Annotated in this window: 102 protein-coding genes, 1 tRNA gene, 2 pseudogenes and 1 riboswitch (1 of these 106 running past the window's edge); of the genes and pseudogenes, 59 read left to right on the top strand and 46 right to left on the bottom strand. The window is 45.6% G+C overall.

Annotation, left to right across the window (positions count from 1 at the left end; genetic code table 11):
- Window positions 1-615, bottom strand: the 5' portion of a protein-coding gene (gene recA / locus EYC62_01530; protein TAH37591.1) for a recombinase RecA. 498 nt of this gene lie to the left of the window's left edge; only the first 615 of its 1,113 coding nucleotides appear in the window; it begins with the start codon at window positions 613-615; the stop codon falls past the left edge of the window.
- A gap of 139 nt (window positions 616-754) precedes the next feature.
- Here recA and EYC62_01525 point away from each other — a divergent pair, with 139 nt between their 5' ends.
- Window positions 755-1,474 carry a hypothetical protein gene (locus tag EYC62_01525; GenBank protein ID TAH37590.1) on the top strand — a complete coding sequence of 240 codons (720 nt, stop codon included), beginning with the start codon at window positions 755-757 and terminating at the stop codon, window positions 1,472-1,474.
- Here EYC62_01525 and EYC62_01520 read toward each other — a convergent pair.
- The 8 genes from EYC62_01520 to EYC62_01485 form a co-directional block, all read right to left on the bottom strand.
- Window positions 1,410-2,447, bottom strand: a complete 1,038-nt coding sequence (locus tag EYC62_01520; GenBank protein ID TAH37589.1) for a hypothetical protein — start codon at window positions 2,445-2,447, stop codon at window positions 1,410-1,412. The two genes, EYC62_01525 and EYC62_01520, sit on opposite strands and share 65 nt — an antisense overlap.
- On the bottom strand, window positions 2,318-4,855 hold the full coding sequence (locus tag EYC62_01515) for a response regulator (protein ID TAH37588.1): 2,538 nt from the start codon (window positions 4,853-4,855) through the stop codon (window positions 2,318-2,320). Before EYC62_01515 ends, EYC62_01520 begins: the two co-directional genes overlap by 130 nt.
- Window positions 4,856-5,004: 149 nt before the next feature.
- Window positions 5,005-6,072, bottom strand: a complete 1,068-nt coding sequence (gene flhB, locus EYC62_01510; protein ID TAH37587.1) for a flagellar biosynthesis protein FlhB — start codon at window positions 6,070-6,072, stop codon at window positions 5,005-5,007.
- A gap of 4 nt (window positions 6,073-6,076) precedes the next feature.
- A complete protein-coding gene (gene fliR, locus EYC62_01505) occupies window positions 6,077-6,850 on the bottom strand; it encodes a flagellar type III secretion system protein FliR (protein ID TAH37586.1) in 774 nt (257 codons plus the stop codon).
- Window positions 6,851-6,860: 10 nt separating this feature from the next.
- Window positions 6,861-7,127, bottom strand: a complete 267-nt coding sequence (gene fliQ / locus EYC62_01500; protein TAH37585.1) for a flagellar biosynthesis protein FliQ — start codon at window positions 7,125-7,127, stop codon at window positions 6,861-6,863.
- A gap of 132 nt (window positions 7,128-7,259) precedes the next feature.
- Window positions 7,260-7,520: a flagellar hook-basal body complex protein FliE gene (gene fliE / locus EYC62_01495; GenBank protein ID TAH37700.1), complete on the bottom strand. Its 261-nt coding sequence runs from the start codon at window positions 7,518-7,520 to the stop codon at window positions 7,260-7,262.
- 78 nt (window positions 7,521-7,598) lie between these two features.
- On the bottom strand, window positions 7,599-8,006 hold the full coding sequence (gene flgC, locus EYC62_01490) for a flagellar basal body rod protein FlgC (GenBank protein ID TAH37584.1): 408 nt from the start codon (window positions 8,004-8,006) through the stop codon (window positions 7,599-7,601).
- Between the two features lie 13 nt (window positions 8,007-8,019).
- On the bottom strand, window positions 8,020-8,376 hold the full coding sequence (locus tag EYC62_01485; protein TAH37583.1) for a flagellar basal body rod protein FlgB: 357 nt from the start codon (window positions 8,374-8,376) through the stop codon (window positions 8,020-8,022).
- A gap of 239 nt (window positions 8,377-8,615) precedes the next feature.
- On the opposite strand from EYC62_01485, the gene csrA reads away from it, so the two are divergent.
- From csrA to fliP, 5 genes are read left to right on the top strand one after another with little or no spacing between them, the layout of a single operon-like run.
- Window positions 8,616-8,888, top strand: a complete 273-nt coding sequence (csrA, locus tag EYC62_01480; GenBank protein TAH37582.1) for a carbon storage regulator — start codon at window positions 8,616-8,618, stop codon at window positions 8,886-8,888.
- Window positions 8,888-9,226 carry a flagellar protein FhlB gene (locus EYC62_01475; GenBank protein ID TAH37581.1) on the top strand — a complete coding sequence of 113 codons (339 nt, stop codon included), beginning with the start codon at window positions 8,888-8,890 and terminating at the stop codon, window positions 9,224-9,226. Before csrA ends, EYC62_01475 begins: the two co-directional genes overlap by 1 nt.
- Window positions 9,198-9,539 (top strand): hypothetical protein, encoded by a 342-nt coding sequence (locus EYC62_01470; GenBank protein TAH37580.1) that lies wholly within the window; start codon window positions 9,198-9,200, stop codon window positions 9,537-9,539. Before EYC62_01475 ends, EYC62_01470 begins: the two co-directional genes overlap by 29 nt.
- Window positions 9,539-9,841 carry a hypothetical protein gene (locus EYC62_01465; GenBank protein TAH37579.1) on the top strand — a complete coding sequence of 101 codons (303 nt, stop codon included), beginning with the start codon at window positions 9,539-9,541 and terminating at the stop codon, window positions 9,839-9,841. The genes EYC62_01470 and EYC62_01465 overlap by 1 nt, the downstream gene beginning before the upstream one ends.
- Window positions 9,838-10,587 carry a flagellar biosynthesis protein FliP gene (gene fliP, locus EYC62_01460; protein ID TAH37578.1) on the top strand — a complete coding sequence of 250 codons (750 nt, stop codon included), beginning with the start codon at window positions 9,838-9,840 and terminating at the stop codon, window positions 10,585-10,587. Before EYC62_01465 ends, fliP begins: the two co-directional genes overlap by 4 nt.
- Before the next feature lie 5 nt (window positions 10,588-10,592).
- On the opposite strand, the gene EYC62_01455 is transcribed toward fliP, so the two are convergent.
- The 6 genes from EYC62_01455 to EYC62_01430 all read right to left on the bottom strand — a co-directional run bounded on the left by EYC62_01455 (window position 10,593) and on the right by EYC62_01430 (window position 17,392).
- Window positions 10,593-13,997, bottom strand: coding sequence for a hypothetical protein (locus tag EYC62_01455; protein TAH37577.1), 3,405 nt, complete (start codon window positions 13,995-13,997; stop codon window positions 10,593-10,595).
- Window positions 13,998-14,113: 116 nt separating this feature from the next.
- Complete coding sequence (locus EYC62_01450) at window positions 14,114-14,500, bottom strand: response regulator (protein TAH37576.1); 387 nt, start codon at window positions 14,498-14,500, stop codon at window positions 14,114-14,116.
- A 10-nt stretch (window positions 14,501-14,510) separates the two neighbouring features.
- Window positions 14,511-15,245, bottom strand: coding sequence for a hypothetical protein (locus tag EYC62_01445; protein ID TAH37575.1), 735 nt, complete (start codon window positions 15,243-15,245; stop codon window positions 14,511-14,513).
- A gap of 6 nt (window positions 15,246-15,251) precedes the next feature.
- Window positions 15,252-15,755 (bottom strand): hypothetical protein, encoded by a 504-nt coding sequence (locus tag EYC62_01440; protein ID TAH37574.1) that lies wholly within the window; start codon window positions 15,753-15,755, stop codon window positions 15,252-15,254.
- A gap of 1 nt (window position 15,756) precedes the next feature.
- On the bottom strand, window positions 15,757-16,827 hold the full coding sequence (gene fliM / locus EYC62_01435; GenBank protein TAH37573.1) for a flagellar motor switch protein FliM: 1,071 nt from the start codon (window positions 16,825-16,827) through the stop codon (window positions 15,757-15,759).
- Window positions 16,828-16,834: 7 nt separating this feature from the next.
- The gene (locus EYC62_01430; protein ID TAH37572.1) at window positions 16,835-17,392 is read right to left on the bottom strand and encodes a flagellar basal body protein FliL; all 558 of its coding nucleotides are present in this window, start codon (window positions 17,390-17,392) and stop codon (window positions 16,835-16,837) included.
- A 302-nt stretch (window positions 17,393-17,694) separates the two neighbouring features.
- Here EYC62_01430 and flgF point away from each other — a divergent pair, with 302 nt between their 5' ends.
- From flgF to EYC62_01390, 8 genes are all read left to right on the top strand, one after another.
- Window positions 17,695-18,456 carry a flagellar basal-body rod protein FlgF gene (gene flgF, locus EYC62_01425; GenBank protein TAH37571.1) on the top strand — a complete coding sequence of 254 codons (762 nt, stop codon included), beginning with the start codon at window positions 17,695-17,697 and terminating at the stop codon, window positions 18,454-18,456.
- Window positions 18,457-18,466: 10 nt separating this feature from the next.
- The gene (flgG, locus tag EYC62_01420; protein ID TAH37570.1) at window positions 18,467-19,252 is read left to right on the top strand and encodes a flagellar basal-body rod protein FlgG; all 786 of its coding nucleotides are present in this window, start codon (window positions 18,467-18,469) and stop codon (window positions 19,250-19,252) included.
- Window positions 19,253-19,276: 24 nt separating this feature from the next.
- Window positions 19,277-20,020, top strand: coding sequence for a flagellar basal body P-ring formation protein FlgA (gene flgA, locus EYC62_01415; protein TAH37569.1), 744 nt, complete (start codon window positions 19,277-19,279; stop codon window positions 20,018-20,020).
- A gap of 15 nt (window positions 20,021-20,035) precedes the next feature.
- Window positions 20,036-20,794, top strand: coding sequence for a flagellar basal body L-ring protein FlgH (locus EYC62_01410; protein TAH37568.1), 759 nt, complete (start codon window positions 20,036-20,038; stop codon window positions 20,792-20,794).
- A 228-nt stretch (window positions 20,795-21,022) separates the two neighbouring features.
- On the top strand, window positions 21,023-22,030 hold the full coding sequence (locus EYC62_01405) for a response regulator (GenBank protein ID TAH37567.1): 1,008 nt from the start codon (window positions 21,023-21,025) through the stop codon (window positions 22,028-22,030).
- Complete coding sequence (locus tag EYC62_01400) at window positions 22,027-22,368, top strand: Hpt domain-containing protein (protein TAH37566.1); 342 nt, start codon at window positions 22,027-22,029, stop codon at window positions 22,366-22,368. The genes EYC62_01405 and EYC62_01400 overlap by 4 nt, the downstream gene beginning before the upstream one ends.
- Window positions 22,369-22,396: 28 nt before the next feature.
- The gene (locus EYC62_01395) at window positions 22,397-23,359 is read left to right on the top strand and encodes a cytochrome-c peroxidase (GenBank protein TAH37565.1); all 963 of its coding nucleotides are present in this window, start codon (window positions 22,397-22,399) and stop codon (window positions 23,357-23,359) included.
- A gap of 2 nt (window positions 23,360-23,361) precedes the next feature.
- Window positions 23,362-25,914 carry a response regulator gene (locus tag EYC62_01390; GenBank protein ID TAH37564.1) on the top strand — a complete coding sequence of 851 codons (2,553 nt, stop codon included), beginning with the start codon at window positions 23,362-23,364 and terminating at the stop codon, window positions 25,912-25,914.
- Window positions 25,915-25,942: 28 nt separating this feature from the next.
- Here EYC62_01390 and dksA read toward each other — a convergent pair whose 3' ends face one another.
- Both dksA and EYC62_01380 read right to left on the bottom strand, forming a co-directional pair.
- A complete protein-coding gene (gene dksA, locus EYC62_01385) occupies window positions 25,943-26,392 on the bottom strand; it encodes an RNA polymerase-binding protein DksA (protein ID TAH37563.1) in 450 nt (149 codons plus the stop codon).
- 125 nt (window positions 26,393-26,517) lie between these two features.
- Window positions 26,518-26,940, bottom strand: a complete 423-nt coding sequence (locus EYC62_01380; protein TAH37562.1) for a hypothetical protein — start codon at window positions 26,938-26,940, stop codon at window positions 26,518-26,520.
- Between the two features lie 288 nt (window positions 26,941-27,228).
- On the opposite strand from EYC62_01380, the gene EYC62_01375 reads away from it, so the two are divergent.
- The 11 genes from EYC62_01375 (at window position 27,229) to EYC62_01325 (ending at window position 37,354) form a co-directional block, all read left to right on the top strand.
- Window positions 27,229-28,359: a flagellar basal body P-ring protein FlgI gene (locus tag EYC62_01375; GenBank protein TAH37561.1), complete on the top strand. Its 1,131-nt coding sequence runs from the start codon at window positions 27,229-27,231 to the stop codon at window positions 28,357-28,359.
- Window positions 28,359-28,673 carry a hypothetical protein gene (locus EYC62_01370; GenBank protein TAH37560.1) on the top strand — a complete coding sequence of 105 codons (315 nt, stop codon included), beginning with the start codon at window positions 28,359-28,361 and terminating at the stop codon, window positions 28,671-28,673. Before EYC62_01375 ends, EYC62_01370 begins: the two co-directional genes overlap by 1 nt.
- On the top strand, window positions 28,670-29,134 hold the full coding sequence (locus tag EYC62_01365) for a hypothetical protein (protein ID TAH37559.1): 465 nt from the start codon (window positions 28,670-28,672) through the stop codon (window positions 29,132-29,134). The genes EYC62_01370 and EYC62_01365 overlap by 4 nt, the downstream gene beginning before the upstream one ends.
- Window positions 29,135-29,161: 27 nt before the next feature.
- Entirely contained in the window at window positions 29,162-30,928 is a 1,767-nt protein-coding gene (gene flgK, locus EYC62_01360) for a flagellar hook-associated protein FlgK (protein TAH37558.1), read from the top strand.
- A gap of 181 nt (window positions 30,929-31,109) precedes the next feature.
- A complete protein-coding gene (locus EYC62_01355) occupies window positions 31,110-32,117 on the top strand; it encodes a hypothetical protein (GenBank protein ID TAH37557.1) in 1,008 nt (335 codons plus the stop codon).
- Window positions 32,118-32,137: 20 nt separating this feature from the next.
- Entirely contained in the window at window positions 32,138-32,653 is a 516-nt protein-coding gene (locus tag EYC62_01350) for a flagellar assembly protein FliW (protein TAH37556.1), read from the top strand.
- Window positions 32,654-32,756: 103 nt separating this feature from the next.
- Window positions 32,757-33,533: a glucose-1-phosphate cytidylyltransferase gene (gene rfbF / locus EYC62_01345; protein TAH37699.1), complete on the top strand. Its 777-nt coding sequence runs from the start codon at window positions 32,757-32,759 to the stop codon at window positions 33,531-33,533.
- A 4-nt stretch (window positions 33,534-33,537) separates the two neighbouring features.
- Window positions 33,538-34,653, top strand: coding sequence for a CDP-glucose 4,6-dehydratase (gene rfbG / locus EYC62_01340; protein ID TAH37555.1), 1,116 nt, complete (start codon window positions 33,538-33,540; stop codon window positions 34,651-34,653).
- Window positions 34,646-35,917, top strand: a complete 1,272-nt coding sequence (locus EYC62_01335) for a methyltransferase domain-containing protein (GenBank protein TAH37554.1) — start codon at window positions 34,646-34,648, stop codon at window positions 35,915-35,917. Before rfbG ends, EYC62_01335 begins: the two co-directional genes overlap by 8 nt.
- Complete coding sequence (rfbC, locus tag EYC62_01330; protein TAH37553.1) at window positions 35,917-36,444, top strand: dTDP-4-dehydrorhamnose 3,5-epimerase; 528 nt, start codon at window positions 35,917-35,919, stop codon at window positions 36,442-36,444. The genes EYC62_01335 and rfbC overlap by 1 nt, the downstream gene beginning before the upstream one ends.
- Before the next feature lie 127 nt (window positions 36,445-36,571).
- Window positions 36,572-37,354, top strand: a complete 783-nt coding sequence (locus EYC62_01325) for a hypothetical protein (GenBank protein ID TAH37552.1) — start codon at window positions 36,572-36,574, stop codon at window positions 37,352-37,354.
- Window positions 37,355-37,359: 5 nt separating this feature from the next.
- Here the strand turns inward: EYC62_01325 and topA are convergent.
- From topA to EYC62_01305, 4 genes and pseudogenes are all read right to left on the bottom strand, one after another.
- Window positions 37,360-39,981: pseudogene (gene topA / locus EYC62_01320) on the bottom strand (type I DNA topoisomerase).
- 35 nt (window positions 39,982-40,016) lie between these two features.
- On the bottom strand, window positions 40,017-41,183 hold the full coding sequence (dprA, locus tag EYC62_01315) for a DNA-protecting protein DprA (GenBank protein ID TAH37551.1): 1,167 nt from the start codon (window positions 41,181-41,183) through the stop codon (window positions 40,017-40,019).
- Entirely contained in the window at window positions 41,158-41,841 is a 684-nt protein-coding gene (gene plsY / locus EYC62_01310; protein ID TAH37550.1) for a glycerol-3-phosphate 1-O-acyltransferase, read from the bottom strand. Before plsY ends, dprA begins: the two co-directional genes overlap by 26 nt.
- Complete coding sequence (locus EYC62_01305; GenBank protein TAH37549.1) at window positions 41,842-42,762, bottom strand: aspartate carbamoyltransferase catalytic subunit; 921 nt, start codon at window positions 42,760-42,762, stop codon at window positions 41,842-41,844. It abuts the gene before it with no gap.
- Window positions 42,763-43,363: 601 nt separating this feature from the next.
- Between EYC62_01305 and EYC62_01300 the strand changes: the two genes are divergently transcribed.
- Together EYC62_01300 and EYC62_01295 are read left to right on the top strand one after the other, a co-directional pair.
- Window positions 43,364-43,457: transfer RNA gene (locus EYC62_01300), tRNA-Ser, on the top strand.
- 495 nt (window positions 43,458-43,952) lie between these two features.
- Window positions 43,953-46,169 carry a hypothetical protein gene (locus EYC62_01295; GenBank protein TAH37548.1) on the top strand — a complete coding sequence of 739 codons (2,217 nt, stop codon included), beginning with the start codon at window positions 43,953-43,955 and terminating at the stop codon, window positions 46,167-46,169.
- 4 nt (window positions 46,170-46,173) lie between these two features.
- Here EYC62_01295 and EYC62_01290 read toward each other — a convergent pair whose 3' ends face one another.
- Complete coding sequence (locus EYC62_01290; GenBank protein TAH37547.1) at window positions 46,174-46,983, bottom strand: hypothetical protein; 810 nt, start codon at window positions 46,981-46,983, stop codon at window positions 46,174-46,176.
- Window positions 46,984-47,040: 57 nt separating this feature from the next.
- Window positions 47,041-48,447, bottom strand: coding sequence for a hypothetical protein (locus EYC62_01285; protein TAH37546.1), 1,407 nt, complete (start codon window positions 48,445-48,447; stop codon window positions 47,041-47,043).
- A 500-nt stretch (window positions 48,448-48,947) separates the two neighbouring features.
- Here EYC62_01285 and EYC62_01280 point away from each other — a divergent pair, with 500 nt between their 5' ends.
- A complete protein-coding gene (locus EYC62_01280; GenBank protein ID TAH37545.1) occupies window positions 48,948-49,565 on the top strand; it encodes a hypothetical protein in 618 nt (205 codons plus the stop codon).
- A 25-nt stretch (window positions 49,566-49,590) separates the two neighbouring features.
- On the top strand, window positions 49,591-49,896 hold the full coding sequence (locus EYC62_01275; protein TAH37698.1) for a hypothetical protein: 306 nt from the start codon (window positions 49,591-49,593) through the stop codon (window positions 49,894-49,896).
- Here the strand turns inward: EYC62_01275 and EYC62_01270 are convergent.
- The 8 genes from EYC62_01270 to EYC62_01235 all read right to left on the bottom strand — a co-directional run bounded on the left by EYC62_01270 (window position 49,800) and on the right by EYC62_01235 (window position 57,712).
- Complete coding sequence (locus EYC62_01270) at window positions 49,800-50,246, bottom strand: hypothetical protein (GenBank protein TAH37544.1); 447 nt, start codon at window positions 50,244-50,246, stop codon at window positions 49,800-49,802. The two genes, EYC62_01275 and EYC62_01270, sit on opposite strands and share 97 nt — an antisense overlap.
- Window positions 50,247-51,182, bottom strand: coding sequence for a ubiquinone biosynthesis protein UbiA (locus EYC62_01265; GenBank protein TAH37543.1), 936 nt, complete (start codon window positions 51,180-51,182; stop codon window positions 50,247-50,249).
- Complete coding sequence (ubiG, locus tag EYC62_01260; GenBank protein TAH37542.1) at window positions 51,157-51,888, bottom strand: bifunctional 2-polyprenyl-6-hydroxyphenol methylase/3-demethylubiquinol 3-O-methyltransferase UbiG; 732 nt, start codon at window positions 51,886-51,888, stop codon at window positions 51,157-51,159. Before ubiG ends, EYC62_01265 begins: the two co-directional genes overlap by 26 nt.
- Window positions 51,854-53,008, bottom strand: a complete 1,155-nt coding sequence (locus EYC62_01255; GenBank protein ID TAH37541.1) for an iron-containing alcohol dehydrogenase — start codon at window positions 53,006-53,008, stop codon at window positions 51,854-51,856. The genes ubiG and EYC62_01255 overlap by 35 nt, the downstream gene beginning before the upstream one ends.
- Window positions 53,005-53,508, bottom strand: coding sequence for an S-ribosylhomocysteine lyase (locus EYC62_01250; GenBank protein ID TAH37540.1), 504 nt, complete (start codon window positions 53,506-53,508; stop codon window positions 53,005-53,007). The genes EYC62_01255 and EYC62_01250 overlap by 4 nt, the downstream gene beginning before the upstream one ends.
- A complete protein-coding gene (locus EYC62_01245; GenBank protein ID TAH37539.1) occupies window positions 53,505-54,758 on the bottom strand; it encodes a sugar phosphate isomerase/epimerase in 1,254 nt (417 codons plus the stop codon). Before EYC62_01245 ends, EYC62_01250 begins: the two co-directional genes overlap by 4 nt.
- A gap of 186 nt (window positions 54,759-54,944) precedes the next feature.
- Window positions 54,945-55,676 (bottom strand): anaerobic ribonucleoside-triphosphate reductase activating protein, encoded by a 732-nt coding sequence (locus EYC62_01240; protein ID TAH37538.1) that lies wholly within the window; start codon window positions 55,674-55,676, stop codon window positions 54,945-54,947.
- Between the two features lie 14 nt (window positions 55,677-55,690).
- Window positions 55,691-57,712, bottom strand: a complete 2,022-nt coding sequence (locus EYC62_01235) for a ribonucleoside triphosphate reductase (protein TAH37537.1) — start codon at window positions 57,710-57,712, stop codon at window positions 55,691-55,693.
- Between the two features lie 273 nt (window positions 57,713-57,985).
- Between EYC62_01235 and EYC62_01230 the strand changes: the two genes are divergently transcribed.
- Window positions 57,986-59,227, top strand: coding sequence for a molybdopterin molybdenumtransferase MoeA (locus EYC62_01230; GenBank protein ID TAH37536.1), 1,242 nt, complete (start codon window positions 57,986-57,988; stop codon window positions 59,225-59,227).
- A 4-nt stretch (window positions 59,228-59,231) separates the two neighbouring features.
- Here the strand turns inward: EYC62_01230 and EYC62_01225 are convergent.
- A pseudogene (locus tag EYC62_01225) lies at window positions 59,232-59,976 on the bottom strand (Crp/Fnr family transcriptional regulator).
- A gap of 150 nt (window positions 59,977-60,126) precedes the next feature.
- Here EYC62_01225 and EYC62_01220 point away from each other — a divergent pair.
- From EYC62_01220 to EYC62_01180, 9 genes are all read left to right on the top strand, one after another.
- On the top strand, window positions 60,127-61,419 hold the full coding sequence (locus EYC62_01220) for a NarK/NasA family nitrate transporter (GenBank protein ID TAH37535.1): 1,293 nt from the start codon (window positions 60,127-60,129) through the stop codon (window positions 61,417-61,419).
- Between the two features lie 14 nt (window positions 61,420-61,433).
- On the top strand, window positions 61,434-63,041 hold the full coding sequence (locus tag EYC62_01215; GenBank protein TAH37534.1) for an antiporter: 1,608 nt from the start codon (window positions 61,434-61,436) through the stop codon (window positions 63,039-63,041).
- Between the two features lie 81 nt (window positions 63,042-63,122).
- Window positions 63,123-66,851: a nitrate reductase subunit alpha gene (locus tag EYC62_01210; GenBank protein ID TAH37533.1), complete on the top strand. Its 3,729-nt coding sequence runs from the start codon at window positions 63,123-63,125 to the stop codon at window positions 66,849-66,851.
- Window position 66,852: 1 nt separating this feature from the next.
- Window positions 66,853-68,484, top strand: coding sequence for a nitrate reductase subunit beta (narH, locus tag EYC62_01205; protein ID TAH37532.1), 1,632 nt, complete (start codon window positions 66,853-66,855; stop codon window positions 68,482-68,484).
- A 99-nt stretch (window positions 68,485-68,583) separates the two neighbouring features.
- The gene (gene narJ, locus EYC62_01200) at window positions 68,584-69,381 is read left to right on the top strand and encodes a nitrate reductase molybdenum cofactor assembly chaperone (GenBank protein TAH37531.1); all 798 of its coding nucleotides are present in this window, start codon (window positions 68,584-68,586) and stop codon (window positions 69,379-69,381) included.
- 2 nt (window positions 69,382-69,383) lie between these two features.
- Window positions 69,384-70,070: a respiratory nitrate reductase subunit gamma gene (gene narI, locus EYC62_01195; protein TAH37530.1), complete on the top strand. Its 687-nt coding sequence runs from the start codon at window positions 69,384-69,386 to the stop codon at window positions 70,068-70,070.
- 15 nt (window positions 70,071-70,085) lie between these two features.
- Window positions 70,086-70,874: a peptidylprolyl isomerase gene (locus EYC62_01190; protein TAH37529.1), complete on the top strand. Its 789-nt coding sequence runs from the start codon at window positions 70,086-70,088 to the stop codon at window positions 70,872-70,874.
- Window positions 70,875-70,970: 96 nt separating this feature from the next.
- Window positions 70,971-72,149 (top strand): NnrS family protein, encoded by a 1,179-nt coding sequence (locus tag EYC62_01185; protein TAH37528.1) that lies wholly within the window; start codon window positions 70,971-70,973, stop codon window positions 72,147-72,149.
- A 24-nt stretch (window positions 72,150-72,173) separates the two neighbouring features.
- Window positions 72,174-73,136, top strand: coding sequence for a YncE family protein (locus tag EYC62_01180; GenBank protein ID TAH37527.1), 963 nt, complete (start codon window positions 72,174-72,176; stop codon window positions 73,134-73,136).
- 217 nt (window positions 73,137-73,353) lie between these two features.
- Here the strand turns inward: EYC62_01180 and EYC62_01175 are convergent, their stop codons facing one another.
- Entirely contained in the window at window positions 73,354-74,055 is a 702-nt protein-coding gene (locus EYC62_01175; GenBank protein ID TAH37526.1) for a Crp/Fnr family transcriptional regulator, read from the bottom strand.
- A 245-nt stretch (window positions 74,056-74,300) separates the two neighbouring features.
- A riboswitch (molybdenum cofactor riboswitch) is annotated at window positions 74,301-74,428 on the top strand.
- On the opposite strand from EYC62_01175, the gene moaA reads away from it, so the two are divergent.
- From moaA to EYC62_01145, 6 genes are all read left to right on the top strand, one after another.
- Window positions 74,420-75,409 (top strand): GTP 3',8-cyclase MoaA, encoded by a 990-nt coding sequence (gene moaA, locus EYC62_01170; protein TAH37525.1) that lies wholly within the window; start codon window positions 74,420-74,422, stop codon window positions 75,407-75,409. (Overlaps the previous riboswitch by 9 nt.)
- Before the next feature lie 14 nt (window positions 75,410-75,423).
- The gene (locus EYC62_01165) at window positions 75,424-76,455 is read left to right on the top strand and encodes a bifunctional molybdenum cofactor biosynthesis protein MoaC/MoaB (GenBank protein ID TAH37524.1); all 1,032 of its coding nucleotides are present in this window, start codon (window positions 75,424-75,426) and stop codon (window positions 76,453-76,455) included.
- Window positions 76,455-76,697: a hypothetical protein gene (locus EYC62_01160; GenBank protein TAH37523.1), complete on the top strand. Its 243-nt coding sequence runs from the start codon at window positions 76,455-76,457 to the stop codon at window positions 76,695-76,697. The genes EYC62_01165 and EYC62_01160 overlap by 1 nt, the downstream gene beginning before the upstream one ends.
- A gap of 2 nt (window positions 76,698-76,699) precedes the next feature.
- Window positions 76,700-77,701: a hypothetical protein gene (locus tag EYC62_01155; GenBank protein TAH37522.1), complete on the top strand. Its 1,002-nt coding sequence runs from the start codon at window positions 76,700-76,702 to the stop codon at window positions 77,699-77,701.
- The gene (locus EYC62_01150) at window positions 77,674-78,054 is read left to right on the top strand and encodes a hypothetical protein (protein TAH37521.1); all 381 of its coding nucleotides are present in this window, start codon (window positions 77,674-77,676) and stop codon (window positions 78,052-78,054) included. Before EYC62_01155 ends, EYC62_01150 begins: the two co-directional genes overlap by 28 nt.
- Window positions 78,051-78,818, top strand: coding sequence for a sulfite exporter TauE/SafE family protein (locus EYC62_01145; GenBank protein ID TAH37520.1), 768 nt, complete (start codon window positions 78,051-78,053; stop codon window positions 78,816-78,818). The genes EYC62_01150 and EYC62_01145 overlap by 4 nt, the downstream gene beginning before the upstream one ends.
- A 42-nt stretch (window positions 78,819-78,860) precedes the next feature.
- Here EYC62_01145 and EYC62_01140 read toward each other — a convergent pair whose 3' ends face one another.
- Window positions 78,861-79,925, bottom strand: a complete 1,065-nt coding sequence (locus EYC62_01140; GenBank protein ID TAH37519.1) for a molybdenum cofactor biosynthesis protein MoeB — start codon at window positions 79,923-79,925, stop codon at window positions 78,861-78,863.
- 629 nt (window positions 79,926-80,554) lie between these two features.
- Between EYC62_01140 and EYC62_01135 the strand changes: the two genes are divergently transcribed.
- Together EYC62_01135 and EYC62_01130 are read left to right on the top strand one after the other, a co-directional pair.
- On the top strand, window positions 80,555-82,417 hold the full coding sequence (locus tag EYC62_01135) for a DUF2813 domain-containing protein (GenBank protein TAH37518.1): 1,863 nt from the start codon (window positions 80,555-80,557) through the stop codon (window positions 82,415-82,417).
- On the top strand, window positions 82,407-84,227 hold the full coding sequence (locus tag EYC62_01130) for an ATP-dependent helicase (GenBank protein ID TAH37517.1): 1,821 nt from the start codon (window positions 82,407-82,409) through the stop codon (window positions 84,225-84,227). The genes EYC62_01135 and EYC62_01130 overlap by 11 nt, the downstream gene beginning before the upstream one ends.
- A gap of 24 nt (window positions 84,228-84,251) precedes the next feature.
- On the opposite strand, the gene vsr is transcribed toward EYC62_01130, so the two are convergent.
- Window positions 84,252-84,668 (bottom strand): DNA mismatch endonuclease Vsr, encoded by a 417-nt coding sequence (gene vsr / locus EYC62_01125; protein TAH37516.1) that lies wholly within the window; start codon window positions 84,666-84,668, stop codon window positions 84,252-84,254.
- A gap of 93 nt (window positions 84,669-84,761) precedes the next feature.
- Here vsr and EYC62_01120 point away from each other — a divergent pair, with 93 nt between their 5' ends.
- Window positions 84,762-85,610, top strand: coding sequence for a hypothetical protein (locus tag EYC62_01120; GenBank protein TAH37515.1), 849 nt, complete (start codon window positions 84,762-84,764; stop codon window positions 85,608-85,610).
- A 70-nt stretch (window positions 85,611-85,680) separates the two neighbouring features.
- Window positions 85,681-86,649, top strand: a complete 969-nt coding sequence (locus EYC62_01115) for a DNA cytosine methyltransferase (GenBank protein TAH37514.1) — start codon at window positions 85,681-85,683, stop codon at window positions 86,647-86,649.
- On the opposite strand, the gene EYC62_01110 is transcribed toward EYC62_01115, so the two are convergent.
- The 3 genes from EYC62_01110 to EYC62_01100 all read right to left on the bottom strand — a co-directional run bounded on the left by EYC62_01110 (window position 86,646) and on the right by EYC62_01100 (window position 89,574).
- Window positions 86,646-88,190: a recombinase family protein gene (locus EYC62_01110; protein TAH37513.1), complete on the bottom strand. Its 1,545-nt coding sequence runs from the start codon at window positions 88,188-88,190 to the stop codon at window positions 86,646-86,648. The genes EYC62_01115 and EYC62_01110 overlap by 4 nt on opposite strands.
- Complete coding sequence (locus EYC62_01105) at window positions 88,187-88,624, bottom strand: DUF2924 domain-containing protein (GenBank protein TAH37512.1); 438 nt, start codon at window positions 88,622-88,624, stop codon at window positions 88,187-88,189. The genes EYC62_01110 and EYC62_01105 overlap by 4 nt, the downstream gene beginning before the upstream one ends.
- 74 nt (window positions 88,625-88,698) lie before the next feature.
- Window positions 88,699-89,574 carry a HEPN domain-containing protein gene (locus EYC62_01100; protein ID TAH37511.1) on the bottom strand — a complete coding sequence of 292 codons (876 nt, stop codon included), beginning with the start codon at window positions 89,572-89,574 and terminating at the stop codon, window positions 88,699-88,701.
- A 321-nt stretch (window positions 89,575-89,895) separates the two neighbouring features.
- Here EYC62_01100 and EYC62_01095 point away from each other — a divergent pair, with 321 nt between their 5' ends.
- Complete coding sequence (locus EYC62_01095; GenBank protein ID TAH37510.1) at window positions 89,896-90,867, top strand: DUF4268 domain-containing protein; 972 nt, start codon at window positions 89,896-89,898, stop codon at window positions 90,865-90,867.
- A gap of 3 nt (window positions 90,868-90,870) precedes the next feature.
- Here the strand turns inward: EYC62_01095 and EYC62_01090 are convergent, their stop codons facing one another.
- The 4 genes from EYC62_01090 to EYC62_01075 all read right to left on the bottom strand — a co-directional run bounded on the left by EYC62_01090 (window position 90,871) and on the right by EYC62_01075 (window position 96,450).
- Window positions 90,871-92,307: a terminase gene (locus EYC62_01090; protein TAH37509.1), complete on the bottom strand. Its 1,437-nt coding sequence runs from the start codon at window positions 92,305-92,307 to the stop codon at window positions 90,871-90,873.
- Window positions 92,300-92,701, bottom strand: coding sequence for a hypothetical protein (locus EYC62_01085; protein TAH37508.1), 402 nt, complete (start codon window positions 92,699-92,701; stop codon window positions 92,300-92,302). Before EYC62_01085 ends, EYC62_01090 begins: the two co-directional genes overlap by 8 nt.
- Window positions 92,688-94,019, bottom strand: a complete 1,332-nt coding sequence (locus tag EYC62_01080) for a DNA methylase N-4 (GenBank protein ID TAH37697.1) — start codon at window positions 94,017-94,019, stop codon at window positions 92,688-92,690. Before EYC62_01080 ends, EYC62_01085 begins: the two co-directional genes overlap by 14 nt.
- A gap of 235 nt (window positions 94,020-94,254) precedes the next feature.
- Entirely contained in the window at window positions 94,255-96,450 is a 2,196-nt protein-coding gene (locus EYC62_01075; GenBank protein ID TAH37507.1) for a hypothetical protein, read from the bottom strand.
- A 340-nt stretch (window positions 96,451-96,790) separates the two neighbouring features.
- On the opposite strand from EYC62_01075, the gene EYC62_01070 reads away from it, so the two are divergent.
- From EYC62_01070 to EYC62_01060, 3 genes are all read left to right on the top strand, one after another.
- Window positions 96,791-97,906, top strand: a complete 1,116-nt coding sequence (locus tag EYC62_01070; protein ID TAH37506.1) for a hypothetical protein — start codon at window positions 96,791-96,793, stop codon at window positions 97,904-97,906.
- Window positions 97,875-98,741, top strand: coding sequence for a hypothetical protein (locus EYC62_01065; GenBank protein ID TAH37505.1), 867 nt, complete (start codon window positions 97,875-97,877; stop codon window positions 98,739-98,741). Before EYC62_01070 ends, EYC62_01065 begins: the two co-directional genes overlap by 32 nt.
- A 609-nt stretch (window positions 98,742-99,350) precedes the next feature.
- The gene (locus tag EYC62_01060; protein ID TAH37504.1) at window positions 99,351-101,249 is read left to right on the top strand and encodes a hypothetical protein; all 1,899 of its coding nucleotides are present in this window, start codon (window positions 99,351-99,353) and stop codon (window positions 101,247-101,249) included.
- 10 nt (window positions 101,250-101,259) lie between these two features.
- Here EYC62_01060 and EYC62_01055 read toward each other — a convergent pair whose 3' ends face one another.
- A complete protein-coding gene (locus EYC62_01055; GenBank protein ID TAH37503.1) occupies window positions 101,260-102,147 on the bottom strand; it encodes a hypothetical protein in 888 nt (295 codons plus the stop codon).
- Window positions 102,148-102,887: 740 nt separating this feature from the next.
- Here EYC62_01055 and EYC62_01050 point away from each other — a divergent pair.
- Window positions 102,888-104,603 (top strand): hypothetical protein, encoded by a 1,716-nt coding sequence (locus EYC62_01050; GenBank protein ID TAH37502.1) that lies wholly within the window; start codon window positions 102,888-102,890, stop codon window positions 104,601-104,603.
- A gap of 8 nt (window positions 104,604-104,611) precedes the next feature.
- On the opposite strand, the gene EYC62_01045 is transcribed toward EYC62_01050, so the two are convergent.
- Window positions 104,612-105,178 (bottom strand): hypothetical protein, encoded by a 567-nt coding sequence (locus EYC62_01045; GenBank protein TAH37501.1) that lies wholly within the window; start codon window positions 105,176-105,178, stop codon window positions 104,612-104,614.
- Between the two features lie 112 nt (window positions 105,179-105,290).
- Here EYC62_01045 and EYC62_01040 point away from each other — a divergent pair, with 112 nt between their 5' ends.
- Complete coding sequence (locus EYC62_01040) at window positions 105,291-105,488, top strand: hypothetical protein (protein TAH37500.1); 198 nt, start codon at window positions 105,291-105,293, stop codon at window positions 105,486-105,488.
- 89 nt (window positions 105,489-105,577) lie between these two features.
- Entirely contained in the window at window positions 105,578-106,441 is an 864-nt protein-coding gene (locus EYC62_01035) for an RDD family protein (GenBank protein ID TAH37499.1), read from the top strand.
- A gap of 590 nt (window positions 106,442-107,031) precedes the next feature.
- Here the strand turns inward: EYC62_01035 and EYC62_01030 are convergent.
- Window positions 107,032-108,051: a hypothetical protein gene (locus EYC62_01030; protein TAH37498.1), complete on the bottom strand. Its 1,020-nt coding sequence runs from the start codon at window positions 108,049-108,051 to the stop codon at window positions 107,032-107,034.
- The gene (locus EYC62_01025; GenBank protein ID TAH37497.1) at window positions 108,051-108,698 is read right to left on the bottom strand and encodes an XRE family transcriptional regulator; all 648 of its coding nucleotides are present in this window, start codon (window positions 108,696-108,698) and stop codon (window positions 108,051-108,053) included. The genes EYC62_01030 and EYC62_01025 overlap by 1 nt, the downstream gene beginning before the upstream one ends.
- A gap of 256 nt (window positions 108,699-108,954) precedes the next feature.
- Between EYC62_01025 and EYC62_01020 the strand changes: the two genes are divergently transcribed.
- The 3 genes from EYC62_01020 to EYC62_01010 all read left to right on the top strand — a co-directional run.
- Complete coding sequence (locus tag EYC62_01020) at window positions 108,955-109,434, top strand: hypothetical protein (GenBank protein TAH37496.1); 480 nt, start codon at window positions 108,955-108,957, stop codon at window positions 109,432-109,434.
- A gap of 211 nt (window positions 109,435-109,645) precedes the next feature.
- Window positions 109,646-114,931, top strand: coding sequence for a hypothetical protein (locus EYC62_01015; protein TAH37495.1), 5,286 nt, complete (start codon window positions 109,646-109,648; stop codon window positions 114,929-114,931).
- A partial coding sequence (locus EYC62_01010; protein TAH37494.1) for a hypothetical protein occupies window positions 114,931-115,343 on the top strand: 413 nt, incomplete at its 3' end. The genes EYC62_01015 and EYC62_01010, both read left to right, overlap by 1 nt.

The raw sequence follows: 115,343 nt of genomic DNA, 5'->3' as shown, positions 1-115,343 counted from the left end.
GGAACGCGCGATCGAGCCCGTCAATTTCCGCAGGGCTTGAGACATTAAGCGCGCATGCAATCCCATGTGCGAATCGCCCATTTCGCCTTCAAGTTCCGCGCGAGGGACAAGCGCCGCAACCGAATCGATCACCAAAATATCAACCGCGCCGGAACGAACCAGCGTATCGGCGATTTCAAGCGCCTGTTCGCCCGAATCAGGCTGCGATATCAGCAAATTATTGATGTCAACACCCAGTTTCTGCGCATAAGCGGTATCGAGTGCGTGTTCAGCATCGACAAACGCAGCCGTACCACCTTTTTTCTGCGCTTCAGCAACGACATGCAGCGCGAGTGTGGTTTTACCCGAACTTTCCGGGCCATAAATTTCAATGATACGTCCTTTGGCCAAACCACCAATACCCAGCGCCAGATCCAAACCCAAAGAGCCTGTTGGAATCGTTTCCACTTCGATTTTATCTTGGGTCCCCAATTTCATAATCGAACCCTTACCGAAAGAACGTTCAATTTGGGACAACGCAGCTTCCAGCGCGCGTTTTTTCTCAGGATTGTCGGATGACGCTGTTTTCTTGCTTTCTTTATCGCTGCTAACGGCGCGGAGTGAAGGATTTGCCATGATTATTCCCCTGTGATGGATGATGAATAGGACTTATCGAATAATCCGAGTGTACACGTTTTGTTCTATTTGACAAGCGAAGAATTTAAGCTTAGGAAGAAGTCGTAGAAAACTGTGACTTTTATTAAAAAGATACAATATGGGCGAAAAAAGAAATTCAAATCCTTTGGCCGAACAAATGCGTAAGTTATTATTCCGCGTAACACACAATCGCAATAAAGACGGTAAGTGGAATATAGAGCCCCTAAAGGATGCATTAGCCTTAGGGGAATCGAATGAAACCACTCCTGAATCAGCAGAAGATTTTGAATTTATATTGATTTATGCAACCGCCTGCCAAATGGCTTGTTCCCATTTAAAAAACTTAGGGCCTGCTCACGATGAATTGAGAACCGGCTATGGAACAAAGGGCCTTCAATTATATGATAAATTGCTTGCTCATCCGCATAACAGATCAGAGGACGATCCCAAATTACCCGTTAAAATTAAAACCAAAAAAGCCAGCCTGCTGCTTGCAATGCAGAAATTCGGCGAAGCAGAGGCGATATGTTTCGATCTATTGGCCCTTGACCCCAACGATGGCCATGCCTTAACCATATTATTAAAAACATATATTTATGGAAAACAGGGGGCTAAATTAAGAAGCACAGCCGATCAATATCATGGATCTTTAGCAACAGCCGATAAAAGACTATGCCTTGTTTTACTGGATACATATAAAATACTCGGACAAAGAGATAGACGCCAAGAGGCATTAAACCGCCTCCGCGTAATTCATGCAGAGAAGAAATCCGCTAAACGAGGCGACCCCACCGCCGGTGCAGCCAAAGCCACTGGTCGGCCCCGCGACCAGCGCTAATCCACTCGCCGTATTTTTTATTGACTACCGCCGCAACGAACCGTACCGCCTCGGCGGAATCCGCCGGCAAGTTTAATTGTTCCGGCAGAATCGGTGTGTCGTATATCATATCGAATTTACATGGATCATGATCCCTGCCCCGGACGCAATACACAGGAACTATTGCAGCGTTGTTGCGCAATACCAACTTAATCCACCCGGTTCCGGTCATTGCGGGTTTACCCAGGAAGTCAATTTCCTCACCATCGCTCATCCGCTGATCCATTAGCAGAGCAACACTGGACGATTTTGATAAAGATTGAATAATTTGTTTTGATGCTTCTCTTCCCTTTGCCGCAAAAGTCAAACCAGTCCGCGAGCGGATAAATTGTATCACCCAATCCACATATCGATTATTCGCACGGCGATAAACAATATCGACTTTCCATCCCTGCTTTGCCCAGAAATAAGGAATAGTTTCCCAATTACCGATATGCGCCGCGGCAAATACAATTGGCCTTTTACCAATAATTGAATTTACAGCCTCTGCCCCATGCACATGGATCATATTGCCAAATTGCAATCGGCCCAGACCTGGATATTCCGCAAAATTGCGGCCAAGATTGTCCCACATGCGCGTAATTATTTCCTGCTGCCGTTCGGGCGGCATATCTGGCCAAACATATTGCAGATTCTTTTGCGCTTTGCGCGATATAGCTAGATTGGGGCCAATCAACCGCGCCAACCCACCACCAATCGCCGACGATACGCGGAATGGCAGAATCCAGAATATAATTTGCAAGATCGCTACCAGTGCGCCCAGCAACGGATCCAAAATATAATGTTGAATGAAAGGCACCGGGATTACGCCCCCATCAGCTCTTTCACCTTGCCGGCGAGCTGTTTCAGGCTGAACGGTTTCGGCAAGAAATGAATATTTTGATCGCCGCCGATTTTTTCGCGCAACGTATCTTCGGCATAACCGGAAATGCAAACCACTTTGATATCCGGCATGATTTTACGCACTTCGCGGATCAAGGCGGGGCCGTCCATGCCCGGCATCATAACGTCGGTCACCAGTAAATCCAATTTCGGACGGTCTTCGATAATCATTTTTAACGCCGCATCGCCGCTCGGTGCCTCCAGCACTTTGTATCCTTTATTCCGCAGTGCGCGGGTGCTGAACGAACGAACCGCGTCTTCGTCCTCGACCAGCAAGATTGTGCCGACGCCGGTCAAATCGCTGGTATTCTGATCGTCGCTTTCAGCTTCCGGTTTTGCTTGCGCTTCTTCGCCGCCCATATGGCGTGGTAAAAATACGGTGAATGTCGTGCCGACATTGATGGTGGAATCGACGATAATAAATCCGCCGGTTTGTTTAACGATACCATAAACTGTTGAAAGCCCAAGGCCAGTACCCGCCCCCGGACCTTTGGTGGTAAAGAACGGTTCGAAAATACGGGTCAGGTTTTCCTTTGGAATGCCGACGCCGGTATCCTTGACATCGATCTGCACATATTCGCCGGCTGGAATTACCTCAGACCCATAATTTACCGGCGCGTCGAATGTGGCGTTTTGGGTTCGCACCGACAGCTCGCCGCCTTTTGGCATAGCGTCGCGCGCGTTAACGACCATATTGATGATCACTTGTTCGAACTGCACCTGGTCGACCTTTAACAGACCAAGATCGCGACCATGGGTAATGTTCAGCTTGATATTCTCGCCAATCAAACGGCGAAGCAAATTGGCCAATTCGGACAGAATGTCCGTAATGTTCAATACACGCGGCTTCAATTGCTGTTGGCGCGAAAACGCAAGCAATTGCCGCACCAGATTAGCCGCACGGGTGGAATTTTGCTTGATCTGCTGAATATCGCCGAACGACTGATCGCCAGGACGATGGCGCAGCAATAACAAATCGCAATATCCCATAATCGCCGTAAGAATATTGTTAAAATCGTGCGCGATGCCCCCAGCCAGTTGGCCGATCGCCTGCATTTTTTGCGATTGCACGAATTGGACTTCGAGGTTCTTCTGCTCCGTCACATCGACAAAGTGGATAACGAATCCGACCACGACGCCATATTCGTCTTCGAGCCGGCTGATATACAACGAAGCGACTTTTTCCTGTGCCGTTAAAACCTTGGTTTCCAAAATTGGCAACATGTCGGTGGACGACATGGCAAAAGTGAAGATATTGGCAAGACGTTCGCGATCATCTTTTTTAATCGCATCGGCCACCGCCCGGCCTTCGACCTTACCCAAGGTTTTTTCCATCATTTTACGGAAAGTCCGGTTTGCTTCGGTAATGCGGCCATTCAAATCAACCAAAGCGATACCCACCGGCGCGTCTTCGAAAAAGCGTTTGAATAATAAACGCGAACGTTTAAAGGCTGATTCCAACGCAAGGTTGTTATCCATATGCCGTATAATCAGCCCACCGCCGCGAATCGGATTTTCATGCGTTTTATCAGCAGAGATTTGTTTTAAATTTACCTTTACCAAGGTGGCATTAAACGTGCCGCCTTTTTTATCTTTCAAAGTGACTGAACAGATTTCCGGTTGATTGGATTTTTCTTCAGCGGCATTAACATCGCCTTCCCCTTGCGCAATCAAAAACTCGTCGATCTTCAATTTCTTGCTGACGATTTCCCCCGGCGGCCAACCCAACCATTCCGCCATGGTATTATTGACACCCAACATAATACCTTCTTCACCCAGGGTAAAAATACCGATCGGAACTTGATCAATCACATATTGCAGGGCGGCTAATTCCGGCGCAAGATCCTGATGCGTCCCGCTGCGCTGCGCGTTTTGGACGATACGCCAAACGGACATGCCGCGAAAACCCTTTAACGGCGCAGCCGCAACCAGCATTCTGGCATTATAATTGGTCGGGGAATAAATACGGGTGGAAACTTCGCCGCTTTTGCCTTCGGCGGCGCTGCTGCGCAAAACAGAAAGGTTATAGCGCCCTTCCCGGTCGCCTTCGATCATCATTTTATCGAGCGCCGCGAGCAAAGGTTCGTTTTTATTGGTGGCAAAACGCCCCGCGGAAAAATTCGAAGAAAAAGTTCGCCCGTCTTGATTCAAGATTAACTGCGCGTCATAAGCATATTCAAACGCGTCGCGATAAATCTGCGATTCGACCACACTTTGTTGCAGCATTTGGAACTGACGCAAGCTAAACCATAGAATAATAGCCAGCGAAACCGAAATGCCGGTAAAAATATACAAAAGAACGCTTGGGAAATCGTATTCGGTAAAAAAATAATAAAATACCAGATAAAAACTGGCCGCCAAAGTCGCGCCGGTTAACCATAGAATCGGACTTACCAGCACCGCGCGATTTTGCTTGCTGGATGGATCATCGGTTTTAATTTCTTCGCCTTTTAACAGCACAGGAACACGGCCCGAAAAATAGAGGGTAAAAAAAGACTTATTTTTCAAAGATATGTTGTTACATAAGGCAAAGCAAGCAAGAATTGGACATTGTGGGCAGTATGTCAGAATTAGTCATTTTTCTGCACAAAACCGGCTTGGACTCTTCCCTATTTCCTTTTCTTGAATTTCATAACGAAGGTAATGACTTCCGCTACCGCTTTGTAATGTTCTACCGGTATATCCTCGTCTACATCAACGGAAGCGTATAAAGACCTGGCCAAAGGAGGATTTTCCATGATGGGCACTTTGTTTTCCTCGGCGATCGCGCGAATACGCAGAGCGATTGTATCCACCCCCTTGGCTACTACGCGCGGGGCATGCATTTTTTCGCCTTCGTATAATAACGCCACTGCGTAGTGGGTTGGGTTGGTGACGACCACCGTCGACTTGGGCACTGCCGCCATCATGCGCTTACGCGCCCGGTCTGCGCGAATCTGCCTGATGCGTTGTTTTATCATCGGATCGCCTTCCGACTGCTTATACTCGTCTTTTAATTCTTGCTTGCTCATGCGCATTTTCTGCATGAAAGTCAGGCGCTGATAAAGCCAGTCGACCACCGCAATTCCGGTTAGTACTGCAACCACCACCATCAGCACTTTGCCGGTCAGCTGATAAACGGCCTTCAACAAATCCGGCATATCGTACGTAATAAAAGATGGCGCCTGGTCGAACATCGGACGAATAATCATATAAATTACACCGCCCACAATAGCTATTTTGACAATTCCCTTTACCAGTTCGACCACCGACCGCATGGAAAAAATACGTTCAAATCCTTTCATCAAGGAAATGCGTTCCAGTTTGGGTTGAATATGGTCAGGCGCAAATAGCAATCCGTATTGTAAAACATGTCCCAAAAACGCCGCCGCCACCAACAATAACAATGGCAACAGCATTACGAACATTACTTTCAAAACAAGATCTGTCAGCAAATCTCCGATATTGTTTTGATTAAATACCAGATCCTGCGGATGCTCCCAAAGCCCAACAAGATCCGTATACAGCCCATGAGCAAAGCTTGGACCAAACATCAGCACAGTAACGCCAGCCGCCATGATCATAAACCAATGGGTAATTTCACGGGATTGTGGAACCTGGCCGTGCTGTCTCGCCTCGTCTAGCTTTCGTTGACTGGGTTCTTCGGTTTTATCGGAATCGTCTGATTCTTCGGCCATTTTCTTACCTTGGCACCAAAAATGGGGTCAGCGATTCGTTAAAGAAGTCAAGATAAAGAATTAACATTGCAGAAAAACTAATTGAAACTAAAAGCAAACCCAACAAAATTTGCAGCGGCATCGCAATAAAAAACACCTGCATTTGCGGCATCAATCGCGCCAGCAGCCCCATGCCGACGAAAAATACAACGCCGAGCACCAAAAATGGCGCGGATAATTGTACGGCGATTTTAAAGGATTTACTTACAATCTGGCTAAAGGTCTGTGACATGTCTTCCAGCGGCAATGCGCCCGTTGCTGGAAAAATTTGATAACTATCCTGCATGGCATGAAAAAATAAATGATGCAAATCGGTTAAAAACATCATTTCGATTCCAGCCAGCGTCAGGAAAACGCTGATTAAAGACCCTTGGGTCGCCAATACTGGGTTAAACATGACGGCGGCGGAAATACCCATCTGGGTGGAAATAATCATACCCCCCACTTCGAGGCAGGACAAAACAATCCTGGAAAAAACGCCTATAAAAAGCCCAATCAAGGCTTCGTGAGCGACCAGCATAACAAGGCCATAAACATCCGGCGGCAACGGGGGCAATCCATCCCTAACAAGCGGAAACATGGTAAAACTGACCAGAACCGCCAAACATATGCGTATACGGGGACTGATAAAAACTTCGCCAAATCCAGGCAACATTAAAAATACGCCGCCAAGGCGCGTCAGCACCAACAAAAAAGCAAACAGCAATTCCGGTACTAACAATTGCGCGATTTGCGGCACGGCTTACCTGCTAATCGATTGTGATAATCTTATCGAATATCTCGTGAGTAAAAGCGGTGAGCGAATTCAGCATAAACGGCAGAAACAAAATCATACCCATGAAAATGCAGATGATTTTGGGAACGAACGATAAAGTCGTTTCCTGAATTTGCGTTAATGCTTGAACCAAAGAAATGGTAAGACCGACGATCAAGGCGATCAACATCATCGGTCCGCCGACTTTCATCATCACCCAAATTGCCTCTCGGCAGATACTGATAAATTCTGATTGTTCCATGCGGCCAGGGTATAGGGTTTATGGTACAGGGTATAGGGAAATTATTATAATAAAGGAAAAGGGGTAAACACTTGATGCAGTGGGGCCATAAACTTGCAGCCCTGCCAGCCTTTACGCCACCCCTATTCCCTATTAAATAGGCATACGCATAATTTCTTGATAACCGGTAATAACTTTATCGCGCACGGCGACAACGGCTTGCAAAGTCAATTCGGCTTTACTGATTGCTGTAACCACATCGGTTAGGTCAACATTGCCAGTCAATCCGGCCATAGTCGTTGTTTCAGCCTGGCGGACAGAGTTCAAACTGTCGCCAATCATATTTTGCAATGTATTGGCAAAACTGTTGCCAGCGCCGGAATCGCGCGCTTCCAGTCCAGAACCGCCCATCATTGGCGATTTGCCATAAGCGGCGGTAGCGTTTGTAAATCTGGCGTCCATTATTCTTCTCCCTGTTCAACTCTATCTATCTTATTTCAATAAATCCAAAGTCGACCGAATCATGCTGCGCGATGTCTCTATCATGCTTAAATTCGCTTCGTAACTGCGCTGCGCTTCGCGCATATCGGTCATTTCAATAACGGGATTAATATTGGGCATCGGCACATACCCATCTGGATCCGCCATAGGATTGGCCGGATCGAATTTCATTCTTGGCGGTGTTTTATCTTGACCGTAACCGGAAACCTTTACCATCTCAGCGCCACTGGCCTTATCTACTTGCGCCTTGAATGAAATAGTTTTGCGTTTATACGGCTCTCCGCCCGGACGCGATGGACCGGATTCCGAGTTCGCCATATTTTCCGATATCACCTTAATACGGGCGCCTTGGGCCCGTAAACCGGATGCGGAAATGTCCATTGCCTTGCTTAAATCCATAATTCACCTTTACCTATAATCCGCCGCCACGGCCAATGACTAAACGAAACATGCCGGAATATTTGCTGTAAATATTCGCGGCTTCCGTGTGCATGTCTTTTGTCTTGGCAGATAGTAATGCTTGTTCTTCTACATCAACGCCATTATGGCTTAACGATGTTTCATACGATAAACGATGCTTTTCAAATGGCCCTTCCGCTCTTACCGGCGAGATATGTTTTGGGTTGGTAACAGCCAGCGAAGGACTTTGTGTTGCTTTTAAGACACTACGAAAGTCGAGTGGCTTTAAGTCTTTTGGTTGAAATCCGGGTGTGTTGGCATGAGCGATATTGCCCGCGATCAAACTTTGACGCGCAGCAGCCCACTTCATTTGGGATTGTAAAGCCGTGAAAAGCTCGGGTTGTTTAGAGTCCATTTGTGCCAACATTTATAATTTGTTTTTATCTAATCCCCCTGAAATGGCACTTGGTTCCCCCCAAATACCTATTCCAGGCGTACCTTTAGTTATAACTTATTAGGGTTAAGGACCGGTTAAAGCTTTACCCACCCCCCTAAAAGGCGCTAATATGTGACATAAGTTCAGGTAGATAATTTTTCATAGGTATATCAATGCTTTACTTAACTCGCAAGGTAGGCGAATCCGTTGTAATCAATGACAATATCGAGGTTACCGTGGTCGAAATTCGTGGCAAATCCATCAAATTAGGCTTTACCTTTCCCCAATCGGCTAGCGTCCTGCGCCGGGAATTATATGACCGGATTCAGGAAGAAAATAAAGCAGCAGCAGCAGCCGGTGACTTTGCCGCCAACCTGATCAAAGCCGGTACCGCACCATCCGCTACCCAGGCCTTGGCCAAGCCAAAGCCTGATCCAAAAGTATAATGGCGGAATCTGAAAAAAAAGCTAAACGGCGTAAACTGAAACAAAAAGTCGCCGTAGCATTGCAACATGACCTTGAGACCGATGCGATTCCCCGCATTACGGCAACAGGACGTGGCAAAATAGCTGAGAAAATTCTGGAACTAGCCTTCAGAAACAATATCAAAGTTCGCCAAGACCCGGATTTGGCCGAAGTGCTGTCGGCGCTAGAGGTGGATTTAGAAATTCCGGTCGAAGTCTTCGCCGCAGTTGCGGAAATCCTGTCCTATGTGTACCGTGCGAATGGAATCGTCCCGCCTTGGGAGAAAAAGAATGAAAAACCTTCCACAGATAATCGATGAAGTCAATTCCATCAAAAACAGTGTGCTCGGCGCGATGGGCATGCTGAAGGCCGGACAAATTATGGAATTGAACAATGTCGAAATGCGCGTCAAAGACGTCTGCGGGTTGATTCAGAAACTGCCGGCCAACGATCGCAAAACCGTACAGCCGCATTTAATGGCCCTTTTGGATGATATGGACAAGTATTACGAGGAAATGAAATCGCGGCATGGCGAATTGATGGAACAAATCAAGCAACTGAATCCAAACCGCCAAGCGGTTCATGCTTACAACAAAGCATCCAACATCAAAAATACAACCGGCGAGGATTAATGGAAGGCGTGGTTTACGTTAAATTTGTGGCATCCTTGGTATTCGTTCTTGCGATACTGGGTCTTTGCGCCTACTTGCTGCGTAAATATGGCGGTATTGGACCCGCAATGATGCCACAACATAAACGACGGATCAGAGTTCTGGAAATCATGCCGATTGATCACAAAAAGAAACTATTTTTAATTCGCCACGATGACACCGAGCATCTGATTCTGACCGGCCAAGGCCATGATTGCCTGATTTCCAGCCGCCCTGCCGCGCCGGATGCCGCTAATTCCCAAGATATTAGGAAGACCGCATGAAAATAAAACATATTCTGACAATATTAGGTTTTACGATTGCCAGTTTTGTACTTGCCTCACCGGCCCTGGCACAAACATTAAATTTGGATATGGGCGAAGGCGGCGGTTCCGCCACCAGCCGGATTTTACAGTTCCTAGCGCTCATCAGCGTTCTAAGTTTGGCGCCATCGATATTGGTGATGGTGACATCTTTTACCAGAATTATCGTCGTATTGTCCTTATTGCGAAGCGCCCTAGGCGTTCAGCAAACCCCGCCAAATTCGGTACTGATCAGTTTAGCCTTGTTCCTAACTTTATTTATCATGATGCCGGTATTCGAAGAATCGTATCGCGTGGGCATTGAACCATTGATCAACGAGCAGATTAATGAAATGGAAGCATTTAGCCGTGGCGTGGAACCATTTAAAACTTTTATGCTGGAACATACGCGCGACAAGGATTTAGGGTTATTCCGTGAAATGGCTAAAATCGATCCAGCCGTTGAAGTTGACAAAACACCAATACAAGCCGTTATTCCGGCCTTTATGATTAGCGAATTGCGCCGCGCCTTTGAAATTGGCTTTTTAATATTCCTGCCGTTTTTGATTATCGATATGGTGGTTGCATCGATCCTGATGTCCATGGGTATGATGATGTTACCCCCGGCAATGATCGCCCTGCCCTTTAAATTGATTTTCTTTGTGCTTGTCGATGGCTGGTATCTAATCGCCGGAAGCTTGGTGCAGAGTTATGGAACCGGCGGATAACACCACTAATTAATTGCGAAAGTGCCTTTTTTGATCTTCTCTTTATAGAAGGTCATGAAGTTTTCATATTTTACCGCTTCATCCAGCTTGCCGGTCAATTCGGCCAGGCTGAGCGGTTCGTTCGCGTCCACACTGGTAATAATTTCAAACGCCTCAAATTGTGGCAAGGTTTTCATTCTAGCCCAATAGCTGCGTTTGATGTGCTTCAAGGCATCGTCATCGCCGTCCAGCGCCGCCGCGATCGCCAAGTTCAAGACCCACTGGGCGACCTGTGGAGATAATTTAGCCGGCTCGGCAGGTGCTGGCTGATCCGATTGTTGACGCTGTTTTTCTTCATCGTCCAGAGATTCCACAATCAACCGATTCAATTTTTCAGCCACCATGCCCCAATTGCGCATCCGCCAGTATATATCCGTGCGCAGCATGTCGGCCTCCCGGCTTTTCTCGGCCGCGATCAAATCCAATGCTTCTTGCGGTTTATTTTGATCAAACAACGCGCGCGCCTTCAGTAAACGGCGCTCTGCAGCCAATTCCGCTGGAATTTGCGGTGCGTTGCTTAGATCCAAGGCTTTGACTGCCTCTACTGGCTTCCGGTCGGCAATATAGACAAAAGCTAACTTGGCCCCTACCCGTGCCTTGTCTTCGCCTTGCAAGCGATAATTGACCTGGTGCGAAAGCAAATCAGCCGCACGTTCCAACAAATCGACAGCAATTAAGCGATCAACCAGACGCTGAATAATTTTATCGCCATCGGGGCCAGTTGGGGTCAAATCGCGAAATTCATCGAACAGCCCCAGCGCGGTCAACGGCGGCATGTTATCGGCGGCGCCTTCCATAAACAGTTTCTTGAAGGTATCGGTCATCATATCCGTCAGTTCGACCACATAAGGCTGATCGGCGTAATTGGTGACCGCCCGGCGCAATGTGAACAAGCCTTCGCGATAAAGACCGTCTTCGATCTGCATCCGGCCCAGCATCTGCAAGACATTGAATTCAAATTTATCGCCTCGCCAGGCAAAACGCAGCCGTTCCAAACGCGCGATAATATCTTCACGTTTTAACTCGCCCGTCGACTCCCCATATTTAATCAGCGCAAATTCCGCACGAGGACGGGCATATGGTTCTTCATTTTTAACGACGCCTTCCCATAATTTAACCGCCTCTTCTGGCTTGGTTTCGCGCATTGCGATCTCGCCCCGCCAGTAATTCAGAATATCGTGCATTTTCACCAATTCAGCATCTTTATCCAGGCGATCAATAATAGTTTTGGCCTGATCTAAATGATTGTTATTAATTTCAGATTCAATTTGCGCAAGACCGATCATTTTCTTGGCGTTGGCCGGCGGCGCATCATTCGGTTCATCTGACATGGTAAAATATTGATCCGACGCCGCCCAATCATTTTGTTGCACCGCCAATACCGCGCGCCAAGTAGCAATATCCGGCTGTTCGTCAAATCTTTGATCTTTTAAATCTTCGGTGGCTTGCTTGTAATTTTGTTCAATAATATAAGCCGATCCGCGAATAGCTAGAAATTCCGCGCCACGAGCCAAAGTTTCATCCCACTGCGCATTGACATTCAATACCGCGATGGCTTCGGCCATCCAGCCATAGCTGTAATATAATTTAGCCAAATCCATTCGCCTGTCTAAGCGTTCTTCGGGCTTAAACTTGCCTAATTCAGCAAGCAAATCCTGCTCTTTATCAAAAAAGCCTTTTTTTGGATCGCCACGCCATTCCGCATATTTTAAAATCGCAGGATTGCTTGGCGGCCCTTCATTTACCCACGGACCATAAACGTCTTTTTGATTGGCTTTGTTAGGATCGGTTACTTCGACCGGCTTATTTTGCGCCAACAATAATACACCAGATTTTTTAACAACCATAAATCCATCGAAATCCGGACGGATTTCTATATCCGATACTTTAGGCACCACGGCAATGCCTTGGGCGGACGGCAACAGGGCAAATTCGCTGAAATTGCGTTCGCCATTCACGCCCCGGCCAGGAATATTTACCGTTGCAACAATAATTTGATCGCCAACTTCTGGATCGGTCAATTGCATAACCCGGCCGGAACTTGGAACGGTCAGGTACAATCCAAATTGCCTGTCGGCAAACTCTTTATACTCAGCCGGAATAGTTACGGCTGGGCGGATTTTTTGTGATTTATAGTCAATTTGCCATATCTTCCGGTCTGGCGAGGCCTGTACAGTCGGTTCCAAGCCCGTAACGGTATGGATACGCAAGGCGGTAGATGTTGGCCCTTTGACAATTTCCATGCCCCCGATAATGTTCAACACAGACTGCGTTTCGGGATTCATCGTGATAGTCGCTGGGCGGTCAAACACCATCCACGCGAATCCAGCGCGTTTGAAAATGGACACGCCCACCGATTTTGGCCATACAGCCTTGAAACTTAATACCGTGCTGGTTTTGCTGGCCACCAATTCCACATTCTGTACTTCCAGCGGGTCATCGGGCACTTCTTCTACCAAAGGCGGCGGCACCTGTTCCGGTGGCGGCGTAACTTCAGCCTGAGGATTCAAATCCACACTAGGCAAAGCAAATTTGGCTTCTTCCTTAGGATCGACTGGCACTTCCGGCTTTGGCGGTTCAACAGGTTTAGCTTCGGCCTTTTGTGCTTCTGGAGCAGGTTCAGCCGCGGCTTCCGGCTTTTTTACCGGCGCGGCGGGTGGCGGCATAGCAAAATCCAGGACAACCGTCGTTTCTTTGGCATAATGCCGGATGGAAATTGAATCCTTGCATTCAAATTGAATTTTCGTCGTGGTGGTTGATACAATCGGCGATGCCATTTCGCAGTCGGGTATTTTGATTTTATTCAATTCCTGCGATGGGATTGGAACAATCGCCTCGAACTCCACAGTGGCGTGGCGACCTTGCTCTTCTAAATGATATCCCACCTTCTCCGGCCATTCATAAACGGTGCGATAAAAATCCGGGTGACGGGCCGCACGAATTTTAACTGTGCCTGCCGATAAAACCGGCTTTGGAGGCTTCGCCGGTTTTTTTCCATCTCCCATTGTGGCGGCAGCCGACGGCGGCAAGAGGGTAATAGTGATTGTTTTTCCTACCTTTTCATCCAAAACCGCAACCGGATGAGTAAGCCCGACAATCAAGGTTTTTTTATCGCCGCTTAAGATTGCCTCGCTAACTAACGCTTTTAAGGCCGGCTTTATTTTACGCGGTTCTATATTTTGCGGCTGCTCGAACCTAACGATCAGCGACCCCCCCGCCAATTTTGCGGTATAGCCTGAGTCCTGATCCAAATCGAACTGAATAGTTGCCGTGTCGTTTTGCATAGACGCGGACACATCGGCCGCATGCGCCAAAAATGGCGCCAGCAAAATTCCCAAAAATAAAATCGATACTCTAAGAAAACGCAGCATGAATAAGGCCAATAATAGGGTAAAATACTATACCATATCCGCAAGGCCAAAGACGGCTTATCCCGTCTTAAAGATTATATTTCTGGGGATTGTGGGATAGATGTTTGGATCAAAGTCTAAAACGGACCCAAAACGCTGATCAATTTACTTTTCAGCGTGTCCGCATTGAATGGCTTTAAAATAAAATTGGATACCCCGGCTTGCTTGGCCTTCATCACATCTTCGGGCTTGGTATCGGAAGCTACCATAATAAATGGTATTTTTTTCAGTTTTTCATCGGCACGGATAGTTTTTAACAACTGCAGGCCGTCCATGGGTTCCATTCCCCAGTCCGATATCACAAGACTGAAAGCTTCGTTACGGAGTCTAGCCATAGCGGTTTTTCCATCCGTGGCTTCTTCAATATTACGAAACCCCAATTGATTTAGAAGGCCCCGCAAAATACGCAACATCGTCTTGTAATCGTCAACTATCAAAATTGGGATTTCTTTGTCGACAGTCATCAACACCAGCCTATTTGGATTTCGGCGGTGGCGGCGTGCCGGCTGGTTCCGGATTAAGATCAGGGATGTTTTTGCTTGTTGCCAGCTCGGTCGTTAATTTTGCGGCCTTCATGGGGTCCATAGCCGCCATAATCGGCGCCAATTTAGCTTCCTTCAGATTGCGTGCAATACGTACCTGCAAAGCCAGATCTAAATTATCAAATCGCGCTGCGGCGTCTTTTGGCTTCATAGTTTCATAGGTTTTGACCAGACTGAGCAATTCTTCTTTTTCTTTACCTTGAAGACTGCTGGTCATCTTTTCTACTTCTGACTTAGTCGCTTCTAATTCCGCTTTAAGCGTCTTTAGTTCCGTCAGCTTTTCTTCGATACGCTGTTCGGTAATTTGCAACAAGCCTTCTTTTTGTTCGATCTGGCGCTCACGCTCATCCAATTGTGCCCGGCGCGCGGATAAGGACTGCAATATATCCAGTTCCGAATCGTTAAATAGCAATGGATCGGCTGTGTTTTTAGATGGCTCAGCCCCGCCCTCAGCTGGTTTTTCGGCTGCCGCCTCGCCGGTTGCGGCCGGCGCTTCTTCAGTCTTTACTGTTTCCGCCGCTTTTGTTTCTTCTTTTTTTGGCTCTTCCTTGGTCGCGGCCGCTTCTTTTGCAATTTCCTTGCTTTCCGCCCAAATTGTTTCAATGCGGACGAACAGCATGAAGCAGCAGGTAAATATCAGCAATGGCAAAACGCGAATTTTATCCATTATAGTCTATCGCAACCCTTTTAATGCTTTTAACAGTTCTTTTTCCACCGCCGATTGTCCTTCGGCTTCTTCTGTAAAAATATTTTCTAAATTACGCAGATCTTTAGTTTTGCTTTTCTTTTCCATGTTTTGCGCGGCTTTATTCATCAATCCGCTTAAGTCCTGGCCAGGCCGTTCCGTACGCGAAGCGCTGATAGCGCCTTCAAGCTGATTAGCCAGTAAATCGCCACGTTCCAACATAAAAGTAATTTCATCACGCAAGGATCTGGCTTTGTCGATTTTTTCCTGCAATTCGCCGCCCATGACTTCTGATGTTTGTTTTAAACCTTTAATGCTGGCATCCGCTTTATTGGTAGCGTCATAAAACTTACGCAGCAGATTTTCCATTTCTTCCCGGTCCGCGCGCAAAGCTTGCAAACGCTTGTTTAGCATATAGGCGTAAACGATGGTTGCGCATAACAACACCGCAATCACAATATCCAACCCTAAAGATAACATCTCTTGATTCATTTTATAAATTCACCAATTTGCCCAATTTGCCATCAATGCGCACCGCGATATTTTTGCCTTTGCGGCCAATCTTCGCGGAAAACATAGATAAGTCTCCACACCGCACCTCGACCGGAGAATTCGGCTGAACATCCAACATAATCTTATCGCCAACCTTCCAGTTCATAATTTGGCCCAGCGGGATCATGACTTCGTCTAAAACAGCATGTACCGGTAAATCCGTATACCAAAGTTCTGTCGCCAAGTGGCTTTCCCAAATCGTATCGCGGCCGAATTTTTCACCCATGAACATTTGCAATAACAATTCGCGCACAGGTTCCAGCGTGGCGTATGGCAATAGCAATTCCATTCTTCCGCCACGATCATCCATATCCACGCGCAACCGGGCCAGAATCGCGGCGTTGGCGGGACGAGCGATAGTGGCGAACCGTGGGTTGGTTTCAAGACGTTCCAAACGGAATGTAACTGGGCTTAACGGATCGAACGCCGCCGTCAAATCACCCAAAATAACATTGGCCATACGCTCAACCAGATTGCGTTCAATAGTTGTGTACGGACGGCCTTCAATACGCATCGCGGCGGTGCCGCGACGTCCGCCAAGCAACACGTCCACGATCGAATAAATCAGCGACGAGTCGATAACCACCAGACCGTAATTGTCCCATTCTTCCGCCTTAAACACGCCCAACATCGCAGGCAACGGAATCGAATTCAAATAATCGCCAAAGCGGATCGAAGAAATATTATCCAGAGAAACCTCGACGTTGTCCGATGTTAAGTTACGCAATGACGTAGACATAACACGCACGAGACGGTCAAACACAACCTCGAGCATAGGCAAGCGCTCGTAAGACACCATGCCGGAATTGACAATCGCCTGAATGCCGGATGCCGCCGCAGCCTCGCTGCCAGCTTCATCAAAGCCAAGCAAGCTGTCGATTTCGTCCTGGTTCAAAACCCGGCTACTGGCGGCCTCGTTCAGGGCAACCTGATCGTCCCAACCTGGCTCGCCTTCTTTCGGCGCTTCGCCTTCGGGTTTTGCTTCTTCTGGTGGTGGTGTATCGTCAGCCATAGTTAACCTATTGCACCAAAATTTCTTTGAATAAAACGTCGTGAATTTTAATCGGTTCCGTTACTACATTCACCCGGGCCAATAACTCCTCGCGTAAACGATAAATACCGGCAGAGCCTTGTAAATCCTCTACTTGCAGGCCGCGCAAATAAACTTGGAACTTATCGACAATACGCGGTGTGATTTTTTCAAGCTCGGTTTTTTCCTCTTCTTTTTCCACCTGAAGGCTGATGGAAATTTTCATAAATGTATTTTTCTTGCCGGTAGCCGACAAATTCACCACGATTTCAGGTAAATCGAAATACACGAAATCTTCGATTTTTTTAGGCTCTTCCTTCGCCTCTTCCGCATGTTCTGCTTCTTTGCCAAGCAAGCTATCCAGCATGCCGGAGAAATACAAACCCGCGCCGGCGCCCAAGATGGCGACAATTGGCAGCACGATGAACAAAATCAATTTCTTTTTTGATTTTTTCTCGCCGCCCTCGCCTTCAGCAGCAGCGCCCTCTTCCCCTTCTTTTTTTTCTTTTTCGTCTTCTTTTTTATCTTCTTTTTTATCGTCGGCCATGATGATGCCTATGGAACTAAATGAAATAAATGCGGAACTCGGAAAACCTTTGTGCCTACACTTAACAGTATAGGAACTTGGTTAACAAATACTTGCACGCCAGCCATTTATGCGGGGTGCATTATAAAAATATTATCTCATTTCAATGCTTTGCAACAGTATTGGCAAGAAATAGTAGGCAGAATCTACCATCCATAGTGCTAAATCCGTATCACCGCGCCAATTCCGAATATTAACTCATTGATTTGTATGTAATTTGATTTTGGCACAGAAGCTGCAACTACCCTTCCAGAAAAAAAATAATGAATTGGTTTTTGGAAAGGGATTTGACAGTGGAAAGCAGTGCATACGTAGCCATATCTCAACAAACGGCGCTTACTCGCCAAATGGAGATTATTGCCAACAACATTGCCAATATCTCCACAGCCGGATTTAAATCCAGCAATTTGGCATTCAAAGAATACTTAGCCAAAAATGAAGATGGCGAAGATACATCTTATGTTCAAGAATTAGGCGTTGTAACCGATTTTTCACAAGGTTCTATTACCCATACAGGTGCCGATTTCGATTTCGCAATCAATGGCGAAGGATTCTTTACTGTCGGCACCGCCGCCGGCAACCGTTTTACCCGTGATGGCCATTTCCGTCTGGATGGTAATGGTCAAATCGTCAATGAAAATGGCGATCCACTGTTATCGGATGGCGGCGCCCCTATCGTGGTCCCATCTGCCGCAGAGCAAATTACCGTGGCACAAGACGGCACGATTTACGCCGACAAGGACGTGATCGGAAAAATCGGCCTGGTCGGTTTTAAAAACGCCGGATTACTAGAACGCGAAGGCGCAGGATTATACAAGTTACCACAAGGATCGATCGATGCTCCGGCCCCAATTGAACATCCCGTGATGGTTCAAGGCAGTATCGAGGCATCCAATGTCCAAAGCGTACAAGAAATGACCAAAATGATGCAAGTGTCGCGGTCTTATGAGTCGGCACAAAAGATGATTGAACGAGAAGACGACCGGGTCCGCCAAGCGATCCGCCGTCTAGCCCAAATGCAATAGGAGAAAAATCATGCGCGCCCTTAGTATTGCTGCCACCGGAATGTTAGCTCAACAAACAAACGTTGAGGTCATTTCGAACAACATCGCCAACTTGAACACTACTGGCTTTAAACGCAGCCGGGCCGAATTTCAGGATTTATTATACCAAAGCATGCGCCGCGTTGGTGCATCCACCGGTGGCGGTGGCGAAGTCGTTCCAACCGGCGTCCAAGTCGGTCTGGGCGTGCAAACCGCGGCCGTTTACCGTATCCACGATCAAGGTACTTTGCAATCGACCGGCAATCCATATGATTTGGCGATCAAAGGCAAGGGATTCTTTCAAGTTTTATTACCCAACGGCGAAACCGCCTATACCCGCGAAGGCGCGTTCACATTGAACGCCAGCGGCCAGTTGGTTACGCAGGATGGATATCAAGTTCAACCCAGCATCACAATTCCCAGCGATGCAGTCGATGTAGCAATAAGCGAAGACGGCGCTGTATTAGTCAAACAGGATGGTCAAACCGCATTGAGCAACGTTGGGCAATTGGATCTGGCGACTTTTCCAAACGAGTCTGGTTTAGCCGCACACGGCAATAACCTTTATCTTGAGACCGAATCGTCCGGCGCCCCAGTTACCGGCCAAGCCAACACGACCGGTTTCGGATCGATCCAACAAAATTATTTAGAAGCTTCGAACGTCAATATCGTTTCCGAGATTACAACCTTGATTACCGCCCAGCGCGCCTATGAGATGAATTCCAAAGTCATCGAAACCGGCGATCAAATGATGGGTACCATCAGCCAAATGCGGTAATAGGTTAAATATAGGAGTTCTGTAATGTCCCGTATCTTGCTCATTTGTTTAGTTCTGCTGTCTTTTTCTTTTAGCGCTCATGCTGAAGAAAAAGCAACGGTAACTCCACGCGTGATTACCGATGCGGAACTGATCGCTGCCGTCAAGGCCGCCGCCTTAGATCAAGGATACGGCAGCAACGTTCAAGTACGAGTCAGCCGCAATGGTAAAAATCTGATCAGCATGAGCGCCAATGATCAAATCATATTGGACAATCTGGAAATCAACAAAGCGGCGCAAAGCTTTACTGTCGAGGCCAGCCTTAGCGATTCTCCGAAACAAAGAATCAATTTTGCCGGCCGTATTATTTCGATGATCAGCGTGCCCGTTCTAAGCACTCAACGCAATGCTGGCGAAACTATTGAAGATGCCGACATCGCCTTTGTTGACATGGAACAAGCAAGCTTGGGCAATAGCGCAATTACCAATGTAGAACAATTGGTCGGCAAAACAGCCAAACGTTTAATTGCATCAGGATCTGTCATTCGCACTGGCATGGTTAGCGCACCGATCGTAGTACGCAAAAACGACCTGATCACCATGCTGTATCAAACCGAATATTTGACCATCAGCCATCAAGCGCGCGCGTTAAACGATGGAGCGATGGGAGATACTATTCGAGCCTTGAATACACAAACCAATAAAATTTTGGACGCCGTTGTTACCGGTTCCGATCAGGCTACCGTCGGCATCACCAGCAATTCTAAAAAATCCGTAGCAGCGAAATAAGTGGGAGTAAGCATCATGAAAAAATCACATCTAAGCAACTCAAAAGTACTATTAGTAACAGCATCCTGCTTTTTGTTGACTGGCTGCGTTACTTTGGATCGCCTGGCCGAAGTAGGCGAGCCCCCTGCCCTAAGCAGCACGGTGAATCCAACCATGCAAGCAGGTTATCGCCCCGTTACCATGCCAATGCCAGCGGCCGTTCCTGACACCCGTGAAGTGAATTCTTTATGGCGTGCGGGATCAAGATCTTTCTTCAAAGACCAACGCGCCGGTCGGGTCGGAGATATCTTAACCGTCATGGTACAGATTTCGGATTCCGCTAAATTGGATAACGATACCGAACGCAAACGCGAAAATGATGAATCCATGGGCGTACCAGGTCTATTCGGTTTAGAAGCGGAATTGGGCAAAAAATTACCGAATGCAATTGATCCAAGCAGCTTAGTAAACACCAGCAGCGACTTGAAAAATAAAGGCGAAGCATCGATCGACCGCAAGGAAGACATTAATGTCAAAGTAGCGGCAGTGGTGACTCAAGTATTGCCTAATGGCAACTTAGTAATTCTTGGCAAACAAGAGATTCGCGTGAATCATGAATTACGTGAATTGACCGTTAGCGGCATTATTCGCCCGGCCGATATCAGTTCCGTTAACTCGATTACCTCCGACAAAATCGCCGAGGCCAGAATTTCTTATGGCGGCCGCGGCGTGCTCAGCGATGTGCAGCAGCCGCGCTATGGCAGTCAGGTAATGGATATTTTGTTGCCATTCTAATTTAAAGTTTCTACTCCCCCCAAAAAAACTTATGACCGGATTAAACCGGTCATTTTTCTTTGTATGAAATACAATTGTATTTTCTTACCCATGTATGGACCAAGACTTATACACCATATAGTTGTATATTTTCTTTCTATTCGCGCATCCTTTAGTAAGATGTTAGCCATGAAAGAATATGATAAAAGAGTGGAACCTTTACTTCTTCTAAAATTATAGTGCGCCCATATGCTGATTGGAATTACAGAACATGAGGCCGAGCAAGCGCTGATTGAACTGATTAGAGAAATCAATATCAATCATACCAGCGCGTGGAGTATTGTGAATATTCGGACACAATACCTAACCAGCATACCGCAAGATCAATTTGTGATCACCTTAAAACAAGCCATGCATAGCGCCGTGGATGCGCGCATTTTTTTCATGGAAAATGGGGATGTATACTTGGCCTGGTGCGGCATGCCAAAACGTATTTATGAAAAATTAAGAGCCATTATCATCCCACATATGTTGAAACCGGAGTTTGAAAAAACAACCGACGATGTTCTTACCTATTTCGATGCTCAGTTGATGGCCGATGAACTAAGCCTATTCCTTAAAAAATTTTTGAAAGTCGACCTGGATCTTCCGATTCCCATTTCACCCGAAGAACCGAATAAGCAGATAACCGACTCCGCAAAATTAGTTGACATCGATACCAAACCAGCATCCATCCCCACAAAACTTACCTCCATAGACCCCATGAAAAAAACATCTCGCGCCATTACCCAAGCCAGTCTTCATCACACCGATCAGCAAATAGAGCATTTTATGAGTGCCAAATTGCAGCGGATCGGGCGCCAGCACATACGCATATTAATTGTGGAAGACCAATTATTCTCTCAACAGTTGCTGTACGGAATTCTTGGTTATAAATTCCAAGTAAACACCGCAGGAACATTAGAGGAAGCATGGCGCTTATACCTGGAAATAGTGCCAGATATAGCATTCATCGATATTGAATTGCCAGACGGCAGCGGACATGAACTGGCGCAGAAAATTGAGCAATTAGACAACAACGCGCATTTAATAATGGTCACCGCCCATCATTCGGTCGATGATGTGGAAATTGCCCGTAAAAACAACGTCAAAGGTTTTGTGGTCAAGCCTTTTAGCAAACAAAAAATATTGTCTTATGTTAATCGGTATTTGGCGGCGAACAAAAACACCCGCCAAGAGGCAAAGGGAAATTCATGAATCAAATTCTGAATTTATCCAATCTTAGGGAATTAACCGGTGGCGATATCGATTTGGAAAAGCAATTGTTCAATGTTTTTCTAGATTCGTCGGAAGAATGCCTAAGTCATCTGCAGCAAACTGCAGGCCCAAATGACGCCGAACAATGGAAACGCCATGCGCACGCATGGAAAGGCATCAGCCTCAATCTTGGCGCTGAGAAACTGGCAGATATATGCAAAAATGCGCAAGATCAGTACATGACCAGCCCGGAGGAAAAGCAAAAAATTCTCCGTTTATTAGAACAAGAATACGGCCTGGTTAAATCCGCCTTACTCAGCACCAACAACTCAGAATGATTTTCCCTGTAACAAACCTGTTGAAATAATGCGCTATATTTACTTTATTCTTTGTCTTTTATTGTTTCCTTCCTGCGCCATGGGTTTGGATCACACGTCTTATAGCAATGAACCTATTCAACCCGTCACATCCATAAAAGGACTGGATCATGGACGTGCAAAATTGGGCCAGAAGTTATTCCATGACCCAAGGCTGTCCAAGAACGATAAACTTTCTTGCTCCTCTTGTCACGATATCGCAAATAGCGGCGCTTTAAATGCACCTTATCCGATCCAAGGCGTAAGCGGAAAAAACCTGCTTATCAATGTACCTACGATTTGGGGCAGCGCACTTAATTTAGCGCAATTCTGGGACGGCCGCGCGGCGACTTTAGAAGAACAAATTAATGGGCCGATTTTAAATCCAGACGAAATGGGCAATACTTGGCCCGATATTATTGCCAAGCTGAAAACAATACCGGAATATGCCGATGCATTCCGAGAAGTTTATAAATCTCCCCCGACAGAAAAGAATATCAAAGATGCTATCGCCAATTACGAACGCACCCTTATTCCTATTAATTCGCCATTTGATCAATACTTAACGGGCAAGAAACTTGCAATCTCTGCAGATGCCAAGGCGGGATATAAATTGTTCAAAGATTTGGGATGTTCTTCATGCCATCAGGGGGAAAATGTCGGCGGCAATATGTTCCAGAAATTCGGCATTGTTGGTGATTACTTCAAAGATCGTGGAAATTTAACGCAGGAAGATAATGGACGCTTTAACGTTACTCATAGAGAAGAAGATCGATATGTATTTAAAGTTCCATCACTGCGCAATGTAAATAAAACGGCGCCTTATTTTCACGATGGTACCGCTAAAACCTTGGAAGAAGCGGTCGATATTATGGCCAAATACCAACTGGGCCGCACCTTATCGGCTGATGAACGCCACAAGCTGGTTGAATTCCTTAAAACTTTAACTGGCACATTGCCTGTCCCAGAGTAGTCATGAAACATTCCCTTCAAAGGCATTTTTTCTTCATTTCAATCCTGGCCGCCGGGGTCTGCTTCTTTTTCTACCAATCTTATTGGTCATCCAGAAATATTTACTCTGCCATATTTAATGAGTTGCTAACTCTACGAAGCTTGAATTCGGAGTTGAATGAAAATATTTTATTGGCAAAGAACAATCTATTGAATAACTATGATAGTTTAGTACACCTATCCCAGGCAATTAATGAAACATCACTGGTCGTTCAAGAAGAAATCGAGACCACCAACCAAATATCCGCTTCCTTTCTTCTCCCATCTCCATATAACTCTCGCCAATATCAGATTATTGGACAGTCTATAAAATCCGGCATTGAAAAATATATTGAATTTAATAATGTCCGCAAAGCTACCTTAGAAGAATTCAAGGCGAAAAATGCCATTCTGCGCAACTCCGCCAAATATATGCCCACGATATATCAAGAACTTGATGTGGCCCTACATAAAAAGAACCAGCATAACGCCGCGTTTCAAATCGATGCGCTATACCAGGCAACTTTACTATTCCTCATTGATGGGGAAGAGCAAAGCAGACTCGATGTAGAGCAGGCGCTTAAAAATATAGACCACTTTCCTTATCGCTTATCTGTCGATGACCAGAAAAGTTTGGAATATATGGCAAAACATATCAGAATTATTCTTAATGCTCATGTGGATGTTCTGCACTTGACCAAACAATTATTAGCTCCAGAAAATAAGGACTTATTGAATGAACTAAACTCTCTAATTGCACAAAGATCGGACATTGCCCGCAATGCAGAAGTATTTTATAATATTGGTTTATTTCTACTATCTTTAGTCTTGATCTGCTACGTCACTGCTATTCTAATAATGTTATACCAAACGGTCAGAACACTGGCTGCCACCAATACCTTATTATTAAAAGCAAGCGCGGCGAAATCCGAATTTCTAGCCAATATGAGCCATGAAATACGAACGCCAATGAATGCTGTCATAGGCATGACTTCTTTACTCCTAGACAGCGATTTGGACGAAGAACAGCGGCGCTGGGCGGAAATAGTCGGCCGGTCCGGCGATTCCTTGCTTACATTAATCAATGATATTATGGATTTTACCAAAATCGAAGCCGGTAAATTTACCTTAGAATCCATTCCATTCAGCCTATCCAAAATCATTGAAGAATGCATGGATCTTTTGGCTGTTACGGCCAAAGAAAAGAATCTTGAATTATTAATGTATGCCAGCAACGAGATTCCTGAAAATTTGATTGGCGACCCTGTACGCGTCAGGCAAATACTGCTCAACCTGCTCGGTAATGCATTGAAATTTACCTTGGAGGGTTATGTTTTATTGGAAATAAAAACAAAATCCATTGATCAGGAAAAAGTCTCTATCACTTTTGAAATTAAAGACAGCGGTATCGGCATTTCACCAGATAAAATAGACCATATTTTTACTGTTTTCAGCCAAGCCGAGGCATCTACCACCCGCCGGTTTGGTGGAAGTGGTTTGGGGTTAACCATTTGCAAGAAATTAACCGAGATGATGGGTGGCGATATTGTTGCAAACAGCAGATTCGGAGAAGGATCCACTTTTAGTCTTACTATCCCATTTACCATAGCCAGCAACGCGCCTGGCGCCAAGGAAACCAGCGGTTTCATACTGGAGAAAAAAGATATATCTTCTGTACGCTTACTAATTGTCGACGATTATCCTGTTAGTGCGGATATTTTAGCGGCCTATTGTCATAACTGGAATATTTTCCACAATGCGGTTAATAGTTCCGAAGCCGCTTATCAAGAACTTATAACAATGGCGGACAAAGGCGAGCCATATCACATTGCCCTTCTAGATTACCGTATGCCGGATCAGGACGGAAAAACCCTTGCCCAAAGAATAAAAGCCAACCCTAAAATCAAAAATACAGCCTTAATTCTATTAACTTCCCATCTTTATGCTGGAAATCAACAGGAATTGTCATCCATCGGATTTGCCGGAATGTTAACTAAACCTTATTACCCCACCGAAATTCAGCAAACCATTATTTTAATTTGGGACAGAATCAGCAGCAATAAACCAACTGATTTCATCACACGTAATTTTATTAAAAGCATTTTTCAGGATCCACGTCTTTCTGAAAAACGCAAAAACAACATTCTCCAATTTCAGAATCGCAATATTCTGGTAGTCGAGGACATGGCCATCAATCAAATGCTGATGCGAAGCGTACTGGCCAAATTCGGATGCAATACCGATGTGGCTAGCAATGGCGTCGAAGCGGTCGATATGTTTCTGAAAAAAGATTATTATTTAATTTTTATGGATTTTCATATGCCGGAAATGGATGGCTTTCAGGCCACGAACCTTATCCGATCGAAAGAAAGGGAAAATCAATCTAAACGTCACCCAATTATTGCCTTAACCGCAGATGCATTAGAAGGCGATCGCGAAAAATCCCTGAATGCCGGAATGGATGATTACATCAGCAAGCCAGTGCAACTAGCCACCGTAGAGAAAATCCTCAACAAGCATCTATTGCCAAACGCATAACCTGGCACTTTTCTTGAATATATAAGAATTATTCTTTATCTTCGTCGCGATGGGTACGTTCGTATTTCTCGTGACTCTCTTGCGCTTCAAGGCACAAGGTGGCTATCGGACGAGCCTCTAGTCGGGCCAAGCCGATTGGCGCACCGGTTTCTTCGCAATAGCCATATTCGCCCTGCTCGATACGCTCCATCGCCGCATCGATTTTAGAAATCAGCTTGCGTTCGCGATCGCGGGTGCGCAATTCCAGCGCCATATCGGTTTCCAGCGAAGCGCGGTCGGTAATATCCGGCTGCTGTAAACTTTCTTCCTGAATATGATGCAGAGTCTGTTTTGATTCGCGCAAAATTTCCTCTTTCCACGCGATCAACTTGCGGCGGAAATATTCCAAATGCGCCGGACACATATATTCTTCCTTGGTCGATGGTTTGTAATCCGGAGCCAAGGTCATTACAGCGGTTTGCGGTTTTGCGGTCATCATAAACATCCTAACAGGATTAAAGATCTGGAAAATATAGGGTTCGAATAAAGCCAGTTCAAGGGAAAATGTTTAGAACGATTCACAACTTTATCGTTTTCCGCCCATAAAATCTGAGAATAAAGGCCTTATAAATAGGCTTCCAATTTGGCCAATTCCACCAAAGCCCGCGTTTCAATTTCATCGATGATTTCAAGCATTTTAGGGCTAACGCCAGCGTATTCCCGTTGGCGTTGCATCATATCCGCTAGATTTCGCAAACGCGAAACGGGCACGCCGCCAGCCAACAAATCGTGCAATACGCGCTCTAGCACATCCAGAACCTCTTCTCCATGCTGCCTGGCTTTGGTGTTTTTATCCGTCGAAGATCCCATAGCCTGCAATGAAAGCAATGAATCAACATTGCTTACCGCGGACGTGGACATCACGCCCTGCGTTTCTTCGGTTTCCTGCAAATGGCTGGCAAAACTGCTGCCTCCGGCAGACTTGGTCTTGCCGGCTTTGCGAACGCCAACACTGGAACTGACGGAATCCGTCGATTTGATTTTCATGAACTACGCTGAACTTTAATAGAATATCGGAGTTTTACACTAGCTACTATACCATACCAGATAAATATGTCCCCAATCCGGCCAAATTCAATAATTATGCAACGCCAAATCAACATCTAAATCCTTGATATAGACTGGGAATTTTTTGCCCACCCAAGGCACCTCTTACCCTAATTTTGCTATAAAACAAACAAAAAACCTATATTTAACAATAACTTATTTTGGCACGATCTTCGCAAGCAATAATAATGATTCAACAGCTTTTAACGAAAGAAAGCGAGTCGAGACATGTTTAGTTTTGGGGAAATTCGCAGAAAAATCATTCTATCGGTCGCTCTGATCGCTTGCCTTATGCCTGCAAGCCCGGTTGCCGCCATGTCCCGCATCAAAGATATCGCCGATTTTGAAGGCGTTCGCGACAATATGCTCGTCGGTTACGGACTTGTTGTCGGTTTGAACGGCACCGGCGATTCGCTTACATCTTCTGTATTCACCAAAGAAAGCTTGATCGGTATGTTGGAACGTCTTGGCATCAACGCCCGGGACGATGCCTTGAAAACCAAAAACGTTGCCGCGGTCATGGTTACCGCAACCCTGCCCCCATTTTCCCGTCAAGGCAGCCGAATTGATATTACGGTCGCCACTATTGGCGATGCTAAAAGTTTACTGGGTGGCACTTTGATGGTTACACCCCTGCTTGGCGCTGATGGCGAAGTCTACGCCGTATCTCAAGGCCAAATTGCCGCTGGCGGTTTTACCGCCGAAGGCAAAGGCGGCAGCGTAACGCGCGGCGTGCCAACCAACGGCCGTATTGCCAATGGCGCGATCATCGAACGCGAATTGCCATTCCAAATGAAAGAATTGCAGACTTTAAAAATTGCTTTGCGTAATCCGGACTTCACCACCTCCAGCCGGGTTGCCGAAGCGATCAACAGCTTCGTTGGCGCGCAAGCCGCCAAAGCCAATGATCCTGGCACTATCGTTATTGAAGTTCCGGAAAAATACCAAAAAGATTCCGTCGCCTTTATTACCGACATTGAACAATTGCGTATTGCACCGGATCAATTAGCCCGCGTCGTGATTGATGAACAATCCGGCATTATCGTTATGGGTGAAAATGTGCGCATCAACACCGTTGCAATCGCCCAAGGCAATCTAACCATCAAAATTACAGAAACACCGCAAGTATCCCAACCGAACGCTTTTTCCGAAACCGGGGAAACCACTACGGTTGACCGCACCAAGATTGAAGTCGACGACGATTCGGAAAAACGCATGACCATTATGCGCGCCGGTATATCGATTCAAGATTTAGTGGTCGGCCTGAATGCTCTTGGCATTGGTCCACGCGATATGATCAGCATTCTGCAAGCCATCAAAGCCGCTGGCGCGATGCAAGCCGATATCGAGGTAATGTAATGGATATCGCTTTACCCGCCACCACAGCCGATATGATGCGCCCGGAAGCGAAATTGCCGGAAGCAGCGCCTAAAAATCTGCCGGCAATGAAAAAAGCCGCGCAGGATTTTGAATCGGTATTTTTGAATGAAATGATGCAACAAATGTTTGCCGGTATCAAAACCAATAGCCAATTTGGCGGCGGACATGGCGAAGATATGTTTCGTTCGATGATGGTTCAAGAATATGCCAACGCCATGAGCCAAAAAGGCGGACTTGGCATTAGCGATGCAATCTTGAAAGAAATGATCAAAATTCAAGGAGCGGCAAAATGACCCAAACCATAGCCGTGGAAAATAAAAGCGATTTTATCGATATGCTGATCGGCGTAAGCGAACAGTTAATTCACGTTATCAGTGAAGAAAATGCCCTGCTGAAGGACCGTAAATATAACACTGCCGGCGGCCTGCAAAGCGAAAAAGCCCGTCTAAGCTTTGCCTATGAAAATCAGATTCGCGTTTTGCGTGAAAATCCTGCCGTAGTTGCATCGATCAGCCAGGATCAGAAAGCATTATTGAACGATCTGGCTGCCCGTTTCGATGAAGCCGCCAGTGAGAATATCCATTTATTGACGGCCGCAAGACACATTAATTTGCGCGTTCTTGAGGCAATTCGCGACGCTGCAATTGAACAAGTTTCTAGCACACGCGGCTACAGCAACCCGGCCACGGTTACTGCCAATGCCGGCAAAGGCAATAAGGAAGCGTTGTCGGTTACTTTGGACCAACGCTTATAGGATTAATTTAGGAAAAGGATCGCTCCTATGTCACTCACCCTCGCCATGCGCAATGCTCTTTCCGGCATGAACTTGAATCAGTTCGGCTTGGCGGTGACGTCGAACAATATTTCTAACGTAAATACCCCTGGATATACCCGCAAAATCGTTCAGCAAATGAGCCGTACCGCCAACGGCATTGGTGGCGGCGTTGATATTGCTGGCGTTACGCGCCGGGTCAATGATGGTTTGGCCAGGGAACTTCGCAGCCAAATGAGCCGTATGGGTTTAAGCAATGTGCAAAGCACTTATTTAGCTCGCGTGCAAGACAGCTTCGGCACACCCGGTTCCGCAAATGCGATTAATGCCAATATCGGCCGCCTTGCCGCTTCGTTCGAGGCCTTAGGCGCGACACCACAAAATACACAAACTCAAGCCGATACGGTGAACGACGCCGTACGCATGGCCCGTCAAATCAATTCCATGGCAACCAGCACCAACAATTTGCGTGGCCAGTCAGACCAAGAAATCGGTACGACCATTAGTAGAATTAATGAATTGGCAACACAAATCGATGATCTAAACGACCAAATCGTGCAAGGCATCAACACCACAGCTGGCGGTTCGTCCGTTACCGATGCCCAAGATCGCCGCGATCAAGCCATTCGCGAATTAGCCGAATTGGTAGACGTTGCCACCTATACGCGCAGTGACGGCAGAACCATGGTCACGATTGGCGGATATAATCTTGTTGGCGATACGGTACAAACAGTCGCTTATACCCCAGCAGCCGTAGTTAGCCCATCTACTACTTTTGGTGCGATTACCATCGGTGGCGTTGGCGATCTGACTTCTCGAGTCACCAATGGCAAATTAAAATCTTTAATTACTCTGCGCGATACCACTTTGCCGAACTATATGGCCCAATTGGACACCATGGCCTTGGCTCTGCGTGATCGCGTGAATGCGGTACACAATGATGGCACCTGCGTTCCGGCCCAACGTACTTTAACAGGCACCCAAAGCGGACTTGCCGCCGGTACAGTTTTTCCCGCCAGTACTGGCGCGGTTCGTATTGCGATTACCGATGCAACCGGTGCAATCGTCCGTGTGGTCGATTATAACTTACCAGCCGTCGCATCGACCGTGGGCGCGGTAACTACCGCTATTAACGCCGCCCTTGGTCCGGACGGCACTTGCACTATTAATGCCAGCGGCCAAATAGTAATCCAAGCCACCAATGCGGCAAACGGCGTTGCAATCAATGAAAATACCGGCCAAGTCGGCGCAACTGGCCAGGGCTTGTCCCAGTATTTTGGGCTAAATGACTTTTTTACCGGCACAGACAATCCTGCGGTAAATGGGGATTTAGCATTGTCTTTGGCCGTAAATCCAACCTTGGTTTCCAACCCAGGCTATATCTCGCGCGGCGATTTATCTTTAACCGCAGTTGTTGGCGAAAACGGCGTCGCGCCTGGCGATGGATCGGTCGCACAACGTCTTGCCGCAGTATTTACTACACAATACTCATTCTCTGCGGTTGGCGGCATGCCCGCAATGACTAACACCATAGGCAATTTCAGTGCCGCATTAATTTCATTTAACGCCAGCCTCGCTTCAACAGCCAATTCCGATTACGATATTTCGCAAACCACCATTGACAATCTGGACAAACGCATCGGCAGCGAAAGCGGCGTAAGCATCGATGAAGAGATGTCGAATATGGTGGTTTTAGAAAATGCATACAATGCATCGGCACAGGTAATTCGTACGGTTAACCAAATGTTCGATGAACTAACCAGAATTCTTGGATAATGACAGGAGGGTACGATCATGAATAAAAAAACAAAAATGGCCAGCTATTCTTTATATAAACGCAATTTTCTGTCGGATGAATTGATTGACAATAAACCAGCGGACAATTGCGATGTTTCCAAGAATTCGTCTTTAACTAAACCAAAAATGACTTTTACCGCAGCCTTAATGAGGTAGTATCATGGCTTTCCGTGTCGGCGATTATTCAAAATTTACCAGCATTAACTTGCTGATTCAAAACTCGCAAGCGCGTGTATCCGCATTGCAGATTCAAGCCGCCACCGGACGTAAAGGTGAAACCTATTCCGATATTGCCTCTTCCGCCAATCAGGCACTGAGTCTTGAAAACAGTTACATGCGTATCAAACGATATCAAGACAATATTACCATAGCGGACAGAAAAATTGACGAATTCGATGCGTCGATGACCAGCATCCAAGGTATAGCCGAACAATTTAAAACATTATTGACTGGCGCTTTAAATGCCAACAATGCCGACTTGATTTCTTTATCTACCCAAGCACAGTCCATGCTGGATAGCTTGCAAAGCACGCTAAACAAACAGGTGGACGGCCAATATTTATTTGCCGGCAGCATGACCAATACACGCCCCGTAGACACCACTCGTTGGGGCGCGCCAATGCCTATTCCAACCAATTTCAACGCTCCGAACGCTTATACCGTACCGACATTGCCCGCTACACCGACCACTTTTCCAGTAACCATCGGTGCAAACGCTACATCCGAATATTTCGGTTACTATATGGGCAATACCGCAACACAAACTGTGCGCGCGGATGACAATTTATCTGTATCCATCGGTACAACCGCTTCAAATCCGGCTTTTGCCCAATTGATTTATGCTTTGCGTTTGGCAGCCACTATTGGCGCAGCGCCAACCGCGGAACAACATGACCGCCTGGAAGGGGCTTCGACCATTATGACTACGGTGATCGGCAGTCTGGCCGATACCAGGGCAACCATCGGCGCTCAAGGCCGCATGTTATTAGATACCAAAGACACGCATGGCGCGTATTTGGGCAAAATCGAAGATCTGGTTCAAGACTTGCAAGCAGCCGATATTCCAGAAACCATGGCCAAGCTTAGTGCAGAACAGACACAGCTGGAGGCTTCTTACATGACTATTTCCCGTCTGAATCAGGTAAGTCTTGTGAACTTCCTGCGTTAATTTTAATATGGAGCATCGTTATGTTTAACCAAGGATGTGCAACCCAAATGGCCCCAAATGATCCCGCCCCGCCGGCCATAACCGAATCGAGTTCGGATAATCCGAATTTGGTACGGATTACCAACAACCTTGGCACCTTTGAATATGATCGCAGCTTGGCAATCAATTTCCCAGTTGGCATTGTTGGTTTTCCGGATGTGCATGAATTTGGCCTGGCTAATTTACCGAACATGCCCCAATTCAATTTATTACAGTGTTTGGCGGAACCTCGCCTGTCTTTTATTGTATTGCCGACCGATCCCGATACGGCGCCGATCGATGCCGAAGATTTAAAAGAGGCCGCCGACAGCTTAGGCATTCAAAAACCAGATTTGATAGTTATGTTTGTCATTACTATCCGTACCCTGGCGCCAGGCCAAGGTATTACCATGTCGATCAACCATCGCGCCCCTATTCTGGTCGACAGCGTCCGCCGGATTGCCCGCCAATTCGTGCTTTCAAACAACAAATATTCCGTTCAACACGTTATTGGTTAAGTTAGCGATTTAAGCTTTCTTTAACTTTTACTAGACTATAAGGGATATTAAGTCCCTCCCTAAGGTTTTTATTCACATGGTTGCACCAAACGAAATCGGCAAAATGGACGCCATTATTTTATGCGGCGGCCTAGGCACGCGATTGCGCGAAGAAACCGAATTTAAGCCGAAACCAATGGTTGAGGTCGGTGGCCGCCCGGTGCTGTGGCACATCATGAAACACTACCATTCTTTTGGCGTGAAGAATTTTATTCTGTGTCTTGGATATAAGGGCGATGCCATTCGCGATTATTTTTTAAACTATCACTTTAGGAACAGCGATTTTGCCATTGATTTTTCAACCGGCGATGTTGAAACACTGACCAACACCTATCGTGAAGACTGGCGTATTGTTCTGGCTGAGACTGGCCGCGACACACTGACCGGATCGCGTATCAAACGGGCGTTGAAATATGTACGCAACGATACTTTCATGGCGACTTATGGCGATGGTGTATCGAACATCGATTTAAAGGCATTATTGGAAACTCATCGCCGCGCGCAAAAACTGGGAACGGTTTCCGCCGTGCGCCCCTCGTCCCGGTTTGGCGAACTTGGCATACAGGAAGGCATGGTCAATAGTTTTGCCGAAAAACCGCAAGTCGCCGAAGGCTGGATCAATGGCGGCTTCCTGGTATTAAACAAAACCGCATTCGATCATGTCGATGAAGATTCAACCGATGTCAGCCTGGAAAATGGTGTATTGGAGAAATTGGCGCGTGACGACGAATTGGCCGTTTATCAGCATGGCGGATTCTGGCAGTGCATGGATACATACCGCGAAATGGAAATGCTGAACAACATGTGGAACAAGGGTCAGGCGCCATGGCGTCTGTGGTAGGCGCATGTTTTCTTTTCTTTCCCGTTCCACCCAACTTCCCCACCCCTTAGATAAAAATTTCTGGCTAAATAAACGCGTTTTAATTACCGGCCATACCGGATTTATTGGCGGGTGGCTGTATTTCTGGCTGCGTGAAATGGAAGTCGAGTTGGCCGGATTTTCGTTAGCCCCATCCAGCGATCCAAGCTTTTATGATCTTTCCGGAATTAAAAATTATGGCAAGCACCATATCGCCGATTTGCGTGATGCAGGCGCCGTCAAAAAGGCCATTTCTGAATTCAACCCGCATATTATTCTGCATTTGGGCGCACAAGCCTTAGTCCGTCCAGCCTTCAAAGATCCGGTCGATACATTTTCAACCAATGTCAATGGCACGATTCATGTGTTAGAAGCCGCACGCGAATGCAAAGATCTGCAAGCGGTTTTGATTTTCACCACAGACAAAGTTTACGAAAATATCGAAGTTCAGCGCGGTTATGGCGAGAATGATAAATTGGGCGGTTACGAACCGTATGGCGCCAGCAAGGCCTGCGCTGAAATTGTAACCTCGTCTTATTGGCATAGTTATTTCAAATCGCGAAATATCCCATTCGCCACATTGCGTGCCGGCAATGTGATTGGCGGTGGCGACTGGTCGGTGGACAGGCTGATTCCAGATGCGGTTCGCGCCTTTGGCACAGGCCAGCCATTAATTCTGCGTCATCCGCAATCGGTGCGCCCCTGGCAACACGTGCTGGAACCTTGTTATGCGATCATGCGGATTGTAGAGGAAACCGCCAAACACCGATCGCCATTATTATCGTTTAATATCGGCCCGGACGCGCGCGATTGCCAAACGGTTGGTTGGATTGCAGACCATTTTGTTACAGAATGGAATACCCGTTCAAAGTCCAAAGCTGAATGGAAACATGTGCCTGACAATAGCATATACGAAGCGAAATTATTGATGTTGGACAACCGCCTGGCGCGCAAAACGCTGGGCTGGAATCCGCGCTGGACCACAAAACAGGCAATTCAAAAAACGGCCCACTGGTACGCCGTTCAGCATCAAGGAAAAAATGTTGAAAATGTTACCCGTTCGCAAATTATGGAATTCATTAATGGGGATCACCATGGCTAATGTATCGAATCTCGCCGCAAAACAGGAAAGACTGGCACCGAAAAATATCTGCCGTTTTTGCCAAGGCCATTTATCGCAAACACTGTGCGACTTGGGAATGAGCCCACCATCGAATCGTTATTTGCGCGAAGATCAATTGAAAGATATGGAACCGTTTTATCCATTGCACGCCTATGTTTGCGACAAATGTTTCTTGGTACAGTTGGAACAGTTTCATACCGCCGAAGAAATTTTTGCGCATGATTATGCATACTTCTCATCCTATTCCAGCAGCTGGATGGCGCATTGCCAACGTTATTGCGAACAAATGCAAAAACAATACGGTATCGGTAAAAGCTCGCTGGTGATAGAAATTGCCAGCAACGACGGATATTTATTGCAGAACTTTGTAAAGGCCGGAATCCCTGCCTTGGGCATCGAGCCTGCCGCCAATGTTGCCAAGGTTGCAATCGAAAAATGCGTTCCCACCCGTGTTGAATTCTTTGGCGTAGCTTGCGCCAAGAAATTGGTCGCCGAGGGCCGCCAAGCGGATTTATTATTGGGCAACAACGTTTTGGCGCATGTGCCCGATCTGAACGATTTTGTGTTGGGATTAAAAATATTGCTGGCGCCAAAAGGCGTTATCACTTTTGAATTCCCCCATTTGCTGAAATTGATGGAAGAGAACCAATTTGATACTATTTATCATGAACATTTCTGTTATTTCTCCCTGCTCGCCATTTCCAAAGTTTTTGCCCATCACGGCCTAACTATTTTCGATGTCGAGGAATTACCGACCCATGGCGGCAGCTTGCGAATTCACGCCTGTCATCAGGGCCACCGGACCTTGACCGATGGATATCAAGATGTTCTAAAAAAAGAACTGACTTTCGGGCTGGATCAAATCAGCACTTATGAAAAATTCGCGCAACAAGTCCGCGTGACCAAGCAAAAATTGCTGGAATTCCTGATCGAAGCCAAGCAGCAAGGCAAGAAAATCGCCGGCTATGGCGCCGCGGCCAAGGGCAATACGCTGCTGAATTATTGCGGCATTCGCGGCGATTTCCTGGATTATGTGGTGGATCTGAATCCGCATAAACAGAATATGTTTTTGCCCGGCACGCATATTCCAATCTATGCGCCAGAAAAAATCAAGGAAACCAAGCCGGATTATGTATTAATTCTGCCTTGGAATATCCGGGATGAAGTCGCTAACACCCATGCCTATATCAAGGAATGGGGCGGCAAGTTCGTGGTACCGATCCCAACCGTAAAGGTATTATAGTGAAATTTATCGCCACCTCTATCGAAGGGCTATTTGTTATCGAGCCGGAGTTGCAAACAGACGAGCGCGGTTTTTTTGCGCGCACCTGGTGCGGCGAAGAATTTATCAAACAAGGTCTCAATCCAAAATTGGCGCAATGCAATATTTCGTTCAACCACAAGATTGGCACGCTGCGCGGTTTGCATTATCAAACCGCTCCGCGCGAAGAAGCCAAACTGGTACGTTGCACCATGGGCGGGATTTTCGATGTCGCGGTCGATATCCGTCCAGATTCCGATACTTACTTGGAATGGTTTGGCGTGGAACTGACCGCCGAAAATAGATGTGCGATGTATATCCCCGAAGGTTTCGCGCACGGATTCCAAACCCTGACGGATAACAGTGAAGTATTTTATCAAATGGCCGAATTTTATTATCCGGAATTATCCAAAGGCCTGCGTTGGGATGATCCAAAAATCGGCATCGATTGGCCAAAAATCACTCATCGAATAATATCGGAACGGGATTTGGCTTATCCGTTACTCTAATCTCCGCCCAGCTCTACCCCTGACTTATCCTTGGTTATATTATTTCGCCACCGAATTTGTTCTTGAGATTCGGCTTATTTTTATATTAGGCTGAATTTCAGTAAACGAACCTATAATAGAGGGTGAGATGAGCTGGATATGTGATGTCACTGGTTATAACCAAAGCACTGAGAAAGCATGGTTGGTTTCGCGCAAGCCGCAAATTGTTTGTGTTGACGGTGATGGGCAAACTATCGAAACTACCGTAGATGTGGCAACAGATGCCTTAATCAGCCACATTGAAAGGCAAAAGGGAACTGTTTCACCACTAGTTTTGCTTGCTTATGCCTGCCGCGCAGATGCTACTTTCAAAGCACAACAAGATGCGCCCATTGGATTGGATATTTTTTGTTTAGCCTATTTAATCCCGGGTGGGAGAGGATGGAACTCCCATTCCACATTGAGGCAATTTTTTGCGCAGCCGCGTAACGCCGCAGATTTTGTACAATTCTGGCATACGGGTTTATCGCCGGATCAAAGAACATCGATTGGGGAACATATGGTCCGTACCTGCCAAAGCGAAGTTTTATTGCAAACAAGACAAGGGCATATAAATTTTAACTGGCCATTAATGGATCGCGTTTATCAAACTTTGGTACCTGAAAACATGACGCAAGATGATGCGATTCGCGCTGCGCGGGCTTATGGTAAAGCAAGAGACTCAAGCTACCTTGATCAAAACATCAATAGCGCCAATCGCGTGATAGATAATGCCGGACGTTTATGTACAACACTTGTGCCAACAGCGATTCCGTACCGAGACGCTTTGCATGAAGTACAGAAACGCCAGCACCCTGCCGCAAACTCGGTCTCCATTACTTCCCTTACTAGAAAATTAAGAAACGCTAGGGTCCCAGTCGCTGAAAAATAAGGGAGCTATTCGCTAGCGGCTTTTTTCTTCGCCGCGCGTTTGGCCTTTGGTTTGGCTGGTTTTTCCGCCACATCCGCATCACCGCCCGCTGCCGCTTTTTTCGCAGCGCCTTTGGCGATTTTAGCGTCCAGCAATTCCACCGCCTGATTTAAATCCACCGTATCGGGATCGACCGATTTCGGGATCGAGGCATAGGTTTTACCCCATTGCACATACGGGCCAAAACGGCCTTTGCCGGATTTGATTGGCTTGCCATCGGTTGGGTGATTGCCCAAAACCTTGGCTGGCGTTGCGGCAACGCGGTTATTGGACGGTTTATCTTTGGCTTCGGCAATAACGACAACAGCGCGGTTAATACCGATCGTAAAAATATCTTCGGTTGGCGGCAAGGTAACGTATTTCGCGCCATGTTTCAGAAATGGACCAAAACGGCCAAGCCCCACCGCGATCATTTCACCGCTTTCCGGGTGTTTGCCGATATCGCGCGGCAAAGCAAGCAAGATCAATGCCTTTTCCAAATCAATATCGTTCGGCGACACGTTTTTCGGCACGGCCATGCGTTTCGGCTTTTCGCCTTTTTTCACCGCCTCGCCCAATTGCACATAAAATCCATACGGGCCTTTGCGGATCGTGACCATCATACCGGACAAGGAATCCACGCCCAGTTCCTTTTGGTTCGGGAAATCGGCTGTGCCAGTGCCATCATCCGCCTGCGCAACAGCCAATTGTTTGGTGAATTTGCATTCCGGATAATTGGAACAACCGATAAAGGCACCAAATTTACCCAGTTTCAAACCAAGACGTCCGCCGTCGGACGGACATTTGCGCGGATCGCGGCCATCACTTTGCGGCGGAAAGAAATGCGGACCCAATTCGGCATCCAACCGGTCGATAACTTGGGTGATCGTCAAATCTTTGCAAGATTCAATCGCGCCGGTGAAGTCGCGCCAAAAATCGCGCAGAACCTGTTTCCAATTTAAATTGCCGGCGGAAATATCATCCAGCTGTTCTTCCAGACCGGCGGTAAATCCATATTCCACATAACGGGTAAAATATTCCGACAAGAACGTCGTGACTACACGGCCGCGATCTTCCGGGATGAAGCGCTTTTTATCCAGCCGCACATAATCGCGGTCCTGTAATACCTGAATAATGCTGGCATAGGTGGATGGACGGCCAATGCCCAATTCTTCCAGTTTCTTTACAAGGCTTGCCTCGGAATATCTTGGCGGCGGCTGGGTAAAATGCTGTTCGCCGCGAATATTTTCTTTTGCGGTTTTTTCGCCGACTTCCAGCGCCGGTAAACGTCCGCCTTCTTCTTTGTCATCAGGTTCGTCCAGCGTTTCTTGATAGACTTTTAAAAATCCATCGAACACCACCACGGAACCGGTGGCGCGAAAAATACTTTTGCCATCAGTGCTTTTTAAATCGGCGCCGACTTGGTCCAATACCGCGCTTTCCATTTGGCAAGCAACGGTGCGTTTCCAAATCAATTCGTACAATTTATACTGATCGCCTTCGAGGTATTTTTCAATCGATTGCGGCGTTCTGAAAATATCGGTTGGGCGGATCGCTTCGTGCGCTTCTTGCGCGTTTTTCGCCTTACTGACATAAGCGCGCGGAGAATCCGGCAAATAATTTTTGCCAAAATCGCGTTCGATGAAACGGCGCGCTTGGCCAATCGCCTCGCCCGACAATGTAATACCATCGGTACGCATATAGGTGATCAAACCAACGGTTTCGCCTCCGATTTCCACGCCTTCATATAATTGCTGCGCCAAACGCATGGTGCGGGACGCAGTTAAACCAAGTTTCCGCGATGCTTCTTGTTGTAAGGTCGATGTGATAAACGGCGCTTATGGATTGCGGCGAACGGTTTTCTTTTCAATATCGTCAACGGTGAATTGTTGCGATTGTAGAGCGGCCAGGATTTTATCCGCCGCATCCTTGTTACCGATATCGAATTTGTCCAATTTCTTATCGAAATGCGTCAAGCGCGCTTCGAAACTATGGCCTTTGGCGGATTTGAATGTGCCAAGGATGCTCCAATATTCTTGTGGCTTGAATACTTCGATTTCGGATTCACGTTCACAAATCAAACGCAATGCAACAGATTGCACGCGCCCAGCCGAACGAGAGCCTGGCAATTTGCGCCATAAAATTGGTGAGATATTAAATCCCACCAAATAATCCAGCGCCCGGCGCGCCAAGTATGCTTCGACCAATTGGGAGTCTATGTCGCGGGCATGGTCAAAAGCGTCTTTAACAGCCGACTTGGTAATTTCATTGAACGTCACGCGGCGGACATTTACGTCCTTAAGCGCCCGTTTTTCCTGCAAAACTTCCTTAACGTGCCAGGAAATGGCTTCCCCTTCCCGGTCAGGGTCGGTGGCTAAATATAAAGTATCGGCATTCTTAAGGGCCTTAATAATCTCGGCAATACGCGCCTCGCCCCGGTCTTCGAGGCTCCAAATCATAGAAAAGTCTTCGTCCGGCTTGACCGAACCGTCTTTGGATGGCAAATCGCGGATATGACCGAAACTGGCGATAACGGTGTAATCCGATCCCAGATACTTATTAATAGTCTTGGCCTTGGCCGGCGATTCGACGATAACGACGTTGCTCATGGTACCCCGTGAGTTATAAAGTTGTCTCTTATACTCTAATGATAGAATAATGCAACTTTATTTCCAGGGAAGCGCTGTAAACGGCCTGCCAGCTCTAGTTCCATGATCACAGAAAGCACGATTGGCGCGGTTAAACCCGACATTCGGATCAAGTCGTCAATGGGGGTTGGGGTGGCGCTTAAAAGCTCTAATATAATAGGTGTGGCCTCGGCAATCATCTGTTCTGCCTTTTCTTCGGTAAAGGCCAGGGCCTTGAAAAATACATCGGATTTGGTATGGGCCGCGGGCGGTTGTATGCGGCGTAATACTTCCAGAACATCGCCCGCCGATTCGACCAAGGTCGCACCTTGTTTAATCAAACTGTTGGTGCCCTGGCAACGCGGGTCGAGCGGCGATCCGGGCACGGCAAATACTTCGCGGTTTTGATCCAGCGCGCAACGCGCGGTGATTAACGATCCCGATTGTAACGCGGCTTCGATCACCACAACGCCCAGCGACAATCCCGATACAATCCGATTGCGGCGCGGGAAATGCCTCGCTTGCGGGTTGATACCGAATTGAATTTCACTGGCCAGCACTCCTTGTTCCGTGATTTGATTGTATAATTCCTGATTGTCCGGCGGGTATATTTGATCGATGCCACCGGCCATCACCGCAATCGTTCCGGTTCGCAACGCGGCAATATGCGCGGCGGAATCAATCCCGCGCGCCAAGCCGGAGGCCACGATATATCCCGCCTCGCCCAATTCACTGGCCAGTTTTTCAGTAAACTTACGCCCAGCCGCCGACGCATTGCGTGTACCCACAATCGCGGCACAAGGTTTTTGCAACAAATGCGCATGGCCGCGCACGGATAAAATTGGCGGCGCGTCTTCGATTTGTTTTAGCAATGGCGGATATTCGGCTTCGGCGGCAACCACAATCCGGCTACCATGCTTTTCATGGGCTTTCATTTCAGCTTCGGCATCCGCCAGCGTACAAATTTTTAAATTGCCGTTTTTACCGCCGCGCCGGGCCAGATGCGGCAAGGCCTCGATGGCTTTTTTGGCGGTGCCAAACCGTTGCAGCAATTGGTAGAAAGTAATAGGTCCAACGTTTTCAGAACGAATCAGTCGCAGCCAATGGATTTTCTCCTCGGCCGAGATTGAGGGCTGCGCCGCGTAATTGGGCGCTGAATTAGAGCGGTACACCGGTGCCGTCATCTTGGTTGTCCTGCCGTGGCGCGGATTTTTTCTTTAAATTAATTTTGCTTTCCGTGCCATTCAACAATCGCTGAATGTTAGATTTATGCTTAATAATCACTATCGCCGCAATAATGCAGGTTGAAATAAATACGGTACCAGAAAAATCGAAAACATATTTCCCTATAAAAGGGGCAATAAAAGTAGCCACAAGAGCGGACAGTGAAGAATATTGAAAACTAAACGCCATTCCCATCCAGATAATGAATAACATTAACGCCCATATTGGATTTATCATGGCAAAGGCTCCGAATGTCGTGGCAACGCCCTTTCCGCCCTTAAACTTCAGCCACACCGGAAATATATGCCCAAGCACCACTGCCAAAGACGATACGGCAATATAATTGTCTTTAAATTCAGCCAAGTGGGCTGGCATTAATACATGGGTGCCCAAATAAACCGCCACCGCGCCTTTTAATCCGTCCAACAGCAAAGTTAGCGCCGCTAAGCCTTTGCGTCCGGTGCGCAGCACATTGGTTGCGCCAATATTGCCGGATCCAATATTGCGAATATCGCCTAAGCCAGCATATTTGGTAACGATCAGCCCAAATGGGATCGCGCCAATGAAATAGCAGAACATAAACACGAATACCAAGCTGATCGAATCGAATATAGTCATTTATTTACCTGCTAAAATCCATTCCAAAATCGCCATGCGCATGGCAACACCCATACTAACCTGGTCCAAAATAATACTGTGTTTTGGATTATCGGCCACCGCGGAATCAATTTCAACGCCGCGATTCATTGGCCCTGGATGCATTACCAAAACATCCGGCTTTGCCAATTTCAATTTTTCCATATCCAGCCCATAATGAAACGCATATTCGCGTTCATTGGGAACTTCGTCGGTTTGCATCCGTTCTTTTTGAATGCGCAACATCATCACAATATCGGCATCCTTGATCCCTGCGCGCAAATCGGTAAAACTTTGCACCTGTCCGCCGAAATAATTTGGCGGCATCATGGATTGGGGCGCGATCACGCGTACCTTTGCACCCATTTTCAACAGGATTGGAATATTGGACCGTGCCACCCGGCTATGCGCGATATCCCCGCAAATAGCGATCGTCAATCCATTGATATTTTTTTTGTGCCGGCGCATGGTCATCACATCCAACAGTCCTTGGGTTGGATGTTCGTTATTGCCATCGCCGGCATTAATGACTGGAATGCGCAAATGCGGCGCCAATTCTTTTAATATGCCGGTTTCAGGATGGCGGATGACAAAGCACGATGCGCCCATGGCCTGAATATTTTGCAACATATCCAGGAACGTCTCGCCCTTGTTCAAACTGCTGCGGTCAATCGCGACATTGATAACATCGGCGCCAAGGCGTTTGGCGGCAATTTCAAATGAAATACGGGTGCGTGTAGAATCGTTGAAAAATAGATTCACCACAAATTGTCCAAGCAGGATTTTTTTCAAATCAGCCGGCGAATATTTTCCATTCAAATCTTCGGCACGTTGAAACAACGATTGAACTTGATCAACGGATAAATGTTCAGTGGTTAATAAGTGGCGTGAGCTTGCAGACATGCAAGCGTTATATGGCATTCACCGGCGTTGCGCAAGCCAACACCGATTAAAGGAATATTATTCCGTAATTATTCCAAGCCTTTGTCAAGGAATTCGAAACCGCCGCCAAAAAACAGCCAGGCCGCCACCACAATGATCGGAATGATTACAAGAAACCATACCCATCCTGCAAGGCGCCAACTGGCCGCGGAGCCAAATACTTCATGCCAATCTGTGTCGTCGTCACTCATAAGGTTCAGTATAGCCAGCTCCACACCCATTTTTGGTATAAATATTTGTATATTGAAGCAATATTCGGGTTGACAGATACAATTTTGTAATTTCTTTAAAGAATACAATCATTGGGGAAGATTATTGATATTAATCCTTTTGTTAACTGAACGAGGTTGGTATATAAAAAGACTTACTTCAGCTTAGCACTGAAGGTTTTTTTAATGCGGAGACGTGCCACCGGGAGCGCAAAGCGCGAGCGGTAAATAAAAAAGGCCACGTCGAAGCGTATGCGGAGACGTGGCGGAGCGCCACAGCGCGCCTAGGTTGGTTAGGCGGTGGCGCGCAAAATAAATAACAGCCACGAGGCCAAAAACCTTGAACCAAATGCGGAGACGTGGCCGAGTGGCTGAAGGCGGCGGTTTGCTAAACCGTTATACGCTTGAAAAGGCGTATCGGGGGTTCGAATCCCCCCGTCTCCGCCATTTCTAAGTTGTTGATTTTAAACGATAAAATAGTTATAGGGAAAGGGTCGTGAATTCAAACGCTTAGTACGGCTTTTTCATTCTCCGATAGCTTAGCTTTTCTACTTTTCCAAAAATATTTGAAAAACATAGGCCGATTTTCTCTCGCGGATTTCGCGAGTTCGCCTTTTGCATTATTGGGGAGATAAAAATAGCGAAAGGCGAAGTGGTGTTTGTGCATGACTCCATGCTAGGCAAAAATGGTGCAACTTATAAAACTTATCAAAAGTGTATCCAGCACCAAAAAATATTTTTTCTGAATAGCGTCAATGAGTTGAATCTGATTTCCGCCAAAAGGTGCCAGAAAAAACTTGACTTTATGAAATTTTTATGGTAGGATTTTCTCATGATTACACAAGTGTAATCGCTTTTTAAAACACCATGGCCGACGGGCCATTTTAAAAAGAAAATCACCTGCTACGCCTCTGGCGAAGCGGGTTTTTTTGCGTCCGCACGATGCGAATCGGGGCGGATTTTTTTTGTGCGCAAACAACCTTTATAGAGGAAAATCACATGTTCTACAGAAAACCTCCCGGCTTGTTCGGGCCGGGGTTTGATTCCTTTGAATCCAATGCCATGGGCTGGACCGGGCCCGCTCCCAAACCGCAGCCGGTCAATCAGCCGCTGATAGTCGGTAATAGCGGCCATCCTGTATTAGACCTGATTTCGGGTCTGAGCCAGATATTCACTCGGCCAAAGCCTACAATAGTTGGCTATCCAGATCCCACGCCAACATTTCCAGAAACGCAAGCGCAAGGCGGCTTTGGCGGCGACTTACCCGATTACGGCTCGCCGCGCAAAAGGCCAGGTGACATTTTTGATATCGATCCAGGTTTTAGCATTGGCCCCAGCAACGATTCCGGCTGGGTTGCAGACCGCCCCGTCGAATATGACGAATGGGGCAAACCGATCAAGCGCTATCCGATGGATGAACGACTGCCCGCTAGGCGGTTTCCTGAGCCCTTATTAGGGCAGCCCGATGTTGAATATGCCATTGCCCGACAGCCAAACCCGAAGCCTGGATTTTCATTGGCGGATGCTTTCGGCCCAGCCTGGACAGATGATGATGGGCAAAATAAATGGCTGGATCGCTGGGGAATCCAACCGGCGCAAGATGCGCGGTATTTACCGGATTATCCCGGTATGGAGGATAACAGTACCAGCGCGCAAATTAGCCGCAACTGGCATGACGCTTATAAACAATATGCGTTCGATAGAATCCAAGAAAACGCGCCGCAATTCACAGAGCATGCGCCACAACCGCAGCCGCAGCAATCCTATGGCGATTTCATAGGCGAAATGCAGAACGTAGCCAGCACTTTGCTCAGCAAAGGCGCAGGATTATTGGGTAGCGGCATAGGCCAAGCCCTCGGCTTCATTCCCGGCCTTGGGCCGATTATGGAATTGATCGGCAAAGGAGCCAACATCGCCGGAACTGTCGCGGGTGCAACTGGCCTGGGCGGTGAGAAAGCCGGTACAGCCCTCAACCTGCTCGGCAGCGTCGCCAACGGCGCGGCGGGCGGTGCAAGCGCCGGGGCCGAAGAATACGGCCCGCCGATGCCGCGCGCCGATCAAGTGCCGCAGGAGACTTATGGCCCGGCCATGCCGCCGTTTAAAAATCCGACCGTTCAACAGGAACAAAGCAGCTGGTTTAAACCGCTCGATCAAATGATCAAAGAGATTGATGAGCGTCATGCGCGGGGAGAGTATTTCGACGAAAACAACAATTGGTTGCAAGGACCAGTGCCGGGCGCTTCTGATCAGCAAAAATCGGTTGTGTTCAAACAACCGGGACAGCCTGAACCTGCGAATAATCCGAATCCACGCGATTCATCCGTGTTTCAAAATAAAACGCCGACACCCAGCAAAGAAGAAAGTTCTTCCGAATTCAACAAGCGTCTTGCTGAATATAACAAACGACAAACGAAAAAACCGAATCCCGCTTCGGACAATCCCGCTGGCACGTCGATCCTGGATGATATGACGCAGCGTGAATTGGATAAAATGGCTCCGAAACCAGGCTGGGACGAGCGGACAGATTTAACAGATAAGGATAAATCTGCTTTAAAATTTATTTTTGAGAAGGAGCGCGGCGGCAACAATCAAGCCCAAGTTGACTATGCAGGGAAAATCCATTTTCCTCTCAATAAATCGGATATTAAATCAGATACTAAGGTTGGGGTAACTTTGGGCGGTGGTGACGATTGGGGCGATCAAACACCGGAGCAAGTGAAAAACAAGCTTATTAAGGCTGGAGTTGCCGAAGATATTGCGGCGCGTGCTTCACTCGGTGCAGGCAAAAAAGGTCAAGCAGCTTATGATTTTGTGCAGCAAAATAAGGATTTGTTGAAGCTGACGAACGAACAGCAGAAGAGCCTTTTTGTTGATCGTTACTTACAGAAGAAAGATGAGTTTCTAAGCAAATTCGATGCCGATACATATCGCAATATGAACAAAGATCAATTTACCGCATTAATGTCTTTGCATTACAACACCCCGGCCTTTATTCAAAGTGACACGGGCATACAACGGGCAATTAGAAATAAATCTGATGCAGCTACGATTGCTACAGAAATAAAGAAGTGGAATAAGGTCGGTAAAAATAAAATTCATCCAGTTTTAGATGCGCGAAGAAAAGCTGAGGCCGATTTATATTTAGGCACAAACCAATAGGAATTTAGTTCGAAACTTTCATAACGGATGCGCATTTAGCGTTAATAGAGCTTGCTAACGGTTTAAATCGTTCAGGCTTTATAACGAATTGCGCATCCATTTCTTCCTTAATTGTTTGATTCATGCAGGCAACCGGATCATTTTTCTTTTCATTGGCAAGTTCATAAAAATCATTCTCGTGCAAAGTTATATTGACTATTTCTTCTTTTCCGGAAGAGAAATCATATTTTATATTTTTGAAGGCGGCACACCAAGAAAACCCGGATCCAAATATGTCATACTCTTTGCCTTGTATCCCACCATTTAGCTCTCGATACAAATCAGCTTCCATAAGATTAATAGTGGCATAGAGAATTCCATTTCTAAATTCCGCAGCGGAAATGCCCCCACCGCATCTGTCTCCTCCATACCCGAATTCTTCAGCAGCTAAATAAAGGTCGCCGTTTTCGTATTTGGGTTTCAGCAAAGAAATAGAACTGAATCTTCCGCTGCCACCGCCCCAGTATTTGCTACTTAGCAGAAAGCTGCCTCTTGCCTTTCCTAGAAATTGATAGGAATGCTCGGTTTTGTAGCTGCCTTCCTCAAGGATTTCTTCATCACGGGCATAAGAAGAACTATGCTTTGGTTCATCCTTCAGGCAGTCCACTACTTTAAAGGAATCGTGGTCGGGGATGTATAAAATGTCTGTAATGCAGCTTGCTTTTATAATCTTACCATTAACCGTGAAATCATCCCCTATAGTCAGCGATTCCGCCAGGCTAGGACTGACAACAGATAATAAAAACATAAATGCAATGTAGAACGATTTTGTCATATTTTATCTCCATTCCGTACCGGCATATTATCCTTGACGATGCAATCCCTACTACACTTAATCCTCACATAACCCATAAACCACCCGCATCTGTTGCACCGCGTCTTGGATGCTTATCGCATCGGCCGGCGCATAACTATATTCCTCAAGAATTTCATCGTCAGCCATTTTAATCAGCCGGATATCGTCTTGATTAAACATGGCGCGGCATGATTTTTTATCGTTATTATGATATTGCGCCAGCGCGATCAGCCGGCGCAGATCCCATCTTGCATATCTGGTTAGGGTTTTATCGCATTGCTCCAATACCGGTATCAGATTGTCTTTTGCAAAAGACATTTCTTCCTCTGATTTTAGCGCCGTCGCTTCTTCAATTTTCTTATATATATTTTCCGGCCTGCAAATGTCATTCACTGGAAAATAATCGTCGGCGAACCAGGCGCGGGCGCCACAATAATCATGGCAACTGGATTCTTCGCCCTGCTTTAGATCGAACATCGCAAGCCTTCCGTCGTACCAGTTAAATGCGATAAAGCATTTCGGATCGACCGCAGCTTGCTTGGAATCTGCAAAAGGCTGGCTTATGCCGTCTTTGATAATGCCGCCCACTTCACATGTGTGGCCATTGATGCCGTTATAATCCAATTTGAATTTCAATGCATCGTCTTCGCGGTAAGTATGCAGATTGCCCTCCCCGCCTTTCGTAACAAAAAATCCTGAAACTTCGCCGTCATATTCATGACGGTATTCTACTCCCGAGGACCCTTTTTCTTCAGAATCATTTTTTTGGCAGCTATAATTACTGTCCATTGCATTCATCAACACCGCCGCCGCTGGCAAAGCGCGAAGGCCAGGATTTATTGCCAGATATGTTTTCATCAAATCGACCAACGTTTCATCCGGCATATAAGTCAGTTCTTTTAAATTGCCCTGCCCGTCTTTTTCGCACCAAAGCGGCGCGTCATCCGTTTTCTTGGCCATGGAACGCCGCCATTTCGCCAGCTCAATAGCCGCCGTTGTATAGAATTTGCATGGGCTGCCTTGGCCGATATCGTTTCCGCATCTTTCCACCAGCGCGGAGAACGGAAGCCAGCCATAAGCCTCTCTGCACGGCACGCGCGCTTCCGAGGCTTTGAGCATATAGATCATCAATGCGAATGACGCATCGACCGTCTTGCGTCCTTCCGGTTTTATGTTTTCCGCTTGGTCCAGCCAATCTATAATCGGCGGAATATCCTTGGCCTTAAAATAATCCGTCCGGCATTCCTTGCCGAAATAAGCCTCATCCGCCTGGAGACTATCGAAAAACGCATTCATGTAATGCATGCATTTGTCCCGCGCCGTGGCGTTATCCAGGCGGCATAATTCTATTAATTGATCGGTAGTAATATCGACGGCTTTTGCGTGCCCGGGATAAATTACCGCACATAACGCTACGATAGAAAGAACAAGGATTTTCCGCATTTGACGCCCAAAAGAACATATGAGGAACATTCATAACGGCAAATCCCAGGCCTGTCAAACGGATTAATAGGGAATCCCAAATTCTCTGCTGTGTAAATCAGCCGACCAATGCCAAAACAACAAATTACGCGCTTTCTTTGTTAAGAAAGCATCATCAAGCCGCCATTTTGATAGTTAAGTTCTTGTTTTTTGGCATATTGTTATCAGCGTTCCGAATCCTCACTGCCCCGCCATCTAGTTCCGCACAAGTTGGCGGGTTCGCCTATCGTTGAGAATCAACGCGACATTTCAAATGCTTACTGCCCTATTCCATTCTCTGCCGCGTACACAGCCGCGCATTCTCTACGATTTCAAAAAAATTATAGCCCGTTTTCTCCGGCCATTTCGCGCCAGTTCGCCTTTTGATAATATGGGCGGAGAAAAATGGCAAAAAGCGAAGTGGGTTTGGTGGATGACTCTTTGCCCTAGTACCACATGCATTAATCAATTATTATGCTTCAATGTTTAAATCAAAAACTGTTTTTATACTTGGCGCAGGAAGTAGCAATGAAGTAGACATGCCTTTAGGGCACGGTCTCAAAAAGATAATCGCCAACAACCTTGATATAAGATATGAAAAGGGTTACATGCGATCATCAGGTGATGCCCACATTGATAGCGCATTTAGGCTTCATGCTCGTGAGAAAAATACCAATATAAATAATCATCTCTATGCTTCATGGCGCATAAGAGATGCTCTCCCCCATTCAATCTCTATCGATAATGTTCTAGATGCACATTCAGATGATGAGCTAATGCAAATATGTGGGAAATTGGGAATTGTACGAAGTATTCTTGAGTCTGAAAGGAAAAGCAAATTATACTACGCCGGGAACTACGAAGAGAAGGTTAATTTTCCAAATATAGAAAATACATGGTTCGCAATATTCTACAAATTACTAAGTCAAGGAGTATCCAAATCTGATATTGGTTCCATTTTTCAAAATGTTTCTTTTATTAATTTTAACTATGACAGATGTCTAGAACAATATTTACAAGCAGCCCTTATAGAAAGCTACGCTCTACAGCCGCAAACCGCTTATGACTTGGTGAACTCTTTGGCTATTCTACGCCCTTAGAAACTACTCAGATTCTGAAGATGATCTGGGGAATATTCATGATTATGAGAACTTTTTGAAAAATTTGAAGAGTGTATTTGAACAGGTGTATGTTGTTTTGAAACCCAATAAGCGTTGTTGTTCAGTAGTTATGGATATAAGAAAGAAAGACAAATTCTACCCATTGCATGAAGATCAAACTCGCATAATGCGAGAAATTGGATTTGAGCTTGAAGAGTATGTAATTTGGGATCGTCAGAAAGAATACAACAATATGAAAACTTTGGGGTATGTGCCCCTTGGATTAAAGATACTTATTCTGGTGAATTTATTACCCTCGGGCCCATTTTGAGTACCTTCTCTGTTAGTATCCAAAGCTAATCTTTCAACAGACCATAAATCCAGAAATTCAATCGTTTGCTGCCGGTGAATTCGGATATCGATCAATGCTGAAATCCAAATAAATAATACAAGAGCCAATGCGAGCGCATATCCGCATAGCACAACGATTCCAAACACATCATTTTTCATCAATATATGATTTTTGGATTCCAAATAAAATATGCCCGTGAAAATTAGCCCGCCAATTATTAACCTTGAAATGGCGCGTAAATCCTGTTTTCTAAACCCTATTATTTGCCCCATATTCTTATGAAGCTTATTTGGGATATTCATCCAACCGGATTTAATTTCCTGCCACATTCAGTTATCTACCCAGTCTAGTATCGCAACCTCATAATTATTGCAGTAGATCAGCATTACCATCATTAACAGCAATGCCAGCGGATAATAGCTGGCCAAATCGAATAAACGGGCTGGCTGATCAGTAATAGTGTCAGCAAGATACAATTTAATTGCAGGCCATATAAGTAACGCGACGCCAATCAACGCACTTAGTACCAGATACGCTAAACCAAGGCGCAGCGGCGAAATTATCAAAAGAAACCCGCTTAACAATGTGGCAAGCAGCAAACTCAGCAAAACAATCTTCTTTGACGTTTTGTCTCCGAAAATAAGCGGGATAGTTTTTGCATTCACTTTTATGTCTTCACTCCTATCGTTCCAATCGGCCGGAATATTTTGTCCGCCTATCTCCCAAAAAAACACCCACATAAAAATCAAGGCAAGAAAAAGTGGATCTGGATTATGATCTACAACAAACACAGCCGCAATTGGCCCCACACTCTTGACAATTCCGCTCAATACAAGACGCCAGTGTGTTACGGTCAACAGCTTGCAATAAGCGACTTCGCATACAGCTCCAAAAAGCAGCATGAGCATGATAATAGGATTGAGCCAATATGCGCCTATCAGCGCAAAAATGATCCAAGCCATCACCCACGCCACTCCCTCTGTATAGCTTAGGACTTGCTGCGCAATCGGGTGACGCAAATCTGTCGATTCAACAGAGTAGCCAAAGCAGGAATTAGAGTATTCCATCTTTTTCTTATCTACCGTATACCCAATTACGTCATTTAGAGCATATATAGCCGTGTATCCGGAGAATGCCGTCAACAAAGATATGACGATCACGGACGAGTCCGGAAAATTTCCAAGCCACAGCAACGCACAAAAGGCCGGCGTTGCGATATCCAGCACAGCGTGCTGTAACCTAGAGAGGGCGATGAATGGTTTCATTGATTTTGCGGTAACATGTAAGATAATTCATATCTAAACCCTCTCTAAGCTTGAAACATCCAGAGAATGGGTTGTAAATGAGGCTTGCTGTGCTCGTTAATTGCAGATGATTTCGTTCCGACCAGTTCTGCAACTGCGAAGGCTTTATGAGCTTATGATAGGAGTGGGTTCCACGCGGCAAGATGCGCAAAATATACTCTCCAATTAAAATTGCGCATACAAAAGATTTCAAAGACCTATCTATTGTCGAGAAAAAACATGCCCCACCAGATCTCAACAATGCTGCACAAGCCGCTATGGTTTGCTTTGGGCACGGCACATGTTCCAACATCTCCATACAAAGAACCACGTCGTAATATCCTTTGCGCCGCTGAGCTAGGGCTTCTGCGTCCTCTAGACGGTAATCTATCTCTAAGTTTTGCATACGCGCATGCTGTGTCGCGACTTCTAGTGCCGCCTCAGAAAGATCAATACCGGTAACCAAAGCACCCCTTTTCGCCAAGGATTCAGATAGAATACCGCCACCGCAGCCAACATCGAGCACTTTCACTCCTATTAAATCAGCATGCCGAGAGATAAAATTCACCCGCAAGGGATTAATTTGATGCAGCATGCCCATGCTTCCATTCTTGTCCCACCAAATTGCAGCCAACCTAGAAAATTTATCTAGTTCAGCCACATCTGCGTTCGCATATCGTTCCATCATCACCAATCCACTTTTTAAGCCTGCTATTTGCCGCATCCAGCTCGGCAAATGTGATATCATTCACAAATATGCCCTCGCCAATAACCCGCGGTAGCGGAACACGCTGCTTGCCATCCCTATGGCAAGTGCGTTCGTTTAGCGAATCCCACAATGACGCCGACTCGATTAAAATCCCCGGAAATTGCCAGGGAAAGAGCTGCGTCAAATTCAATATTCGCAACATTTGTTCAGCAGACAATATTCCCTTTATGTTGGCTAAAAATACCGACAGAATGATATCAATTAGAACCGCTTCCCCGTGCAATATCTTATGCCTGCTTTCCATTTCATAAGCGGGGCTGAATGTGTGGCCAAAATCGACGGCTCGACATAAATTCTCTTCGTACGGATTTGAGGCCAACTCTTGAACCATAATATCAACGGATCGTTTCAATATTTTTTCATCTGAGCTGCTCTGAAATTTTCTTGCTACACACTCGGAGCCAACCGACTCTAGTTCCTCAAACAGCTTCGCATCAAGGATGACGGCCAATTTAATAATTTCTCCAAGCCCATTCAGGATATGCCTGTCCGGCAATGTCCATAGAAATGTTTTGTCCAAAAGAACTTTTAATGGCGGCTCAAATGCGCCGATTCTATTTTTCCCCTTTTTCGAATTTACCCCGCACTTAATGCCCACAGCGGCATCAATATATCCCATCAATGTGGTGGGAACTTTTACATGCGGGACTCCACGCCGATAGATGCTTGCGACAAAAGCGACCAGATCGGTAAGTACTCCGCCGCCAATGGCAATGATTGGCTCGCTACGCCGGTTAATCGGAAAGATATCTAAAACATCTATTAGACGCATAGCTCCAGCAATTGTCTTGTTTTCTTCGCCGGCCTGGAACAAGACGATCTTGGTTACGATGCCAAGACTATCAAAATAAGATTTTATCTTTGATTCCCAAGACTCTAACTTACTATCGAGCACAATAAAACGGCGGGAGCCGTATCCTGCGCCAATAGACGCAAGCGCATCATTTTCTTTCTCAAAAATATCTCCACAAACTGCAATGTCGTATTGGATGCTTTTTGGGCAGGAAACCGCCCACAAACCCGGAGTATTTCCATTCATGCGGCTTGCTCAAATACGTCAAGCCAGCCAGCTTGGTTGTCCAATAAATACCATGCAATATTCTGACACTGTGCCAAACTATGGTGCACAGACTGCCCGCAGTCGCGTGGATTCGCATATGGCACTGATGACGCTCTTAGAATATATTCCAATGCGTTTTTATAAGCATTGCAAATGGTTTCTTTTCCGCTTTCGTTCAATGTTACCAAATAAAATCCTGTCTGGCACCCCATCGGGGCTACGCTGACAAATGAGTGCGGCAAATGCTCGCGGAACCCATACAGCAGAAAATGTTCCATAGAATGGATTAACTCCGTAGTCATGAAATTTTGTCCCGGTTGCGTGACACGCAAATCAAACACATACACTGCGTCTGATCGTATTCCTTTCTTGAAAGCAGACAATCGCACATATGGGGCTTTTACCAGGCGATGGTCAATCTCGCCCATTGCATCCGATGACCAATCATCTATATCTAAGTATTGTGCCGAGTCTCTCATTCTGAGATCTCCCCTTGTCCTAGTTTTGTCGATAGAAAAGAGATGGATTCATGCAATGCCTTTTGCCAGGCATCGACATGATGATAAAGTTCGACCGTTGCATACCCAGAAAAACCATTTTTTTCCAATATTCCGAATGTATTGGCGAAATCAATCTTTCCGCGCCCGGGAATGTCATGATAGTGAACCTTGTCGGTAAGGCTATTTGCAATCTTTCTTTTTAGGATAATTTGATTGCCCTCTTTAGGATTCGAAGTGCGCAAATACTTAAGTATAGGTTTTGCCCGATCCAGCACATAAAAACTTAACCCCGGAACTGAAACGGCATAGGTGTTTATTTCACGATCTAAGTGAGACGATGTCCGATGCAAGTCATGATAATAAATTTGTTGTACGCTGCCGACATTGTTGTCAGAAATGATATTATCGATAATCGCAGCCAATTCTGCGCAAGGCCGAGTTTCATAAAAAAAGATTGCGCGATCTTGACTCAAAAATAAGAAATCACAAGTTTCTGGAAAATAAATTAGATAATTTGCAAAACCGAAATTCATCTTCATATCAGGCGAATAAGCAACGAGCTTGAGGTTACATCCCTCTTCGGTATCAGAAACATGAAGATATTTGGTATATGGGGTTGCTTTTGATATAGAACCAGCATAATCCGTCTCGGAACAATACACATGGCACAAATCCATGTGCAAACGAAAATTAGGAGATGCCACGGATTCAATAAATGCAATGGCTTGATCCAAGGTTTCGATCAGCATGCCAGGCTCCGGCTCAATCACCAAGGTCACATCGCCAATATCTTTTAAGCACTCATTTACGCTTTCTGCTAAAACCTCATACGGGTTAATATTGGGACGATTGACATGCTCGTCACGGATAAAGCCACTGCCGAAACTGACAATCGGAGCGCCCAACGCCTTCGCAATCTCTATCCCCTTCCTAACCAGATCAATCCGCTGTTTTCTGCCGGCCCGGTCTAAACATATCATGGATGGCTCATGCGGCCTGTCGGCTAGAAAAGTGATCGTGGGCGTAGCGATGCAGGTCGGCTTTATTCCGCAGCGAGCAAGAAAATGCCGCAGACTCCTAATATCTCTTTGATCCATCTCAAACGGATTGAATTGTTTTTTATCGAAAGATAATTCTACCCCGGCATAACCAGCCTGTTGAACGGCCTCAATAGCCGCGAATAAATCCAAGCTTAACAAGCCATTGGTGCTATATGATAATTGCAACACGTTTTCGTCTTACTATTTTGAGATAATGTTCTCAAGGAAGATAGACATGCCTTATTATTTTGGATTGACCTAGGTCAATTTACTTAAACCTATTATATAAGTTGGACGCCCTTGCAAATTGTAGGGTTCCAAAGCGGAAAGTTAAGACTGTCTTTCAAAGCCCCCTCGATCTGAATCAAGATGTCTTCAGAAATTCCGGAATTCGAGCTTAAATTGTGTTGGCATATATAATGCTTCCAAATTAAGAACCCTGCTTTGATTTCTTAAAAATCCGAGTGTCGGACGCTCGTCACTATGCCTAAAATTCTGTATTGCGTGGATACCAGTATAACCGCGTTTCTCTAGATCGCGGATGATATTTGAAACATCATTTTCATTTATAAGATCTGTGTGAACCGTTGTACGAATTTCATATTCCACTGTATTCTGAGTGCACAAAATGTCTAGCGTCTGTGAAAAAATATCATATTTATCCGTTCCAGTGACTTGCCTGAATTTTTCTGGTGGTGCCTTATAGTCGAGAGCGACGTAATCTAACAACCCTTGCTCAATAAATTCCAAGACAACATCCGGACGCAATCCATTTGTATCCAGTTTTACCGCATAACCTAGTGATTTCACCTCTTTTATCAAACCGGCTAGGCCAGGATACGCGGATGCTTCGCCCCCAGAAAGCACCACGCCATCCAGCAGTCCTGCCCGTTTTCTCAAGAAAGTCATGAGTTGATTCGTGTTTCCTCTCCCTACGCCTTTGACAATTTGAGGGTTATGGCAGTATGGGCAACGCATGTTACATCCCGAAAACCAGATGATGCAAGCCGTTCTTCCTGGAAAGTCCAGCATGGTAAAAGGGGTGACAGAATAAATAGGCAAAACACTTGTCTTGTAAACACTTTCCACTGAACGTTTCATTAGCATTTGCCCCCACTCTATCAGATCCCCATAAACAAGCTGCCGGTATCGACCCACTCCTCAACAAAGTGCTTGCGCTGGCGGTGTTCGCCTTGCTTTCCTTTGTTAAAGCTATCCACGGGACGAAAATAGCCCATGACCCGCGTCCAGACTTTGGTTTTAGCACGACAACGCGGACACTCTGGCTGTTCGCCACTCAGGTAACCGTGGGTATCGCACACGGAAAAAACAGGGGTCACAGTAATATAAGGCAACTGATATGTATCCAGAACTTTGCGAATAAACCGTTTGCAGGATTCTGCACTAGATAACTTTTCGTTCATATACAAATGCAACACCGTTCCCCCCGTATACTTGCATTGTAAACGGTTTTGCAGCTCCAGCGCTTCAAACGGATCTTTGGTATAATCCACAGGAATTTGTGAAGAATTTGTATAATATATATTTTCGCCAGACCCCGCCTGTAAAATATCTGGGAAACGCTTTTTATCTTCTTTGGCAAAGCGATAAGTCGTCCCTTCCGCTGGAGTGGCTTCTAGGTTATACAAACTTCCTGTCTCTTCTTGATATTTTACCAGTTTGGAACGCATATGGTCCAGAATATCAAGGCATATTTTAATTCCATACTCGTCTGTTAAGTCATAAGTATCGTCCGTCAAGTTCCGAATTATTTCATTCATGCCATTTACACCGATGGTAGAGAAGTGATTACGAAAAAATGGAAGATATCGGGTCGTGTAAGGATAAAGGCCGCGATCATACATCTTTTGCACAAAAGCTCTTTTCTTTTCCAATGTCGACTTGGAAATATCCATCAAGCGGTCGATTTCGCGCATCAAATCAGGAAGGTTGTTTTTGAAGCGATATCCGAGCCGCGCCATATTCATCGTCACCACGCCAATTGACCCAGTCATTTCTGCGGAACCGAACAGTCCATTCCCACGCTTTAACAACTCCCTCAAATCCAGCTGGAGACGACAGCACATCGAGCGCACCGCTCCGGGAGAATAAGCTTCCGGGTTTGGCTTACGCTCTTTTGTTATGGGATCAACGATAAACTGACTGCCGACAAAATTCTGAAAGTAAGAAGAACCTACTTTTGCCGTGTTCTCAAAAATAGCGTTTGCTACCTTGCTATTCCAATCAAAGTCTTCTGTAATATTTACTGTGGGAATTGGAAATGTAAAAGGTTGTCCCGTTGAATCACCCTCCGTCATCACTTCATAATAAGCAATATTAATCATTTCCATCTCTCTGACGAAATGTTTGAAAGCCAGGTCTTCTAGTGAACGAATACCCATGTCCCGTTGTTGCGCTCTAGAAAGTAGGTCATCATTAAAAATACCTTTGAACAGATGACGGTCATTATATGTGGGGAATTGATTTTGAAGATCGTCTGGCACCGTAATATCCAGCGTAATATTAGTGAACGGCGATTGCCCCCATCGTGCCGGAACATTTAAATTGTAGACAAACTGACGGATGGCTTTTTTCACTTCCTTAAAAGAAAGTTGGTCATAAAATACATAAGGAGCCAGATAAGTATCGAAACTGGAAAATGCTTGCGCACCCGCCCACTCGGACTGCAAAATGCCGAGAAAGTTACTCATCTGCCCCAAGGCTTCCCGAAAGTGGCGTGGCGGACGAGAGGAAACACGCCCGATCACCCCATTAAATCCGCTGTTTAGCAAAGCACGCAAAGACCAACCCGCACAATAACCGGTTAGACAATCAAGATCATGGATATGAATATCTCCTTGGCGGTGCGCCTGTCCTTCTTCCGGGCTATAAATCTCGTCAAGCCAGAAATTGGCGATAACTTTGCCGGCCACGTTGTTGATCAACCCCGCGTTGGAGTATCCCGTATTGGCATTTGCATTTATGCGCCAGTCTGATCCTGAAATATATTCACTTACCGCTTCCGAACAATCTACTTTTGTGCCCCCAAAAAGTGTGACGACCTGATTCATTTTCAAATCAGCAGGATGTATGATTTCTTTGGCAGCTTGATTTTCAGAGAGAATCCGCACGGCTTCAGACATGATGTGCTCCTTTGGTTAAAATTGTCGCAATAATTTAGATTTTGAAATTCGAAAGAATGGAAACTGGAACAAACCACAAGATATTGTGGTGCAGAATTAGAAGTGCCCCATATAATGATTCTTGGACTTGACCTAGGTCAACTCAAACAGATTTTTCATTGGCAAAATAATTATTGCCGGAAAGGTAAACATAACTACTGATGTTGCAGTATTTTTTAACATGAGCAATGAAGCTGCTTGCGATCAAGCTGGAGGTTGATAAAACTAACAGTCATGCTTTCTTATCACGATGCTTTGCAAATAATCAGGGACACGGCTTCTTCTATAATATTAGAAGCTGAGACGATTCCGCTTGAAAGCGCCCTAGGGCGTGTATGCGCAAAGCTTCTTTTATCGCCCCTCGATATTCAGCCCTTTGATAACTCTGCCATGGATGGGTTTGCTATTAAATTAGATGATTTGGCCGGAGCAAGCCCTGAACGACCGGTGAGACTTAAAATAAAAGGCGTCATACCTGCGGGACACCCTGTCAAAGATAACATTGTAGAAGCAGGATTTTGTTGGCGCATTATGACGGGTGCGCCACTGCCACAGGGGGTGGATGCCATTGTTCCTATTGAGGATGTACATCAGCACAGCGAAACCATATTGTTCAGCAATGCCCCGAAATTGGGACAACATATTCGCCGTACTGGCGAGGATTTCAAAAAAGGAACATCAGTTCTGTCCGTTGGAGACAGGATAACTCAGGCACATATGATCGCCTTGGCTAGCCTAGGAATCTCAAAACTGCCCGTCTTTAAAAAGCCCGGGGCTTTATTTATATCGACAGGAACTGAACTAGTTGATGATTTAAGCCAGCCCCTGCAAGACGGGCAGATTTATAATTCAAACAGGATTTATGCGCATGCGCTGCTGCCAGCCTGTGGGACAATCTTGCACGGGTGCAATACCATACATGACAACAAAGATATTTTTTTGGAAACTTTAAACACCGCCGATGAAAAAGGGATTCATTTGATTATTTCGTCCGGCGCAGTATCGGCCGGAAATTATGATTTTGTAAGAAACGGATTGGAATCATTTGGCGCCAAAATTCTATATCACAAAATTAAACTCAAGCCCGGCAAACCTAATCTATTTGCTATCCTACCATCGGGATGCCTTTATTTCGGTCTGCCAGGCAATCCGGTTGCCACAGTTGCTGGATTGCGCTTTTTTGTGCTTGAGGCATTGCGCACAATGCTAAAAGAAAAGTCGGAGCGTCCTATTTTTGCAAGAGTCATGAATGAGTTTCCCAAAAAACCCGGCCTGCATATGATCCTGAAAGGAAGGTTGGAGTATAAAGACGATGGCTCTGTCAACGCGAATGTTCTAGATGGTCAGGAATCTTTCATGGTAAGCCCATTTTTGAGTATGAATGGCTGGTTACACGTTCCGGAAAACAAGGAAAATATCAAAACCGGCGATGTCATCGAAGCTTATCCTGCTCACCCTTACGGTCACCTAGTCTAGCAGCCTAATGGAGCGGACAATCGCCGCAATTATCCTTATTATGCCTGTTACATAAAGAGGCCGTGTCAGAATCGCAGAAATGGCACAGCGAAAAAGAGTCTTTCATTCGAATGACAGCTTCCCCAACATCTATTCCCATAGCCTTCATCTGCTTTAACGTTCTTGAAAAAGTTTCCGGTGTCATCCCCAAATAATTGGCAATGGTCTGTTTCTTGAAAGGCAGCGTAAATTCAAGATTCTCGTGCCCGGCCTCAAGATGCTTGGTCAAGAAATAATATCCAACACGCTGCAACGGAGATTTGATGTTTATAGCGTCAATTTGATGCATCGCGTTTCTATAATGCCGCGTAACAATACGAATAATGTTCACGGCAAAATGGGAATCTGTCAGCACATGCGTTTTGACGATTCTCTCTGGTATCATTAATAATTTACATTTAGTTATGGTCTGAACCGATATTGGGGAAGCCCCCCCCCATAAACAAAACGGCATCCATGCATGTGTCACCGGATTCTAACATACGTATAACCGCTTCTCCGCCATCTTCATTCAAACGAAAAGTTTTAATTGTCCCTTCAATGACAAGATAAATTCCCTCCGGCATATCTCCTTGTTGGACAAGGAGCTTACCTGCCTCATGATCTTGCATCACTGAGCAACCAAGTAGTTTTTGTAAGCTTTCCTCGCTCAAATTGTCGAACAACTGGGGTTTCTTTGTGCCATTCATGGTTTCGGGTAATTTGATCACTATATCCACACCTTCAGCGCGCTTTTGTTTCTTCTCTTGATCTGAATCAAGTTCGCTTGGCTTTTACAGCGTAATAGTAGCGCGGAAATATTTAGAAATAAAGAGTTTTAACCACAGCCTTTTCACCACACAGCGTATTAGCGGCAATAAATGACACCTAAAACCAATCAATACTGCGCACTTTCCCTTACAACCCTCGCCTTTACCGTCTGTTTTGCGGTGTGGACAATTTTTGCGATTATTGGCGTACAGATCAAGCAAGACATGGGTCTGAACGACACGCAGTTTAGTTTACTGATAGGCACCCCCATCTTAACAGGCTCTCTGGTACGGCTCTTTTTTGGAGTATGGGCAGATCAGTATGGTGGACGCCCTATCTTTATGGCGATCATGCTATCTTCCGCCTTTTTCACATGGTGCCTGATTTATGCAGATACATACGAGATGATGCTGTTCACAGCGCTAGGCGTTGGTATTTCCGGCGGCAGTTTCGTGGTAGGGATTTCTTATCTATCTAAATGGTATGACAAAGCGCATCAGGGTACGGCTTTAGGCGTGTATGGCATGGGCAATATCGGAGCTGCCGTTACAAAGTTTGTTGCACCTTTTGTTATGGTATCCTATGGCTGGCATATGGTTGCGCAGGTCTGGGCGACTGCGCTGGTTGTTATGGCTGTCCTGTTCTGGTTCCTTACTAAAGACGAGCCGCAGATTCAGGCGCAAAAAGCATCCAAAACCGTTCCCAAATCCATGTGGGAGTCGCTAAAGCCTCTTAAGAAACTGCAAGTATGGCGTTTTTCTCTTTACTACTTCTTCGTCTTTGGCGGATTTGTTGCGCTCGCCCTATGGCTGCCTCGCTATTATGTAGGTGTTTACGGCATGGACATCAAGCAGGCTGGGATGTTGGCGGCTTCTTTTTCTGTGGCCGGATCGATATTTAGAGCCGCCGGCGGATATATGTCCGATAAATATGGCGCAAGAGCCGTTATGTATTGGACGTTCTTTGTTTGCTCGGGCTGCTGCTTCCTGCTGGCCTATCCTGAAACCGATTATATAATCCATGGGATCAAGAGCGACATTGCTTTCAGCTTCGGCTGGGGATTCATACCTTTCACCATTATCGTTTTTATTCTTGGGTTTTTCATGTCGCTTGGCAAGGCGGCTGTTTACAAACATATCCCCGTTTACTACCCGAACGACGTCGGCTCTGTGGCCGGAATCGTCGGCCTAATTGGCGGCCTTGGGGGATTCTTTCTGCCTCTTGCCTTCGGCTTGATGAATGACTGGATTGGTGTCTGGACAAGCTGCTTTATGCTGATGTTTGCCCTGGTCGCGATTGCATTGTTATGGATGCATATTACCGTCGTCATCATGGAGCGCAATCTCGAAAAATCGAAATACTTGCCCGAACTGGGCGATGCCCCAAACCAAATGAAAAAATAAAAAGGAGAAAAACGATGGCGAAAGATATTTATAAATGGGACCCGGAAAAAGAAAATTTTTGGGAATCCGAAGGAAAAACGATCTCTTGGCGTACGCTCTGGATCTCTATTCCTTGCCTACTCTGCGGTTTTGCGGTCTGGATATACTGGAGTGTTATTACAGTACAAATGCTTAACCTGGGCTTCCCTTTCAGCAAAGGAGATCTTTTTACACTGAACGCAATTGCAGGTTTGACCGGCGCAACGCTGCGCATTCCAGCCTCATTCTTTATTCGTATTGCAGGTGGCAAGAACACACTTTTCTTTACCACAGCCCTTTTGATCGCCCCCGCCATTGGTACAGGCCTGGCCTTGCAGAATGTCCATACGCCACTCTGGGTATTTCAGCTTCTTGCCCTACTCTGCGGCTTTGGTGGCGGGAATTTTGCATCCTCGATGTCAAATATCAGTTTCTTTTTCCCAAAGAGGATGCAAGGACTCTCCCTTGGCCTCAACGCCGGCCTTGGAAACTTCGGCGTCACCATAACCCAAATCCTTATTCCTTTTGTAATGACGTTTGGCTTGTTTGGCGGGGATCCGATGATACTCACAAGCGACTCCGGAACTATGATCGGTAAAATCCCAGCTGGCTCAGAGACTTGGATTTTCAATTCCGGCTATATCTGGGCTGTAATCTTAATTCCACTTACCGTCCTTTCATGGACTTTGATCAGCAATATACGGGATGAGCATGTTTCGCCTGACATTGGCGGAGCAGGCTCATCTTTCTTTAAAATCACGATTATGTATGGAGTCGGATTGGCTGCTTCGGCGCTAGGATTGTGGTTGATTCTGCCTGAAAGCGCAAACGGTTCTGGCTTGACTATTAGCAAGTGGCTCATTTTACCCGGCGTGATTGCAGTCACCGTCGGCATCTTGGCTATCTTGCCTGGTCTCAGTCAGCGTGTGCGCAAACAATATGCTATTTTCCGGCATCCTCACACCTGGATCATGACTATCATCTATACCATGACCTTCGGGTCCTTTATCGGTTTTTCCGCTGCTCTGCCGCTCTCGATCAAAGTGATCTTTGGCTTTCAGCATATCGCTGGACCCGATGGTGTCTTGACCCATACGCTGGCCAATCCAAATGCGCCAAGCGCTTTAACCTACGCCTGGATAGGCCCATTCATTGGCGCGATTATTCGTCCCATAGGCGGCTGGCTCTCCGATAAGCTTGGCGGCGCACTGGTTACACAGATTTGTTCGGTGATTATGATCGCTGGTGCGCTTGGCGCAGCGCATTATATGCAAGCTTCTTATGCGTCGGCCACTCCTGAAATCTATTTTATACCGTTCTTTCTGACTTTCATGGCGCTATTTCTTGCCGCCGGGATCGGTAACGGATCGACCTTCCGCACTATAGCCGTTGTCTTCGACCGTCAGCAAGCCGGACCTGTTCTGGGCTGGACATCGGCTGTTGCTGCGTATGGAGCCTTCATTATTCCGACTGTGTTTGGTGAGCAAATCGAAAAAGGACTTCCAGAACAAGCCTTATATGGATTTGCTGGGTTCTATGTGCTGTGCTTGCTCCTAAACTGGGCCTCTTATTTGCATCCTGGGGCCAAATACAAAAACCCGTAATAAATTCAATCCCCTTGATTTAGATCAAGGGGGACTCGCGCGTTACACGCGACTATCCAAGAGAATAAGGAGCCTTGCATTATGAGTTATTTTATCGACCGCATCAGCTATTTTACCAAAAAACACGAACACTTCTCTGATGGGCACGGCATCACGACGGACGAAAATCGCGGATGGGAGAAAGCCTATCGCGATCGCTGGGCGCATGATAAAATTGTCAGATCCACGCATGGCGTAAACTGCACAGGTTCTTGCTCTTGGAAAATTTACGTTAAAAGCGGTCTTATTACATGGGAAACACAACAAACTGACTATCCGCGCACGCGCCCTGATCTTCCAAATCATGAGCCACGCGGCTGTGCCCGCGGCGCGAGCTACAGCTGGTATATCTATTCGGCCAATCGCCTCAAATACCCAATGGTCAGAAAACGACTTCTTGATCTATGGCGTACAATGAAGAAACAGGTTGGCGAGGATCCTGTTAAAGCGTGGGCCGCTATTCAGGCCGATCCTACCTTACGGCAATCTTATCAAAATGTTCGTGGCCGCGGTGGATTTGTACGGGCGGGATGGGACGAAGTGAATGAGATTGTGACCGCGTCCAATATATATACTATTAAGGAGCATGGCCCCGACCGGATTATTGGTTTCTCGCCCATTCCGGCGATGTCAATGATTTCCTATGCGGCTGGTTCACGCTATATCTCCTTGCTCGGCGGCGTTTGCATGAGCTTTTACGATTGGTATTGCGACCTTCCCCCTTCCAGCCCACAAACGTGGGGGGAACAGACAGACGTACCGGAAAGTGCGGATTGGTATAATTCCGGTTTTATCATCATGTGGGGATCGAACGTTCCTCAAACCCGCACACCAGATGCGCACTTTATGACCGAAGCGCGTTACAAAGGCACACAAGTTGTCACAATCACTCCTGACTATTCCGAGGCATCTAAATTTGGTGATATCTGGCTTAATCCGCGTCAGGGAACCGATGCAGCACTGGCCATGTCGATGGCGCATGTGATTCTCAAAGAGTTTCACCTCGATAAAACATCGGACTATTTTGACAGTTATTGTCGCACATATTCGGACATGCCGTTCCTTGTCAAGCTGGTGAAACATGGCGGACGTTTCGTGCCCGGACGCATGTTGCGCGCATCAGATTTCAAAGGGGATCTGAACGAGAAAAACAACCCTGAATGGAAAACCGTTTGCTTTGATGAGGAAACCGATCAGATTACCGTCCCAACCGGTTCAATTGGCTTTCGCTGGGGTGAAGAAGGTAAGTGGAATATCGTTCCGACCAATGCCCAAACTGGAAAAAGCTTTCGTCCGCGCAAGACATTGCTTGGCGTTCATGACAATGTTGTTAAGGTCGGCTTCCCCTATTTCGGCGGACAAGTCCATGAGACAGGTTATTTTGAACCAAACAAACGCGAAGATGTTCTGGAGCGCAATATCCCCGTCCGCATTCTTGATTTGAACGGTGAAAAAGTTCCCGTCGCCTGCGTTTTTGATTTACTCTGTGCTCAGTACGGTATTTGCCGCACTGGTTTGGACGGCGATCATGTTGCCTCAGATTATAAAGAAAATATCCCCTATACGCCGAAATGGCAGGAAAGTATTACCGGAGTTCCGGCTGAAAAGGTTATTCAGGTGGCCCGCGCCTTCGCGCAGAATGCCCATACTACCAAGGGCAAATCGATGATCATCATCGGCGCGGCAATGAACCACTGGTATCACATGGACATGAATTACCGTGCCTGTATTAATATGCTGGTATTCTGCGGCTGCATTGGCCAATCAGGCGGCGGCTGGTCGCATTATGTTGGGCAAGAGAAATTGCGGCCGCAAACGGGCTGGGCACCGTTAGCTTTTGCGCTGGACTGGAACCGTCCACCGCGTCAACAAAATTCAACTTCATTCTTTTATGCCCACACTGATCAATGGCGCTATGAGACACTGGAGTTGGATGAGATCCTCTCCCCACTGGCGGATCGCAGTAAATGGGCTGGTTCATTGATTGATTGCAATATCCGCTCTGAGCGCATGGGGTGGCTGCCGTCAGCACCTCAATTGGAAGAAAACCCGCTTTCGCTTGTTAAACAAGCCGAAGACATAGGACGCGATCCGGTTGAGCATGTCGTTGACCGCCTCAGCCGTGGCGATTTGCGCATGTCGTGCGAGGATCCCGACAATCCTGCAAACTGGCCGCGCAATATGTTTGTCTGGCGTTCGAATATTCTTGGCTCCAGCGGTAAGGGTCACGAGTATTTCCTCAAACACTTCCTAGGCACTCAGCACGGCGTTCAGGGCAAGGATTTAGGCGATGAAGGCTCAGGTCGGTCTTCCGAAGTGGTCTGGCATGATAAAGCACCCGAAGGAAAACTCGACCTCGTGGTAACGCTTGATTTCCGTATGTCCACCACTTGTATGTATTCCGATATCGTTTTGCCGACCGCAAGCTGGTACGAAAAGAATGATCTCAACACATCAGACATGCACCCTTTTATTCATCCGCTGTCAAAAGCTATCGATCCTGTATGGCAAAGCAAATCTGATTGGGAGATCTATAAAGGGTTGGCCAAAAAGTTCTCGGAACTATGTGTTGGCCATCTGGGCGTGGAAAAAGAGATTGTCTTAAACCCCATTCAGCACGACACGGCTGGAGAATTATCTCAGCCCGATGTAAAAGAATGGCGCAAGGGCGAATGCTCGCTTATTCCGGGCAAAACAGCCCCAACCATGAAAGTGGTCGAGCGCGATTACCCTGCGACTTATGAACGATTTACAACGCTTGGGCCCCTTATGGAGAAATTGGGCAATGGCGGCAAGGGGATTGGCTGGAACACGCAACACGAAGTCAACTTCCTAAAAAAACTAAATGGCGAAAAACACGGACGCGTCAAGATCGAGAGCGATATTGATGCCTGCGAAACGGTGCTTTCTCTTGCTCCTGAAACTAACGGAGAAGTCGCCGTCAAGGCATGGGCGGCGCTTAGCAAGATCACAGGACGTAATCACACGCACCTGGCACTGCCTAAGGAAGAAGAAAAAATCCGCTTCCGTGATATTCAAGCACAGCCGCGTAAAATTATCAGTTCGCCCACATGGAGCGGTATTGAGTCCGAGCATGTCTGCTATAATGCAGGTTATACCAACGTCCATGAATTTATCCCCTGGCGTACGCTCACAGGCCGCCAGCAGCTATATCAGGATCATCCATGGATGATCGATTTCGGTGAAGCCTTGGTTTCTTACCGTCCACCAATCAATACGCGCACCGTACAGCATATGCTGGATAAACATGGAAAAGAGTCGCCGACTATCCTGCTAAACTTCATCACACCACACCAGAAATGGGGTATTCATTCAACCTATAGCGACAATCTTCATATGCTTACGCTCTCACGCGGCGGACCGATTGTCTGGGTCAGCGAAACAGATGCAAGAAAAATTGGTGTAAAGGATAATGATTGGCTGGAGGTGTTTAACACTAACGGCGCCATTGTTGCCCGTGCTGTTGTATCACAACGCGTCAATGAAGGCATGATGATGATGTATCACGCGCAGGAAAAGCTGGTGCATACGCCAGGCAGCAAAATCACCAATGCGCGCGGAGGCATTCACAATTCCGTCACCCGCGCAACCGTGAAGCCGACGCATATGATAGGCGGCTATGCGCAGTTGTCATATGGATTCAACTATTACGGCACGGTAGGTTCCAACCGTGATGAGTTCGTTATTGTTCGCAAAATGGACAAGGTGAATTGGATGGATGAACCGTCTCAAATGAAGGCAGCAATATAACATGAAAGTACGCGCACAAATAGGAAAAGTCCTTAATCTGGATAAATGTATCGGCTGTCATACCTGCTCGGTAACCTGCAAGAATGTATGGACATCTCGTGAAGGTGTTGAATATGCTTGGTTTAATAATGTAGAAACGAAACCTGGCGTTGGATATCCGAAAGAATGGGAAAACCAAAGAAAATGGAAGGGCGGCTGGGAACGCCATTCAAATGGTAAAATCCATCCCAAACAGGGTAGCCGCTGGCGCATTCTGGCTAATATTTTCGGTAATCCAAGCTTGCCGGAAATTGACGATTATTACGAGCCATTCACTTTCGATTACGATCATCTTCAGAAAGCTCCAGAGATGAAAACTATGCCCACTGCCCGCCCGCGTTCGTTAGTTACCGGTGAGCGCATGGAAAAAGTGCAATGGGGTCCAAACTGGGAAGAAATTCTAGGAACAGAATTCGAGCACCGGAAAAAAGACTACAATTTTAAAGATATCGAAAAAGAAATGTACGGTGAGTTCGAGAATACATTTATGATGTATCTTCCCCGCTTGTGCGAACACTGCCTTAATCCGACTTGCGTTGCTTCATGTCCATCCGGATCCATTTACAAGCGCGAGGAAGATGGGATCGTTCTGGTAGATCAGGACAAATGCCGAGGTTGGCGCATGTGTATTTCCGGGTGTCCATACAAGAAAATCTACTACAATTGGAGCACAGGTAAGGCAGAAAAATGTACGTTTTGCTATCCGCGCATTGAAAATGGGGAACCGACCGTCTGCTCCGAAACCTGCGTTGGCCGCATTCGATATCTGGGGGTGATTCTGTACGATGCAGATCGTATTCAGGAAGCAGCAAGCTGCGAAAATGAAGAAGATCTTTATGAGGCTATGTGCAATATCTTCCTGGACCCGCACGATCCGGAAGTCATTGCACAGGCGCGCCGCGATGGAATCCCCGAAAACTGGATCGAAGGTGCGCAGAAATCTCCTGTTTACAAAATGGCGATTGACTGGAAGGTAGCCTTCCCGCTACATCCGGAATACCGTACCTTACCAATGGTATGGTACATTCCACCGCTTTCCCCCGTGCAATCGGCGGCAGCGCAGGGCAAAATACCAACTCGCGCCGATGGCATCATGCCTGATCTAGATGACATGCGCATCCCAGTTAAATACCTGGCTAACTTATTGACCGGCGGCAAAGAAGAACCGATCCGCCTGGGTCTAAAACGCATGATAGCGATGCGCCATTATATGCGCGGCAAAATGTTCGAAGGCAATCCTGACGCTAGTATTCTGGATGATGTCGGACTGACCACAGATCTAGTTGAGGATATGTACAAGATCATGGCGATTGCCAATTATGAAGATCGCTATGTTATTCCCACAGGTCATCGTGAGGAAACGCTAGATGCTTTCGGTGAAAGTGGCGGCTGTGGCTTCTCATTCGGTAATGGTTGTTCTAGCCACAGTAATAGTGCCATTGATCTCTTTGAACATCCAAAGCAAACGCGGGGAAGATCTGCCAGCACAAAAGACAACCGAGTCAATACAATTTTTGAACGCGACTTCTATGATAAAACATCGACCGGTAAAAGCGGATGTGGTGGTGGCAGTTGCGGCGGCGGATGCGGATAAACTCAAACCAAGGAGACGACAACATGAATTTCTTAAAGGCCATGGGATTAAAACCCAAAAATCAGGACCATCTGCAAAATCAACCTTCCCGCCAAGATAATGCAGCACAAATTGCGCATCGGCAAGGCGGCTGCTGCGGCTGCAATGGCAGCCACAATCAACAGAAAGACCAAGACCAAAACCAGAAATAGGATAAAAATGCGTACTATTAAAATTCTCGGATTTTTGATGACATACCCTCAAGACACCCATGAAGAAGTCTTGGGTGAATGCGCTAAATTCCTGCGAGCTGAAAAATGGCTTAGCCAAAAGACTTTAGGCTCCCTTGATGCATTCTTCGAGAACTTCCGGAAATGTACTCTTTTAGACTTGCAGGAAGACTATGTGTCTCTCTTTGACCGTACCCCTTCTCTTTCTTTGCATCTATTCGAACATATTCACGGAGACTCGCGTGACCGGGGACAGGCTCTCGTAGACTTAATGAAAGTCTATGAAGATGTTGGACTTTTTATCAGCACACAAGAAACACCGGATTATTTGCCTCTTTTTGCCGAATATGTATCGACACTGCCCCCTCTCGAAGCATCCGAGACTATTGGCAGTATCGTCAATATCCTCTCTGCCCTTGCCGAAAGACTAAAAAATAGAAACTCCGTTTATGCTCATGTTTTGAACGCTTTTATTGAAACAGCATCCCGTTCACCAGATCCAAAAGCCGTAGAAGAATCCTTGCGAAAGTCTTGCGGTAATGCCTTAAGCCCAGCAGAAATTGACAAAGAATGGGAAGAACAATTTGCTTTTGAAAATACAAAGCAAACTACGGGTATGGATAGCGGATGTCCAAAAGCTGAGGAAATGCTCGCGCGCCTCAATGATTTCAAAGAAGAAAGGATATAACCATGGGCAGTTCTCTGGATTTTTTTCTCTTTCAGATTTTTCCTTATATTGCGATTGCGGCTTTCCTGCTTGGCAGTATTTTACGCTTCGACCGTGATCCGTATTCCTGGCGCACGAAATCAAGCCAGCTTTTACGGCGCAAACAGCTCATTATCGGAAGTATCCTGTTCCATCTAGGGATTTTAGTTATTCTTGCTGGTCATGCCATCGGCTTACTCACCCCTATTCAGATTTTTGACGCACTTGGTATTTCCCACAGCGCCAAACAGCTTCTGGCCATTACGGCGGGCGGAATCGCCGGAGTATTTTGTTTTATCGGTCTTTGCCTTCTGTTGCACAGACGTCTATTCGATAGACGCATTCGTAATAACAGCTCATTTGCAGATATCGCCATTCTTGTTCTGCTTCTGGCACAACTCGTTCTGGGCATGTGTACGATTCCTGTTTCCATGTATCATCTTGACGGGCATGAAATGGTCAAGTTCATGAGTTGGGCGCAGCACATTATCACTCTCCATGGAAATGCCCATCTTTTTGTGACGGACGTAGCTCTCGTTTTTAAACTTCACATTACTCTTGGGCTTTTTATCTTACTCGTGTTCCCTTTTACACGGCTTGTCCATGCCTTGAGCGCTCCAATCGGCTATATAGCGCGCCCCTATCAAATCGTTCGCAAACGGCCTACATAACAAGGAGAAGCTACTATGATGATCCAGGCCCCTAGTATAGAAATAAATGGCATCAAAATAACGCCAGATGAGATAAACACCGAAGTTCAGTATCACGCGGCAGAAAGCTTATTTTCTGCAAAGTACGAAGCAATGCGCGCCCTAGTAATACGCGAAATTCTTATTCAGAGAGCCTCTGAGATTGGCCTTTGTCAAAGAAACGAGGCTATCAAAAACCCGGATCCAATTATTGAAGATTTGCTTGCTCGGGAAGTCACCGTACCAAATGCGGATAAAGAGACTTGTAAACGTTATTACGAAAATAATAAGGATCGGTTTTATACATCTCCGCTTTTTGAAGTTTCACATATTCTTTACATAGCTCCGCCTGACGATGAAGGGGCGCGAACGGAAGCCTTATTAAAAGCAAAGACGGCCTTAATCAGACTGAAAGAGTCACCTCAGCTCTTTAAAGCCATAGCCCGGAATGAATCATCTTGCTCCTCCGCAAAAAATTGGGGCAGATTGGGTCAGATAAGCCGGGGACAAACAATGCCCGCATTTGAAAAAGCCCTTTTCTCGATGAAAGAAGGCGAGCTGAGCGCTGAACCTGTAGCATCAGAGGTTGGCTATCATATCATCAAGGTGCACAAATGCGTGCAGGGCAAGCAGCTTCCTTTCGGAAACGTCTCGGAATGGATTGCTAGAGAACTTCATGAAAAAAGCTGGCGCCGCGCCTTCCATCAATATATTCAACTGCTAGCCGGGCGCTGCAAAATTAGCGGTTTCCGCCTAGAAGGAATTCACACTCCTCTGGTTCAGTAACTGCCGTAGTGTGTTGATCTGAGTCAAACACATCTAAAAGCACTTATTTAGATTCTTGTATGTGAAGGATATTCACAGAACCCGGAGAAATATACCATGCTGGAGTTATTCCACACTATTTTCATGGCCCCTTTCTGGGGGCGTGGGTTCAGACCGTTCTTTCTTTTAGGCGCATTATACAGCATTCTTTCAATAGGGTTCTGGGGTATGTTTTATGCAGGCTTATACACGCCGCCAGCTTTTATTATGTTAGATCCAATATCTTGGCATGCCCACGAAATGATCTATGGATTTAGCTTAGCAATTGTTGCGGGGTTTCTTTTAACTGCTGTCGCCAACTGGACGGGGGGCGCTCCAGTGAGGCAAATACATCTGGCCGGGCTCTGTTGCCTCTGGCTTTCGGGACGGATCGTTCTGAACTTTGATCTGGGTTTACCACATTTTTCGGTTGTGATGATCGCAGTCTCATTTATTCCCGCTCTGGTAGTATCTCTTGCTATTCCTTTGTTCAAAAGTTGGAACAAGCGGAATTTTATCTTTCTAACACTCTTGAGCGTTCTTTTGGTGTGCGATATCTGGTTTTTAATCACGTCAAATATAGTGGCCTTGCACGTTGCGCTGATGATGATTCTGATTATGGTATCCCTGATCGGAGGGCGTATTATTCCAGCATTCACAGTCGCGGCTCTCCGACGCAAAGGCATTGAAACTTACCAGACCGACCAATTGAAACTGGATATGGCAGCGCTCGCCTCACTACTGGCGGTGGCGCTATGCCTTGTTTTTGCCAAAGAGACGCTAGCTCTGACCATATGTGCAGCACTCTCCTGCATTATCCATGGCTTACGTATGTACCATTATCATACGCTTAAGACTTTTGATGATCCGCTTCTATGGATCCTTCATGCCGGTTATGGCTGGCTTGTGATTGGCCTCGGTTTACTGGCCTCAACAGGATTAGGCCTGCTCACGGTGCCTATTGTGATCCATGCTCTGACGGCGGGATGCATTGGTTCCATGATCCTCGGGATGATCTGCCGTGTCACGCTGGGGCATACGGGGCGTGAACTAAAAGTTGGCGGCTTAACAACCTTTTCTTTCTTCGCCATTCAGCTTGCCGCCCTCATGCGCGTTTTTGGTCCCATCCTAACACCGGAATATATGAGCGAATGGGTTATCGGATCTGCTCTTATATGGTGCTTGTGCTTTTTGGCCTATTTATGGATTTATACACCCATGCTTTTCACATCAAGGCCGGATGGACAGGCTGCGTGAGTTTTTTTGTTACGGAGGACGAAGATGAAAATTCTTTCACTGGTATTACTATTTATCTTTCTTGTTTCTAGTCAGGCTTTCGCTTCGACTGTTTATACTGCCAATGAAGAGAGCATGACAATATCCGTAGTCGATACTGAAAAGGCTATCGCGCAGAAAGTCGATATGCCCGCCATGCCTCATAATGTTGACATTACGCGTGATGGCAAAACACTGTTAGCCACGGGAATGGCGCATGATCACAAAGCTGGAAAGCTTCTCGTTTTTAATGTTTCGGATAGTACACCAAAACTTGTAAGACAGATTAATCTTGGGAAACATCTTGCACATGTGGTTCCGGCAGAGGATGGGCATACTGCCTATGTTACGGATTCAGAAAGCAATAGCTTGCTGGTCGTAGATTATGTTCAAGGGAAGATCTTGAATACTATTGCGGTTGGTATCTATCCGCATGGACTTCGTTTGTCGCCTGATGGTAAATGGCTGGCCATAGCCAACATCCAAGATAAGACCATGTCACTGGTTGATGTAGCTGCTGGAAAAGAAAAAGCCAAAATCAGGGCTGGTAAAAGACCTATACAGGTTGCCTTTTCACCCGATGGTCATCATGTAGCTATTTCACTGTTTGATGAGAGTAGAATTGGAATTATCAATATTGACAAAGCACGTCTTGTGAAGAAATACAACGTTGGCAACGGCCCCGCGCAGTTATGCTACACACCTGACGGCAAACGCATTGTTGTTGCCAATCAGGGAAGCAAAGAAAAACCAGATAATCGTATTTCTGTCGTCAATCTTGATAATGACAAGGTAAGCTTTATCACTACTGGTACTGGGGCACACGGTGTGGCGATCGCTGCGGACGGCACGCAAGCCTTTATTACCAATAGCGTGGCAAACACGCTCAGCGTGGTTGATTTGAAATCAGAAAGCGCCGTTCGTTCTATACCTGTTGGGGAAGGCCCCAACGGTGTTGCGGCAAGATGACCTGATCCTGCTTGATTGCAATCAAGTGCCGTCTTTTTACTTATCTATCGCCAATGCCTTGCAAAAAGCAAGGCACTCCGAAGGCTTTAAAGCCTAAGTCAGCTAACTGTCGGTTATGGCTGGCTTGTGATTGGCCTTGGTTTACTGGCCGCAACAGGATTATGCTCGGATGCTATTTGCGCCAAGGCCTGACGGACAAGAAGCATAGAAAAGGATATCAACATGGGACTTCGCGCATGGATAGATCGCAAAACTCCGTCAATCTTTCCATATCTATGATGCAGATATTGCCATCTTGGACGCTGACTCCATGGGGCTCTAGTTTCGCCAATGCCCGGGAGAATGTTTCCGGTTTGATGTTTAGACGAGTAGAAATGATTGATTTATCATACGGTAAATCCACTAACCACCCCCCTTTTCTCTGCTTCTCCATTTTGCAGAAACGAACGAGGAAAACACCGATTCGTTGTGGCGCGGTGCGTGTAGTCACCTGCTCTAGCTGCTGCACTAAATAGTGCTGACGAGCGGCAATCGCTCCCAATAAACGAAGAGCAAAACGGCTGTCATTCTCTATTTTTCTGACAAAGAAGCTACGGGGCACTTCGATAACCACAACATCTTCAACTGCCTGTGCATTCACCGGATATGTTTTACTGTCGTTAAAAACAGCAGCCTCGGCAAAAGACTCGCCTGGTCCAAAGACATGAATTATTACCTCTTCACCATCCCTGGACATACGATATAGCTTGACCCATCCTTGCAAAATGATAAAAAATACATCGGCCTGATCTCCCATTGCAAAGAGATGCCTTCCTTTTGCGCAGGTTCTTTGATGGCACTGCTTGGCTAGATGTTCCAGGGTTTCTTGATCAATACCCTGAAAAAAAGCGGCTTTCTTAATTGCCTGTACTAGACTCATCCATTGCCTCTTGTTCTTTTTTTGCCTGGAGTAACTGCGTCGATCAAACTCGGAAAGAGTGGCGATCTTTTCTGAAAATTATATGTCATAATAAACTAATTTCAAATACGATGATATACTCAGAAAAGCTCAACTCGCTGTGAATTGCCCTAAAATTGGACTTTTAAAGCCTATTTAGACGCTTGATTCAGATCAAGTCGCCTTACTTAAATTCTGACCATAATGCAAGGATAAGTCTTGCCATATTCTTATGGCAGCTCCGAGCTTGCTGAGCCTAAGGTCTCATTTCTTGAGGTACGGACAGTCAGCCGGGGTCGAGGGTGGAAACGCCCCGGCCTCCCCAATTTGGAAAGGAGACTATAAAGTGAACGACAACCCGCAGATTGCGGATAATTTTGGACGGCGCTTTCCTTACTTGCGTCTGTCAGTTACAGATGTGTGCAACTTTCGTTGTTCGTATTGCCTGCCGGACGGTTATAAAAAAACCGGGTGCGATAGTTTTTTAAGCCGCGGTGAAATCCGCAGACTGGTGGAATCTTTTGCAGCTCTTGGCGCTTGGAAGATCCGTCTGACAGGAGGTGAACCGACTGTGCGACCGGATTTTCTCGATATCGCGCAAGATATCTCATCTATCCCCGGTATCCGCAAACTAGCTTTTACTACCAACGGTTACAAGTTGCCCGAACGCGCTAGAGATTATTACAATGCGGGGCTCCGGGCCATCAATATCAGCATCGATTCTTTGAAACCGGAGCAATTTGAGAAAATTACCGGCCATAACCGCCTAGATGAAATTCTTGAAGGCATACAGGAATGTTTTAAAGTTGGATTCAAAAATGTTAAAATCAATACGGTTCTACTTAAAGGCCTAAATGACGATGAGCTGGACGGGTTTATTGATTTTGTGTCAGATAAACCGATATCCTTGCGTTTTATAGAATTGATGCGGACGGGCGAAAATACGGCGTATTTTGCAGAGCATCATCTATCCGGTACAGCAGTGACAGAGAAGTTGCTACAAAGAGGTTGGGCCATTCTACCGCGCACGGATGGCGCCGGCCCTGCCCTTGAGTTTCAAAATGATAAAAGCATTGGCACAATCGGCCTGATCGCGCCTTATTCAAAAGATTTTTGCAAAACATGCAACCGCCTGCGTGTCTCCGCCAAGGGGAACTTACACTTATGCTTGTTTGGGGAAGGCGGTTATTCATTAAGGCCTTTATTGCAATCAGAAGATCAAAGCGAAGAATTAAAAGATAAAATTCTGAGCTTGATGAATTTTAAGAAATCAACTCATTTCTTGCACGATGGAAATACAGGAGCAACTCCGCACTTGGCATCCATTGGAGGATAAAAAGGAAAATAAGAATGAAAAACACATTAGAGACCGTCAAATTTGATGTCAGCAACCAATCCAATTTTAAGATGATTGATGTTGGCAGAAAACGCCCAACGCGCCGCCGCGCGGTTGCGTGCGGCACAATCCGCATGAACAAGGAAGCCTTCGAGGCCATACAGAATAATGCTTTGCCTAAAGGAAATGTTTTGGCTCTGGCAGAGGCCGCCGGCATAATGGGGGCGAAGAAAACACCCGATCTTATTCCAATGTGCCATACTTTGACACTTGATCAGGTCAGCATTCACTGCGATATGAGTGCGGAAGACTGTAGCATTACCGTATACACGCAGGCCGTTGCATTTGCAAAAACTGGCGTAGAGATGGAAGCGTTGGCAGGCGTGAATGCCGCGTTACTGACAATCTGGGATCTTACCAAAGGTACAGACCCTAATTTATCCATCGATGGAATTCGTCTTCTCATAAAAACCGGCGGAAAAAGCGGCGTTTGGATCAGCCCCGGCGGCATTCCCGAATGGCTGGCGGCACAGTTGCCAGATCCTGCTTTTATGAAAGGAAAACGCACCGGAATTCTGGTCATGAGCGACCGTGCCTCAAAGGGCGAATATGCCGATCAATCCGGTGAAATCCTTAAAACTTTTTTAAAAGACGCAGGATCAGAACTTTCCTCCTACACCCTTATTCCCGATGAAAAAGATAAAATCGCTCAAGTGATTCTTGAGACCTGTCAAAAGCAGAAGCTCGATCTGCTTATTGCTTGTGGTGGAACAGGTCCCGGACCACGGGATGTCACACCAGATGTGCTGCAAAATATTAGCGAACGGATGCTGGACGGACTGGGCGATATGCTGCGCGCCGAAAGCCTGCATCACACGGATACTGCCTGGCTATCGCGCACGACCGCGGGGATGGTTGGAGCAACGCTGGTGATCGCTTTTCCGGGATCCCCTAAAGCCGTAAAGGAATGTTGGGAAATCATCTCACCTTTTATTGGAGATGCGCTTGATAAAATCAGAAAACAAGGATTTGAGGAGTTAAAATAATGAATATCACCATTCAATTTTATGGGGCTTTCCGGAAGTTGGGGTCTTCTCAAAGAATAACATGTGAATCTCCCTCCTCTATCGCCCAGATCAAATCTGTCCTTTCTTCTATCCTTGGAGAAGGACACAAGGCGCTCATCAAAGACTCTGTTATGGCAAATGATACTGATATTTTGCCGAATGATTATATTCTTATGAAAGATTGCACTCTCTCCATTTTGCCTCCAGTGTGCGGGGGATAAATATGACGATTGTTGCCCGGATTGTAGATACAAAAATTAATATAGATGAAGTAACGCAATGCGTTCATGATGATACTCATGGCGCCATCGACCTGTTTATCGGAAAGGTGCGAAATCATCATAACGGACAAATGGTGCAAGGCATCGCCTATGACGCACAGGAAAAACTCGCGGAGAAAGCTTTTTACGAGATATGTCGGGAAGCGCAGAATTTGTGGTCTGGGACCCGCTATGCCGTTTTTCACTATAAAGGCGAACTAGCCGTCGGCGGCATCAGCATCGCAATCGCCGTCAGTTCCGCACACAGGGCGGGGAGTTTTGAAGCCTGCCGTTATGTCATTGAGGAAATCAAAAAACGGGCGCCCATCTGGAAGCAGGAACACTACCAGGCCGGGAAAAGTGAATGGCTGCCAGGTCACTCACTAAATGAACAGACTCAGCCAAACCACACGCAACTCGGTAAAAAGCACAATGGGGAAATACCTGATTTGAAACAGATTGCGGGAATTGTGCTGGCAGGAGGAAAATCAAGCCGCATGGGTCAGAATAAAGCGCTTTTGTTTTACAAAGGAAAACCCATGGCAGAGCATATGTTGAATATCCTGAAAAGAACCGGAATAGAGGATGTTTTCATTAGCGGGTCCTTGGAAGGATATCCGTGCCTTGAAGATGATGAAATTCATGCCGGTCCAGCAGCGGCTATCCGTGATGTTTTAAAACGTAAGCCCGGCTACCAAGGATACATTTTTGTTCCAGTCGATATGCCGCTTTTGAGGCCGGAAATCCTTAAAGAACTAATTTCACAAAAAAGGGGATGTTATTTTACCGGATGGCCTTTGCCGGCCTTTCTGACACCACCTTTCAAACTAAACCACGAAAAATCTGTACAGAGACTTCTAGACGCAAATGATATCCGCCCGCTAAATCTTCCCCAAGATTTTGAGGGATTAATGATCAATGCCAATACGCCCGAAGAATGGAAAAAGGCGGTGGGAATACCGTGAAAATTAAGATCACCGAAAATTCCGTAACTTTCAAAATCACAGGGGATGAGTTAAATCATCTTTTGAAAGGCGTAGCGCTTGAAAAGAAAGTTCTTATCGGACAATCAAATTTTGTGATGGCAATTGACCCTAATCCTCAAAATTCTGAAGATTTAGGAGAAGGCTCTTTCAAATTAACTCTCGATATAACGGAACAACGCCTAATGCTTCGCACCACTATGAAAGAGATCCAGAAATTATCTAACATGGGCAAAAGCCGCGAAGGGCTATCAGCGCATGTGGCCGGCCTTGATGTCTTTCTTCAAGTGGACGTCCGCAAAGATAATAGGCCTAAACAGCAATGGCAACTATGATTCTTTTATCTTTATTCTTTTTTGTAACTGCTTTTCTTTACGCTTGCGTCGGTTTTGGCGGCGGATCAACTTACAATGCGTTGCTGATCCTAGCGGGGACAGATTACAAGATTATCCCTGTTGTGTCTTTGCTTTGCAATATCATCGTCGTTTCTGGGGGCGTTTGGCATTTTTCCCGCGAAGGGCATATCCGGATACAACGTATTCTTCCGTGGATCGCCTTTTCTATTCCGGCATCATTCGCAGGCGGTCTCATTCCCGTCTCGGAAGTATTTTTTATTGGCTTGCTAGGTTTTATTCTACTCTGCTCAGGCATAGGACTTTTATGGCCTGAAAGGGATCAGAACATTTCTATTCGCAGTTCAGATAGGACTTCCAATAACAAATTATTAGAACCGCTCTTAGGCACCTTTTTAGGCATTTTGGCTGGCATAACCGGCATTGGCGGAGGAATTTTCCTAGCGCCCATTCTCCATTTTCTGCGCTGGGGAAGCGCTAACCAGATCGCTGGTGCTTGCGCCTTGTTTATTCTGGTTAATTCTCTGGCTGGCATTACTGGCCAAATTATCAAAATGGACAGCGCAAGCACACTGGCCCTTCTTCCACCATATTGGTTGTTACTTATGGCTGTTTTAACCGGGGGACAAATGGGCTCCGGATTGGGAGCTACACGAATTAAGCCAGCAGTAATCAAAAAAATGACCGCATTGCTTATTCTATATGTTGCCGCGCGATTAATTATAAAATCCTTGGGAATGCTGTAAATAACAAGCACGAAAAACATAGTTGCGCAACCCCTTGTAGAATCAAACGGTGCGTAACCACGCTTCATAGCCCCCGGACAAGCTTGTAATATCGGTAAACCTGTGCGCTCTCAATATCTCTGCTGCCTGCAGGCTACGCTTGCCCTTCTGGCAATGAAGAATAATCTCACTCTCACAATATTCTTCCGGTATATGGCCCGCCATTAACTTGGAAAGTGGCCATAAAATCGCGCCTTCGATATGCCCCTGATCCCATTCCTTCCGTTCCCGCACATCTATCAGTACATATCCGGACCTTTTTTTCATTTGCTCCACCGTTATCTCCGGCGTGAAATTACAAACTGGAGAAGAATATCGAATCGCTATTGATTGGGGTTTCTGGCTACAAACAGCGCATTCCATATTTTTTTGCAAAGCAAGACTCCGCGTACGCATGGTGCGCGTATCCAAAATCCACAAATAACCGGATAACGGCTTAAAACTCTTATGCCTTATTATGATTTGGATAGCTTGAAGCGCCTGGGTAACCCCCACGATTCCCGCCACTGCGCCAATAACTCCAGCCTCAGCACAGTTCATGATGTGGCCGCCTGGCTTCTCGGGGTGCAGGCAGCGGTAACATGGCCCGCCATCAAAGTTAAATACGCTGACCTGCCCATCAAAGCTTTGAATAGCGCCATAAATCCAAGTCTTGCCGAATTTTACGGCAGCATCATTGATAAGAAACTTGACTACGAAATTAGCCGTGCCATCGAGAATTATATCATAAAGTGGAAACAACCGAGCGGCTGCATCGGCGTCTAGCTCTTCATTGTAGGCTGTGATATTAATTTCGGGATTGAGCGCCTTTAGTCTATCAGCGGCTTGAAGAGCTTTCGATTCGCCGATTGTAGCGTTCGAAAATAATACCTGACGCTGAAGATTGCTCTCATCCACACGGTCGAAATCAATAATACCGATTTGCCCTACACCGGCCGCTCCTAAATAAAGCAATGCCGGAGACCCTAGCCCGCCCGCTCCCACACACAAAACCGAAGCATTGAGAAGTTTTTCTTGCCCCTCTGCCCCAATCTCAGGCAGGCGGATTTGGCGATCATAACGGCTCATTGCGAAAATCCTATACTTTTGTCTCTTTTCAAAACCACTTTAGATCGTACATACCTTATTAGGTTTAAAGTATATAACAACTTATCTGTATAATAAAACTACCAACAAAGTTATGTGTTCCAAAAAAAATTCCCTGTTAATTTTTTAGGGAATTCCAGCCTTCTGGGGCATCCTGCTGCAAACACGCGGTTTTTCTCCGCCCTTCGCCTTTTTACCCGGCCATAACCCCCAGAATTCTCTGTTATTTTCCCTGTTACCAGGGTATTTTGAACCGTGCAGGAGAGAAAACCGCGCACGCGATCCGACCCACCGCCATCTAGTTTGCCGACAGTTGGCGGGTTCGCGTATCCTTGAAAATCAGCACGACATTTCAAACGCTTGCCGCCCTATTCCATTCTCTGCTGACCACACAGCCGCGCGTTCTCTCCGGTTTTTAAAAAATTATAGCCCGTTTTCTCCCGCCATTTCCCGCGAGTTCGCCTTTTGCTATGATAGCCGGAGAAAAATGCGCAAAGGCGAAGTGGGTTTGGTGGGGGACTCCTTGCCTAGGCAAAATGGTTTGAGCACCAAATTCCCTATGCTATACTAATAGAATTCTAAGGTTTTTATGACTGGCACGCAAGGTCCACATGCAGGTTTCCAAACTTACAATAAAAAATTTTCGCGGTATTAAATCAGCAGATATTATTTTGCCTAAGCACGGCGTTTTAATTAGCGATAACAACGTGGGGAAAACTACAATTCTGGAGGCTCTTGACCTCGTCTTAGGTCCAGACCGCTTGAATCGGCAACCCCCTATCGACGAGCATGATTTTTTCAAGGGAGAATACACTACAAACCCTTCTGCACCAGCCGCAACTACGCCTATTGCGGAAAGCAGGCAAGATGCGGATGCGTCCGCACCGCAAAGTAACAGCGTTGTCACCGAACCGCCAAAAATTGAGATTGAAGTAACAGTAGCCAATTTAACTGAAGAACAAAAAGCAAGATTTGGAAACTATATCGAATTTTGGGATACGGCTGCTGCCAAGCTTTACACTGAAGCCAATCCCGCCGGTGTTGATCTATCCAATATCACAGAGGCAATTCGCTTGACCTTTTACGGTTGGTATGATCCAGAAGAAGATGACTTTGAGGGAAAGACTTATTTTACACGCAGCATCACCGAAGATGATCGGCCAGAACAATTTTCAAAAAAAGATAAGCAACTATGCGGCTTCCTATATCTGCGCTCTCTACGTACTGGCTCCCGCGCCTTAAGTTTAGAACGAGGCAGCCTCCTTGATATCATCCTGCGCTTGAAAGAAGTCAGACCTCAGATGTGGGAAGATACCATTGGCAGATTATCGGAGATTTCAGTTGCTAGTGATCCAACCTTGGGCATTTCTCCCATTCTCGAAAGCATCAATGCGGCCTTAAAAAAATATGTACCAAAAGAATGGGGTATAGAACCCCACCTTAAGGTATCCAATCTAACGCGTGAAAATCTCAGGAAAATAATTACGGCATTCATTGCTACAGGTAACGATAATCATTCCGCCCCTTTCTATCGTCAAGGTACCGGCACCATAAATATGCTGGTGTTGGCGATGCTCTCGCTAATCGCTGAAGGAAAACAAAATGTGATTTTTGCGATGGAAGAGCCAGAAACGGCCATTCCTCCCTATGCTCAAAAACGCATTGTCCACGAAGTCCGAAATCTAGCGTCGCAAACACTTTTCACATCGCACTCACCATACGTTCTAGAAGAATTTTCTATCGAGGAAACTATTGTTTTAAAGCGCGACTTAGCTGGAACGCTTAGCCAGAATTCTATCAACCTTCCGGACTGCGTAAAGCTCAAACGCTACCGTCAGGAATTCCGTACCCGCTTTTGCGAAGGATTACTTGCCCGACGCGTTCTCATAGTCGAAGGAGCGACGGAATCATCTGGATTTCCCGTTGCTGCCCGACGCCTTGCCGAACTTCAACCCAACAGTTATTCATCTCTTGAAGCTCTAGGCATCTGTACTATTGATGCAGGGAATGACACCAATATTCCTGGTATAGCTAAGCTCTACCAGGAATTAGGTAAACACACCTTTGCCCTGTGCGATAAACAAGATGATGCCAACAAAGCTCTCATTGAAGCACAAGTCGATTTGCTCTTAATGCATGCTCAAACAGGATTCGAGGATTTAGTTCTGAAAGGCACAACTGAATCAGCTATGAAACGATTTGTAAATTTAATTGACTGGCCCCAACATCTAAAGACAAAATATCCCAACCCTGCTCAACAAGCAGCAGCCGCGCTAAGCGAATATTTCTTATGGACAAAAGGTAATTGGGGCATTGCTGATTTCTTAGCCCAATGCACCGAAGCTGAAATTCCTCAATGGCTTCGGGAAGCATGCATAAAGCTGAAGAACGCTTGCACTTCAGCACCTGTCACAGCCCCCCCTGCAGCGGCAAATACCAATGCTGACTCTGGAGTCAGCGCAGATGCAGCTTAGCAAGAAACAAGCCGAAATAATGAAGGCTGATGGCCATCTGCTTGTGACAGGGGGGCCAGGTTCAGGAAAGACTACTATTTCCATTCTTAAAGCCGCACAAATTGCTGCACATCATCTTCGGCCGGGTCAAAAAATCCTGTTCTTGAGCTTTGCACGAGCGACTGTTTCGCGGGTCGTGGAGGCTATCGAATATGAACAAAAGATTCCTGCCGCACAAAAACGTCGAATTAGTGTTGAAACCTATCATTCATTTTTTTGGCGTGTTCTTAAATCGCATGGATATTTGATAGGATTGCCCCGCTATCTCAGCATCATCACTCCGCCCAACGAAGCTATTGCCCTTTCAGAAATCCGATCTGGATTTTCAACTAAAAACCAGACAGACATACAGAAAGCTGCTAAATCAGCTGCTGAAGATACAGAACGCTTCCGCCTTGCAACAATAGACGGACGGGTATGCTTTAATCTTTTCGCATCATACGTTGGCAAAATTCTTGATGGTAGCGAACGTATCCGCCAACTTATGGCAGCTATGTATCCTGTGATCATTCTCGATGAATTTCAGGATACAAACGCTGAACAATGGCATGCGGTGAAAGCTTTAGGGACAACATGCCGCCTGATCGCCCTCGCTGATCCCGAACAGCGCATATATGACTGGATCGGTGCAGACCCAGAACGTCTCGACCATTTTCGTCAAGAGCTCTCTCCAGCCGAATTTGATCTCAGTACGGATAATCACCGTAGTGGAGGAACCGAAATCACCATCTTCGGCAATGACATCCTAACAGGAAAGTTTCGTCAGAGTGAATATAAAGGAATTAGCTTCGATTTATTTGATCCATATCCTGGCCGCGCTATGACGAAGCTAGTTACAACAACATATGCGGTGCGCGAACGCCTTAAAAAAGAACTGGGCAAAGACTGGTCCTTGGCCATTCTTGTCCCAACCAAGAAAATGACACGCCTAGTGTCCGATGCCTTACGCCAACCACCAGCAGGAATGACTGAAATTCCGCATTATGCCGCTATAGATATGGAAGCCGCTATCTTGGGGGCAGAAATAATCGCTTTCCTATTGCAGCCGGATATAAACGGCACACATTTTGAAGGATTTATTAACTTACTATGTCATTATTTCCGAGGCAAAGGTGGGGATGAACCGACCCAGGTCGCACTAAAAGAAGCAGCGGGCATTCGGAAAGCAAATGATGATTTTCTTGCGTGCCAAGCCGCAGGAAGAGTCATTCGCAGCAATAGCATTATTGTTAATATTCTGGCTGTCTATGAACAAACGCGTATGCTTGTGCTTACAGGCGACCCCGACCAGGATTGGCAAGCCATACGGGATATCCTTGAAGAGGGAAAGTGCAAACGGTTGAATGAAGTTGCGGAGGAAGTTAAAAATATCCGTATCCTAGATCGCGGAACACAACTTCGGCAAGCACTTTCTCAAGACTGGCGTGATAATAAAAAATACCTGAATGCACTTTCTATTACACGACAAGCATATTTGCAGGAGCATTTTTCTACCAAAGCTAAACCAGAAACAGGTGTCGTGGTCATGAATATGCATAAAGCAAAAGGGAAACAGTTCGATGAAATAATCATTTTTGAGGGATGGCCACGGTTTAAAGGTAGGACTATGGTCGCAAATATCGACCGCATCGTTCGCAGCAATATGACAAGCGAGATCAACAATCAAGCCAGACAAAACATGCGTGTCAGCATTACTAGGGGCAAACGCAATGTCACTATACTCACCCCCAAAGGTGATCCTTGTGTTCTTTTGCCTAGATCTAAGCCGTAATCAATAATAGATCACTAAAATTACTTAAGAATTTTTATTTAAAAAACTTTGAATTTTATTTCTCGCATGCGGCTCACACTCCCAAATAACTAGCACTTCCCATCCTATTTTTTTAATTGCTCTTGTATTTTTCTTATCCCTCTTAACATTCTTCAGAAGCTTATTATTCCAATAATCTTTCTTAGATTTCGGCATTCTAGCAATTTTGCAATTTTTATCTGAATGCATATGCCAAAAGCATCCATGAACTAGAATCGCCTTTTTATATTTTGGAAATACGATATCTGGCTTTCCAGGAAGATTCTTGGCATGCAGCCTATAACGTCTTTGATACCCTAATTCGCATAAAATCTTACGCACACCCAGTTCCGGCTTCATGTTCTTTGACCGGATACGGCTCATATTTTGACTGCGCTTTTCTTTTGAAATTGTATCAACCAAGCTCTGTCCACCTTTTATGCTAAATAAAACCGGCTTTCCCTTAATATAAGTCTTTGATAGACTGATGCGAATACTAACAGTCTGGCAATTTAAATGGAATCCGAAGATAAAAAAACACTTTTAGCCTTAGAACAAACACTTTTTGACTTGGCAAAAGGTAAAGAAGCTTTTTATGCTGAAGTTCCGAAATTGATACGCCGTTCTATTGATGAAGTTATAGATACACCTCGCACCCAGCGCTTAAAATTAAAAGAATTAGAAAAAACAGAGAAAGCCTACATAGGCACAAAGATAGAAATTCTCTTGCGGGATTTCTTAGACATCCCCAAAGGAGTGGTTCTTGATTTACAAATCAATGGCCTCGAAGTTGATATTAAAAATACTATAAAAAGAGATTGGATGATTCCCCAAGAGGCATTTGGGAAAATATGTATTTTAGTGCGTTCTAGTGAAGAAAAATCTAAATGTGACTTAGGATTAATAGTTACAAGAACTGAATATTTAAGTAAAGGTCAGAACCAAGATAAGAAAAAGCGGATTTCTGCAGAAGGACAAAAGCAGATTTATTGGATTATGAAAGATTATCCTTATCCAAGAAATTTTTGGGAAGATGTAGAAGAAGAAACCGCAAAAGCAATTATGTCCGCCAGTTCAGGAAACAAGCGATTAGTAACTTTATTTAAAAATTTTCCCCACATCCCAATTTCTAGACAGATTATTGAGGGTGTAGGCCGTCAGAAAGACTTTATGAGACGCATTCGTAAAGGTGGTGGAGCGAGAGATTTTTTCAAAGAAAATGGTATAGCTTTACTATCTGGCACCTTTGATAGTGAAATTATCGAACAATTAGGCTTAAAAACTTGTTCAAAAGAAGAATTTATTGCGGTAGAGCCTAACACTCCAGAAGCCATACAAATTTTAAAAAACGCTGGCCATTTATAGTTATCCACTGGCGTTTCCTAAAAAACCTGCTAAATTGTACTTGTTTTGTTCTTACCTGGATTTCTAGTTTATGACCCTAACCTCTCTTGAACTTTGTGCTGGCGCTGGTGGACAAGCCTTAGGATTAGAAAATGCTGGTTTTGAGCATGCAGGCCTTGTCGAGATAGACAGTCATTGTTGCAATACGCTTAGGCTTAACCGCCCAAACTGGAATGTTTTGGAGTACGATCTCAATCATTTTGATGCCCGTAAATTTAAAGGTGTAGATCTAGTTGCTGGTGGAGTTCCTTGCCCTCCTTTTTCTAAAGCAGGTAAACAACTAGGCCAAGAAGATGAACGCAATCTGTTCCCTGCGGCAATTAGAGTTGTCGATGAAACTAGGCCTGCTGCAGTAATGTTCGAAAATGTGCGCGGCTTGATGGATTCGATTTTTGATGATTACCGCAACTATATCACTAAACAGATTAAGAAACTTGGATATGAAGTTGACTGGCGGCTTTTAAATGCTTCCGATTTTGGAGTACCCCAGTTACGCCCCCGAGTAATTATGGTCGGCATCAAGAAAGGTTATGCTGATAGCTTTAAATGGCCAGAGAAGATCATTAAGCCACCTACTGTAGGCGAAGCTCTGTATGACTTAATGGCTAAAAATAAATGGCGTGGAGTAAAAACTTGGCAAGAGCGCGCTAGTGATATTGCGCCTACTCTTGTTGGCGGCTCTAAAAAACATGGCGGACCAGATCTTGGTCCAACCCGCGCGAAGAAAGCATGGGCATCCTTAGGGGTAAACGGTCATACCATTGCGGAAGAAGCGCCCGAGCGAAATTTTGTAGGAATGCCTAGGCTAACTGTTCGTATGGCTGCACGAATACAAGGCTTTCCTGATGATTGGCAATTTTCTGGTAAAAAGACTTCTGCCTACCGGCAAGTTGGAAATGCTTTCCCACCGCCCGTAGCTGAAGGAGTAGCTGTAGCAATCGAAGAAGCTCTAAGTTCAGCAGGGAAAGTTTCCAAACTGAAATTTAAAAAAGCTTCTTAATTAGCTGATATAATATTGGTTATTGTTTTTGAGTCTGAAAAAGACATCTCAATCATCTTCCCTACATATCTTCCCGATACCCCAAACTCTTTCCCGATCTCATCCACAGATTTCCCCTCCTCGAACATCATCTGCTGCCAAGCGAAGGCTTTGACGATGGTTCTTTTCATGATTTCGGCGTCGGTAGGGTCTAGGCGGTAATTGTCATTTTCCGAAATGATGCGGATATTGTTACGGCGGCGAGTTAAGCGGTATTTGATGGCGAAACTAGCTGGAGGGCTATTAGGCTCTATCGCTACATTGAGCAACTTGCTCAATCCTTGATTGTTGACTTCAAACCGTACATCTTCCTTGGAAACATATATTTTGCTGATAACTTGGCGAATAAATTCATAACGCTGTCCGGCAGGCACCCCTGAATACTGACGGACTAAGCTCTCTATCGCGCCGGAAACAATCTTTTTAACTCCCAACAGTTCTTTTAATCGCTCTGTGTCATCCAACAATCTGCCAATTTCACGCCAGACCAGTTCTTCGGCTTCTGCCGCTGGAACCCTAATCGCCTTCTGACCTTTTTTCTTATCAATATAAGCTAGCCCGGTTATATAATAGCGATAACGTAAACCCGCTCCTTTTTGTGACGTAGCGGGCGTCAGTGGGTGGCCGTTTTTATCTAAAATAATCCTCGCCAACAAAGACGGACTATTGATTCGCTCATTTATTTGAATGACCTTATTTCCTTCTATTACTTTATGAACTTTATTCCATAACTCATTGGAAATAATTGCCTTATGTTCGCCGGGATACTCCTTATCCTTATGTACAATCATCCCGATATAAAGTTTGTTCCGCAAAATGCTGTTAATTGGGCCATGCCACCATTTGCCGGTCCGCTGCTTGCGGGTTTTAAAGCCGCTTTCATTCAGTTCTTGCCGGACAACATCGATACTTCTGGATTGGGCATACCGTTCGAATATAAATTGGATGACCCTCACCTCCTCCGGCTCCGGTTCCAGTTTCTTATTGACCGCTTTATAACCCAACGGCGGCATACCGCCCATCCACATGCCTTTGGCCTTGGATGCGGCGATTTTATCGCGAATGCGTTCGCCGGTCACTTCGCGTTCGAATTGGGCGAAAGATAGCAATACATTGAGCGTCAAACGCCCCATCGAAGTCGTTGTATTGAATTGCTGCGTTACCGAGACGAAAGATGCCCCTGCTTTGTCAAACACATCGATAATCTTGGCAAAATCGTGCAATGAACGCGTTAGTCGGTCGACTTTGTAAACGACCACAACATCTACCCGCTTGGCCGCGATATCTGCCAGCAGTTGCTTTAAGCCCGGTCTTTCGATGTTTCCACCCGAAAATCCGCCATCGTCATATTGATCCGGTAGAACCTTCCAGCCTTCATGCTTTTGGCTTTTGATATAAGCCTCACAAGCTTCGCGTTGCGCATGCAGCGAATTGAATTCTTGCTCCAATCCTTCTTCCGACGATTTGCGAGTGTAAATGGCACATCGCAATGTCTTTTTCATGCGGCTTTCTCCTTATCCTTGCGCAGCCCGAAGAATAATGGCCCCGACCAGCGCGTTCCGGTAATTTCTCGCGCGATTTGCGACAGGGTTTGATAAGTTTTGCCCTTATGTAAATAGCCATCCGATAAAACCAATACTTCGTGAGTTTCCTGTCCCCAAATGCGCAGCAATTTGGTTCCGGGTTTTATGCGCAAACTTTTACGAAGGCTCTTGCCGGGGTTTTTCCGATACAGTTTGACCAGCCGGTTCAATTCCTTGCGGCAGGATTCTGATAAGCATCCATTTTCTTGTTCCCGGTATTTATATTCGATGCTGCGGATCAATAATTGGCGGCTAATGGATTTAGGAATTTTATATTTCCAAAGCAATTCCCACTCTTCGATTAACTCAGCGCGATCCCACTTCTTTAAGTCAGCAATTTTGTGATCCAACATGCAAGGTTTCTCCTTGCCCCATACACGCTTCCTTTGGCGAAGGAATCAAGCAATTTTCATTTTAAAGCGTATAATTATACTGCTTTCTTTTCAAGTTTTCTGGACTTTTCAATATAAGATTTTTTAGTTTGCTGAATTTCTTGTTTTATATCTTTTGCTAATATCATATTGTCAATTGCCCAATCAAAGAATTGACAAGTTTCATTAAAATCATCCATGCTAATTTGCTCAGATGCAATCCTATCTATTTCATAAGAAAATGGAGATTCTTTTTGCGGCAAACTAATATTTTGCACCGCATGCGGATAATTAGGCGCAAATGGCACATTTAAATAAATAAAGGCGCTATACAACTGCTCTGGCGATCTCGTTCTTATTATTCTTTCAATCGGTTGATTCTGGGTTAACTCCCACTTTTTTTGATTTTTACCAAGCACTTCTTTCCAATCTAGAATATGCGATAAACCTTCTTCATTTCGAAGGATTTGATTAGGCCGCCTGCAATACCGTCTTATTGTCCAAATAACTTGATCCGCTTTAAGCAATTCATCCCCTCTTATACTATATCCGTAAGTCATGTACCTGTTATCAGGACAACCCCTATCATTTAGGCGCCCAATAAACTGCGCAAAACTTTCCTTACTCCAAAATTGTCCAATTAGAACCGGATTAAATTCAGCTACAGCTATATCTTCATAAATGGCGATAACTCTTTCAAACAAAGATTTTATGTCATGTTTATTATTTTTAACCGATTGCCCGTTAAAAAGAAGAATGGCTTTTAAGTATTTCTCGATGGCATGAAGAATCAACCACAGAAAATCCGTATGAAGGCAATTATGAAAAGCCAATCTTGCCAGTATATAATTCTCATCAGCGGATGATACAAACATCTTATATATTGTCGAATCTATACGCGCCTGGGCATAGGGTGAAATTTCTGGTTTCATGTAGGTATCCCGTCATATCATTAGCTGTTCTCTTGCAAAATAATAACAACCTTATCGCAAATTCAGCCTGAATATCAATCCTTGCCTATTTGGACTGGATGTCCTGTCTTCATTACGCTAATGTCGTGTTTATGGGGTGTTGTAACCTCGTATAAGCCGGTTTTGCATCGACCGGAACTGATGCTGCCTCTGACCATTATGGTCGGGAGGCGGCACTGTATGTCCAGGCCTCGCGGCTAAAGAGTGTCGCAGTCGTGCTTATACGATTTACAAACTCCCGGCCACCAATGGGTGGCTCCGAATTAAATAAAGGAGCTTGTAATGTCAGAAGCACTAAATCTTACCTCATCAATCAATCTTGGAAAATTGGTCGTCCATAACCCACGCGATGTTTGGGCACATGAAGAACATACTTTTACTCCCTGGTTGTTAGATAATTTAGAATTAATTGGCAAGGAAATCGGTATCGACATCGATCAAGTGGATCGGCAGCGCGAAGTATATGTCGGCAATTATATGGTCGACATCGTTGCCAAAGAAGTGGGCACCAATCGGACCATTATCATTGAAAACCAGCTGGGCAATTCCGATCACGATCATTTCGGCAAATTATTGACTTATGCTGGCGGGTTAGACGGGGTCATTATGATATGGGTATGCAATGCGTTACGGGAAGAACACAGACGCGCATTAGATTGGCTGAACAGTAAAATGCCGAATGGCCCCTGGTTTTTTGCCATAGAGGTGGAAACTATCCGTATCGATGATTCCCGCCCGGCAGTTAGATTTTTTCCGGTGGTAAAACCCCAAAACATGGTTAGTACGCCCATTGATCCTAGCGAATTGCGTTTCAAGCCGTTTTTCCAAGGATTAGTGGATATCATGCGTGAAAAACATCGCTTTACCAACGCGCGGGTGGCATTCGAACAACGCTGGCATAGTTTTAGTTCCGGCTATACCGATATTAAATATTCCACGGTATTTGTAGGCAATGAATTATTCCGCTGTGAACTTTACATAGGCACCAATCGCAATGAAGCCAACAAAGCGATATTTGATCATTTAGTATCTTATAAAAATGAAATTGAAACCAAATTTGGACAAGTACTGGAATGGGATCGAGGCGGTGAAAGATCCTATTGCCGTATAGCCGTAAATACACCCGGCAAAATCGACGATGTCGGCCAACATAAATCGATGCAAGAATGGGCCGCAAAACATTTGGTTCGTTTAAAGGAAGTATTTACTCCTTATCTAGTTGAAATTGTCGAAGAAGCGCGAGCGCGTTCTTAGGCATTAGCGATACCCTACATCCGAACGAATCTCAAAATATGGCCCAACGACGGGGATTTCATACCGGCTGTTTCGCCATAACAAATATTGGGTCGTACTGTCGACTTGGTCATCGTATTTAGTATTGGGAAAGCCCAGCATTTCGGCCAAATAATCCGCTTTCCATAACGCCTCGGTTGGAGTCATTACTTTTCCTGCTTCGAACGCCGCGCTGGCAATACGGGCGCGAATAATCTTATCGTCTTTGGGCTTAATACCAATCACATTAAATTTGGCGTATTTATGCAAAGATTGGATCAATGCCGTACCCAACGCGGCATCTTCGATTAAAACCGTGCAGGCCTTATAACGAACCGCTAACTGATTAATTCTGTGCTCCAGCATGGGATATTCCAACCGTTCCCGTTGCACATGGAGCAGATAATTGAATTTTCCGCGAATTCCCCATACGGTAGCCACGGAATAATCGTTATGCGATCCTGTTTTCGATCCGGTATCCCAGCTAATCACAATTTCTTCCATGGGCGGGAAGGCATTTGCCAGAAATCCGTCTTTAAAATACTCCGCCTTGAAAATCAGCCCTTCTTCCGGCACCGGCTGTTGCTGATGCTGGGCGCTGAAGATAATCGAACCCATCTCCTCGCGGATTTGCATTAACTGGCCGTGGCTAAGCCTATTTGGCTGTATCGTTTCATTTTCTTGACGCCGGTGGAACCTGCCCTCACCCAGCGCGAATGGCAACTCGTCCTTTGGCGCGATGGAAGGAATAATCATCCCTTCATAACCCGGTTTTGCCAGCAAAAATCCGCTTAAGTCATTTTGGTGCAGTCTTTGCATCGCCACAACGATAATTCCTTTGGCAGGATCGTCCAAACGGCTAAACAAAGTGCCAACCGCCCATTCGTTGACGTTATTCCGTTCGACTTCCGAAAACGCGTTGTCGGCTTTGATCGGATCGTCGACAATCAAAATATCCGCGCCGCGTCCAGTCAAAGTGCCGCTTACCGATGTAGCGAAGCGATAACCCTGCTGCGCGGTGACATATTCCGTTTCAGTATCCTTAATTGGCTTTCCCGCCATTTGTGGAAACGCCTTCCGGTACCAAGACGATTCAAGAACTTTACGGAAATCGCGGTGTTGTTTACGGGTTAAGCTGTCATTGTAACAAGCGACGATGATTCTCAAGGCGGGATTATGCCCCATCAAATACGCTGCCCATGCCGTCAGAATAGTGGATTTCAATTGCCGTGGCGGCAAATTGATAATCAGCCGCCGCGTATCGGTTTTGCCCAGCTGCATCAGATGATGCGCGATTGCTTCAATATGCCAGCTGGGCAAAACGCCGATCTCCGGGTGCAAAGTACTGATAGCTTTGTAACAAAAAGCGGTAAAATCGCTTCGCAACGCGGCATGGATGGTTTTCTCTTCGATTTTAGTCATTATTCATTCCTCTACGGCGCAATAAATCTTGAATAATGGCTTCATCCTCTTGCGTCACATCCTGACGTTCCGTCTCAGCCAACGTCAGCTGAGGTTCAATGATGCGTCCAACCTCGACAACTTTTGCAATGGCCCGTGAATCGCCTTCCATAGCTTTGTGAAAAAGCCGCTTGATAATGGCTTGGATCTGGGTAAGTTTTTGCGTACTGTTTCCTGTGCGTACGGTAACGCGCTTATTGGCTTCCTCCATAAACACCGTGGACAAACCCTTCGCGCCCTTAGGACGCCCTTTGGGATTGCCGCTTTTGCCAGGCGAAAACCGGGTGTTTTTGGGCGGCTTTCTATAACCAATTTCATATTCGGGCTTGGATTCTTCGGTATTATCTTCTGTCATGGTTCATCTCCCTGTTTAAATTTTCTTGATCGTTGAAACTATTACCGTTTGCTGCTAACCGGGCCTGTTGCCCGGTTTCTTTTTGCCAGCGGCGGATGGCGGTATCGACATATAACGGATCGATTTCGATGGCATAGGCCCGTCTGCCTGTCCCCTCGGCAGCGATAATCGTACTGCCGCTGCCACAAAACGGATCCAAAATAATTCCGTTGCGTTTGGAACAATCGCGGATAGCATCGGCCACCAGCCCAACCGGCTTGACCGTCGGGTGCAATCGCAAATCCGCCATACGATTAGACCCTAACGAATTGACACCTGCGTAATCCCAAACATTGGTCCGGTACCGCCCATGCTGGCCCAATTCAAAATTGTTGATATGCGGCGCATCGCCGTTTTTAAAAACGAATACCAATTCATGTTTGGATCTGTAAAAACTGCCCATCCCGGCATTGTCTTTGTTCCAAACGCATAATTGTTTCAGCGGCCCGAATACGGGCTGACCTGCAGCGGTAATTTCCGCGATATGCCGCCAATCCATAAAATAATAATGAATCGATCCATCCGCCGAATATGACTTCGTATTGATAAATACAGACCGCAGAAATGCCGTGAATTCATCGGGACGCATTTCGCCCGATGCCTGGACAAATTCCCGGTGCTTGATTTTACCCGAACCGCACACATGCCCATCGATTGGCACATTATACGGCGGATCGCTGAATACCATTTGCGCTTTCTCGCCGTTCAATAACGTAAAATAACTTTCTGCCATTGTGGAATCGCCGCAATATAGACGGTGATCGCCCAGCAACCATAAATTGCCCGGCTTGGAAACCGCGATTTGATCCGGCGATGGTAAAACCACATCTTCTTCCTTCTGTGGCCTGACCGATACGCCGGGATCGATCAACAAATCGATCTCAGCCGTGGAAAACGCTGTCAATTCGACGTTAAAATCCAGCGACAGCAACTCCTGAAAATTGGCGGACAACAATTCAAAATCCCATTCCGCCATTTCGGTCAATTTGTTATCGGCGATGGTAAAGGCGGTTTTCTGCGCATCGGTCAAATGCGCGATACTGAGCGTAGGCACCTCGCCCACTCCCAGCAATTTTGCTGCTTCCAATCGCCCGTGACCGGCCAAAATGACCGATTTCTCATCGATTAAAATGGGCACATTAAAGCCGTGCTCACGAATCGATGCCGCGATTTTGGCAATTTGCTGACGGCTATGTTTGCGTGGATTTTTTGGGTTTTGCCGCAATTGATCGAGCCTTAAATACGCGATCTTATCCAGCAACACCGTTGATTTTCTGATTGGATCCATTCGTCACTTCCTGTTTATGCCGCCGTATAATTGCGGCGGTATACTTATAGTGTGACGGATCAGGCGCGTTTAAGTAAACCTGGTTTCTTGATTCAAAAAATTTCTACGCGCACAAAAAAGCGGCAAATGTAATTTTTATGTGACATATTTCTCGGGTTGTCTACCGAATCACGTCCGCATCACCAATTGTATTAGTAGAATTGAGGGTTAATGTATTTTCTGTGACTTATGCAGATTTATCTGGATGAACAATGATTGTCTCAGGACGCCCGAGTTGCAAGTAACTTATAGCGGTTGAACTTATAGCCGCTTCATACAATTCTTTTCGTACAATTTGTTCGTCAATTCCTACATCAATCAGTTTTGAGACTACAAACTCAAAAGGCCAATCTTCGCCAAGATTAATTTTAGTATTACCTTCCATATGTACAGACTCATATATCTGCAAATCAATGATCCTTTTATTTAACAAACGCCTTAAGAAATCTGTTAGAAGCTGCATCCGAATCATTCCGGACATTATTTCCATCCATGTTAATGAACGGCCAAACAATTTATGCGCACTGGGAATAAACTCAACTATTCTATACAGCAGCCTGGCGATAAAGCTTGAAGCATCCATAGCATTAATGGGGAAAACAGAACCTAAGACCGTACGAGCGCCTAAAGATAAGAAACCATTAGCTGTTGAAGCATGGTTTCTATCCGCAGCATGCGTATCGCAAGAACTTAATACTACTATTGGCGGCATACGAACTTCTTTATAGCGCAATTGCCATATGTCTATATCCTCTTCTATTAACTGTAGTTTAGCTGGTTGATTAGGTTCATGCTTTCCATGTCCATCAAATATAACCATCGCGCCACCAAAAGAATTTAAAGCATCAATCATCTCACTTTCTTTTGCAACACGTTCAGTTCGTATACGTACTTTTCCATCAAGATGAGGCAAAAAAGTTTTAATCGCGATACTCAAGAAATTACTAATAGGATCGTCTTCTCGAAGAGCACTTAAAATTAGCACTTCGTGAAAAGAGGCCTGGCTTAGATGAATATAGATCTTTGACAAAACTTGCTCAATAAACAAATTACCTGGAGTAACCGGTATTCTTGTCACATCTTTTTGAACACAAAGCGGCAAACCTTTAATATTCATCCATTCAATGTGTGCGTCTGCAATGATACGTATCCCACTCTCAGCTGACTCAATAAATGGAATAAAGTCCAATGGAATAGATGATGTAATTTGATCTTGTACTGCTCGAAAACTTCTTATGAGTTTTGACTTTTTAACAGACCCTGCGCGATATAGATTAGCTAATTGACGAACTGAGCCTGCGGTACGATTTATAGCATTTGGCAATCTTATAACTGCAGAAATTTCAGATGCAGCAAGTGTTGCCACGCATTCTGTTGCCAATTTAATTTCTGTAGTCCGCTCATGTATTAAAAAGTGAGGATCTGGTCCTTGATTAGGCGCTATACCTAATATTGCTTTTGCCTGAGAAGCTGATTCTATTTCAAACGCGTAACCTCTTTGCCGATAAAAAGCTCTACACATCTCGTGAAATCGTTTTTTGTCATTTTTTGATAGCGGAGCATTCGCTATAGGAAGTTCTCTAAAGTGAGGATAAATGGCGGGCGTAAATAAATTTAATCCCGGCGGCTTTCTAAAATATTGATTTGCGAGCCGCTCTCCGATGCAGTTACGCTCTTGAATTACTGATTTAGTGGTTTTTACAATTTCTTCAACATAAGGAGCTAGCCCCTGATTAATCTTTTCAAATCTTCCATATAAATTATCTCTAAATCCTGCCACTTCAAGCGCCGATATATTAGGATAAGTTGCATAATGCCCTCCAACTTTATACCCCAATCCTCGACCCTGTGGTTCTACCCATTGACTTAAATGTTTTCTTGCTTCTAACACATCTCCTGAATGCACTTTACCATCCAATGAATCACATATTTTCAAAAATGAGCATCTTAGCGCATCAAGCGAAAAGTCTTCATAAGTAAAAGTACCCCCATCCTTAGCAAGGACAGTTAAAGGAAAAGGATGAGCATCGATCCAACTTTGATATTTTCTTATGTCTTGCTCTTGTCCAAGTATAAACAGCAAGAAAGGTCTAAAAATTGGCGTTATCATACTAGAAAGTGCTTTATGAGACTGGGCATACCATTTTATTGGGCATTGACCAGATATACGTCGGGGAAGCCGTACTTCCTGCAAGTCCGGTGCAAGTTCTGATATTGTGCTAGGCAACGCATTTACTAATTGTATGAGCCAAGAATTTTTTAATAGGCTGCGCTCAAAACCTTGGAGGATACTAGCTTTATAAGGATCAGCATCTTCAACCGGTATTATACTGATAATACTGTCAAATAAACGGGGCAAACTAGAGTCAGTAGATTTAGACATAATAAGTTTATATCTCATCTGAATGGAAGTGGAAATACCTGCAAATACTGATTTTGATATAAAGATACCCTTGCTATGCTCAAAAGAATTCCTTGTTATTTTCTTGAAAAAATATTTACGACATATTTTTTAGACTTCACTTAAGTAATTAAGTAAAAAAAATCACGCAAATTGAAAAAAGATTTTCCAGATCTATTGACAAATGAGAATTTTTGTGATACAAATAATATAAGTTATAAATCACATCACTGACCAAACGGTCAAAGAAAACCACCTGCTAAGCCCCTGGCGAAGCGGGTTTTTTTATGCGCAAATTCAATCTTTATAAAGGGATACAACCATGTTTTTTAAACCACCTGGCGGCGGGCTGTTTGGCTATGATCCGTTTTCTTCGCAATCTGGCTCAAGCCTATCGCCGTTGCTGGACTTGATCACCGGCCTCGGCGGCATGGTTGGAAAGCCAAAAATTATTCCAACCGATTATCGCACTCCGCCTTATGTCGAACAACAGGCTGAATTTAAACCCGATCCCGGCGTCATGATCTTTATGCCAAACGACAAATCCAATGATGATTGGAAGAATTGGAATCAAACCTGGGGTATAGAACGCAGCCCTGGCATGCCGGATTTACCATCTTATCCAGTTTTAAACGACTCCGCTGCAGGCCTCGGACTCGGCGATCAAATTCGCAGGGCGTGGCATGACGTTCATAAAGATTTTGCCTTTAACGCAGTACAAAATCATTTTCCAGATTTCACCGCGCCGGAACCGCAACCAGATCAGTCGTACCATGAATTTATCGCAACCATGTTACAGCCGCCTATACCACAAGAAACTTTTGGCCCGGCGATGCCACCGTTCAAAAACCCGGCTATTTACCAAGAACAAAACACTTGGCCTACTTTAAACATACAAGAGCAACCACAATCTGTGGTAGAGACACCCCAGGATATAGATATCACTAAACCCTATCAAACCGGAGAAGAAGCAGTTACTAAAGCTGCTAATACGGTAGGAAACCTATTTGGCCACGGTGATTATCTTAAGGATATCGCATGGGTTGAAACCAAGTATGGCAAAGATAAGAACACTTTCACTCCTAAAGATGGAGAAGATTATTTCGGTGGCATATGGCAAATAGAGAGAAGCACTCTAGGAGAAACTAAAAATATACAATCTCACCCGAGGTTAAAAAAATATCATCAGAAAATAAAAGATGAGTTAGGCATCGACTGGAACAACGTAAAATATGAAGACTTAACGTCGCCTTTGTATTCTGCTCTTGCAGCCAGATTAAAGTTGCTTACAATACCTAAAGAAATTCCATCCTCTGCTGATTTAGTTGGTAGAGCAAATTACTGGAAGACATACTATAATTCTTCATCAGGAAAAGGCAGCGATACTAAATATATTGGAGATATTAATGCCCGTGACAAAGAAATATCTAAACAATAGGCTCTTTAAACCCACTCTCAGTTTGCTAATTGTGATGGCTATTATAGGCTACTGTAATTTAGCATATGCTGCACCGGAAAAACGAAAATGGGTGGTTAACTTCACCGAAGAAATGCAATACAACAAACTGAATTTTAACCTGTATTATATAAAAGCGAAGGATAATACAGAGTATACGGGCTCTATTGTGCTGCAAGACAAGTTGGGAAATACTCTAAACCAAATGAATATTAGAGGCTGCACTTTTGGTGGCATTATACCCAATTTGAAAGATTACTTAAAGCAGCGGAAGTTTTTACAAATTACGCCAATCCAAAAAAATGCTGTTGTTGTTTCAGTCATATCTAATTGTGGTGCACAGAATTATTGGAACAATTATGTTGTTACGGATAAATGTATCGCAAACGGTGAAACCAGAACATCCTCATCCAGGATGAAAGATAATATTATTCCCTATTCTATCAATTACGGTTTTGGAGCAAGGCGTGAAGCAGTGCCAATGTATTTTATTGTGAGCACGGATAATTATGTAAAGATCCAACCGCCGGAATTTAAAGATGTGCAAAATAGATCTATTTTCGCCGCGCTTGCCGCCAAACATATGCGTGATTTCCGTTATGTGTCGGAAAACTTTACTCCAGAGTCATTTAATAATGATGAACGCATCAAGTATTTATTAGATGAAGCTAGGGCAACAGCGTCCCAATCAAATTTCAATGAAAATACCTATATAGATGATATGTATGAAATACCTTTGACCTATACATCTCTACAAAAATATATCTCAGAAATTAATTCGGCTCCTGATTACGGCGCAGAACTAAGCTGCCATTAATAAGCTAAGCTTTCCCTGCTATCTACAAAAAATTCCCTGATCTTTTCTTAGGGAATCCGCCAGCTTGCGGTCCTAACGCACCGCAATCACGCGCTTTTTCTCCGCCGTTCGCCTTCTGCCCAACCAAAACCACCCAAATTCTCTGTTATTTTCCCTGTTACCAGGGTATTTTGAACCGTGCAGGAGAGAAAACCGCGCACGCGACTCCAACCACCGCCCTACCAAACATGTAGTCATGTACAAAATTTTTTCCGCTTATTAAAAACTGTATCCACCCCGAAAAATATTTTTTCTGAACCGCACCCATGGTTTGACCTTAGTTTCCATCAAAATTTTCCGGCATAACTTGAATCTGCGAAACTTTTATGGTAGGATTTTGTCATGATTACACAAGTGTAATCGCTTTTTAAAACATCATGGCCGACGGGCCATTTTAAAAAGGAAATCACCTGCTACGCCTCTGGCGAAGCGGGTTTTTTTATTTGTCGCGCCGGAGCGTAAGCGAAGGCGGATGTCCGCACGATGCGAGTCGGGGCGGACTGCGCCCTGCGTAGCTTTAGCGAAGCAGGGTTTTTTTGTGCGCAAACAACCTTTATAGAGGAAAATCACATGTTCTATAGAAAACCTCCCGGCAGTTTTATATTTGGCGCCGGCCGCCCCGCCAACCCCGGCGCCGGGTTCGGGCCGGGGCTCAATTCCTATGATGCCAACAATCTGATAACGCCGCTGGTGGCAATGCCCAGGCCACAACCTATGCCACAGCCGGTAACGCTGCCTAACAGCGGATATCCGGTGCTGGATTTGATTTCGGGTCTTAGCCAGGTATTCACGCGGCCAAAACCGACGATGGTCGGTCCCGATCCGACTCCAACATTTCCCGAAACGCAGCCGCAAGGCGGCTTTGGCGGCGATTTCCCCGATTACGGCCCACCACGCAAAAGGCCAGGTGACATTTTTGATATCGATCCGGGCTTTAACATCGGCCCTAGCAACGACTTTGGCTGGGTGGCAGATCGTCCCGTCGAATATGACGAATGGGGCAAGCCGATCAAACGCTATCCGATGGATGAACGTCCAAGCCCGCCGCTGAGAAAATTTCCGCAGCCTTTGTTGGGACAGCCTGATGTTGATTATGCCATTGTCAGAGAACCAAAACCGCAACCCGGATTTTCGCTAGCGGATGCTTTCGACCCGGCCTGGAGAGATGATGACGGACAAAACAAATGGCTGGATCGCTGGGGAATCCAACCGGCGCAAGATGCGCGGTATTTACCGGATTATCCCGGTATGGAGGATAACAGTACCGGCGCGCAAATTAGCCGCAACTGGCATGACGCTTATAAACAATATGCGTTCGATAGAATCCAAGAAAACGCGCCGCAATTTATTGAACATGCGCCACAACCGCAGCCGCAGCAATCCTATGGCGATTTCATGGGCGAGATGCAGAACGTAGCGAGCACTTTGCTCAACAAAGGCGCAGGATTATTGGGTAGCGGACTCGGTCAAGCCCTGAATTTTATTCCTGGTATGGGCGCGGTCATGGAACTGATCGGTAATGCGGCCAATATCGCTGGCACGGTCGCGGGTGCAACTGGCCTGGGCGGTGAGAAAGCCGGTACAGCCCTCAACTTGCTTGGCAGCGTCGCCGACGGCGCAGTGGGCGGCGCAAGTGCGGGAAGTGGCGAGGAATACGGCCCTCCGATGCCCAACGCCGATCAGATGCAACAAACACCTGTTTTCGATCCTAAATTCGATATCAAGCCCGGCGAATATTTTCCTTCGCCCGAACAAATCTGGCGCAAAATGGATGAAGCGGAATCTGCGGGACTCGATCCGTATGAAGCGCTCGGCGTTCCACGTCCCGCCGAATTCAATGATGAAATTCAAATACCGCCGTTGCAGGAAAAAAGATTCGATCAGGCGACAGAAGGGTCCGAATTAAATCTTCCTAATCCGCCTTATCCAAGCTGGCCGAAAGATCAAATGCCGCCTTCGCCGTTCGATCCGAATCGTCCGCCGCTGCCCGCGCCGAAACCGGAACCTAAGGAATATGGGCCGGAGATGCCGAAAGATATGGACAATCAGAATCCACTTCAGCAACAGACTCCTTTTGATCCACGTAAAATTTCTCCGACTACTCAAGCCAAAACTTTGGATTGGTCTCTGGAAGCCGCTGGCGCACTTGGAGGACCTTTAACATCTAAAGCTATAGATATGATCGCGAAACCTATCGCAAATGAAATTACTGAGAAAGAATTTCAACAGCATTTACGAAATATTGATGACATGATTAAAGTAAATAAGGACGCAGGCAACGATAGGAACGCAACCATTCTTGAAAACATCAAGAAACTAGATCAAAAAATGAGAGCCGGTAACGGTAAATCCGACGGCATAGTTTCTGTCGGAGATCGCAGCATTAATGAGCTTACCCGCAGTCAATTAATAAACGCGCTCAAAAATAATCCAGCAAAAGAAAAGCTTCCCGGATCAAAGAAAAAATAACGATGTATAGCTAATTAGGTATTGAATTTATCAAGGCCTGATTTTGTTCATATAAAATATATAAAGAAAACGCTCCCAGCATAATGGAAGCTATCGGAGGGCATAAAAATACGGCCAAAGCCAGGTAGGCTTCTTGCTGCAATACCAATGTTTTGCTCCGATTCTGCATCAAACTTTTCAGTAAATAGAAAAGGCTTATAGCAACTATAAACGCTGCCATATATAATACCCCATCACACAATATATTGAATAGTTTTATTAGATTAGCCTGCCGTTGAATTTCCTCTGAATTCATAGCGTCTGTATATTGGCTAAGCCACTCTACATAATGTCGCGTTTTTTCTGTGATAATCGCTAAATAACCAAATGAACATATATAAGTTATTAGCAACCCGCGATAAAACTTTAACTCTGATGATGACTCTATGGTTCTGGTCTTCGTAACGCGATCATGCCATGTTGAAGTAGAACGAAGTGATTTCCAGCAATCTAAAAACAAAACAATAGAAGAAATAAAAATTAAAAAATTTCTCCATATAGACACAAGAAAAGATACCCGATTATTAAGGCTGTTTGTCACCTTCAACCCAAAAAACATATGCCCTAGACTTCCTTGCTGCTTTGAGGATTCCATAGCAGAACGGTATAGTAAGAAAAAGGCTATAGGTATAAGCATATCGATTGATGGCACACTTAGAGATAAAATATGAGTGGTTATAGTAAGACCCAAAATAAGATCTAAATGAAGGCCAGTATTTGGAATAATTGCTGATTGAAGTTGCTTAATAGAAAAAAAATTAGCAACTATTTGAATAAATATAACACACAATATCCAATCTAATTGCCAAGCAAGCAATCTTCTCCAGTTAATCGCAGACACATTATCCTCCTTCAGCAATAAAAAATCCCTGCTCCATTATAAAAATTCCCTGTTATTTTTCTAGGGAATTTGTGGTTGTACTATTTTAAATATCTGCAATTCCAGCCAATTTATCCGCTAATCGCCCTCCTCCCGGCCTAAACCGCCAAAATTCTCTGTTATTTTCCCTGTTCGCAGCGAATCCGGCCTATAGATCGAGAGAATTCATCATGCTGCACTCCGACCACCGCCATCTAGTTTCGAGACAGTTGGCGGGTTCGCGTAATCGGCGGAATTGAGACAAGATTTCAAACGCTTGCTGCCCTATTCCATTCTCTGCCGCGCACATAAGCCCGCATTCTCTCCGATTTTTAAAAAACTATAGCCCCTTTTCTCCAGCCATTTCCCGCCAGTTCGCCTTTTGCTATTATGGCCGGAGAAAAATGCCGAAAGGCGAAGTGGTATTGGTGCATGACTCCGCGCTAAGTAAAATGGTGCAACTTATAAAACTTATCAAAAGTGTATCTAGTTCCAAAAAATATTTTTTCTGAATAGCATCAATAAGTTGAAGCCGATTTCCGCCAAAATTCGCCGGCAAAAACTTGACTTTGTGAAACTTTTGTAGTACATTTTTGCCATACTTACATAAGTGTAATCATTTGACCGACGGGTCAAAAATCACCTGCTACGCCTCTGGCGAAGCGGGTTTTTTACGTCCGCACGACGCATGTCGGGGCGGATTTTTTTGTGCGCAAACAACCTTTATAGAGGAAAATCACATGTTCTACAGAAAACCTCCCGGCGACTTTATATTTGGCGCCGGCCGCCCCGCCAACCCCGACGCCGGGTTCGGGCCAGGATTCAATTCCTATGATGCCAACAATCTTATGACGCCGCTTGTGGCAACGCCCAGACCACAACCCATGCCGCAGCCGGTAACGCTGCCTAACAGCGGATATCCGGTCCTGGATTTGATTTCAGGTCTTAGCCAGGTATTCACCCGGCCAAAACCGACGATGGCCGGTTATCCCGATCCCACGCCGACGTTTCCCGAAACCACCGATTACGGCTGGCCGGAAGATGGCGGAATTTGGGAAAAGCCGCCGCAACGCCCCCGCCCGCCATTGTCGGGCGATTTTGGTCCAACCACCCTGTTCCCTAAGCCTTGGAACGACGATGCCGGACAAAATGATTGGCTGACGCGGTGGAACATCCAACCGGCGCAGGATGCGCGATATTTACCCAGTTTCCCGGAAACCGAGGACAATACCACCGGCGCACAATTGAGCCGCAACTGGCACAATGCATACAAAGATTATGCCTTCGGTCAGATCAAAGATAACGCACCGCAGTTTGTGGAACATATGCCGGAACCGAAGCCTGAACAATCCTATGGCGACTTTATGGGCGATGTCAAAAACACCGCTAGCACATTGGTCAATCAAGCGGCGGGATTCTTGGGCAGCGGCATCGGCCAAGCGCTCGGCTTTATCCCGGGGGTCGGGGCGGTTATGGAACTGATTGGCAAAGGCGCTAACCTCGCAGGAACGGTTGCAGGCGCGACTGGCCTTGGCGGTGAAAAAGCCGGAACAGCCCTCAACTTGCTTGGCAGCGTCGCCAACGGCGCGGCAGGCGGCGCAAATACTGCCAATGCCGAAGAATATGGCCCCCCGATGCCTGGCGCCGATCAAATGCCGCAGGAAACTTATGGTCCGGCCATGCCGCCGTTTAAGAACCCGACCGCCCCATCACAAGATAGCTGGCTGCAACAACAATTGAAGGAGATGAACGAACGCCAGGCGCGCGGTGAAACCCTGGATGATAAAGGCAATTGGCAGCAAGGGCCAAATTCCAATAATTCCCCTCCGCCGACTCTCTCTGGTAAGAAAAACCCTTCAACAGAAGATGAGGCAAGATTTGACGAAGTATTACCAATAATAAAAGGCAATGAAGGAGGATTTTCTGATCGACCAAAAGAGCAAGATAAAGGAGGCCCCACCCAAAAAGGCATTAGTACTGGAGCCTATAAACTTTGGCTCAAACGTAAAGATGTCAACGCCACCGAGTGGCCAACTGATGTAAAGGACTTGAGCGACGATCAAATTAGAACCATTTACCGTAATGAATATTACTACGATAAAAGACTTGATGAGATTGAAGATCCCAAAATGCGAGCCGCTCTTTTTGATGCCTATGTTATGTCAAAACCACCCGCTGTTTATGGAATGACTGAGCAGGCAATTAAGAAGGTTATTCCAGATGCAAACTTAGGCGTGCCTGGAGTTCTTGGAAAGAATACGATTGGTGCATTAAACCAGATTAACAAAGAAGGTCGAACAAATGAATATTTGGAGGCATTGGCAGATGCCAGGCGCGACTATTATAAATCTCAGCCAGAATATAAATACAATCCGGGCTGGCTACCACGCGTGGATTCTTTCCGCCCAAGCAATCCATCTAATATCTATGATAGAAAATTAAATAAGAAAAAATAATACAAATCTTATTTTGGGTGTGCCTCCAACTTTGGCACACCCATATTTTCTCTAACTCTAAGTTGAACAAATTGATATAGCAAAGATTCATTAAATTGAAATGCGAGGACAGAGGCGAAGACCTCCATATCCATTCCGCAATAAGGTCTGCAGGATTTATTTTGAGAAAAAATCCCGTTAATTATGCGCCGATAATTAGATTCTGAATTTTCTAAATTGTATAAAAACTCTTTTCTTGAATACTCTTTCTCAAGAAAGAAATCTTTTGACAAATTGACGATATTATCTTTTATGCACGAAGCATATTGGTTGTTTCCTTCTTTCATATTACCCAAGCCCGAAGAATCGATTAAGTCTTTATACTTTTCTCTGCAACTGCAGCGGATATCGTTGTATGCTTTATCCGTTGCATCTTGATTATCGGGTAAATTAGGACACAGCTGATGTAAAGGGATTTGATTTGGTGATGCAATCCCATTTTCAATTTCCGGCTTGCTTTCTTCTGCAAAGGATGTGGAAAGAGTGAGAAAAATTATTCCTAAAAATAGAACAATGGAAACGAAAGAGCTTTTCATATTAATATCTCCGAAACATTCAGTCTTAATATTCATAACAATCTACAGTTGTTATATCGATAAATCAATCCTCGCATAAACCATAAACCACCCGCATTTGCTGCACCGCGTCTTGAATGCTTATCGCATCGGCCGGCGAATTTGGGAACTGGCTATAAAAGAAACAAAGAACATGGAACAAGATGGAGAATATTCCCCTCTTTCACCTTTAACCATGAATATTTATTTAGGTCGTTTAAGCAAGATAATGGATACCTTGCGTGCCGCCCGGCAGAAGGACGCAAATATTAAGAAAAACGCGCCTAAATAATTTTGTGCTAGCTATACCGGCCACAACCCAAGATTGACTAATACATTATTAGCCGTTACACATAACGGCAGCAATCTAGGGAGGCCGGTATGGTTACTGCAAATATATGGAAAAGACTTTTGGCATGGCAACTGGATGTCTTGGTTTTTTTCACTGTAGTTTGGGCAATAATTCCGTACACAGTATCTCCGTGGGATCGCCATATGCCGATCCCAAATCTTGCAACCACTATAAATTTTGTCACCTCTTGGCCTAATATATGGGCATTGCTGCCGATAGTAGCTTTTTTATTATACCGCGCAATTATGGAATGCTCCCGCTGGCAAGCCAGCATAGGGCATATGTGCTTTGGCATTAAAATTGTGAGCGAACAAGACAGCCGAATTTCTTTTGGAACAGCCTTAGCACGCAATTTCCTTATTTTCCTGTCCTCCATTATTTATTTTCTGGATTGCGTCAAAGCATCCAAGATATCCCACACTTGGCATGAACGGATCACTAAAACCAAGACAGAGCACACAACTGCATCCGCACAACGTTCTTATCGTAGCTTACTGGCCGTCTGGGTGCTTGCATTTGGATGGGAAGCCAGCAGACAATTGAGCATCAAAAGTTACATTACATGGCTGAACAGCAACTCAGATTATGACGCGCCGCCGGAACAACTACAAAATTTCCACCAGTTGGCAGAATCAGCAATATTTGTGGCTGATGTAGCAACTTACGCCGTTGCCGCATTCGCAATTATAAGCTTCGTTTTGCTGATAAAAACATGGCTATCTAATTCAAAAACCGCCTTAGATAATTGGGTATCGGAGCAGCCAGACTCCCGCTTGGCGCTGATTCCGTTTATAGTCCCTACTGCTATTTTTATCGTGACGGGCGGCCTTTCACTTCTGGTACTGCATTCCCAGACTTCATTGCTTGAATTCGCGTTGATGCAATTAAAATAATCGAGCAGCCTGCTACCTATTTATAATTCCCAGCAATGTTCTAGAAATTCCCTGTTCCTCTTCTAGGGAATTTGCCAGTTTACGGCCCTAATCGACCGAAATAGCGTGATTTTTCTCCGCTGTTCGCCTTCCGCCCGGCCAAAACCACTCAAATTCTATGTTATTTTCCCTGTTAGCAGGGAATTCGGCCTATCGACGAGAGAATTCATCGTGCGACACTCCGACCACCGCCATCTAGTTCATCGAGAGTTGGCGGGTTCGTATATCCTTGAAAATCAGCGCAGCATTTCAAACACTTGCCGCCCTATTCCATTCTCTCCCGCGTACACAGCCGCGCATTATCTCCGGTTTTTAAAAAACTATAGCCCCTTTTCTCTCGGCATTTCCTGCCAGTTCGCCTTTTGCTATCATCGCCGGAGAAAAACGCGCAAAGGCGAAATGGTGTTGGTAGGGGATTGTTAGCGTGAGCGTGTGGTACAGGAGTTGCCAGGCAATACCAAACGCGATTTTGAATTCGCCATGCGCGCGCTGCGCCGCCTGAACCGTAAATTGTTTCAGGAAAGAGCGTGATATTTTAAAATTTACCTAAATTAAGCCGCTTTTGGAATAAAGGCTTTTTGAGCCATCAATTCCACATCAATAGAACAAGCCGAAAATGATTGAATGGGACGAAAGCGGGTTTTGAAAAAATCCATACCATTTGTTTCGGAACCGCCCAAATTCACAGTGTGAATATTTTCTTTCTTCAGCATCTCGCATAATTGGGTCATTTGCCAATAAGCAAGTCCGCGTATGCTTCTATTATATAAAAACCACAAGGCGTTGGCATAATGCGGGGCGAATTTTTCCAGCACATAAAAACCTTCTACCCTGCCTTTGTACAAAGTAACATAAGATTGATATAAATCCGGGCGCTCCAGAACAAGATTCAACATATCCGCATTCGGTTGGGTAATTTGATCCGCGCCCAGGGCAAAATCTTTGTTCTGGCTTAAAAATAAATCCGCATAAACATGTCCTACTTCTGCCAATCTGTCGTAATAAATTCTGACGTAAGGCCGCGTTTCTAATTGAATCAAATCCAACTTACGGTATTCCTTGCGTACCAGATGCAAATCCGGACCGGTTTTTTCAGTTGCTTTTTGCGTGGATAAAACCGGCGATGCAAATTTCCAATCCAATATATTTTCTTCGATGACTTTCATAAAGAAAATCGATTCAGATTGATTATTGGCGATAAAATATGTCGCCTCTTCCTGGCTGAATCTTGCCAAACGAACATCTGAAAATAATGGCGCAAGCAAATCCAACAATCTATATATCGCCGTGAAATCCCGGCCAATCGGGGGATAAACCAAAAGCTGATTTTTAATATTTGGATGCCAGCAAAAAATAACTATTGTATCTTCGCTGTAATACAGCCATGCGCCCTTGCGTCCTGTAAAAGTAAAATACGCCAAAGAATGATTCAGGCTGTTTTTTTCTGGATTCCAATGCGCGGCCTTAAGATTATTAAAAATTTCTGTCGCAGATGGATGTGTTAAAGGCATAACACCAGGCAGCATTTGCAACCGACTTTCCAATGCCGTATGGGTGCAAGACATCAACATTATTGCGCCGCCTTTCTTTCCGGCATCAACGCTTTTTCCCACATCATATTGAAATTACGGCGGCGTTCCTGGGCATATAGTTCATTATTGACGATAATGATTTGCGGAGGCAGTTCCCATAATATGGTTGCAACCTTACTGCCATACACAAAAGTAGGAGTCGTGCTAAAATATTCTTTGGGTACCCACCGATAGGTGCTTGTATCCCCAACGTAATTGGTATCCCCTTCGCATATTAACAAGCGTTGCTTGATATGCAATTTGTGTCTTTCCTTGATATGCGCAGTCAGATTTTCTTCTGGATAATTATCTAAAAACTTCTTTTCATCGATACCAAAAATATCTAAATTTTTTTCAGGATATTTTTTTAAAGTTGCGATAATGTCGTCAAACAATCTATCGATCGCCTCATCCCCTTCGAAATGAGAGACGATATCGCCTTTGCGACGAATGCCACGATCGATAAATTCCACTCCATGGTCTTCAAAACATTGGCGAATTAATCTTATAGTCGACTCCCGAGGATTAGCGACTTCTCCGCGTTCGAACTTATTGATGGCCTCGATGGTGATATTGGTTTTTTCCGAAAGTTCTTTCAGAGTCCAACCTAACATTCCCCGGGCGGCAGCTAATTGATAGCGGTCCATAATTCAAATTTCTTGGTTTGTTTTTATATTTATACAGAAAAAATACTAAAATTCTGTCTATTATTCAACTATAAACCGCAAAAAATATATGTTTTTATAACATAAAACATGTATTTTATATGTTTTATAGAATTTAAAACATTATTTTATTGAATTTTGGTTGACATCTTAACCTTCCTTTAATAATGTCCTTATAAGCTCCGATCGTTACTGAAAAGCGTAACATCAAAACGGGGCAAAGATAGGGAAGCTAAAAATGATGACCAGATCGATAAACAATACGGAACCGGGCCACTCCCCGGTGTTTTTCACCGAATGCAATGAACAGGATTTGCCGCACGGGTTGCAATTGAAACGCGCAAGATCCAAAGCCGGGCTTTACCGCCTCGAAATTCAGTCCTGCATTTATCAGTACCGAATGTGGCTGGCAAAATCGGAATATTTACGCGTATCGGGATTATGCCACACGCCGCGCACCAATTCCCTGCACATCAATCGTATCCGGGCGATGTGGAACAATTACCGGGAACAACAGAAAATTTTGCATCAAATGCAACGCCAACAAGATTCATCGCTGCATAGTGCTAACCAAGCCGAAGAGATCTATGAACAGGCATTGCATGAATATTTGGAATTAAGATACGGCATCGCATTTGCAGAAAATGTAATGACTGAAATGCGCAAGGTAAAAAGCGATATACCGCCGCAACCAATTTTAGAACTGCGCAGGGCATAGCGGATTGCAAAGTTTGTCCTCCCTGGGACTAACTTGATCTCTGGGCCGGCGCGAAGTTTTATATCGCTCGCTAGGTGAAATTAAGGCTTTTAAACCGGCCTAGAGATTCTTTTTGATTTGTAATCTTAAGTAAATATTTTAATATTATAAAAATATAAAAATTAAAACAGCCTCCCGGGAAGACTATGCGCAATTAAAATTTGGGGCTAATGTGAATACGTTATCAAAGCTATATAATTGGATATCGGGCAGCGCCTTGGACATACGATCGGCGCGTGATCAGCTGGATCCGAACGATAAAAACGGCGCCGATAAATTGCTCAGCAGCGTTCCTGTCGAAAAATTATTTCAGCTGCCGGAGGCGCCTTCTTATCCATATCACGATTTGCATCCGGACGCTATCTATTTACACGCCTGGAAAAAAGGGCAAATACCGGCGATTCTACACATGCTGCGCCGCGCAAATATGGATCAATTCATCGCAGCATTGATTCTGGTTTCTGAAAATCGCGGCAAAGCCGCCTATGCGCAGCAAATTGCGGCCGTTCAAGAATATTTAGCCAGCATGACTCTGGATGGCCAGATTGCTGTTCTGCAAAATTTATCGAATCACGAAAGATTAGATATTATAACTGATCTATCTTCTAACGGCAGGGTTTTTAGCGATGCTGCTATAATCGCAGTATTAGAAGGTTATGCTAAAGCGTATTTTCGCCAGGATAATTTAGTAAAATTTGCCGCAAACGTGCATCGCGGCCTATTGCTGGCTATCGAGGCCAAAATCAACCCGTATATGATCGCCCAAATTATCGAATCCACGACCGATGAAAGAGAGTTTTATCACGCCACCATTCATGGTGAAACCATTTTCATGATGGCCAACGGCAGCTATGTAGATACGATTCTTAGCCGCACTACCAATCAGGAAAACATTCATAAGCCGGACAATCTCGGCTTTACGGCCCTGCACCGGGCCATTATAGCAAAAGATTATCAAAAAGCGGCCAAGATTTGTTGGGCAACAAAAAATACCCGGGATTTAGTTCGCCACAGCAAGGATGGCCACACGCCATACAGCCTGATAACTCCCTATCCTGGCTTTAATCCGGAAGGGCCGGACAGGAGAAACCAACTACATCATGCAGCCATCACCCGGAATGAAGTAGATGCCAAGTTTCTGGTTTATGTAGCAGCCAGCGTAGGAGACATTCACAGGACGGATCGATATGGATGCACGCCTTTGATGTTGGCGGCCTATTCCAAATCTCCGGTAATCGCCGGATTTATATTAAACGTCACCGCAAGCGAGAACGATATATATCTTCAGGATGAAAATAAAACCACCGCCCTGCATTTTGCATTGGATCAAAAAGATCTGGAAACTGCCCGGCTAATTTTAAACCGTACGAAAAACGAAGACAATCTTTATAAACAGGCATATAATGGATCGACGGCGTTGTCTTTGGCCGCGGCATGTGGCGACACGAAGATCATCGCCGATATATTAAAGAAAACAAGAAATCTTAGCAATTTACGACTGGTCTGCAAACACGGATTAACCGCGCTGCAATGGGCTGAAAAATCGGGACACAAACAAATTGCTGCGATGATCCGGGAAAAAGAACGTCGATTGAGCAATCCGCAAAATGACTTGCCTGCCCCTGCCACATCCAATCAAAACAATGTGGCGGCTAAGCCTCCGGAACCCGCGAAAATACTGTCCATCAATCCATTTCTTCACGCCGTCGAATCGCAGAATGCCGTCACTCTAGCCAAGCTATTGGCTATTGACCCCGAAGCTGTGAAGCGGCGGATAGGCCCAAAAGGACAGACATTGTTGATTTACGCACTGGAACAAAAAAGTCCGGCATGCGCGAAAATATTGATAAAACATAGCGCCAGCACAAAACCGGAGGACAATAATAATGCTTCGCCAGTCTTGACGGCTGCTATGTATGGCATTGCGGAAATCTTGCCCGAACTAATTCAATCCAACAGCGATCTTGAAATCATCAATTCAGACAACGACACCCCCCTGCTCTTATCGGCATATTACGGGCATAGCGCCATGGTGCAGGAACTTTTGCAACGCGGCGCCAATTTAAAACATATCAACAAAAACGGCTTGACCGCGTTGGACATAGCGATAGCAGAAAGAGAATGGCCCTGCGTTAAGGCGTTGCTGGAAAAAGATGCGCCGCTTGGCAAACCAGAAACCAGTCTTCCGTCTCTGCTAGTGCTTGCCGCACAACACGGCGATACCCGATTGGCGGAAAGGCTAATCGAAAATGGAACCGATATAGAAAGCAAAGATCAATATGGATCTACCGCATTAAATAGAGCTGCCGAAAATGGCCGTCATGAAATCGTCGATATGCTGTTACGCCGCAAAGCGAATGTGAACGCAGTTACAAATTCCGGCTGGACGCCGCTGATGCATGCCGCCCACAACGGACAAACTGAAATTGTCGAAAATTTCCTTAAAGCCAGGGCGAACGTGCAATTAAGACTTAAGGATGGCTGGACCGCCTTGATGCTGGCTGCCAGCAAAGGGCATTTGAAAATTGTCAACCGACTTATAGACGCGGACACAAATTTAGAATATTCCACAAAATATGGCTCTACAGCTTTTATGATAGCCGCCGCCAACGATCATTTGGATGTATTGCAGGCGCTTGCCGCCGCCAAAGCCAATATTCACGCGACAACTCCGAACAATAAATCCGCTATTCATTTGGCCGCTTATAACGGATCTGTGAATTGCATGCAGCAGTTATTGGATATGGACTTTGATATCGAGTTCAAGGACAATAGCGGATGCACTCCATTGATGGAAGCCGCACGCGGCAACAAACCGCATATGGTCGAATATCTGATTAAAAACGGCGCCAATGTTTTCGCAAAGTGCTATAAAGACCGTACGCCAATTATGTATGCGGTAAAAGGAAAAAGCAAGGCTTGCGTCGATATTCTGTACGAATACCGAGCCGATATGAATGTGGTGGATTACAAAGGAGAAACGCCGCAAAGCCTGGCGGTAAAAGCCGGAGTGCCGGAAATTGCCGTCGACTGGGCCATTGACGGAAAAATTCCGGTCAAGGATACAATCAATATTTTCGGATTGGTGTACCAGGAAAACGCCTTATACCCAAATCAAGCGATAAATATGCCCGAATACCGGCAACGTTTGAATAATGCCTTATTTATTGCAGTCCACGAAAAAGACATCCGAACGATTTGTGTAGCGCTAAATAGCGGCGCTGATCCACTGGCTCCTTGTTTTATGGGTTCTATATCGCCGCTGGGTTTGGCCGTGCATATGGATGATCCTGCGGTATTAAGACTGATCGTAAAGCATATGCAGAAAAATATGCCGGCGGAAAAAATAGAACAAGCAAAACATGAATCGCAAAAATCCGTTCGCGCTTATTACGCCGCAATGGGAGCATCTGTAGCCAACAGTTGCACCACCCGCAAAAAAGATCGCGTGGATCTGGCCGCCGCCACGGCGCAAAGACTGGAAAAAGGCCGCTTTATAGGGGCAGAGCTTAGAAAGTTCTTGTATCAAAAAACCAAAGATAAGAAATTCGTCACTCACTACGACGCATTCGATTTGGAACTGCAGCTGGATGCCAGCCTGGTCGAAAACATAGGCTCTGGGAAAGCGCGGCTAAGTTTTCCGGCTCTGAACTATGCCCTTATCGGCGAACAGGAAGTTTGGCAAATTTTCCAAGAACTTATCATTATGAACATGCTGCAGCAACGAATCAGCCTAGGCCTGCCGCAGGATCCCGTTTTTAATACCGGCATCTATGTAGAACTGACCGAATCGCTGCACGACACGCTGGTCGGAACGGTGGTCACCGAAACCGACCGGATCATGAAGGAATATACGACCAATTCGATATATCTTCCGCCGGAAGCTCGAAAAAAATTCGACTGGCGGAATGAATTGCAAACAACCGACACCGACTGGCCCAAATTGGACAGTGACGATACCGCCAACATCGCCAAGGTCGAGCAAATATATCTCGCGCATGGCGGCGTGGATCTAAGCAAACTGGACGGCGTCGAACCCCTGACCTATCAAGCGCTTGTAGAAGCCGAGTATACCGTTAATGGCATAATCAATGTCCCGGCGGCAGCCATATGCCTGGATAACGTTGGCGCAAGCTTGACTTATAGCGGCAATAGTATTTGTGCGCACGACCAAGTAAACATTTTTGAATGGGGCAGATGGCAACTTAAAAACGAAGAAGAGGTAAAGCCATACAGAACGAAAAATTGGGATTCCACCACCCATTTGGTGAATACCCTGCGCCGGATCCCATTGTTCGCCAAACAATTCGCGTTGCTGGAAGCCGTCTACACCCTGGCCCCGGTGGCGCAAGCCATGGTGATGTCCGGCAATATTCCCGATTTTAAAAAACTGCCGAAAATGCGGCCTTATGAAACGGAAAAAACGCAACCGCCCATTATCGTGCGAAGACCGAATACATTGATAGACCATTTCCGCACCCCGGCGGAAATGCGCCGCGCCTTGGAACAAGCGCATGAAAGCGGGGATTACGAGAACGTATATTATAGCGTTTTCGGCGGCTGTGTGCACAACTATGGCTTCACCAGCCAGGAATTAAGCAGCAAAGATTTCAAAAAAGAAAAAGCCAGATTGGCTGCGGAATCCCAAGCAAGGCGCGGCGGCGGGAATGGCGATGGGGGCAATGGCGGAAACGGCGATGGAAGCAATGGGAACGGCGGCGGAGATGGCCCTGACCCAGAAAAATTGATCCAACAAATCATTGAAGGGAAGCGGATCCAGTTACAACAGGAAAAACTGCGCGCTGAAAAGACCAAAGAGCAAGCCCAGGAAACCCATAAAGAATTGCTGGAATCCGAAGCCAGAATCCGCGCCAATGGCGAAACACGCCGCGCTGCGCAAGAATTAGCGAGAGCCGAAGAAACAAAAGCATTAATAATCGAACAGAGCGCGCGAATAGCCCTTGCAGAAAAACACCTCGCCGCCTTGCAAGACGAGGCAAGAATCAGAGCCGCGTGGGAGCGGAGCCAAGCGATAACAGATCTAGAAAAAGCAAGAAAAGCTCAAGAAAAACCGCCATATGGTAAAATTGACGATCATAGGTTAGAATTCGTGCCGAAAGGGACTATTATTTTAGGCAATGCTACCGAGCATGGACCATCACCTTTCTTTTCTGATATCGATACTTTGTTTCATAGCCATGGAGACGCAGAGAGATACTTTAAACATGTGCAAACAGCTGAAAGCAAAAAAGAAGGCTACAGACCTCAAGTTAGTATATATGTTGTCAAAGAAGATATGTTTATCCCAACAGCTATTTGCGAGAAAAATAGTCATGTAAGCGACGGTGCCGGCGGAGGAAAACAGTTTTATCTAGCAAGATATCCTGAAGTCTTGATAGCACGTAAAAATAGTACTCCAATATCGTTACTTAAAAACCAGAACAATCGAGAGAAATAATGAACATACCCGAATCATTAAGTCCTATTATAAAAGAGATTCTGGATACAGAACTTGCAGAAGGCAATGCAATTGGAGACATTATCATTGAAGATAATGGAACAATTGGGATTGAAATGAAGTGGGGTCGAAAAGTGAAACTTGGCCACATCCTTAAAATTGAAAGACAATACAAAGAGTGTTCTTTAATACAAGGTCAACCCGACCATCCTAAAATTGGAGAGAATTTTACCGATAAAAACACTGGCCATTACATTCAATATGTAGAACGAATTAAAGCCGAATCTCCCTATGACTTTCTTAGTCCAAACTTGATTCCATTACTGGATATGGAGTTGAAACTAGGAAATAAAATTCACTCGGCGGAAGCATGGACATGGTCTAAAGTGCCTTATGAGGTTTTTATGAAATT

The organism is Alphaproteobacteria bacterium, from assembly GCA_004295055.1.
Classification (GTDB): Bacteria; Pseudomonadota; Alphaproteobacteria; order SHNJ01; family SHNJ01; genus SHNJ01.
Note: the sequence above shows the minus strand (reverse complement) of the source record. Positions and strands in the feature narration are given on the sequence as shown.

Coding starts and splice junctions, on each gene's coding strand:
- EYC62_01525 (TAH37590.1), top strand. CDS start 755: ATGGGCGAAAAAAGAAATTCAAATCCTTTGGCCGAACAAATGCGTAAG.
- flhB (TAH37587.1), bottom strand. CDS start 6,072: ATGGCCGAAGAATCAGACGATTCCGATAAAACCGAAGAACCCAGTCAA.
- fliQ (TAH37585.1), bottom strand. CDS start 7,127: ATGGAACAATCAGAATTTATCAGTATCTGCCGAGAGGCAATTTGGGTG.
- fliE (TAH37700.1), bottom strand. CDS start 7,520: ATGATGGGCGGTTCTGGACTGGAAGCGCGCGATTCCGGCGCTGGCAAC.
- flgC (TAH37584.1), bottom strand. CDS start 8,006: ATGGATTTAAGCAAGGCAATGGACATTTCCGCATCCGGTTTACGGGCC.
- EYC62_01485 (TAH37583.1), bottom strand. CDS start 8,376: ATGAAGTGGGCTGCTGCGCGTCAAAGTTTGATCGCGGGCAATATCGCT.
- csrA (TAH37582.1), top strand. CDS start 8,616: ATGCTTTACTTAACTCGCAAGGTAGGCGAATCCGTTGTAATCAATGAC.
- EYC62_01475 (TAH37581.1), top strand. CDS start 8,888: ATGGCGGAATCTGAAAAAAAAGCTAAACGGCGTAAACTGAAACAAAAA.
- EYC62_01470 (TAH37580.1), top strand. CDS start 9,198: ATGAAAAACCTTCCACAGATAATCGATGAAGTCAATTCCATCAAAAAC.
- EYC62_01465 (TAH37579.1), top strand. CDS start 9,539: ATGGAAGGCGTGGTTTACGTTAAATTTGTGGCATCCTTGGTATTCGTT.
- fliP (TAH37578.1), top strand. CDS start 9,838: ATGAAAATAAAACATATTCTGACAATATTAGGTTTTACGATTGCCAGT.
- EYC62_01455 (TAH37577.1), bottom strand. CDS start 13,997: ATGCTGCGTTTTCTTAGAGTATCGATTTTATTTTTGGGAATTTTGCTG.
- EYC62_01450 (TAH37576.1), bottom strand. CDS start 14,500: ATGACTGTCGACAAAGAAATCCCAATTTTGATAGTTGACGATTACAAG.
- EYC62_01445 (TAH37575.1), bottom strand. CDS start 15,245: ATGGATAAAATTCGCGTTTTGCCATTGCTGATATTTACCTGCTGCTTC.
- EYC62_01440 (TAH37574.1), bottom strand. CDS start 15,755: ATGAATCAAGAGATGTTATCTTTAGGGTTGGATATTGTGATTGCGGTG.
- fliM (TAH37573.1), bottom strand. CDS start 16,827: ATGGCTGACGATACACCACCACCAGAAGAAGCAAAACCCGAAGGCGAA.
- EYC62_01430 (TAH37572.1), bottom strand. CDS start 17,392: ATGGCCGACGATAAAAAAGAAGATAAAAAAGAAGACGAAAAAGAAAAA.
- flgF (TAH37571.1), top strand. CDS start 17,695: ATGAATTGGTTTTTGGAAAGGGATTTGACAGTGGAAAGCAGTGCATAC.
- flgG (TAH37570.1), top strand. CDS start 18,467: ATGCGCGCCCTTAGTATTGCTGCCACCGGAATGTTAGCTCAACAAACA.
- flgA (TAH37569.1), top strand. CDS start 19,277: ATGTCCCGTATCTTGCTCATTTGTTTAGTTCTGCTGTCTTTTTCTTTT.
- EYC62_01410 (TAH37568.1), top strand. CDS start 20,036: ATGAAAAAATCACATCTAAGCAACTCAAAAGTACTATTAGTAACAGCA.
- EYC62_01405 (TAH37567.1), top strand. CDS start 21,023: ATGCTGATTGGAATTACAGAACATGAGGCCGAGCAAGCGCTGATTGAA.
- EYC62_01400 (TAH37566.1), top strand. CDS start 22,027: ATGAATCAAATTCTGAATTTATCCAATCTTAGGGAATTAACCGGTGGC.
- EYC62_01395 (TAH37565.1), top strand. CDS start 22,397: ATGCGCTATATTTACTTTATTCTTTGTCTTTTATTGTTTCCTTCCTGC.
- EYC62_01390 (TAH37564.1), top strand. CDS start 23,362: ATGAAACATTCCCTTCAAAGGCATTTTTTCTTCATTTCAATCCTGGCC.
- dksA (TAH37563.1), bottom strand. CDS start 26,392: ATGATGACCGCAAAACCGCAAACCGCTGTAATGACCTTGGCTCCGGAT.
- EYC62_01380 (TAH37562.1), bottom strand. CDS start 26,940: ATGAAAATCAAATCGACGGATTCCGTCAGTTCCAGTGTTGGCGTTCGC.
- EYC62_01375 (TAH37561.1), top strand. CDS start 27,229: ATGTTTAGTTTTGGGGAAATTCGCAGAAAAATCATTCTATCGGTCGCT.
- EYC62_01370 (TAH37560.1), top strand. CDS start 28,359: ATGGATATCGCTTTACCCGCCACCACAGCCGATATGATGCGCCCGGAA.
- EYC62_01365 (TAH37559.1), top strand. CDS start 28,670: ATGACCCAAACCATAGCCGTGGAAAATAAAAGCGATTTTATCGATATG.
- flgK (TAH37558.1), top strand. CDS start 29,162: ATGTCACTCACCCTCGCCATGCGCAATGCTCTTTCCGGCATGAACTTG.
- EYC62_01355 (TAH37557.1), top strand. CDS start 31,110: ATGGCTTTCCGTGTCGGCGATTATTCAAAATTTACCAGCATTAACTTG.
- EYC62_01350 (TAH37556.1), top strand. CDS start 32,138: ATGTTTAACCAAGGATGTGCAACCCAAATGGCCCCAAATGATCCCGCC.
- rfbF (TAH37699.1), top strand. CDS start 32,757: ATGGACGCCATTATTTTATGCGGCGGCCTAGGCACGCGATTGCGCGAA.
- rfbG (TAH37555.1), top strand. CDS start 33,538: ATGTTTTCTTTTCTTTCCCGTTCCACCCAACTTCCCCACCCCTTAGAT.
- EYC62_01335 (TAH37554.1), top strand. CDS start 34,646: ATGGCTAATGTATCGAATCTCGCCGCAAAACAGGAAAGACTGGCACCG.
- EYC62_01325 (TAH37552.1), top strand. CDS start 36,572: ATGAGCTGGATATGTGATGTCACTGGTTATAACCAAAGCACTGAGAAA.
- dprA (TAH37551.1), bottom strand. CDS start 41,183: ATGACGGCACCGGTGTACCGCTCTAATTCAGCGCCCAATTACGCGGCG.
- plsY (TAH37550.1), bottom strand. CDS start 41,841: ATGACTATATTCGATTCGATCAGCTTGGTATTCGTGTTTATGTTCTGC.
- EYC62_01305 (TAH37549.1), bottom strand. CDS start 42,762: ATGTCTGCAAGCTCACGCCACTTATTAACCACTGAACATTTATCCGTT.
- EYC62_01295 (TAH37548.1), top strand. CDS start 43,953: ATGCGAATCGGGGCGGATTTTTTTTGTGCGCAAACAACCTTTATAGAG.
- EYC62_01290 (TAH37547.1), bottom strand. CDS start 46,983: ATGACAAAATCGTTCTACATTGCATTTATGTTTTTATTATCTGTTGTC.
- EYC62_01285 (TAH37546.1), bottom strand. CDS start 48,447: ATGCGGAAAATCCTTGTTCTTTCTATCGTAGCGTTATGTGCGGTAATT.
- EYC62_01280 (TAH37545.1), top strand. CDS start 48,948: ATGTTTAAATCAAAAACTGTTTTTATACTTGGCGCAGGAAGTAGCAAT.
- EYC62_01270 (TAH37544.1), bottom strand. CDS start 50,246: ATGTGGCAGGAAATTAAATCCGGTTGGATGAATATCCCAAATAAGCTT.
- EYC62_01265 (TAH37543.1), bottom strand. CDS start 51,182: ATGAAACCATTCATCGCCCTCTCTAGGTTACAGCACGCTGTGCTGGAT.
- ubiG (TAH37542.1), bottom strand. CDS start 51,888: ATGATGGAACGATATGCGAACGCAGATGTGGCTGAACTAGATAAATTT.
- EYC62_01255 (TAH37541.1), bottom strand. CDS start 53,008: ATGAATGGAAATACTCCGGGTTTGTGGGCGGTTTCCTGCCCAAAAAGC.
- EYC62_01250 (TAH37540.1), bottom strand. CDS start 53,508: ATGAGAGACTCGGCACAATACTTAGATATAGATGATTGGTCATCGGAT.
- EYC62_01240 (TAH37538.1), bottom strand. CDS start 55,676: ATGCTAATGAAACGTTCAGTGGAAAGTGTTTACAAGACAAGTGTTTTG.
- EYC62_01235 (TAH37537.1), bottom strand. CDS start 57,712: ATGTCTGAAGCCGTGCGGATTCTCTCTGAAAATCAAGCTGCCAAAGAA.
- EYC62_01230 (TAH37536.1), top strand. CDS start 57,986: ATGCTTTCTTATCACGATGCTTTGCAAATAATCAGGGACACGGCTTCT.
- EYC62_01220 (TAH37535.1), top strand. CDS start 60,127: ATGACACCTAAAACCAATCAATACTGCGCACTTTCCCTTACAACCCTC.
- EYC62_01215 (TAH37534.1), top strand. CDS start 61,434: ATGGCGAAAGATATTTATAAATGGGACCCGGAAAAAGAAAATTTTTGG.
- EYC62_01210 (TAH37533.1), top strand. CDS start 63,123: ATGAGTTATTTTATCGACCGCATCAGCTATTTTACCAAAAAACACGAA.
- narH (TAH37532.1), top strand. CDS start 66,853: ATGAAAGTACGCGCACAAATAGGAAAAGTCCTTAATCTGGATAAATGT.
- narJ (TAH37531.1), top strand. CDS start 68,584: ATGCAGCACAAATTGCGCATCGGCAAGGCGGCTGCTGCGGCTGCAATG.
- narI (TAH37530.1), top strand. CDS start 69,384: ATGGGCAGTTCTCTGGATTTTTTTCTCTTTCAGATTTTTCCTTATATT.
- EYC62_01190 (TAH37529.1), top strand. CDS start 70,086: ATGATGATCCAGGCCCCTAGTATAGAAATAAATGGCATCAAAATAACG.
- EYC62_01185 (TAH37528.1), top strand. CDS start 70,971: ATGCTGGAGTTATTCCACACTATTTTCATGGCCCCTTTCTGGGGGCGT.
- EYC62_01180 (TAH37527.1), top strand. CDS start 72,174: ATGAAAATTCTTTCACTGGTATTACTATTTATCTTTCTTGTTTCTAGT.
- EYC62_01175 (TAH37526.1), bottom strand. CDS start 74,055: ATGAGTCTAGTACAGGCAATTAAGAAAGCCGCTTTTTTTCAGGGTATT.
- EYC62_01165 (TAH37524.1), top strand. CDS start 75,424: ATGAAAAACACATTAGAGACCGTCAAATTTGATGTCAGCAACCAATCC.
- EYC62_01160 (TAH37523.1), top strand. CDS start 76,455: ATGAATATCACCATTCAATTTTATGGGGCTTTCCGGAAGTTGGGGTCT.
- EYC62_01155 (TAH37522.1), top strand. CDS start 76,700: ATGACGATTGTTGCCCGGATTGTAGATACAAAAATTAATATAGATGAA.
- EYC62_01150 (TAH37521.1), top strand. CDS start 77,674: ATGGAAAAAGGCGGTGGGAATACCGTGAAAATTAAGATCACCGAAAAT.
- EYC62_01145 (TAH37520.1), top strand. CDS start 78,051: ATGATTCTTTTATCTTTATTCTTTTTTGTAACTGCTTTTCTTTACGCT.
- EYC62_01140 (TAH37519.1), bottom strand. CDS start 79,925: ATGAGCCGTTATGATCGCCAAATCCGCCTGCCTGAGATTGGGGCAGAG.
- EYC62_01135 (TAH37518.1), top strand. CDS start 80,555: ATGCAGGTTTCCAAACTTACAATAAAAAATTTTCGCGGTATTAAATCA.
- EYC62_01130 (TAH37517.1), top strand. CDS start 82,407: ATGCAGCTTAGCAAGAAACAAGCCGAAATAATGAAGGCTGATGGCCAT.
- EYC62_01120 (TAH37515.1), top strand. CDS start 84,762: ATGGAATCCGAAGATAAAAAAACACTTTTAGCCTTAGAACAAACACTT.
- EYC62_01115 (TAH37514.1), top strand. CDS start 85,681: ATGACCCTAACCTCTCTTGAACTTTGTGCTGGCGCTGGTGGACAAGCC.
- EYC62_01110 (TAH37513.1), bottom strand. CDS start 88,190: ATGAAAAAGACATTGCGATGTGCCATTTACACTCGCAAATCGTCGGAA.
- EYC62_01105 (TAH37512.1), bottom strand. CDS start 88,624: ATGTTGGATCACAAAATTGCTGACTTAAAGAAGTGGGATCGCGCTGAG.
- EYC62_01100 (TAH37511.1), bottom strand. CDS start 89,574: ATGAAACCAGAAATTTCACCCTATGCCCAGGCGCGTATAGATTCGACA.
- EYC62_01095 (TAH37510.1), top strand. CDS start 89,896: ATGTCAGAAGCACTAAATCTTACCTCATCAATCAATCTTGGAAAATTG.
- EYC62_01090 (TAH37509.1), bottom strand. CDS start 92,307: ATGACTAAAATCGAAGAGAAAACCATCCATGCCGCGTTGCGAAGCGAT.
- EYC62_01085 (TAH37508.1), bottom strand. CDS start 92,701: ATGACAGAAGATAATACCGAAGAATCCAAGCCCGAATATGAAATTGGT.
- EYC62_01075 (TAH37507.1), bottom strand. CDS start 96,450: ATGTCTAAATCTACTGACTCTAGTTTGCCCCGTTTATTTGACAGTATT.
- EYC62_01070 (TAH37506.1), top strand. CDS start 96,791: ATGTTTTTTAAACCACCTGGCGGCGGGCTGTTTGGCTATGATCCGTTT.
- EYC62_01065 (TAH37505.1), top strand. CDS start 97,875: ATGCCCGTGACAAAGAAATATCTAAACAATAGGCTCTTTAAACCCACT.
- EYC62_01060 (TAH37504.1), top strand. CDS start 99,351: ATGTTCTATAGAAAACCTCCCGGCAGTTTTATATTTGGCGCCGGCCGC.
- EYC62_01050 (TAH37502.1), top strand. CDS start 102,888: ATGTTCTACAGAAAACCTCCCGGCGACTTTATATTTGGCGCCGGCCGC.
- EYC62_01045 (TAH37501.1), bottom strand. CDS start 105,178: ATGAAAAGCTCTTTCGTTTCCATTGTTCTATTTTTAGGAATAATTTTT.
- EYC62_01035 (TAH37499.1), top strand. CDS start 105,578: ATGGTTACTGCAAATATATGGAAAAGACTTTTGGCATGGCAACTGGAT.
- EYC62_01030 (TAH37498.1), bottom strand. CDS start 108,051: ATGTTGATGTCTTGCACCCATACGGCATTGGAAAGTCGGTTGCAAATG.
- EYC62_01025 (TAH37497.1), bottom strand. CDS start 108,698: ATGGACCGCTATCAATTAGCTGCCGCCCGGGGAATGTTAGGTTGGACT.
- EYC62_01020 (TAH37496.1), top strand. CDS start 108,955: ATGATGACCAGATCGATAAACAATACGGAACCGGGCCACTCCCCGGTG.